The following is a 114,050-nucleotide window of genomic DNA, read 5'->3' on the forward strand; positions in this document are numbered from 1 at the left end:
ACATCTCAGCCCCTACAAATTTTGGTCTACGCGTTTACAGTGGTTATGGCACACCCCAGATCAGTCTATTTTTTGCTTCAGACTGTATTATGTGCAATCAAACATGGTAAATAATATATTAATAGCTAATATGTATGTCGAGTAAAAAAGTTTCCACACTGCTTAGGTAAAGTAGTTACCTAGCGGCATTGTGGCTAAAATTTTAGCTTTATTGTTAACCATAAATATTAACTGTTAGATCAGCTGAAGTTATAGATATGATTACTTAAGAGCTGGAGTGAGGGTTACCAATAGGTAATGCGATGTTAAGCTGAAGTTTGTAGTAAACAATTCAGTTGGAAGTAGAATTTACTTAATGAGATGCAAGCATAAATAGTTATGGATTTCCGTAAAATTAAAGCGTTACTTAAATTTAAATATAAAACATAAAATGTGACCTGTTTACACATTGCTCTAGGCTCAGAAAACTTACCTTCTGTTTTAGTTTTGCATGAGGCGTAGAGATCTGTTCTAAACTATGCGTGAGTTTAAACTGGGAAACTGGGTTTGAGTTGATTGGCTAAAGTGGTGAGAGTTTTGCTGTTAGTTTGAAAATATTGTTTTATTACAGTCGTTTAATTGCATTTTATGTGTTTAATGCATGTAATGTCGTGGCTACTCTAATGAATTGCGATTTGTAAGACTAAAACTGTTTCTCTAAGGTTTTTTGCCTAAAAAATCGGCAATTATATCTAGGTGGACTTTTCCCAAGCCCTTCGTTGAAATTGGGGTGTGAAGTGGGGGAAAACTGCTGAAACGCGCTGAGTTTGAGGTGATAACCAGCAAAAATGTATGATGAATCGATTTCGCGCAGGCAAGAAAAAGGCCGCTCTGGGGGTAAGTAGAGCGGCCTTAGATTTTAATTATGCACCTTGAGGAGCGTCAAATGCTGTTACGGTTGGCGCATCTCCTTCCAGCTTAGCAATGTCTACAAGACAGGTGTTTGCGATGGTTGCCTGAGACAGTTTTGAGGCGCCTTTGTCGATGGTCAGAACGTTAGCGTGACCATACTTACAGCGAGAGCCGATCTTGCCTGGCTCTTCAGGATCGTACCAACCACCTTCGCGCAAACGAATGACACCCTTACGCAGATCACCTGTTACGTATGCGCCCGCGAGTGTCTCACCGCGCTCGTTGAAGACACGAACCACATCACCGGTTTTAATGCCGCGTGAAGATGCATCTTCCTCTGAGATCCAAACTGGCTCGCGACCTGCGATGGTGTAGTTATCGCGGGTGGAGATGTTGTTGGTCTGAGAGTGGATGCGCTCCACTGGGTGCGGTGAAAGCATGTGCAATGGATACTGTTTGGCTTTCTCAGAACCAAGCCACTCAGCTGGTTCGATCCAGGTTGCGTGGCCTTTACAGTCGTCATAGCCCATGTCTGCAACAGTCTTGGAATAGATCTCGATGAGGCCAGATGGTGTGCCCAATGGCTCAAGGAGAGGGTCTTCGCGGAACTCGCCGTGGCGGGTGTACTGTATTGCCTCTTCGGTGGTTGGGAACTCGACATAACTTGTCGGGTTGGACCAGAACTCGTCAAAGTCAGGCATTTCAAGGTTCTTGGCTTTGCCCTGTGCAAGTGCCTTGCCATAGAGTTCGCGTAGCCAGTCTTCTTCAGATTTGCCTTCAAGGTACTTGTCGCCAAAGCCAAGTTTGTCTGCAATACCCTGATAGATGTCGAGATCGTTCTTGGATTCAAACTGAGGCTCAACAACCTGATGCATTGGGAAGAGGTACTTGCCGGAAGCACCGCCGCCCATTTCCATGTCGTTGCGTTCAAATGCAGTGGTTGCTGGCAGAACGATATCAGCGAACTTGGCGGATGCAGTCCAGAAGATGTCCTGAACGATGATGGTTTCAGGGCGCTGCCATGCTTTTAGCATGCGGTTGCGGTCTTGCTGGTGGCTGAGCGGGTTGCCGCCGGTCCAGTAGATCAGCTTGAACTCAGGATAGGTGTACTTGCGGCCATTGTGGTCGATGGTCTCGCCCGGGTTGAGGAGGGCATCGGTGATGCGTGCCACTGGCATTGCAGGAGGCATATTTTCAGGTGCTTTGCCACCAGACAGGCCTGGGACGATTGCGTTGTTTGCAGATGGTACGCCCGCACATTCGTAATGCCAGGAGTAACCGAAGCCGCCACCCGGTTTACCGATCTGGCCAAGCATTGCTGCGAGGGTGACCATCATCCAGTGTGGTTGCTCACCGTGATCAGCACGCTGCATGGACCAGCCGCCCATGATCATGGTCGTGCCGTTCGCCATCTGAGCTGCGATATCGCGGATGTCGCTTGCAGGTAGCTCGGACAGTTCAGATGCCCATTCAGGTGTTTTCTCAATGCCGTCTGTTTCGCCGAGCACGTAGGCTTTGAGTTCTTCATAACCAACGGTGAACTCTGAAAGGAAGTCCTCGTCTACTTTCTCTGTCTTGATCAGCTCATGAGCAATTGCCATCATGGTTGCTGTGTCAGAACCCGGACGTGGAGCGTACCACTTAGCATTCAGATGCTTTGCGGATTCAGTCATCAATGGATCGATGGAGATGACGTTCTTGCCAGCATCGCGAAGCTGATCCAGATAAGTGAAGCCTTTGTGGTCTGGAATGACCCAACCCATGTTGAGGGTTTCTTGCGGGTTACAGCCCCAAAGGATGATGTTGTCTGTGTGCTCCAGAACGGTCTCATAGCTGGACATCTGAGCGTACACTTCTGGGTTGCCCATGATGTGGGTCATGATGACCTGCGCTGCACCAGTAGAGTAGTCGCCCACGCCTTTTGTGTAGCCACCGTTCATGTTGAGAAGACGATAGAGGCCTGCGCGGCAGTTATGGAAACGACCAACACTCTTCCAACCAGGAGAGCCGCCGTAAATTGCGGCTGGGCCAAAGGTGTCACGTACACGGTTCAGTTCTTTTGCAACCAGCTCGAAGGCCTGATCCCATGTTACGCGTACGAACTCGCCTTTACCGCGGTCTTCCGTGTTGGTCTGAGGGCCGTTTTCAAGGAACCCACGGCGGACCATTGGGTACTTGATGCGGCTTGGGGAATATACCAGCTCAGGAGTATTGGCGATGTTTGAGGTTGGGCGAATGTCGTGTTCGAAAGGTTTTGCTTCAACAAAGCGACCATCCTTTACAACAGCACGGAACAGCCCCCAGTGCGCGCCGTTGAGAACTTCCTTGGTTCCAGCTGCTGCAGCATGAGCAACCTTCATCAGAAGTGGTGAGCCCATGAATGCAATGGCAGAGGTGCTGAGCAGCGTGGACAGAAAGCGTCTACGTGTCATCCCTCTGGTTGGGCTTGTGTTTTCGGTGATCGTGTTATTTTGAGTGGACATGATGTCCCTCCAATTTCCCAGTTTTATGTGTTTAGTGCAGGGTGCTAAGGTCGCGCTCAATCAGAGCGCGGAGTAAGTTGGCGCAAGCGAGATAGAAGCCATCGTTGTCGTAGGATGAGCAGTCCTCGCTGAAACCTTGCGAGAAAGTTTTCAGGTGCGTTTGCAGGAAGGCTTTCAGTTCAGCCTGCTGTGTTGGTTGCAATGCCAGTTCGGAGCAGAAGCTCAGCATGGCTGCGATATGATCAGCAGGTTCGGAGAAGCTTTGATGGGGAGCCAGCTGGTGCTTGCGATAGGTTGTTTCTATTTCTGCAACACAGGCATGGCTGAGAGAGGTTTTCTCAGTTGCGTAGTAAGAGGCGTATGGCGGGGCGGATTTGCGACCACCAGCACCGAGGAATAGGCTTGAGAAGATGACGCGCAGATCCATGATTGCAGAGGCATCGTGACTGCGTTGATCCAGATTGAACTTCAACAGATCAACGGCGTCCTTCAGATCAGCTTCGCATTGAAGATCATCCAGTAACTGGCGGAGCTCTCCGGAGGTTGCTGACTGCAGGAAGGCGGCATCCACTTCTGTTCCGAAAACACCTGCAAGGAAGCGATAGGTTGCGGCTCTTGAGAGATTTTCTGTGGTGATGTCCGTTAGATCATACATGGCATATTCCTTAGACAGAGACGGGAGTGACAGGGCGGCCTAGTGTTGGCCTTTGCCGCCCGTGTCTTGTGCGTTGAGCTGCAGGTATTTTTGAAGAAGGCGCTGTTCGTCTTTGCTGAGTGCGGTGTAGCGCACCATTGATTTCAGAACGCCAATCCATTGGTTTGCCAGGAAGTGGCTAGGTGATGGTGCGTTGTGACAAACGGAGCAGGAATTCTCGTAAAGCTCACCGGAGTAAGACCAAAGAGCATCTGCGTCTGAGATCATGTCCTTCTTGTCCATGAAGCCGGTGAAGCTAACTTCAGTCCAATCCTGACCTGTGCTTTCGAGAGTGATGGTTTCGCCGCGTTCAACCATTGGCACTGCTGTTTTGCCAAGAGCTGTGTTGAAGATGCGCTGGCCCTTCATTGCATAGATGATTTTCTCTGCACCCTTCTGGCTCCAACCGCTCACTTTCACTTTGACACGCTCACCACTTGCATCGACAGGTTCAACTGTGGTGGCAGGGAGGACGCGACCTGCTGCTTTGCTGTCATCTTCGTTGAGGTAGATGTTTGCTGTTGCCAGAGTGGTGAGATGATCTGCGTTGTAGCTGACAGTTCTGGACTGTTCTTTCAACATCTCGAATGCTTGCTTGGAAGCTGCTGAAAGGTCAGGCAGTTTGTGGGCGATGCCTTTGTGACAATCGATGCATGTGCTGCCTTCCTTGATGGCTTTCGGGTGCATCTTTTGTGCTTTTTCGCGCTGTCCGTCGATCTTCATCGTATCGAAAGCATGGCAGTTGCGGCACTCGCGGGAGTCCGTTTCCTTCATGGCATGCCAAACGTTCTTGGCAAGGCGCAGACGATTGGCTTCAAACTTCTCAGGTGTGTCGATCGAAGGATCGATGAACTTATGATAGAGCTCGTTCGTTGCCTGAATTTTACGAATGACTTTTGGTCCCCATTCGCGGGGAACGTGGCAGTCCGGGCATTCTGCTCTTACACCTGAGCTGTTCTGGTAGTGAACTGAGGTTTTGTATTCCTCATAGACTGGCTGCATCTCGTGGCAGGAGACACAGAACTCCAGATTGTTGGTGACTTCCATTGCTGTGTTGAAGCCGCCCCAGAAGATGATGCCTCCGATACCACCTATGATGATGAGAACCGCGAGAGGAAGTGGACTTGCCGTCCACATGCGTTGCCAGAGCTTTTTAATCATTATTGTTGTTCCTGAGTGCCCTACAGGAAAATGTGATCCTGCTGTCGGATTGGTCGCATTCCCAGCGACTGATTTATCTCTATGGTAGCGGGCGGATATGAACTGGGTTCTGGCTTGCTATGAACAGACCGAAAGAAATTGTAAGAATTTGTAAGATCCTGATGGCGGCTCTTGTTGGGGTTTTTCTAACAGGGTATGCGCATGCAGAAACTTGGTCTGCAGTGACATGGGAGAAGCTGCTGGATTTCACTTCACCGCGGAAAAGCATTTCTTATGAGCCGCTTAAGCAGGCTGAAAAGGCCTGGAGCATCTGTGCGCTCTATCCGCATCTGAAGGATTCATACTGGCTTAGCGTCAATTACGGGATGGTCAAACAAGCCAAGAAACTGAACATCAATCTGCGTGTTTATGAGGCGGGTGGCTATTATCAGCTGGAGCAGCAGCGTAAGCAGTTGCAGGCCTGTGCGGATAGCAAACCGGATGCAATTCTGCTGGGCACGGTTTCCTTTGAAGGACATCATGATCTGTTGGAGGAGATTGTAAAAGATACGCCGGTTATTGCGCTGGTGAACAACATACGCAGTGACTTCATTGCGGCTGCGACTAGTGTTGATTGGGATGAAATGGGGCGCCGAACAGCACAGGTGATTACAAAGAGGCATCCCGCTGGAACGGCTTCGGTAAATGTGAGTTGGTTTCCTGGTGCTGGGAAGCCGGGGATCTCTTCAACCAAGTTGAGCGCATTCAAATCAGAGCTGACAAAGTCCTCCGCCAATCTGCTGAACACACGCTACGGAGATACTGGCAAACTGATCCAACTTTCGCTGATTGAAGAAGAGTTGGAAGGTGGAACTGCTCCGGATTATCTGATTGGAACTGGTGTTTCGGCAGAAGCGGCAATTGGCGCACTTAAAGTTCGTGGGCTTTCGGAGGATATTGAGGTTGTTTCCGGTTATCTGACCCATGGCGTGTTTCGTGGCATCAAGCGTGGCAAAATCATTGCTTCGCCCACTGATCAGCCAGTCATGCAGGGCATGATGGCCATCGATCAGAGCATTCGTCTTTTGGAAGGCAAGCCATATCTCAAGCACTATGCGCCAGAGATTTTGATGGTGACGAAAGACAGCATTGCTGAAATCGATTTGGAATGTGCGTTGTCTCCGGCGTCTTTTAGTCCGACTTACACGGTGGAGGCGCAACGCAATGCAGAAACTAAGAGCAACTAGGTGATCCGTTGAATACTCGCAAAACTCGCATACTCGTTGTTGAAGACGAAGCGATCTCTCGCAAGAAGCTGGTTGCCTATCTGCAAACCGAAGGTTTTGATGTATTGGAGGCTGCTGATGCAGGTCAGATGCATCAAGCGCTTGAAGAGTTTACGATTGATCTGGTGCTGCTGGATATCAACCTGCCGGATGATGATGGGATCAATCTGGCCAGAGCTCTACGCGCGCAATCTGATATCGGGATTATTCTGGTTACTGGCCGGACAGATGAGATTGACCGGATTATCGGGATTGAAGTTGGGGCGGATGATTACATCACAAAGCCCTATAATCCCAGAGAGTTGCTGGCTCGGGTGAAAGCTCTATTACGTCGATCCGGGCAGGTGCAGCCTTCCAAGGATGAAGCCCATGCGCATCGGTTTGGCCGTTGGACGTTGAATCTGATGAAACGGGAGTTGATTGCTGAAGGTGAGGAAGGTGTTGCTCTTACGCGCGGAGAGTTTCAGCTGCTCAACACCTTTACATCCAAGCCGGGTACTGTTTTGAGCAGAGATTACCTGATGGATCATATCAGCCATCGGAGTTGGTCGCCGAATGACCGTTCGATTGATGTATTGGTCGGGCGGCTTCGTAAGATCCTTGAGGAGAACCCGCGCAAGCCCACCATGATCCTGACGTCTCACGGAGAGGGCTATATCTTCGCTGAGAGTGTCGAGGCTTTGTAGTCTGCGAGAGCGTTTATGGCTCTCTCTAGAGCATCGCGCAGTCCCTCAGGAGGTAGCTTTGCTGCTTCAACATTAGCAGATAACTCTCGCAGTTCCTGAAGGCCTAAGCTGGCGGCGGCGCTCTTTAATGCGTGCGCTGCTTTCTTTTGTTGTTCAGGTGTTTGAGCGGAAAGTACGTTGTTCAGTAATTGTTTGGATTCTACCTCGAAGAGCTCAACAAGCTCTGCCAGAGCAGCTTCTCCAAGCATTTCGACATCCTGATCAAGTGTTTCTAGATCAAGCACTTGAGTGTGGTTTGTCGCTGTTTGGGAAGGTTCGCATTGTTGGGCGGTGGCTTTGCAATCTTTCTGTAGGACGGAGCGCAAGATCTGGTGAAGCTCTGCTTGCTCAAATGGCTTGGCGAGGAAACCATCCATGCCTGCTTCTTTGCATTTGTCAGCGTCCACTCCGATGACATGAGCGGTGGTTGCAATAATTGGAGTGCTTGCAAGTGCCGTATCCGCAAGCTTGCGGATTTGTCGTGTCGCTTCAAGGCCATCCATCTCTGGCATGCTGACATCCATCAGCACAAGGTCTGGTCGTTCACGTTGCAACTGGTCGAGAGCTTCCAATCCGTTATGGGCTTCGAACACGGACATACCCAGTTTGATCAGCATGCTGCGAAGAATAAAGCGATTGGTTTCAATGTCTTCGGCAATCAGAATTTTTGCAGCGGGAAGGGCTTCCTGCTCTGAAGCCATTGGTTTTTCTGCTTTGTACTCGCAGGATTCCATAGGGAGTGTGAAAGTGAATGTACTGCCTTTATGAAGTTCACTCTCGACTGAAACTGTTCCTTGCATTCCCTTTATCAGCTTATCGCAAATTGCTAGGCCAAGGCCGGTGCCACCATAGCGGCGGCTGGTTGAATCTTCGGCTTGTGAGAATGCGTCGAACAGAGAGGAAATCTTGTCTTTTGGAATGCCGATGCCACTGTCGATCACTGAGAAGATCAGCTCTGATTGCGTTGAGTTTGCAGTGACTTGCAGTTGGATGCCGCCGACTTCCGTGAACTTGATTGCGTTGCTGAGGAGGTTAGAGAGCACTTGATAGAGACGTGCCGGATCGCCGAGGCTGCCATCAGGCACATTGTCTGCCACATGATAGGTGAGGCTCAGGTCTTTCTCCTGTGCCAGAGGGGTGAACAAGGTGATCAGGCGTTCGATGATAGTGTGCACGGAGAACGGGATTTGCTCGAAGGTGAGCTGGCCTGCTTCAATCTTTGAGTAATCCAGTATGTCATTGAGAATGCAGAGAAGTACGTTGCCTGACTCTGCGATAGTGCTTGTCAGGCGTTGTTGCTCGGTATTGAGCTGAGTGTCTTTCAGGAGTGAGGTGGTGCCCAGAATACCGTTCATAGGTGTTCTGATTTCATGGCTCATCGTCGCCAGGAAGGTGGACTTGGCACGGTTTGCTTCTTCGGCTTGTTTGCGTGCTTTTTCCAGTCGGACAGCTTCTTCTTCGAGCTGCTGGTTGACCTCCAGCAGCTTTTCCGTGCGGTCTTCAACGAGTTGCTCCAACTCATTCTGATAGCGTTGAAGCTCTTGATTTACCTTCACTTGTTGTTCTTCGAGCTGACCTCGCACAACGGCCGTCTGGCGGAACACCTCAAGGGTTTTAGCCATGGTGTGTAGCTCGTCGGAGCCGTAGTCGTTTATGGTAGAGGATAGGTTGCCCGACGCCAGAGTTGCCATGCCTTCGTGGAGGCGGGAGAGGCGTTTGAGAAGATTGCCCTGAACGTAGAAGTAAACAACTGCGAATGTGACAAGCAAAGAGATCGCAGCCAGTGCAACAAGTGTGATCTGGCCCGCTGTGATGGCGAGGCCGGAGCCTTTGATAGCTTGGTTGATCCAGTCCTGAGAGGAAGAGGTAATGCGCTCTACGGCTGATGTCAGCTCAGTACTGTGTTCCGCTGCTTCCTTCGTAAGTGATTCAACTTGCTTATCTAATCGCACCAGTTGCTCGCGAAGTGAAAAGACATCGGCACCAGATGAACCAATGGTTTCGACCTGTAGTTCCTGAAGAAGCTGTGTTGCCTCTGACTGTCTTCCGGGATCGCTTGCAAAACGGAGGCGACGTTCGATGATCCGCCAGGATTGTGCGAAGTCCTGCTTGAGTTGACCGATTTTCGCGATGTCCAACTCACGGGCAACTGTGTTGAGCTTGTGTGTGAGCAGAATGGAGAGCAGGCGGAGCTCTGTCATGCGCTCTAACTGGTCCAAATTGTCTTCCGAAATGCCATCCAATGCGGCCAGAAGTTGTTCTTCTTCCTGCGTTTCTTCCACCAAGTCATAGGTGCGGACGATCGCTGCCATGGAGCGGGTGTAAGCGTTCTCGACCAGCGTTCGGGAGATTTGCGTTAATCTGTCCGAAGTTGTGAGCGCTTTTGTAAAAGATGCGTTGAAATGTGCTGAAACACGCACACGCTCAGCCATCAGCACCTCTTGCTTCATAGTCACATCGAACAGTGCATTGGCCGCGATATTCACCTCATTGAGCTGCGGGCCGAGTATCTCTCGCTGGGTGAGATGGGTGATTTTATTCTGAATGCTGGATTGAGCCTGAGAGAGGCGTCGGCTTTGCTGAGCGAGCTCTTCCAGATTTTGAACGCGGGCGAGAGACGGCAGGGAGGAGACGACGGCTTTGCTGGTTTCGCTGATCTCTTGTGCGAGGAGGAGGTTGGGCAGGGCTTCCTGTGTGATGCGGTCATTGGCATCTTCAACGGCACTGAAGCCGAGCCAACCGGTGCTGGCAGAGAGCAGCATACATAAAACGATGGCGCCAAACGCCAATAAAAGCCGCCCTCTGATGCCCATCGCAATCATCGTGTCATCCACCTGTTCCTCATCATCCCTGACTATCTGCGAGGAGGGGATAAGGGCAACTCTCTACATAGCCGCAAGACAACATGTCTCAGGGGGAGAGCTTGTCCCAATACTCGGGTATGGTCTCCTTATGCCTTGCGCCCTACTTTTTTGGAAATCAATGAGTTCCTTTGAAGGGAGAGCGAGAGATGAGAGTGCGGTTGGTGTTGGGGGATCAGCTGAGTTTGTCGCTTTCCAGTTTGCGGGACGCGGAGCCGGGTGTGGATGTGATTTTGATGGCGGAGGTGCGTGAAGAGGCAACGTATGTCCGTCATCATAAGAAGAAGATTGCGTTTCTGTTTTCGGCCATGCGGCACTTTGCGGAGGAGCTAAAATTACTCGGATATCGCGTTGTTTATAGGAAGTACGACTGCGCTGAGAATACGGGCAGTTTGTTTGGGGAAGTTCTTCGACTGACGAAGGAAGAAGCTGTCGCCGGTGTCATTGTGACAAAGCCGGGAGAATACCGGCTGCTGCACGGCATGGAGAGTTGGCAGGAGCGGCTGGGTGTTCCAGTGGAGCTTCGGGACGATGATCGGTTTCTTTGCAGCTCAGATGAGTTTCAGCGCTGGGCCTCTGGTCGCAAGAGTTTGCGGCTGGAGTACTTTTATCGCGATATGCGCCGGCAGCATGCGGTTTTGATGGATGGTGACAAGCCGCTGGGTGGGCAGTGGAACTTTGATCACGACAACCGCAAGAGTGCTCCGGATGCACTGGAGGTGCCAGAACCCTTTGCTGCTGAACCTGATGAGATCACGAAAGAGGTATTGGCGCTGGTGGATGAGGCGTTTCCGGATCACTTCGGAGACCTGCTGCCCTTCTTCTTTGCCGTTACCCGTCAAGATGCGCTGAAGGTGCTGGATCAGTTTGTTGCTGAGCGACTTGGCAAGTTTGGTGATTATCAGGATGCGATGGTTCAGGGGGAGCCCTGGATGTTTCACAGCCACATCAGCTTCTATCTCAATTGCGGCTTGTTGCTGCCGATGGAGTGTGTGAGGGCAGCGGAGCGTGCTTACTTTGAAGGGCGCGCGCCGTTGAACTCCGTTGAGGGCTTCATTCGCCAGATTGTCGGATGGCGTGAGTTTATCCGGGGGATCTACTGGCTCAATATGCCCGAGTATGCCGAGCTGAACTACTTTGATGCTTCACGAAATCTGCCAGAGTTTTACTGGAGCGGTGAGACGCAGATGAACTGCCTGCGCCAGTGTATTGCGGAGACCAAATCCAATGCCTATGCGCATCATATCCAGCGTTTGATGGTGATTGGGAATTTTTCGCTACTTGCTGGATTAGCACCCAAACAAGTGAGTGAATGGTATCTTGCTGTTTATGCAGATGCTTATGAGTGGGTGGAGTTGCCCAATGTGAGTGGTATGATCCTGTTTGCTGATGGCGGGATTTTCGCTTCAAAACCTTATGCAGCCAGCGGTGCTTATATCAACCGCATGTCCAATTACTGCCAGCATTGCTCTTATTCCGTCTCTGCCAAGACCGGCGAGAAGGCTTGTCCCTTCAACTATCTTTACTGGAACTTTCTGGAGAAGAACCAGGAGAAACTGCGAGGAAATCCGCGGGTTTCGATGATCTATCGCAGCTGGGATAAGATGAGCGACGCGAAGAAGGACCAGATTAAGCAGGATAGCCAACGGTTCTTTGCTGAGCTGGATGCTTAGTAGACGTGATCTGAAAACTGTTGGGTAGCGTAAGAGCAGACAGAGAGGGCGTTATGGCAGAACATCAAAAGCTTGTCTGGATTATTGGAGCGAGTTCCGGCATCGGAGCCAGTCTTGCTCAGCTTTATGCGCAGTTTGGTTGGCGTGTTGCGGTGAGTGCGCGAAATGAGCAGAAGCTTAAAGAGCTTGCTCAGGATACAACTCAGCTCGACGTAGTCCCGCTGGATGTGACTGACAGTGGCCAGATTACTGCTGTGATCCAGCAGTTTCATGATGCAGGGAAGCTGCCGGATCTTACGGTGTACTGTTCTGGCCTCTATTATCCCGGCGGCATTGATGTGCTGACGGAAGAGCATTCTATAGCCTCTATGGATACCAACTATTTCGGCGCTGTTCGTGTGATTGAGAAGCTGTTTCCTTTGCTGAAAGAGCAAGGAAACGGGCACATTGCGATCATCAGCTCCCTGAGTGGGTATTGTGGTCTTCCAGAGGCTGCGTGTTATGGGCCGACGAAAGCAGCGCTGATCAATCTTTGTGAGAGCCTGAAACCTGATTTTGATCGGGTCGGACTTGAGCTTTCATTGGTCAACCCCGGCTTTGTGAAAACGCCAATGACGGACAAGAACACGTTCGATATGCCGTTTCTTCTTACACCTGAGCAAGCGGCTAAGGATATTTATAAGGGGCTTCAGCGGAAGTCGTTTGAAGTCTACTTCCCGTTCCGTCTGGGTGCCACCATGAAGGTGCTGCGGATGCTGCCTTACGCTCTCTACTTTCCCGTCATGAGAAGGATGAGTAAGAGATGACCGAGAGAGCTGAACTGGAGAGTACTGCCCGGCAGTATGCGCTTTTCTTTGAAAACGTAACGCCAGAGCGCATCAAAGAGGTTCATGAGCTCATCAGTAATGATGTGCACTTCATCGATCCGTTTAATGATGTGAAGGGCCGCGAGAACTTTGAGAAGGTCTTTCACAAGATGTACGAGGATGTCCAGGAGCCTCGGTTCAAGATCCTCGATCTGGCGTGGTCCGGTGACCTGTGCTTTATGCGATGGGATTTTACCTGCAAGCAAAAGCATCTGGGGAACTGGAGCGTTCGGGGACTCACTGAGGTGCATTTTGATGCGCAAGGCAAGGTGAGTGCGCACTACGATTATTGGGATGCATCGCGGCATTTCTATCGCAAACTGCCGATTGTTGGGGCGATGATTAAGTGGATCGCGTCCAGAGCTGCTATCTAAGGGATGAGTTGGGCCGGTGTGGCCCAACTTTTTTGGCTATTAAGCTGGCTTCTTAATCTGAAACAGACCTACATTGATGGTGCCTTGGGCAAAGCCTGCTTCGCAATAGGCGAGATAGTAATGCCACATGCGCTTGAAGCGACTGTCATATCCAAGCTTTGAGATTTCTGACCAGTTCTGGAAGAACGCTTTTCTCCATCGCACCAGAGTCTGCTCATAGTCGGCGCCAAAGAACTCGCGGGTGACCAGTTCCAGTTTCTGTTCTTCTATTTTCCGCGCCATTTCGCGAGCAGAAGGAAGCAACCCTCCCGGGAAAATGTAGCGCTGAATGAAGTCAACGTTTTTGCGGTAGGTATGGAATTTGTCATCGGCAATCAGGATTGCCTGAATGACGGCTGTCCCGCCGGGCTTTAGCCGGGACTTCAGCTTTTCGAAGTAGCTGTTCCAGTTTTCCTCTCCGACTGCTTCGATCATCTCAATAGAGACGATGGCGTCGTATTGGCCGTCGGTCTCTCTATAATCTCTCAGCTCAAAAGAAGCGTTGCCGTTTGTTTGTTGGGACTGAAGGCGAGACTGGGCAAACTTCAGTTGCTCCTGTGACAGTGTGATGCCGTGAACGTTTCGTCCGGATTGGCAGGCATGTTCTGCAAACCCGCCCCAGCCACAACCGATTTCGAGGATCTTTTGATCTGGCTTGGTGTTGGTCAGTTGCAGGACACGGTCATATTTTCTGCGCTGGGCCTCATGCAAGGGTTCGTGCTGTTGCAGTTTGTAGGCAGAAGAATAGGTCATGGTTTCGTCCAGCCAGTGGCTGTAGAAATCATTGCCCAGGTCGTAATGGAACGCGATGTTGCGTTTGCTGCCTGCAAGTGTGTTTGCATTTGCCAGATGGCGCAGGCGTGCGAGGGCTCGTGAGAAAACACCACGTTTTGTGATAGATTGCATGATGTGTTGGTTCGCAACCAGCAAATCAAACAGGGAGCGAAGATTACTGCACCGCCAGTCTTCTTCCAAATACCCTTCGGCAAGAGCCAGAGAGTTTCCGGAGAGAAGCCGCCACAACAGGCGGGTGCGTAGGATCTTTACGGTGACGATGGGGCCGTGATTGGCTTGGTTTCCATAGGTCAGTAACTGGCCGTTGGGCAGAACAACACCGAGATGGCCTTCTTTGAGTTTGCTGAGCATAGGATCCAGCAGGGACTTCCAAAGTCTGGAGGTCAGGTTGAGATCCGTCATACTGGCGCCTGCCAATGGACTGAGGGAGGAGTTGTCTCTGAGTGTCATGGGTGTCTCCCTGAGTTTGCTTTGATTTTTTTGAGTGCAGGGCCTTGCTTATGCATGCCTGTTACGATGGAAGCGGGTGGAGTAGGGCGCTTGTAAAACTTGGCGCCTTTGATCCAGAGCTTAAGCGCTTCATAATGGATCAATCCCAATATCTTGGCGGAGTTCTGGAAGTAGCGAAGCCCGATTGCCAAGAGGCGGGCTGTTGTTGCAGGTTGCTCCTTGCCCTGAAAACTTGCCGTTAGTACGGGTGCGCTTTCCTGAGTGAGGCGGATAATGAGTGAAACATCATCTGCTGGTGGGCGCGCTATGAAGTGATAGTGGCCGGTCAGCTCCAGAAACGGAGAGACATGGAAGTTTTTTGGGCATGAGTGCCGGAACACAGGCTGAATGCCTTGAGCTTCAGATGTATCGATCTCGACGGCGTAGTGATGCATATCTCCAAAGGTGTTTCTGACCTGATACAGGATCGCTTGCAGCTTCTCCTTGGAGTAGCAGTAGAACACACTGATCGGATTGAAGGCTCTTCCCAAAAATCTGGGGTAAGCGAGCAGTTGGATCTTGTCCGGGAACGTATCAATCTTTGCCTGTTTCAGGACTGCTTCTACATACCCTCGCAGGTCTGTATGGCCGCTCTCCATGTGATCTGACGGGTGGAAGCTGAAGAGGTTGAAACGGCCAACGGACAAAAGCGAAGACATCTGGTCCATGTCCTGCAATCGGTCGATGTCGATTGAGAAGGACAGAGCCTTGTAACTCAGCTTGTGTTTGATCTTGTCATGACGACAGTGCACTACATCGCCCAGATAAATTTTGAGCGGTGTGTTTTCTGCTTTATGCTGTCGTCTGGTCAGGATCATTCCGCCGCCTCCTGCTGGCCGCCAAACTGCCAATCCTCAGGTAAGCCAATGCGACCGTTCGGATTATCGCAGTCCCAAGGGCGTTTCACATCTCCAAGTGCTTCGGCCACAGCGAGGCCGGACTGAAGTCCATCCTCGTGGAAGCCGTAACCGAGATATGCGCCGCAGAACCAAGTGCGTCGCTCGCCCTGTATCTGCCAGAGTTGCTTTTGAGCTGTGAGCGCTGTCTGATCAAACACAGGGTGCGCGTAGTGGAAGGTGCGCAATATGGACCCGGTTGCTGGCTGATGGTTGGGGTTGAGGGTGACAAACACATCTTCAGTGGTGTTCAGCTGTTGAAGTGCGTTCATCCAATAGGTCACACAAAGGGCGTTGTTGCCCATTTGTGAGCCGATGAAGTTCCATGCTGACCACGTTGCTTTGCGCTTTGGCATGAGCGATTTATCGCGGTGCAAGATGGCGATGTTGCGCTGATAACGAATTGAGCCAAGGATCTTTCGCTCTGCGTTGGATGCATTGCCTTTCGCATTCAGGATTGCCAGCGCCTGATCTGAGTGACAGGCAAAGACCACGTGATCGTAGGTGTCGACCTGACCATTTCTGGAGAAGATGGTCACAGATCCGGGCTTACGCTGCACATCTGAGATATTGGCATTCAGGATGATCTTGCCGGAAATCTCCGCTGCCAGTTTCTCTACGTAGTTGCGAGAACCACCTGTTACCGTGCGCCATTGTGGTCGGTCTTTCAGTTGGAGAAGACCGTGGTTGTTGCAAAAGCCAATGAAGGTCTGGAATGGGAATGCAAGCAGTTGCGCTGGTGGCATGGACCAGATCGCCGCTCCCATTGGAAGGAGATGATCGTTGATGAACGTTTTTGAGTAGTTGTTTTGCGAGAGATAGCTGCCGAGCGTAGTTGTCTCGTACTCTGCTTTGGCTGCATCTTCTGGGGCGTCTTTATAAAACCGCAGAGTTTCAGCGATCATGCGCAGGAAAGACGGCCGTAGAAGATTGGTCTTTTGAGCGAACAGCCCTTTCAGTCCCGAACCAGAGTATTCTTGCAGTCCCTCGTTGAGGGAGACCGCAAACGACATTTCTGTAGAATTGGTGTCGACGTTGATGTGATTGAAGAGAGCAGTGAGGTTTGGGTAGGTGCGTTGGTTGTAGACAATGAAACCAGTGTCTACAGCAACTTCAACATCGTTGATAACTGGATGCTGGGTGTTGGCATGACCACCGAGGCGATCGTCCTTCTCATAGATGTCTACCTGATGCTTTTGGGAAAGAAGCCAGGCGGCTGAGAGGCCGGAAATTCCACTCCCAATCACTGCTATTTTCATTGCTTTCGTCCAATCTAAAGTTTCTCTTTTTAGGAGCGCTGATTGGAAATGGATCACCCTAGGCAGGAAAAAGTGATCCAAATGACAAACTGTTTGGTAAAAAGACGTGTGACACAATTCGGCGGTTTGCAGAGCGATGGTTACGATGCAACTTAAAAGTAATGATGGTGAGAGTGAAAACTGCCTGACCTCTGCGGAGTTAAGCGGGTTGCTTCAGTCGCTGGGCGAGCACCGTTCGCGGGATGTGTTCAGGCAATTGTTCGAGTTCTTTGCACCGCGCCTGAAAACGTACTTTCTTAAAGGTGGAGCAACTGCGGAGCTTTCCGAAGAGCTTATTCAGGAAACCTTTGTCATTGTCTGGCGCAAAGCGGAGATGTTTGACAGCCGGAAGGCCTCCGCGTCGACCTGGATTTACACCATCGCCCGTAATCTGCGGATTGATCGGTTTCGTAAAGAGCGGCGGTATCTTTACAAAGACGATCAGTTTTTTGCCAATGAGTTGGTCGGTGAGGGATCGCAGCTGGATGACCATCACCAATCGCAACTGAGTGAACAAGTAGAGAAAGTGCTTCCTCTCTTGCCAGCAGAGCAATCCAAAATAATCAAACTGGCCTTTTATGAAGATGCCAGCCACTCAAAAATCGCCCAGCATTTGGAACTCCCGCTGGGTACTGTGAAGTCCCGAATGAGACTTGCTTTAGCGCGACTACGGAAACTTTTGGAAGGGGTGGAACTATGATCAACCATCACCTCAGCGATGAAATTCTTTGGGCTTATGCGACCGGATCGCTGCCTGCCGGACATGCCCTGCTGGTTTCCTGTCATCTGGAGCTTTGCGACGGATGTAAAGGTCGCCTTGCCGAAGCTGAAGCGCTCGCAGGGGCTATTTTGCAGACAACGGAGCAGCAAAAGCCGTCCGACGATATGTTTGACCTGCTGATGGCGCGTGTGGAAGATGAGCCTGCTGTTCCAGCTGCTGCCTACACAGTAGAGCCGAGAGCTGAGAAGGGTGTTCCATCAGCTCTTTGGGATGTGCTCGGCCATGGCTTTAATGACATTAAGTGGAAGATGGTTGGTCCGGGTATCCGCCAATTCATTTTACCGATCAAACCAAGTGAAGGTGAAAGCGCTCGTTTGCTGAAGCTGTCTCCCGGCTTTGTCACCCCTGAGCATTCGCACCATGGCTCAGAGATGACGCTCGTCCTGCAAGGCTCCTTCAGCGATGAGACTGGCCGCTACAAGATTGGTGATGTTCAGGAAGCCGACGAACACGTGCATCACCAGCCCGTCGCCGACACAGAAGAAGACTGCATCTGCCTCGCCGTTACTGATGCCCCCCTCGAGTTCAAAGGCTTCCTCCCCAAACTGTTGCAGCCGTTGTTCCGGATTTGATTTTGAGTTGGAGGCGGCTGGTTTGCTCAGTTGCCTTCACTCCCTTTGGCCGGAAGACCTGAGAAATTTTCATAAGAAAGAATAGGCATAGCGCTTTGTTTTAGGTGGGCATATGGTGTGGGGCCTGCTGCATGGAGCGCCGATGTTTTACCTCAGGTTTGTCCTCGCCGTTGTTGCGTTCTCTCCTCTTGTTTTTCTTTTAAGCTGCTCCAGCGATAAGGTGGAAGAGATGCAAGCGCCTTTGAGTGACGTGTCAAAGTGGGGCGTGCAGCTTCAGGATATTGAGATCAAGAAAATCCATCAGTCTGACCTTGATCTGGTGGTGATTGACTACTCTAAAGATGGCACAGCGCTGGGGCGGTTTTCTCGTTATGAAGTGGCGAAAGCCAAGCAGAAGCCTGATGGATCACGTCGGCTTGTGCTTGCTTATCTGAGTATTGGTGAAGCCGAAGATTATCGCGACTACTGGAAGGATAGCTGGCAGGCAAATCCGCCGGACTGGCTTGGTGATGAGAACCCGAACTGGCCCGGAAATTACACCGTCAAGTTCTGGCAACCGGAGTGGCAAGGGCTGATCATGGCCTACCTCAAGCACATCATTTCAGCTGGTTATGACGGCGTGTATCTGGATGGCGTTGATGTGTTCCAGCGCTATAAAAACCGAACGGATGCGCAGGCGAACATGGTTGAGTTTGTTGGGAAAATTTCCCGGTTGGCGAAGGCGCAGGCTCCCGGATTTATTGTTGTTTCCCAGAACGGCGAAGAGCTTCTGAAGTATCCTGAATATCGTGGTGAGATCGATGGCATTAGCAAGGAAGACCTGCTTTATGGCGCTTATGAAGATGGTGCACGAAATGGCTCTCAACTAATCGACTGGAGTTGGGGCTTCCTGAAAGAAGGGCGTGATGATGGTCTTTCGGTGTTTGTTATTGAATACCTTGAGGAGGCCGACAAACGCCAGCGTGCACGTCAGGAGCTGGACGAACTTGGCGTGATTTCTCTCTTTACCCGCAGACCTCTCGATACACTGGTCGCCTTTTAGCGCAGTGCCTCATACCAGCTGTTAGGCCGCAAGGAGAGACGTGCCTGAAAGAAGATGTGCTGGTCTAGCCTGCCAAATGCATTTTGAAGTGTAGCTACTGCGAGGAAACTGGCTGATAGGCAGGCAACGAAATAGCCAAACCCCAAGTACTCAGTTGGCAGGTATAGCGTGGCATAGGTGCAGACTGCGTTGAGCAATAGAAATGCCAGTTGTAGTAGCATGTTCTCCATATTTCGATTGATGAAAATGAGTGTGGTTGATGCCGCGAAAAACACGAATTGAAAGAGAACACTGGCAGCAGCAATGCGAATGAGCGCGGCTTGCCGATACTCGAAGTTCAGATACTCGACGACCAGTGGTGAAAACAAGATCAGCAATGCGCACAAGCCCAGCTGGATTAAGGTGAGGCGGCCAAGGGTGTAGATTGCTTCTGTCTTCAGTTCCTGTGATTTGGCGCGAATGTCAAATAGTGTGCCGTGCCCGGTGATTGTTCGGATGTAAGACCTGAAGTTGCGGAAGAAGTTCGTTTCCGCCTCGATCAGGAAGAGAGCGAGCGGTGGGATGAGGATGAGCTGAGCGATAAAAATGGAACTGTCGTAGGCAGGAGCATGTCGCAAGCCGCTTGGAAGCAACTCCCCTTCATGACTTTGCCAGATGATGATCTTATCCACCCACAAGGCGCTGATGTTGAAAGTCGCAGCCAAAGTTATTGGCCAATAGCGTTTGAGAGCGCCAGTCAGATACTCCCGGGTCTCTTTGAAAATGTAGCTGGAGGCTGGGAATGTGAAGAGGACCTGGATGGACAGCCATATGAAACAAAGCAGGAAGCCGAGACTGAAAGCCAGCAGTAAGTGAAGCTCGCTGGGATGGTGCGCGGTGCTATAGATGACCAAAGATATTGTCAATAGCAGCCCTGTCGCGAAAGAAAGGCTTACACTTTTGTAGCTTTGAAGGCTGGAACTGAAGCCTAGTGCGATCCAAAGAAGGTTGGCGATGATGCAAGAGATGATGATTGCCAGCAGTTCTATGAGCGGAACGTTCAGAAGTGTGAACAGAACTGGTGCAGCTACAATGACAGTCAGAAGGGAGGAGGTGTTGAGAGCGCTCAGATAGAGCTGCGGGATGAGGTGGAACTTTCCGAAGTAGATGGCGTCTGAAGCCATTCTGATTGCGAGGATAAGAACTGGTGCGCTTGTCAGCAACGAGATGCCTAGAATGTAAATCAGCTTGGTTCTGAAACCGGTTAGCATGGGCAGACCGAGTTTCTGCTCTGTCAGGAGTGAGATGAACAGAATGCAGAAAATGAACATGAGCCATGGGCCAGCGATGACCATGCTTGCGTGAAAAATCGCCCGCATATGAGATGTCATATCGCCTTTGTGTGTTAGTCGCTGTAGCTCAAAGCCTATGCCTGCCATCTGAAATCTCCGAGAAAGGTTTGGTGTTGGGTTCTAAGCGAACAGTCGGCTTTCTTGTTCAACTGCCTTGTTAAAGTTGCGGGTGTACAAGTCTCTGTAGGAACTTAGGGCCTGATGCTCGTTGTAATCCCGCTCAATACGCTTGCGCAGTTGTGCGCCGTATTGCTGACGTAATTTGTGATCATTCAGCAGCTTGGTCATAGCCTTTGCGGTGGCCAAAGGGGAGACCAGTTCTGTGATGATGCCGCCGAAACCAAGCGGGGCCGGGTCATCTGAGCGACCTTCGAGAACTTCCCGACATGAGCCGACATCCGTTGCAACACAAGGAATGCCTGCTGCGCCTGCTTCCAGAAGGACAAGTGGTTGAGCTTCGCTGAGGCTGGTTAAGGCGACAAGATCGATGGAGGGCAAATACTCAGCGATGTTGACTGGGCCTGTGAAGGTGATTGTCTCTTCAAGTTGCAGCTGAGAGATGAGCGTTTTGCATTCCTCAAAGTACGCTGTTTCTTCATCGGTTGGGCCAAGAATGAGCGCTTCCACGGTGGGAAGTTCTTCCTGAAGCAAGGCAACTGCGTGGATGAAGCTCTTCACATCTTTGATTGCGACAACCCGCCCGATGAGAGCAACCGTGGGCCTGTGATTGTCCTGCTTTGCGGGTATGGTGCTGAATTTGTTGAGGTCTATCCCGTTTGGGATGACTTGCATCTTGCTCAGGCATGCGCCTTGAGAGAGCTGCATCAGCTGGTTGTCTTTGTAGAGGGTCGTGATGTCTGAACAGCAGTTGTAGCAACACCGAGCGAAGGATTCGAAGGCCGTAATCCATAAATCACGAAGGTCCAGCCTAGGGTCATCCAGCGAGAAGCCTTTGTTGATGCTGTCTTCAATCCAATCGGCGAGCAGGATCTCGATCCGGCGCTCGTTGGTGTAGATGCCATGCTCAGTGATGATGGCCGGAGCGCCAATGCTTACGGCTGCTCTTGCTGCGAACAGGCCAGCATAGCCAGTTGAGATTGTGTGGTAGGCCTTGGCTTTGGGAATGGGAGCTTTGAGTATGGCGAACAGCCCGCCAAACAGCGTGTACCAGGCCCAAAAGAAATGATGGAACGACGTCTCCGGCAAGATCTCCTCGTACATCTGGCAAATGACATTCCAAGTGAGGTCAGAGTTCGTTAGCTGATTTATTGTCCATGGACGAGAGGCTGAGTTCACCAGGCGGTCCAGATCGTAAAGCCTTGCTTTGCTGCCATTCTTCAGGAAGGCCCGGAGTTCACGTGAGATTTCGTTGATGCTGGCTGAGCCATAATCTGGAGCAGGTTGGGGATCGTGAATATCGAAGAGGGCGAGCTCCTGATACTCGATGACGTTGGAGGGGAGTTTGTACTTAGGAGTGCCGTTTTGAGAGCTGGAAAGCACGGCGACCACTGAAAAGGTCAGATCAGGCAGCCCGGAGATAAGCCAATTGATCCAAGAGGATACACCACCAGCCACATAAGGGTAGCAGCCCTCAACGATTATGCAGACATCTGCCGTGGGATTGGAACGCATGTTACTCACCATTTCAGTTGATCAGAGCGTGCTCTCGTGCGGGTAAAACTGCTCTTTTGTTGAGCTTGGCAGAAATCCTCTGATTGAGTGCTGCGGCTTCAGGGTCTTTGATCCGAACCAGTGGCTTGAGGCAGAGCTGGGCTTCTTTCAGTGCACCTTTTTGAATGAGGCGGTCGGCTCGTAAGACGGTTAAAGCTTTTTCTGCTTCTGGGCGGACATCTGTTTTCAGCAGTTTGCGCAAAGTTGCGGTGACTTGATCTCGCTGGGATTTGTCTATGAGCTGTGAAAGGCCTGCTGCCTTCAACTGGGAGATGGCTTCTCGCCGGTGCTCTGTTGTGGCGTCTTCGGGGAAGATGACTGATTTGGAGATGTCATCCTGAAAACGTTGTTTGAGTTTGGTGTAGACAGCCGCTGCCTGCACGCGGATCTCTGGTTTATCATTCTTGAGAGCAGCCTGAAGAAACTCCAGCAGCTCCGGTTTGTATTTGAGTGTGATGATGGAGAGGGCGCGTTTGATTTCCTGCGTATTGTCAGAGGAGAAGATCTTCTGGAAGGGCTTGAGGGAGCCGTTGGTCATATCCAGTGAGCGGTTGCTCATGATTTTACTAAAGATATCTTCCTGCTGAGAGGCGGGCGGTTCATCGAGTGTGAGCGTTTTATGCCAATCAGCTAAGTGAGCGTCTGGTTTGTGCTTTTCAAACTGCATGAGGATAGAGGCGATTACGCCTCCCAATGGCCCGAGTAAGGCAAACAAAAAAATGCAGAAATCCAACAGTGCGAACGCTGGGCTGCGGGCGTTTCTCAGCATCAGTTTGCAAAGCAGTGCGGAGAGGCAATGGAAGCCGATTGCGGGGAGAACTAAGCTTTGCTGCTCTCTGATCTGCCAGATGAACCACATCTCAATGAGTGTTGCAGTTACGATGACTACCGGCAGCAGGAAGATAGAGAGGCTGAAAGGCGCAGCTTTGGCTGCTTTCTCCGTGATGACAGGATCAGACATTTACAGCACCGTGTTATCGAGTCTGTTGCTCTTAGGCGGTGTGTTTATTGAGTAAAGTGAGATGAGATTGTCCGGCGCCTTTTCAGCGTTGTGGCTTGCAAGGCTTTGGGCGAGTGACTTGCCGATTGTTTCCAAGAAGAACGTGGTGTCTTCTTCCAATATGTGCTGTTCAAGCTGGTGGAAGATGATGGCGCCCTGCAAGATCTCGCGATCCGGCTTTGGATTGGTCATATCGGAAGCCTTCAGCAACAGGACCAGACTGCCTTTGGGGGTGCGCGTGATGACCTGCTGGGTGTTCCCGGTGATTTCGGTCATTTCCAGATGATTGATCAACCACGTTTGCTCTTGCTGCGCGCTGGGAGATATAGCTCCTGAGGAGGTTGTGATGTTGGAGTGTACCAGATCCAAGTGATCGCTGGTGTAGCTGAAGAGGCTGAACTTTGTGGCTCCAATCAGATTGCCGAGTGTGATGTCCAGTTGTTTAGGGCTGTTCTTTAGATGCAGCGTGCTCAATCCGTCGATGTTTTTGAAAACGCTCACCGGGCTTGTTGTCTCCATGGAGGCAATGCGGCTTTGCAGGTTTTCTGCTTCCATGGTGAGCGTGGTGCAGTAGTCTGAGATTGTGTCCCGCTGTCCAAGCGCTTGTGTCAGCTGGTTTTGAAGGCGCTGATTTTTGCGCAAGAGGGAGGTTCTGAACTCGCCGAAGATGATCGCGGTGAGGAGCCAAAGGGTTGGTTCCAGACCTGTGGTCGTGAAGTACTCAAAGAAGTTCTGCCCTCCGATGGGTTGCGGAGGCACGTACCAAAGCGTGAGGGCGAGGGCGGTTAATGCAGATAGTATGCCAGAGCGGGTTCCGAAGATGCTGCTTGCGATGATGATTGGGATCCAGAGCGGACTGGGGGAGATGCTCCAGATTAGTAACTCGGGATGCATGGAGGTCAGAACTGGAAATGGTGCGAAGAGCACTGCGATTTCCAGTAGGTGAAAGCGCTTTTCCGGTGCTGACTTTTTCTTCTTTGTTAGTCGCACATCACTTGAAAAATACTGATCCGAATACATCGTGAATAAATATTCCTATTGTAAAAATATGCAGTATAGTCGGAAGTTTAAATCTCTGTTCGTGGCCGGAAATATTTACTTGCTGTTTTATTTATATTCAACTCTATGGAAAGTGAGGGTATTAGGTTCTGGGTTGGATTTGGAATGATTTGTTTGCAATAAGTATTCAGTCTTAACTTACTTATTGGTGTCTTCCGGATGTGTGAAGTGCGTAGCAATTGTTCTTTATATCCCTTCCATATTGAAGGTATCTGGCAATTGTTTTTAGCTAGAATTACTAGGCAGCTTGGCGCCCTTATTTTGTACGGTTTCGGTGTGCTTGGCTTTGTATGTTTCATCAATAATTCGCAGGCCGCGATGGTGAAACGTGAGATCATCGGGATCTACGACAGCCTTCGAGAAGCTGAACCATCTGCAACGGCGATACATAACTTCCTAGAAATGCCTCTGAACCATCTCGGGTATTCGATCCGCTATCTGGATGTGAATGCTGGTTTGCCTGAGGTGGGAGACTTGGAGAATGCAGCGGCGGTGGTCACGTGGTTTCAGGGGGCATTGGCTGATCCTCATCGGTATTTTGTATGGGCAGAGGAACAAGCTCGTGCTGGGCAGCGGTTTCTGGTGTTCGGGGAGACCGGGATAAAGAACCTGCAGGATGATCGCGTTGTTCTGAACTCGTTTCTGGAGCATTTGGGTCTGCGGTTTGAGACTGGGTTTGTTCTGCTGACGAGTGGATCATCAGATCTCCAGCTGCACTCAAAGCTGATGGAGTTCGAACGGCCGTTCTACAAGATTCTGTCAGGGTACTCACTGGTCTCACAGATTTCTGCGCGTGGCCTTTCTGTTGCTTCTGTTCGCCCGCCAGAACGGCTTGGTGCAGAACGAACGCAGCTGGCGTTTATTGGGGCAGGGGGGGCTTATGTTCAATCTGGTTTTGCGGTTGCCAGGGATGATGTGCTGAACCGCCATAAGTGGCTGATTGATCCTATCGGGTTTCTTCAGCGTGCTCTCGGGCCAAGCCTGTTTCCAATCCCGGACACCTCCACGCTGATGGGGCGGCGGATTTACTTTTCTCATATTGATGGTGATGGATGGAATAACGTCTCTTACGCAGCCAAGTATCGGGATCAGCAGGTGCTTTCGGGCGAGGTCATGCTGCGGGAGCTGATCGAACCTTATCCTGATCTTCCGGTGACTTATGGTCTTGTGACTGCTGATGTTGACAAGAGTGAAGGTGGGGATGATCAGGGTGTTGGTCTGGTGAGAGAGTTGTTCGCCCTTCCTCAGGTGGAAGTGGCGAGCCACACGCATTCACATCCGTTTCATTGGGCTTTTTACAGGGACTACGACCGTGAGAAAGAGCTGGCTCTCATACAGGAGAAAAACGTTGCTAAGACTCCGGTGACTGAAGGACCTGTGAGTTGGTTATCCCGTCGGTTCTTTGGTGAAAGTGGCAAATCATCCTTCAAAAAGTATCTGGCCCAGAACGTGGCGATGCCGCGTTATTACATGCGCAAACCGTTTTCGCTGATTGGTGAGATTGGTGGCTCGCTGCAACAGGCAGAGCGTTATGCGCCGGTGGGCAAAGAAGCGAAGCTGTTTTTGTGGTCAGGGGATACGCAGCCCTTTGAAGAGGCGCTTGCTTATACACGTGAGCTTGGTGTCTACAACATGAATGGCGGTGATACACGGTTTGATCGGGATTGGCCGTCTCTCAGTTATGTCGCGCCATTATCGCGGCAAGTGGGGGCTGAGCGGCAGATCTATGCGGTTGCGAGTAACGAGAACACGTATACGAACGACTGGACTGGACCGTTCTATGGGTTTTCTCAGTTACATCAGACCGTTGATAATACTGAGAGCCCAATCCGGTTAAGGCCTTACAATGTCTACTATCACACCTACTCAGCGGAACATGATGCATCGTTGCGGGCTGTGAAGAAGCATCTGGATCGGGCGCGGGACGGGGCTTATCTGCCGATTTTTGCCTCGCACTATGCAGCGATTGCGAACAGCTTCTTTGATGTGAAGCTTTATCAGACAGGCAAGCAGAGCTGGCTGGTTCTGAACCGGGGCAGTTTGCAGACATTCCGATTTGATGATGCGGAGCAATGGCAGGTTGATCTGTCAAAGAGTGTTGGTGTGATTGGTTCGAAGCACTATCAGACGTCTCTGTATGTCTCGCTTGATCCTTCCGCGCGTGTTCCAGAGATTGTGCTCGCGAAGAGAGATACGGCCAATGAGGTAACCGTTGCCAGCATCTCTGAGGCGCGGTGGCAGGTTTATGATTGGCGGACTGCGCCTTGCCACACTAGGTTTCGCAGCTTTGGGTTTGGTGTTGGTGAGTTTCAGTTCCATGGGCTTTCTGCACTCGCCTATCATCTGAAAGTGAAACGTGCAGGGACTGTCCTTCTGAGTGAGGAGGTCCGGGCTTCGCAGGCTGGTGATTTGCATCTTGATCTTCCCGTTTCCGGTATGGCGCCTCTTGAGGTTTCGCTGACTTGCCAGAACTCGTTGTCGACAGCGCACATGATTGAAATGGGGGAGCGGTGATGATCCGGTTCCTCAAATATCTGTCGCTGTATTTGCTGTTTCTAGGTGTAGGGTATGCGCTTGTGCCGGGGCAAACTGAGAAGGTTGCCGTGCAAATTAAAGAGCGGAAGTACTTTGAGGCTCGTGAAGATTTGCTGAGGACTTTTGACCGAACAAACAGTAGCCCTGAGGAACTGCTTCAACTTGCGGAGATTGCCGAGCAACTGGGCTTTGTGGAAGAGATGCATCAGATGCACGAGGCTTATGTCCAGCAATCACCTGATGATCTTTGGGTGCTGAGAAAGATCGAACTCTATCACCGCTTGTCTGGTGATTTCCGAGGCTATGTTGAGAGTTTGAAGGCGATTGCGCGGTTGAGCACAGAACCAGAGGATCGTGACAAGTTGCTCTCAACACTGCGGTTTGAAGGGCTTTATGAGGAAGAACTTGCTGAGCTTTCGCAGTTTGAGGCCAAAGGGCTTTTGAAACCCGAGCAACTTGGACGGCTTGGTATGTTGCACTTTCAGGCGGAGAGGATGGAGGAGGCCGCTCGGGCTCTTGCCCAGCTTCACCAAAGTACTCCTTTAACGCCAAAGTACTGGCCTGCACGTCTGGCTTACTTTCATAGTCTGTTGGAAATCGGTGATTTTCTGCAAGCTGAGAGTGTGGCTGTCAGCTTGCGTGAGACCAACGAGCCATGGGCTGATTATGATTTTCGCAGTGAGTTTCTACGTTATGGGCGTGATGAGTACATGCGGGAAGTGGAGATTCCTGAAGGAGTTGCCAATATTTTGTCTTGTGTCCTCAAGCCCAAGGAGGGCAGTGCAGACTGCCCTTGACCTAATGAGCTAACCTATTCTGGCTGATGCTTTTGTACATGCATCAGCCGGTTTTATTGGTGTTTTGAATGCTCTCAATCAGGCACTGCCGCGGATGACGAGTTGGGGTTCTACGACGACGGACATTTCCTTTTGGGAGGGATCGGCGAGGCGGGCTTCCAGGGTGCTCATGAGGTTCTGGACGATCTCGTCGATAGGATTTGTTGCGGCTGTGAGGTCGAAGCAGGGCCAGGCGGCCATCGGCATATTGTCGGAGCCAACCACCGCCACATCTTCCGGTACACGCAAATTCAAAAGAGATTTAGCTGCGTTCAGAGCTCCAAGTGCAGCCGCGTCTGATACACAATAAAAACCATCTGGCGGGTTATCACTTTGTAGGAGTGTGAGTGCAGATTGCATTCCGCTTTCGAAGTCGAATCTGGTCTGTGAAATGCTGTGTGGTTGCAGTCCTGCAGCTTGTAGAGCCTCAAGGTATCCTTCACGGCGACCAGTGTCTGCAGTGATGCCTTCGATGCCACCGATGTAGGCGATTTTCTTGCATCCACGTTTGATCAAATGTTCCGTTCCGAGCTGGCCACCGCGTTTGTAATTGAGCCAGACGCAGTCTGCCCCTTTCACGGTAGGGCCTAGTCCGGTGTAGATCAGCGGCACGTGCATCTGCTTGCTGTTTTCGATCACCTGAAGATCAACTGTGCCAGCCCGGACGATTGCGGCTGCAACCGGATACATGAGTGCCTTGCCCAGTGTTTCTGCGATGTTTTCTTCTTCTTCCGAGCGGATTTGCAGCGCCCATTTTCCGCGCTTTTGCAGTTCAGTAGAAAGGCGATTGAAGAAGTCTTTGTCGTACATGCCATCGGTATTTCCGAACACGACAGCGACGAGATCTGACTCCTGTTTGATGAGGGAGCGTGCAAGTGCATTTGGTCGATAGCCCATCTCAGCTGCGACCTTGAGGATGTGATCACGAGTCGCTTTGTTGAGGCGATTCTCTGCTGTGAACGCACGGGAAACAGCAGAGGCAGAAACGCCAGCAGCACGTGCAACATCTTTACCTGTCAGTCTTTTCATAGCTTCTTACTATCTAGGATGATTGTCATTTTACCTTCAAAGAAGTCCCTTACAAGACCTCTATTGCAATCGATTGCCAAAACTCATAGCATAACGCTTTGGTTGCTTAAAGGGGGGCAAGTTTCCGGAATGGTTGGCGTAGGAATCGAAATCGAAAAGCTGTGTGTTGGTTACGACAAGAACCGTGTTCTTCATGACATTGATCTTGAAATCAACTCATCCGAGTTTGTTGCGTTGTTGGGTTCATCCGGCTGCGGAAAGACAACTCTTCTGAAAAGTCTCTCCGGTTTCATCAAGCCCATGTCCGGGCAGATCCGCGTCAACGGAAGCGATGTTGCGCAATTGCCGCCAGAGCAGCGAAACATGGCTATGGTGTTCCAAAGTTATGCGCTTTGGCCACACATGACGGTTCGCCAGAATGTGGGGTATGGCCTGAAGCTTCGTGGCATGTCCAAGGAGCAAATCAATCGCAAGGTTGATGAACTTCTTGTTCTGCTTGGCCTTGCTGATTTTGGTGATCGCAAAGTGCCAAACCTGTCTGGTGGTCAGCGTCAGCGTGTAGCGCTTGGGCGTGCGCTTGCTGTCGATTCCCCAATCCTGTTGTTGGATGAGCCGCTCTCCAACCTTGATGCGCGTATTCGTTTGTCGATGCGTCATGAGATCCGCTCTTTGCAACAGCGTATGGGTTTGACCGCCGTGCATGTGACCCATGACCGGGAAGAGGCCATGGTGATGGCAGACCGCATTGTCATTTTGAATGCGGGGCATATTGCGCAAGTGGGAACGCCTCTGGAAGTTTATGAGCAGCCAAAGTCCAATTTTGTGGCGACCTTTATGGGCGCTGAAAACGAAATTGCCCTCAATGTTGAGCGTGCGAATGGAACTTTGAGCATATCAGAGCAGGAGGCCGTCAAGGCTGCCAGCTTAAGCGTTTCAAACGAGATTGGTGATGGAGGTGTGAACTGGCAGGCGACAGCTGCCGGATCTGTTCGGGGGCGTTTCCGCTCCAGTGCAGCGCATCTGCTTGCCGATGGAACCGTACCTGAGGGGCATTTGGCTCTGGCCGGTAGGGTGACACAACTCAGCTATCCGGGGGGGGTATTTCGTTACGAAATAGAAAGCGCCGGGCAGCTCTACATGATCGACGATCCTTGTCGATATGCAGTTGGCGATGCAGTGACGATCTGCGTGCCAGCTGGTGGGCTTCACCTTTATTCCGAGGCGGCCTGACACCTTTAACGTGAACAGAACTTTTTTCTCAACGATCTTAACCCAGGAATTTGAGTGATGACACTTAAGTCAGTTCTAACAGGCGCAATCTCAGGTGCTGTGATTGCTGTATCTTTGCCTGCGTCAGCTGAAACTCAGTTGAACGTGATTACCGGCGGTTCCCAGAATATGGTCGAGTACGTGACCGATTATCTGGGCCCTCTTTTTGAAGAAAAATATCCAGGCGTGAAAGTTCGCGTCACAGGCACCGGCCCGGGAGATGCCGGTTCCCAGAAAATCCTTGAGAAGCTTGAAGCGCAGTCTGCTGCTGGCAAGGAGCAGTGGGACATCGACGTGATTGTTGCGGCCCAGAAGAAGACTGGTGAGATGAAGGAAATGGGCCTGTTGGCTGACTTCCGCGGTAACATCGAAACCGGCAAAATGGTGACTCGTGAGACTGCCGAGAACGCACTTGGCATTTACGTTGGCGGCTACGTGATGCCTATGTTCCATAGCCAAACTGCGATTGCGTACAATCCAGCACTGGTTCCTAACCCACCTGAGTCCTATGACGAGCTGCGTGAGTGGGTGAAGAAGTATCCAAAACAGTTCGGCTACAACGGCATCAAGAACGGTATGTCTGGCGTGGCGTTTGTGACTGGCTGGATGTACACCTATGCAGGCGACACCAAGACCCTGCAGAGCGGTCCGTATGATGCGGCTAAGAAGGAGACATGGGCGCAGGCTTATGCTGATCTGAAAGCCTTCAACGAGAACGTGACGTTCACTCCGGGTAACGCTGGTACGCTGGACATGCTCAACCGTGGCGAGATCGTGATGGGCCCGGTTTGGGTTGACATGTTCTACTCCTGGCAGGGTGATGGCCGTATTCCACCAAACCTGAAACTGAAGCTGATTGCTCCTGGCATGCCAGGTCAGCCTTACTATTACGCAACTCCTGCGAAGGCTGCGAACAAAGAGCTGGCTGAAAAGTTCATCGAACTGGCAACCAGTCCGGCTGTGCAGGCGGAAGGCATTGTGAACCGCTTTAACTGGTACCCAGGTATCGATGCAGACCATGTAAAAGCATCCTTGGATGAGAAGGTCTGGACCAAGCTGTTTACTGATGTGACCCCTCTGGAACTGGCTCAGAAAGGTCAGCCGTTCCCAATCGGTCCTTACTTTGATGACATCAAAGAAGGCTACGAGAAGCAGGTTGCTAACTAAGCACTTTTGAAAGAAACCGGGAGGGGCACTCGTCTCTCCCGGCTTGTTTGGTTTTGGGAAGAGGTGGTGTCCATGAGCGGACAAAGTATGTCAGTTGGACCTGGTCGGATGGGAGCAATCTTGCTGGTTGCGCCCGCATTGTTGATGATCGGCTTTTTGTTTGTTTATCCCTTTGGTTATTCTGTGGTTTCAGCTTTCACAGACAATGGCGAAGGCAGCTGGCATATCGCCAATTTTATCAAGGCCGTTGAGTTCTATTCCAAAGATATCCTGTTTACGATTGTGATCGTCAGTCTGTCGACGGTGATCATCGGCATTCTGGCCGTTGCGATCGCGGGATATCTGACACTGGGTGAAAACAAGACTGCTGTTGCTATCCTGAAATGGCTGTACCGCTGGCCGCTGTTCATTCCGTTTATTGTGAGTGCACAGTTAATGCGTACGTTTTTGGCGAAGAACGGGATGATGAACAACATCTTGACCAGCTCCGGCATCATCGAACCGCTGGCCGCGCAGAGTTATCTGGACTGGCGCGGGATCGTGATCACCTTCGTATGGAAGCAGACACCGTTTGTGGCCCTGCTCGTTGCCGGTGCGATGGCTTCTATCGATCGCACCACCATTGATGCAGGACGGATCTTTGGGGCGTCTCGACTGCGTATTCTGATTGAGCTGGTGGTTCCTCAGATTGCGACCACGCTGATGGTTGGCCTGATCCTGTCCTATGTAGTGATGCTGTCTGTGCTTTCTGTGCCGTTGATGATCAACGCGCAATCGCCAACCATGCTGACCGTTGATATGGCGTGGCGGATCAACTCTTACGGCGATTATGGCGTCGCCAACGCATTGGGCATCATGTCCTATCTGTTTACCGGGGTGGTTGCGTGGTTCTATCTGCGCCAGAGCCTCAAAGATAAAGGGGCATAAGATGGTTCAGGCTACTCTTTCTTCCAACTGGGTGCGGATGACCACACGTGTGCTCACCATGAGCCTGCTGGCATTTGCGATTTTTGGCCCGATCACCAACATGCTGCTATGGGCTGTGGCTGAGGTTTGGTACTTCCCCTACAAACTGCCACTGGAATACGGCTTCTCCTTCTGGGAGCGTGTTTTCCGTCCGGAGGGCAATGCAACGGAAGCCCTGTTTTCCAGCATTTGGATCGCTTTGCTGACCGTGGTTGTCAGTCTGGCGATTGCTATTCCGGCAGGCTATGCGTTGGCACGGGGCAAGATGCCGTTCCGCTATCTCATCATGCTGTTGTTCCTTCTTCCTCAGGCTTTCCCAGCTGTGGCGGTGCACATGAACGTTGCACGAATTTTCTACGGTTTGGATCTGACGGGCACTGTTATGGGCGTTGTGCTGGTTCACGCCAGTCAGGGGCTGGTGTTTGCTGTCTGGATTGCAACGGCGGCTTTTGTTGCGGTTGATGGAGAGCTGGAAGCGGCTGCGCGGAACATGGGGGCAGGGCGCTGGCGGACCTTTATTGACGTGACCTTGCCCCTCGCACTGCCGGGCATTATGGCCAGTGCGATATTCGTGTTTCTGATCTCCATGGATGAGTTTACCGGAACCTATTTTGTTGGTGCTCCGGATGTGGTGACGCTGCCTATGCTTCTGTTCACCTCCAGCATGGAAGGCAACTACCAAATCGCCTCCATCTCCTCTCTCATCCTGCTCGTGCCATCAGTCGGCTTCATGCTGTTTATCGAGCGCTTCCTGAAAGCAGATGTGCTGGCGAAGGTGGGGAGCTGAGTTAGCTTTTTCTGAGACAGGGATAGAGACATGTTTGAGAGCGGCGGCCTTATTGTTAGGTCGCCGTTTTTGCATGTGGTGGTTGCTTTGAATGATATAGTCTATTTAAATCATGTAGTTGCGTGATAACCGGCTTGTTACTGGGGCTATGGAATGTTCGGGGGATGTATCCTTCATAGGTGTATTCGGATGTTTCTGCTTTTCTCGTTGTTCAACCGCCTCTTAAGTTTGATCGGCTACGATCGAAAGCTCTTCCAGGTTTTGTGATGGAATACAGGCAGGGCTGAGTGATGCCGATGGAAATGAATGCGCTGCTTGTTCTTCTCATTGAAGACGACATGGATCTGGCTGCGACGGTTGGTGACTACCTTTCCTTTGAAAATATTGAGTGTGACTATGCCTTCAATGGGCAAGTGGGTCTCGATAGTGCGCTGAAAAATCAATACGATTTGATCTTGCTGGACCTCACCCTTCCTAAAGTGGATGGGCTGACAGTGTGTGAGCAGCTGCGGGCGCAGAATGTGACGTGCCCGATCCTGATGCTGACTGCCCGCGATGCTGTGAGTGATCGAGTGGCTGGGTTTGAAGCTGGTGCAGATGACTATCTGATTAAACCTTTTGCGTTTCCTGAGTTGGCTGTTCGTATCCGGGCGTTGGTGCGCCGGAGCAAAGGGCACTCCACGAGTGTGACCATTGGGGATCTGGAAGTGAACCTGAGTGCGCGGCAAGCGAGCAGGGCAGGGAGGAAGCTGAAGCTTTCACCGACTGGTTGGGTCCTGCTGGAACAGCTGGTGCGCAGCACACCGAATGTGTTGAGCAAGCAGGAGTTGGAGCGGGCTGTGTGGGGAGATCAGGTGCCTGCCAGTGACAGCCTTAAAGTGCACCTTTATAAGCTGCGTCGCCAGTTGCAGCGTCCTTATGAAACACAGTTGCTGCATACTGTTGCCGGGCACGGTTTTGCTCTGCGGACCTGAGGTTGATTGGTGATGTTGTTTTTCTGGCGCAAAAAGAAGAAAGCCAAGACGCTTAAACGAGAGCTGCGATACTGGCTGCTCGCTTTTGTCGGTATGCTCGTGCTGGTTTACAGCGTTGGTCTGTTTTCCTACATGATCGCGGGTCTGGAGCTGTCGAACAAGCTTGAGTTAAAAGGCTTTATACATGCCTATGAACGAGCACTGCAAAATCAGCCAGAGCGTGAGCCTCCAGATGAGAGCAGGATCTTCTCAACTTTCAATTATGATGAGCTGCCTCCAAAGGTAAAAGAGGCTTTTCCGAAAGATAAGATTGTACTTGGAGATCCTGAGGTTGAACCTATTGGAGGTGTTGGGGATCGGCCAGAGGCTGTCGTCTTTTTTCTGGCTGATCGGATCGCTGATGGGAGGACGCTTTACGTTCTCCGTATGTTGAAACTGAATAAAGAGCTGGAAAATCAAGGGCGCATAAACTTCAACCTGCTTGAGCGGACTATGTATGTCGGCGGGGCGATCATCCTGGTACTGGTGTTTTTGCTGTCGCAGTTCATCAATCGGCGGATTAACAGGCGTATCGCGGCTTTGCAGCAATGGGCGGATACCTTGAATGAGACGAGTGCGGTCGAGCAACGTCCTGACTTCCATTATGATGAGCTGAACAAAATTGGTGATCATCTGAGCAATGCTGCGCGGCGGCTTGGCCGGTTTGTTGAGCGGGAACACTCATTTTTGCGGCATGCCAGCCATGAGCTGCGGACGCCAATTACCATCATCTCCGGCAATGCCAGTGTTATGGAGAAGATTGCAACGGATGATAAGCAACGGAAGGTTACCGAACGGATTAAGCGGGCCAGCCATTCCATGCAGACGATTGTTGCAACGCTACTCTGGCTTGGGCGCGAGCAGGAACCTAATCCTGATTTAGAGAAGATTGATTTGGCCGAGCTTCTTGAAGAGGTGATTGAGGATCACAGATATTTGCTCTGCGGTAAGGACGTTGAACTTCACGTTGACCTTCCTGAGACTGTCGTTGATGCTCCACGCGTACCGCTGTGTATTGTTGCAGCGAACATGGTGCGCAATGCGTTTCAGCACACGCAGCAGGGGCCAATTGAGATTTCGATCAGTGCTAGAGATATCCTCATCCGCAATCAATCAGCAGAACTTTCAGAACAGGAAAGTGAGATTGTGTTTGAAGAGAGCTACGGTGTTGGGCTCTCGCTCATCAAACGGATTGCACGTCGGTTGAACTGGGAGTTCCAGATGGAGCAAGTGGGCGAGCGTGTTACGACGCGATTGGTTTTTTAGTTGGCGTCCGTCCGGTAATCGAAATTGTAATTATCTATATATTGTAGCTATTTACATCGTTACCTAGCGATAATCGCTAATGTGTCATTTCTCCCCTAAGAATTTATAGGGGATAGGACATGCGGTCTTTATCGCACAAACTCATTCTTGCTGCATCGGGCGTTTTGCTGGCAAGCTGCACCACCAGTCTCAGTCCTGAACGGACTACATTTACGGAAGAGATGGCAGTTGGTCAGACGCCAACAGAGTGGAGCCAGAAAGGTTCTTCTCACGGGCAGGCTCTTTCGTCTTTGCTTGCTTTGAGTAGTGATAAGAAACTGAACAAGCATGTTGATGCGGTGCTGGCGAACAACATCTCGCTTCGCCAGTCTGTGCTCGATTTGCAGAAAGCTGAGCTGGAGCGCGATAAAGCTTCTGGTACGCTCTGGCCGACACTGACATTCAACAGTCAAGCAGATCGCCAACGTGTGAAATCTACCCAAGGCTCGTCCTATCAGAACTCCGTAGGCGGAGACCTCACAGTCCAGTGGGAGGCGGATCTTTGGGGGAAGCTCTCTGACCGAGCATATGCTTCTGACCGGACCTTGAGGGCCAGTGCTCATGACCTTATGGCTGCGCGAGCTTCTCTGGCTGCACAGGCTATGCGGAACTGGGTTCAGCTCACGGCTCTGGAGAAACTAGCCAATCTGGATCGATCCCGCATTTCCAGCCTGCGCAACACAGAGCAGATCATTTCCGATCAGTTCACGCGCGGTATTGGCGAGCTGAGTGATCTGGAAGCGGCGCGTTCTGCGACGGCCAATGCGCAATCTGATCTGGCTGATCGGACTGTTCAGATCGATCAGTTGAAGCGGCAGATGCAGGTTGCGGCCAGCCAGATGCCAAACACTCATTTTAAGACTGGTAGCTTGCTCCCCAACGTCAAGCTGCCTAAGGGCGCCATGCCTGCCACCACTCTCGGGCGGCGGCCAGATCTTTTAGCTGCTTATGAGCGGGCCGCAGCTGCGGACCTGCAGCATAAAGCCAGCTACAAGGATCTGCTGCCAACCTTTTCAGTCAACTTCACTGCAAGCGATCAATCCGCAAGCCTTGCAGATCTGTTGAACGGTGGACCGGCATGGCGTCTCCTTGGCTCTTTGTCTGCGCCCATTCTGGATGGTGGCAATCGCCGATTGACGGCAAAGCAGGCTGATCTGGACGCGGCCCGTCTCTGGCTATCCTATCGACAGACTTTGCTGACTGCGGTGATGGAAGTTGAGAACGGGCTTCAGAACGAAACCATCTTGCGCAAACGTGAGCAGATCCTGACCCGTGCTCTAAACCACTCCCAAAGCAACTATGAGCAATACGAGCGGCGGTATCGTGATGGCCTGACGGACATCGTGACCTTGCTCTCTGCGGAACGGGATGCGTTTGCTGCCCGTCAGGCGGTGGTGAACATTCGCAGCAGCAGAATGCAGAACCGTGTTGATCTGGCTGTTGCTTTCGGCATCGGGCTTTAAGCAGGCGTCTTCTTTCTCCCTCAATCAAACAAGCAGTTCCCAATATGCGTACCACCCTTCGACCCAAACTGGCTCGTAGAGCAGCCTTTGCGAAAGTTACTCTGGTTGCCAGCCTCTCAGTCTTTGCTGTTCTGGCAGAATTGGCCAACCCTCACACCGTCGCTGCACAGGATGCCAGTGCTCCAACATTGCCGCGACCGCTCGTATCTGTCGTGCAACGAGAGGCGCAGCCTGAAGCTGTTCAGTTTACGGTTTTCGGAGCTGTGAGTGCTCACTACCAGCAGAAGCTGACCAGCGAAGTGACCGGGAGAGTGTTGCGACTTTCAAAGCAGCTTGAGCCGGGCTTGGCGCTCAAGAAGGGGGATGTGCTGGCTGAGATTGAGGACAGTAGTTATCGCGCAGCGCTTGCAACTGCAGAAGAGAGTGTCGCCAGTTCTGAGCTTTCTCTTTTACAGGAGGAACAGCGCGGGAAGCAGGCTGAGCTTGATTGGCAGCGAGCCAATATCAAAGGCCGTGAGGCCTCACCTCTTGTTTTGCGTCAACCATTTTTGAAGCTGGAACAGCTGAAATTGAAGGCCGCTGAAGCCAACTTGGTCGAAGCTCAGCGGAACCTGCAAAACACCCAAATTGTTGCTCCGTTTGATGCTGTTGTTATCTCCCGCAGTGTTGCGCCTTCCAGCTACATCACAGCAGGCACGGAAGTTGCTGAGATCTACTCTACGGATGCGCTTGAGGTTGAGGTGTCTCTGACGCCAGTGCAATGGCAGTTGTTGCTCACCGAAAACGGCAGCTCTTTGGATGTGGGCGATATCTCTGTGCAGGTGCTCAATGGGGCTGGTGTACAGTGGCCTGCCAAAATTACGTCTGTCGGCCCAATAGCTAATGCGCAAACGCGTCAACAGTCTTTGCGGTTGCAGGTGGAGCCACGCAATGACCAAGGCACTGTGATGCGCCCGGGCACTTTTGTTAGCGTTGTACTCACAGGGCGGAAAATTCCGGATGTTGTGATGGTTCCAGCCTCCGCCATCACCTCTCAAGGATATGTCTGGACAGTTTCCCGGGACAGCAAGCTGGAACGCCACGCAGTGTCGCCTTTGTTTACTCGCGGTGATGATGTGGCGCTGGACGTGAATGCTTTCCCTGCTCATGGAGCATGGGAGATCGTGGTGAACCCGATCAGCCGATATCTGCCGCAGCAGATTGTTACCACTCAGCCTGCGGAGTAAGTCATGCAACAGAACACTCATAAAGGCTGGATTGCCTGGTTCGCGCACAATCCGGTGGCTGCAAACCTGCTGATGGTCTGCATCATTGTTGCCGGTGTCTACACAGCAATGAACATTCGAACCGAGGGTTTTCCGGGGTTTGAGGCCAATCAGGTTACGATCTCTGTCGAGTATAAATCAGGTGCTGCGCAGGAAACTGAGCGTGGTGTGACGGAAAAGATCGAGCGTGCTTTGACGGGTACTGAGGGCATCAAGAAAGTCACCAGCACATCTACGGCAAGCAACTCCACGATCATCATTGAAAAGTCCTCGGGAACTGATCTTGATAAGCTGCTTTCTGATGTGAAGACGAAGGTGGATGCTGTATCCCTGCCGTCAGCAGCCGAGAAGCCGGTTGTCGTTCGGGCCGAAGAGATTGAAGATGCCATTCAGGTTGAGATTTTTGGTGATGCTGATCCTGATGTTTTGGATACGGTTGCGCGCCGGATTAAAGACCGGCTGTTGGAAGATCAACTGATCCCGTCTGTCACCATTAGTGGTGAGCGCACTCAGGAAATTTCCATTGAAGTGCAGGAAGATGCGTTGCAGCGCTATCAGCTCAGCTTCTCCGAGCTTGTCCGTCAGGTAGGCAACTTCTCTCTCATCTCGCAGCAGGGCAGCCTGAAGAATGAGAATGGTCGCATTCTGATCAAGGCTGATAAACAGGGCTACTTCCTGCAGGACTTTGAGAGCATTCCCGTGATCACGCTAACGGATGGTACCGTGGTCAGATTGCAGGATGTTGCCAAGATTACAGATGCCTATACAGATGACCGCTCCATCTATCTCTATCAAGGACAGCCTGCCAGAAAGCTGAGTGTTCAGTTGATCGGTAAAGCCAGTCTTATTCCGGCTGCCGTTCGTGCTCGCGAGATCATCAATGAAGTGCAGGCAGAAGGTAGTTTGCCGACCAATATTCAGTTCGATTTCTGGGAGGATGAGAGCGAGAACATCTCTGACCGTCTTTCCCTGATGCTGAAAAATGGCCTCATGGGTATGGGCCTTGTGCTTGTTACCCTTGCGCTTTTCCTCAACCTGCGTACTGCCTTCTGGGTGGCTATGGGTTTGCCGATTGCCTTTGCCGGTGCGCTTGCGCTGATGGGGGATGGTTTCTGGGGCATGACGCTCAATGAGCTGACGACCTTTGGCTTTATCATTGCGCTCGGTATCGTGGTGGATGATGCGATTGTTGTGGCGGAGAGTGCACACAGTGTCACTGAGAAGGAAGGAGATGGCATTGATAATGTCATCAAAGGGGTGAAGCTGGTTGCTACACCTGCGATCTTCGGTGTGCTGACAACAATTGCTGCATTCTATCCCATCACATTGGTGACCGGGCGTTTGGCTGAGATCTTCTCTGTGTTTGCCTGGGTGGTGGTTTTCTGCCTCGTCTTTTCGATCATCGAGTCCAAGTTCATCCTACCTGCGCACTTGGCGCACCTCAAACACAATGCAAAGCCAAACAATCCGCTTTCCCGCGGATGGAAGGTGATCCAGAATGGTGTAAGTGCTGGGTTGGAGCGGTTTAAGCAGAGTGTTTATCGTCCAATGGTCAAGCTCAGCCTGAGAATGCGGTACTTGTCTGCTTTGGGCTTTGTGGTGCTTTTTGTGGCTGTGGTCTACATGGTGCCGTCCGGCATCGTGCGCGTGGTGTTCTTCCCGGAAATCCCTCGTCAGATTGTGACTGCGACCTACAAAGGCGAGCCTGATCTTGGGTATGGCCGCTTGTTTGCTGAGGCAAACCGTATTGAAGCTGCCGCGCATAAGCTGAAGGCGCAGCTTGATGCGGAGAGTGACACCGATATCTCCCCAATCACTGGCATCGAGATGCAAGCCAGTGATGATGGCACTGTGACGGTCCTTGCGATTGCAACGCCGCCGCTGGAGCGCAACATCACTTCCAACGAGATTGCTGAACGTTGGCGTAAGCTTGTTGGGCCGGTTGAGGGAGCTCAAACCATCAAGTTTGCAGCTGATGACTTTGACTTTGCGGACTTTCGCGTTGAACTGCTGCTTGACGATGTAGATCAGCTGATTGCAGCAAGCCAATACGTGGAAGACATGCTGGCGACGCAGGCAGGTGTTTTGTCTGTAACCAATGACTTCCGGGCTGTGCGTGGTCGCCTTAACATTGAGCTGACGGACTATGGCCGTTCTGTTGGTCTTACGACCTCCGCGATTTCCGAGCAGGTGTTTCAGGCTATTGGCGGTGCGGAGATTCAGGAGTTTCAGCGTAATCAGCAAGAAGTGAAGGTGCGGGTGCGTTACCCGGAGGCTCAGCGTAGCTCAGCCGCCGCTCTGCAAACGCTCTATGTTCGCACGCCTGCTGGTGATCCGATCCTCTTGTCTTCTGTTGCCAATCTACATTCTGATCTGACCGTTGATGAGATCTATCGCAGCTCCCGCAAGCGTGTTGCGACGTTGGATGCCCAGATCAACAAAGACGAAATCTCGGCGGATACGCTGGTCACCTACTTCAACGAAGAGCTTTTGCCTCAGCTGCAGGCGAAGTTTCCCGGTGTTGCCGTCGACTTTGGCGGAGAGGTTGAGCAGCAGCGGGAAGCGATTGGTGGTTTGATCACGGCCTTCGGGATCACGATCATCGCGATCTATGTTCTGCTTGCGGTGCCGTTGAAGTCCTACACGCAGCCGATCGTGGTTATGATCGCTATTCCGTTTGGTATTACAGGTGCGATAATGGGGCACTGGATTGTTGGAATTCCGGTCTCAATCCTCAGCATCAACGGCATTCTTGCTCTCAGCGGTATTGTAGTGAATGACAGTCTGCTGCTTGTCTCTGCGTTCAATGATAACCGTGCGAAGGGAATGCCTATCCGCCAGGCTCTGGTGGCAGCAGGAACTCAGCGCATGCGTGCCGTTATCCTGACTTCAACGACAACCTTTGCCGGACTGGCTCCGATGATCTTCGAAACCGCAGAACAGGCCCAGTTCCTCATTCCAGCAGCAGTTTCGCTTGGCTTCGGCATCCTCTTTGCAACCCTGATCACGCTCTTCCTGATCCCAACCTTCATGATGATCCTCGAGGACTTCAGCCGGTTGAAAGCGGTTGTATTGAGGATTGCATCGCCCAAGGCGGTGAAGGCAGATACGCCGGAGATTACTGCAGCGGGGGAGTGAATATAGTAGAAAGCAGCTTTGTTATGTGAGGCTAGAAGCTTTTGAGCTTACTTAATCAAAGAGTTGAGATGTGTGATTGCTGATTAAAACAGAGCATATATGTAATTTGAATTTGCCATCGGGTTGTTTTTTATTAAATTTTCACCCTATGATTGTGAATCGGTTCAGAAAGAACTCAGAGTATAACGTGGTCGGTAATATTATGTTTGACTATAAAAACGCTTCCAAAAAAGAACTAAAAGAAGAGTACAATAGAATTGCTGCTGATATGGGAGATGATCAATTCTTTACAAAAAAAGAGTTGAACTACCTACCAGAAGTTTTAATGGATGGAGAGCAAGTATTAGCATTTACATCAGGATTGATGGATGGAAATACTTGGCTTATCACGCTGACAGATAAGCGTGTAATATTCTTAGATAAGGGTATGCTTTTTGGCTTGAAACAAACAACGGTTGATCTTGATAAAGTGAATGCGATTTCTGGAAAAACCGGATTGATGTTTGGTGAGATTGTAATCACTGACGGTGCAACAGATCGAGAAATCAAGAATGTCTGGAAGAAGACCGTCAAGCCATTTACGAACAAAGTTCAGGCAGCACTCGAAGCCAGAAAACAACCTGTCAGTCAAGGAAGCCAAGAGGTCGATGTATACGATAAGATTGGCAAACTTGCTTCTCTGATGGAAAAAGGACTATTGAGCGAAGAAGAGTTCAACGTTGAGAAGGCAAAGCTCTTGTCCTCATAATGGAACATCTAATTTTTGTTGGTGCTCTAATATTAGCTGTTGTTCTCTACTTTGCATTAGGGTTTTTGATTAAGCTATTGTGGGGCTGGCTTCCTCTCGCTATCGGTCTTTTAATTGGTGCTGTTGTTTCAATTATGGGTGGATTATCAGGCATTGTGATAGCTTTGGTAGTAATTGTCGTATCGGTGATAGTCACTGACAAATGGCATTCAACCGAAGTCTTTCTTAATGTTGAGGAAGCTATTGAGAGAAAGTTTCATATCAAAGACTGATTGTGAGCCATAATACGATTGGATAACTGAGGCCGTCGGGCGCATTCAAAAAACTGCTAGTGATAGTTAGTCACATTATTGGCTCTTTTCCCTCATCCGGCCTTTGGGAGTTTGAAACAAGATATAGGGAATCTTAGAAATGTGTTTTCTTGGATTCCCACCCAATTTGCAATGTCTGCATTCATCCAGAATGTCTAACGTGGTTGTAGACTCTTACATGTTAGAATTTTGATGAATAATTGGCATATTTTGCATATTTAAGTGGGGCTGCTTTTCTCTAGCTAAAACTCGCAAACATAACGATCTACCTGATATAATTTTGGTTTTTCAAAACAAAAAAGACACCTTGCGGTGCCTTGTCGTCTCAATCTTCTTTTAAAGAGAGATGGTAGCGAGGGAGGGACTTGAACCCCCGACACGCGGATTATGATTCCGCTGCTCTAACCAACTGAGCTACCCCGCCATCCGGTGCGCTATGTTGCGGTGGTGACCGCCGCGCTGTGAGGGGGTGTATAAGGCCCCAGACGGGTGTCGTCAAGCGTTCTTAGCTAAGTTTTGTGGAAATATGCCTTCTTGTGAAAAACTCCATGAAAACCTAGGGTTAATGCCAATTTCATTGAGGTTTAACTGCCGGTTGTGACTTGGAGTTGCGAAAATAATCGAAAATCTTTCCAACCCGATATTCCTCAAATGGATTTCTTAGGCTGCGTTTGCTCAGAAGACGGTGACTGAAGGCTGGCTGATGTTGTCGTGGGGGCAATAAAAATGCCCCGCAAGGTGTTTATGCCAAGCGGGGCCACTGTTTCATAATTGGCTTGCAGTTTAGCTTGCTGGGAAACCCGCTGCTTCCCAGCTCTTGCCGAGCAGGGCTTTTAGAGCGGCTTCTGCGCCTTCCTGCTTTTCGGCGCGCTGGATCCAGCCGCCACCAAGGACGCGAGCTTCCTGTCCTTCTTTATCGAAGAAGACACAAGCCTGACCTGGAGCGACGCCCATTTCACCCGCGACGAGCTCTACCTGAATGTTCTCACCATTCTTACGTAGCACTGCTTCGGTTGGTGGGCGAGTGGAGCGCACTTTGGCGTAAACTGTGATGCCTTCTTCTGGCAGGTCGTCCAGAGCTCCCGGGCCAATCCAGTTGACTTCGCGCAGCAACAGATTGTGTGTTGCTAGGGCTTCTTTGGGACCGACAATCACACGGCGGCCATCAGCATCCAGATGGACAACATAGAGCGGGTCGCCTGTTGCAACACCGATGCCGCGGCGTTGACCGATGGTGTAATGAATAATGCCGTTGTGCTTGCCCAGAACACGGCCATCCACGTGCACGATGTCACCTGGTTCTGCTGCATGCGGGCGCAGTTTGGCGATGACATCGGTGTAACGACCTTGCGGTACAAAGCAGATGTCCTGACTGTCATGCTTATCGGCGATTGCCAGATCAAACTCTCGGGCCAGTTCACGTACTTCCGGTTTTGTCATGCCGCCAAGAGGGAAGCGCAGGAAGTCTAGCTGTTCCTGTGTGGTGGCAAACAGGAAGTAGCTCTGGTCACGGTCCAGATCGACAGGGCGGAACATGGCAAGCTGGTTGCCTTCCATACCTGTGCGAACATAGTGGCCAGTGACGAGCACATCCGCACCTAGATCCTTGGCTGTTTCCAGTAGGTCTTTGAACTTGACGGTCTGGTTACAGGTGACACAAGGAATTGGAGTTTCGCCGTTGATGTAACTGTCGGCGAAGCGTTCGATCACTTGCTCTTTAAAGCGGGACTCATAATCCAGAACGTAATGTGGGATGCCAAGCTTTTCTGCAACACGGCGGGCATCGTGGATGTCCTGCCCTGCGCAGCAAGCGCCCTTGCGTTGGATTGCTTCGCCATGATCGTAAAGCTGCAGTGTGACGCCAACGACATCATAGCCTTCGCGCTTCATCAGTCCGGCAACGACTGATGAATCTACGCCGCCTGACATGGCAACAACCACCCGTGTGTCTTCCGGGCGGCCGGGCAGGCCAAGACTGTTTAGCATTCCAAGTACCTCATCCTGTAGGCGCGTTTGAAAAGAGAGCCATATCTATAATGCAACGAGCAGAATTCAAGCTTGGGAGACATTGAAATCCGAAGTGCAGATTAGTTTCTTTTGCTTGCTTAGTGCTTGTTGCGCTTTGGCGATGGCTAAGCGCAAACTCTCATTTTTAAACGCTTCGCATGCGTACGCTTTGAGCGTGTTAGTTGGCGGGAATATACCTAAAACTCGACGGAAGGCCAATCTTTTTGATTGAGGCATTTTGCAGGCTGGGCATTTGTTGCCGGGAGGCGGCAAATAAGTCGGTGCTATTTGGTTGTCTGTGTAAGATTGATTTGGCTTATCTTGTTGTAATTAATGGGTAATTTGGATTTATATAACTGGCCTGCTATTTGCATATCTGCGCGCAAGATATCTTTGTCATCGCTTTTGATGATACGTGCTGCGTAGTTTGAGGAATATATGTCGCAACCTGCCTTGCTGAGTTTGAATAGCCCAGTTCAGCCGCAAACACCTGTTGGACCTGCTTTGGGGCAGGGTGGTAATGCGCTGCTTGGCGAAGGTGTGCTTGGCCAAAATGCGGATCTTTTTTCCAACCTTCTGGCGAAGGCTTCTGAAGGCGATGGAGCTGCTGCAACGACAGTAGATCTGTTTTCAGGTGCCTTGAACGCTGGTGGAGACCTACCTGTTCTCAATCCAGAACTTGTTCAGCAAGAGGCTGGAGAAGATGACGTTGCTGGTTTGGCCGCAGATCTTTCGGTTTCTGCGACTGCACAGGTTTCGGCTGCTTCTGAAAATCTGAGCGTGATTGCTGGTGTTCAGGGGACGGGCGCCGGGCAAACTATAGCCGCTGGTGTTGTAGCGCCAGTCGCTGATGGTACGAAGGCTCCGTTTGTACCACTGCCGCAGAACGTGACTGGAAAATCTTCTGGAAGTGGTGAGCAAGGTAGTGGTGTTAAGGCGGTAGGAAATGCTTCGGCACCAGCTGTTGACGCACAGCAGGTTGCTGAGGTTGTTGCTCCAATCACGAGGGGGGAGCAAATTGCTCCGCTTGCGAATGAGAATATGCAGGATGTTGAGCTGGCAGCTGCAACGCTTAAAGAGCGTGGTGGGCAGATCTTGCCGCTTGGCTCCAACGGGGATGTTGAGGCTGCTCGTTCTATAGCTGTTAAAGCTGAGAATGCTGGAGTTACTGGGCAGCAGGATGCTGCAAGCTCTCGTGGTGCAGCTGCTACTCCTCAAGAGACTGTTGATAGTGACACCGTTAAGCCTGCTGAAGTGCGGGTCGTTCAAGCTGAAACAACCATCAATCCTGTTGTGCTGCCGAAGACAGATGCCGCAGCAAATGTTGACCCTGAGCTTGTTGCACGTGCAGCGGATGCCGTGAATGCTGGTCGTGTTGGCGGTGAGCAAGTGCAAACTACAGTCGCTACCAGTGCATCCTCGCAGTCTTCAGAGGCAGTAGATGGGAAAGTGCAACAGCAGCAGGAACTGGGCCGGGTTGAAGCGCCAAAAGTGCTTGGACCTCATCCTAGTGTAAAGGCTGAAGGTGCAGTAACATCCGAGGAGACTGTTCAACCAGCTGCAAAAGTAGCGGCTGATGCAGCGTCTGAACTGGCAAAAGCTGCGGATGTTAAGAGTATCAAGGTGCAGAATGAGCCTGCGCAAACTCAGCCAGTATTCTCAAAAGACAATTCTCAGTCTGCAGTTACCACTGATGATGCTCTAGTCGAGAGTGATGTGCAGGATCAGAAGCCAGTTCTTGTCCGACGTGCAGATCGGTCTGGACCGGGTTTTGTTGGAAGTCAGCAGCGTGCAGCGCAACCAGTATCTCAGGAGGGGGATGGTCAGATCATCTTCCCTAATGTGACAGCAAAAGCTGAAGCTGCAGTGAAAGACGGTGAGCAGTTGGCTCAGGTGCAGAAAACAGCAGGTGAAACAGTGCAGCAGGGTGCTGAAAGCAACGTCCGCGTTGCTGAACAATCCAGCCGAACGGCCTCTGTTGCCACTGCGGCGGCTCCATTGACTGCTAATAACAAAGTCAATGGCGGCTCTACCCAGAATGTCTTTGTTTCAGAAGGGGCAGCAGAAACTGCAACGGGTTTTGAGGTAGAAGAGCAAGCGAGTGTTCAAGGCAAGGCTGTTGAGCAGACTGCATCTACTAATAAAAAGACTGGAAGCGCGCCGGTTGTTGTTCAGGTGAAGGTGCAACAAGCCCCTGAGCAAGGAACGGCTCCTACAACATTTGGTTGGGGACTTGCAGCAGGACCGTTGGATGGATCTGAGGCTGAGCTGAATTGGGAAAGCTCTGAGGCGATCTCCAGCACAGCGTCCCGTTCTGAAAATGCTTACCGCTCTATGGGCTCGCTGCCAACAGCTACTCTAAGAAATGTGGCTAACTCTGTTTGGCCAGAGATTGCACGTCAGGTGAGTGGTGGTGTGAACCGGTTTGAGATCAGGCTTGATCCGAAAGAGCTGGGTTCTGTCGATGTATCTATTGAGTTTGGCAAGGACGGACGTGTTCGTGCGCACCTGATTGCTGAGCGTCCAGAAACGCTTGAACTTTTGCAGAAAGATCAACGTGGATTGGAGAAAGCGCTTCAGGAAGCTGGCATTGATGCTGATAAGAGTTCGCTCCGCTTTTCTTTAGGACATCGGGACGGCGGTTCTCAGGATGCTCATCAGCAGGATGGTCGTGATCCGCTCGTTGCTCAGCTGGACAGAGCTTCTGATGATGCGGACCTTCTGGATGACACCTATCTCGCTTCTAACAGAGTAAATAATAGTTCCCGCGCTGGTGGCGTGGATATTTCGGTTTGATGCCGTTTTGAGGAAATAGAAAATGACTACTATTAACGCGCTGACACCGAATGCAGGCTCCTCTGGCTCAAGCGCTCAGAACAGCATCAATGCCAACTTTGATCTGTTCATCTCTTTGCTCACCACACAGATCCAAAACCAGGATCCACTGGAGCCGCTCGATTCGTCCGAGTACACGAATCAGCTCGTTCAATACACGATGGTTGAGCAACAAGTTGCAACAACAGAGAAATTGGATGAGCAGCTCACTCAGCTCAAAACGCAAAGTGCGAGTCAGTTTGTAAATTATATCGGTAAGGAAGTGACCGCTCAAAGCTCAACAGCTCAGCTCAAGGATGACAAGGCATCCTGGAATCTGGATGCCGTTTCTGCTGGTAAGGCGACTGTTACTATTAAGAATAGTGAGGGCGCTGAGGTCTATCAGAAAGAGATTGATCTGGTTGAAGGCGACAATACCTTTGAATGGGATGGTGTGGCGACAAACGGCACAAAAGCTGAAGATGGCGCCTATTCCATTGATATCATTACGAAGGATGCCAACGGTGAACCTTTCGCTGTTCAGACTGAAGTGAAGGGCACTGTGGATGCCGTAGACTTCAGTACCGGCGACATTATTTTGCATATGGGCGATCTGAAAATTCCGGTGGGTGAAGTCACTGGAGTCAATGGAATTCTCTAGTAGTTAATATCCACTAAGATTCCCGGTTATGAATCTTACCAAAAGATTGATGGGGGCTTAGCCAAATTTTAAGCGCCTTGTTCTAGTCTCATGCTCAGCTTGGTCATGGTTTGTGTGAGAGTAGAATGACCGAACATATTCGTTCACGAGTAAAATACGTCATCGGTCCCGATGGGAGCCCTTTGACGATAGCGGATCTTCCACCCACTTCTACGAAGCGGTGGGTTATCAGGAGAAAAGCTGAAGTGGTTGCGGCTGTGCGTGGAGGCTTGTTGTCTCTAGATGAAGCCTGTAACCGGTATACTTTGACTGTTGAAGAGTTTCTGTCATGGCAGAACTCGATCGATCGTCATGGATTAGCCGGGTTGCGCGCTACACGCGTTCAGGACTATCGCAGCAACTAGTAAGCTTCAGGCAAATAAAAGGCGTGATGCCCAAACAGGTTTGAGGTTCTGAAAAGGCCGGCTGTTACAGCCGGCCTTTTTGTATGTTGTAGCCACATTTTGTACATTTTTAAGCATTAACCATGATGTCTTAACTGCTTCGGCAAAATCTGCCGAACAGGCCGCCCAAGATTCATTCGAGTCTTCAAAAGGCTAGTCAAAGGCCTTTCCTGCGATATTCCACAATGCTTCTTTGTGGGTAGAGTTCCCGTTTACCGATTATTAGGGCTTTGTTAACCTTTTGTTAACTTTAAGGCGGGCAATTTTTACCTACCAGCAAATCAGGGGCAAATCACACCGTATTCCAAGGTGTTGAGAGTATTGCTGGTGCTTTTTGAATGAGCGATTAAAAAGTACGGGGCGGCAACTGTGAGTGGAATCCTTGACTTCTTGAAAGGACTTGGGCCCGCGCGTTTGGCAGCGATGGGCGCGATGGCTGCTCTGTTGATCGGCCTGTTCAGCTTTATCATTGTCCGCGCGACTGCACCGCAGATGGTGCCGCTCTTTACAGACCTCACTCTTGAAGATGCAGCGGCTATTGTCAGCCAGGTTGAATCTCAGGGTGTGTCCTATGAGCTGGGTGTGAATGGTCGCAGCGTTCTTGTTCCTCAGGAAAATGTACATCGTCTTCGTATGACGCTGGCTGAAGCGGGCCTGCCATCTGGTGGTGGTGTTGGCTACGAGATCTTCGATAAGACCGATACGCTTGGCGCGACGAGTTTTGTGCAGAACCTGAACCGGACACGCGCTCTTGAAGGTGAACTCTCCAGAACAATCAGAAGCATTGGCCGAATTGCATCCGCGCGCGTTCATCTGGTGATCCCTGAAAAACAACTGTTCCAACGAGACCGTGAACCGCCAACAGCTTCTATTGCAATTAAAGTGCAGGGGTCTCTGACTAACGGTCAGATCCGCGCTATTCAGCATCTGGTTGCAACTGCGGTTGAAGGGCTGGAGCCTTCTTATGTTTCTATCGTTGATGAGCGCGGCACACTGCTTGCCAGCGGAACCGGCGATAAAGAAGGTCTTGCTGGCGGTTCTTCTCTGGACGAGCGACGTTTGACTATGGAGTCCCGCCTGCGGCAACAGGTTGAAGAGATCCTAAATAACGTTGTTGGAACAGGTCGCGCGCGGGTGCGGGTTGCTGCGGAAATCAACTATAACCGCAAAACTGAAACGCAAGAGCTGTTTGACCCTGATGGGCAGGTGCTGCGTTCTTCTCAAAGTAAAGAAGAGAATGCGTCCTCCACTAATGGGGAAGACACTGTTTCTGTTGGCAACCAACTGCCAAATGCGGATGCTGCAGGAAGCTCAGCAGGTTCCAAAGACTCCTCCAATGTTTCCGAAGAGATCCTGAACTATGAGATCTCCAAGAGTACTGTGACAGAAATCTATGAGGCCGGCGGTCTGGAGCGTTTGTCTGTAGCTGTTCTGGTTGATGGTACGTACACCACCAGTGAAGATGGCACGCAGACCTATCAGCCGCGCAGCAGAGAAGAGTTGGAACAGATTGCTACTCTCGTGCGTACTGCTGTTGGCTTCAGCAAGCATCGTGGTGACACCGTTGAAGTGGTGAACATGCGCTTTGTGGAAGCGCCGCTGTCGGACTTCGCTGATGGCGAAGGCGGATTGTTTGACTTCACTCGCGCTGACATCATGAAGTTTGCAGAGCTGGGTGTTCTGTTCGTGATTACCGTTCTGCTGCTGATTTTTGCAGTGTCTCCGCTGATGAAGCGTATCCTTGCCAAGGATGACGAGCCTGAAGCAGCCATTGAAGGCGGCGGTGTACAGATGCTGCCGGATGGTACGCTGGTTACCGAAAGCCCTGCGCAGGTTGAAGGCATTGTGGGAGAGATGGAAGCGGTTCCAACTGAAATCCCAACAGCTGAGTGGATCGAAGATGCCAAGATGCAGGCGGCTCTCCACCAGAGCTCTATTAAACAGATAAGTGAAATGATTGAAGATTCTCCAAGCGAAGCGGTCAACATCGTTCGCGGTTGGCTGAACGAGGCCGCATAAGATGAGTGAGGAGATTGGCGCACACGAGATCACAGAAACGGCTTTAGCTGTTACCTCTGAAGTGGCAGAACGAGAGCTTGGTGGAGCAGAACGGGCAGCCGTTCTGCTTTTGGCGCTTGGGCAGGAGTACGGCAAAGCGATCTGGGACGGGCTTGACGAGATTGAAGTCCGTCAGGTTTCCAGCGCTATGGCGAGCCTTGGTCCTGTGACGCCGACCATGCTGGAAGAGCTGTTTGTTGATTTTCTGAAGCGTCTTTCAACCCGTGGTGCGCTGAACGGCAACGTAGACGTGACTGAGCGGTTGCTGAACTCGTTCCTGCCTTCTGATCGCGTTGCGATAATCATGGAAGAGATCCGTGGTCCTGCTGGCCGTAACATGTGGGAGAAGCTCTCCAACGTTCCGGAAAACGTGTTGGCGAACTATCTGAAGAACGAATATCCGCAGACCATTGCGGTGGTTCTTTCCAAAATCCAGAGTGATCATGCTGCCCGCGTTCTGGCGCTGCTCAATGAAGAGCTGGCCTTGGATGTTGTGAATCGCATGCTGCGTATGGAATCTATTCAGAAGGACATTCTGGAGAAGGTTGAACAGACGCTTCGTATTGAGTTCATGTCGAACCTGTCTCAGACCAGCCGTCGTGATAGCCATGAGATGATGGCAGACATCTTCAACAACTTCGACAGACAGACGGAAGGTCGTTTCCTGGCAGCGCTTGAAGAAGATAGCCGCGAGTCTGCCGAGCGTATCCGCAATCTGATGTTCACCTTCGAGGATTTGCTCAAACTGGACTCTGGTGCCTGTCAGACTTTGCTACGCAATGTGGAGAAGGATCAGCTGGCGATGGCGCTGAAAGGGGCTTCTGAGACTGCTGTCGCGTTCTTCACGGCCAACATGTCGGCCCGTGCTGCGAAGATGCTGCAGGAAGACATGGACAATATGGGACCAGTTCGCCTTCGTGAGGTGGATGAAGCGCAGAACGGTCTTGTGTTGAAAGCGAAAGATCTGGCTGCTGCTGGCGAAATCACCATCAATAAAAAGAAAGGGGAGGACGAGCTTGTCTACTAATCTTTCCTTTTCTCTGCTGTTTCAGGAGGCTTGCTGATGGTTACGGTTATGCCTCAGGGCGCAGTTCGTCAGCGTTTTCTGTTTGATACCAAATCCATCGATGAGGTTGAGGCTGCTGCTGTTGTTGAAGATGCGCCTCCACCAGAGCCAACGATTACAATTGCTGAGCACCAACAGATTTTGAAGGCGGCGGAAGAAGCGGCTTTCGCTCGTGGTGAGATGCAGGCGCGGCAGGCGATTGCTGAGCAGCAGAAGCTGAGCGCACAGGAAGAGCTTATTGTTCTGCGAGAGCGGCTGGAAGTGGCGCTTGGTGATCTTGAGAACCAGCTTCGAGCACAAGAGCAGAACCTTGTGAGCATGTGCTTTTTGATTGCGCGCCGCCTTTGCAGTCATCTGATCGCGCGGGAGCCTTTGGCTGAAGTGGTGGCGCTGCTGTCCGAATGCCTGGCACCGCTGCGCAAGATCCCTCAGATCCTCATTGAAGTGCCGACAGAAGATACGCACGCATTGGAAGAGATGGTTGAGGGCCTTGTTCTGAACAGCAGCTTTGAAGGCAAAGTGCATGTTGTGAAGTCTGAGAGCATGTCTCGCGGTGATTGCCGGATTGAATGGCCGGATGGTGGAATTATTCGTGATCGTCGCAAGACGGTTGAGCATATTGAACAAGTCATAAAATCTCACTTTGATGCCCGTGAGCGGGCCAGTTGGGCTGAGTGATTTTAGTTTTTGCCTATGATTGGAACGGTTTAAGGCCGGTGCCGGATCAGAAAGGTTGATTATGAGCAGTGATGAACAGGGCATGGTGCTGGACCAACACCAGAGTACCCAGCGCGCTGGAACGGATGAAGATGGCGGTGGCGGTGTAAAGGCTGCCGAGGATCTGGAAGCAGTTTTTGATGTTCCGGTGCAGCTGGCGGCTGTGCTTGGGCATACAAAGATGAAAGTGTCTGACCTCCTGCATCTAGATACCGGAATTGTTATGGAGCTTGACCGGAAGGTTGGCGAGGCCATAGACGTTTACGTGAATAACAGGCTTATTGCTCGCGGCGAAGTTGTGCTGGTGGAAGATAAGCTTGGTGTCACCATGACCGAAATTATCAAGGCGGATAAGTAAGGGGCATGGGGCGTAGTGGAAAGGAACTGACATGCGGCTCTTGATCGTTGGAACGCTTGGCGGCCAGCTGACGACCGCAACCAAGATCGCTATGGAGCGTGGGGCGTCGGTCACTCATGCGCCAGGCACTCCTGAGGCTATGAAAGTTTTGCGCTCCGGTCAGGGTGCAGATCTTCTCATGGTGGATGTCAACGAAGATATTGGCCAGCTGGTGGAGCTGACAGAGCGCGAACGTATTCATGTGCCACTCGTAGCGTGCGGGTTGGGAACGGATGCGCGCGCCGCGGTATCTGCTATCCGGGCTGGTGCGAAAGAGTACATTCCACTGCCACCGGATCCTGAGCTGATTGCTGCTGTTCTGGCTGCTGTTACCGAAGAGCGCGAAGATCTGATCTATCGCGACGCAGCTATGGCGAGTGTGATCAAGCTGGCTGAACAGGTCGCGCCTTCTGATGCGTCTGTGCTGATCACTGGTGAATCCGGTAGTGGTAAGGAAGTGATTTCCCGCTTCCTGCACAGCAAGTCCAACCGCGCTGATAAGCCGTTCATCTCTATCAACTGTGCTGCCATTCCTGAGCATCTTCTGGAGTCCGAGCTGTTCGGTCATGAGAAGGGGGCGTTTACCGGGGCTGTGGCGCGCCGTGTTGGTAAGTTTGAAGAGGCCAATGGCGGCACGTTGATGCTGGATGAGATTTCTGAAATGGATGTCCGTCTGCAAGCCAAGTTGCTGCGCGCTATTCAGGAGCGGGTGATCGATCGTGTTGGCGGTAGCCGTCCTGTGCCGGTTGATATTCGTATTATCGCAACGTCCAACCGTGATCTGGCTGAGGAAGTGCGTGCTGGCACGTTCCGCGAGGATTTGCTGTATCGCCTGAATGTGGTGAACCTGAAGCTTCCTGCACTGCGGGAGCGACCTGCGGATATTCTGGAGCTGGCGAGCCATTTCGTTGAGATTTATGCGAAAGCCAATGGCACCAAGCCGCTACCAATCTCTCAGGAAGGGCGCCAGTTGCTGCTGGCAAACCAATGGAAAGGCAACGTGCGCGAGCTGGAAAACACCATGCACCGCGCTGTTCTGCTTTCCTCTGGCGCTGAGATTGATGCAGATGCGATCCGTATGCCGGATGGGTCTCCAATTGCCATGGGCGCTGGTCAACAGACGGCAGCACGCGCGGCGCATGCGGCGGAAGCAGCTTCGCGCAACATGGTTGGGCGTACAGTCGCTGATGTGGAGCGTGATCTCATTCTGGATACGCTGGATCACTGTCTGGGGAACCGGACCCATGCGGCAAAGATCCTCGGTATTTCGATCCGCACATTGCGTAACAAGCTGAACCTTTACACCAAAGAGGGTGTTGAAGTTCCAGGCCCGGGCGAAGCGCGCGCCGGCACCGCAGACGCGTAAGAACGGGTAGGGCACGAGAATGTCTGAAGAGACAAACACACAAGCAGCTCAAGGGGGAGGCAACAGCACTCCTGCGGCTGCTGGCGTGCCCGGTCTAGGTGCTGCTGGTAACACCACCTTTTTCCGAGACCTTTGGGTTGCCATAAAACAGGGCGACTTGGGTCTTGCAGCAGGTGTGATGGTTATCCTTGTGATGCTCATCGTTCCGATGCCTGCGATGCTTCTGGACATGTTCCTTGCGATCTCGATCATCTTTTCCGTGATGATCCTTATGGTGGGCTTGTTCATTCAGAAACCCCTTGAATTCTCTGCTTTTCCGACAGTTTTGCTGATTGCGACCATGTTGCGATTGGCGCTGAACATGGCGTCAACGCGTCTGATCCTGTCACATGGTCATGAGGGGGCAGATGCTGCTGGTAACGTGATTGCTGCGTTCGGCAGCTTTGTTATGGGCGGTAATTTTGTCATCGGGATTATCGTCTTTGCGATCCTCGTGATTGTGAACTTCATCGTTATTACAAAGGGTTCCGGACGTATTGCCGAGGTTTCCGCCCGCTTTACGCTGGATGCGATGCCCGGTAAGCAGATGGCGATTGATGCGGATCTGGGTGCAGGTCTGATCGATGAAGAAACAGCACGCACCCGCCGTAAGGAACTGGAAGCGGAATCCACCTTCTTTGGCTCCATGGATGGTGCTTCCAAGTTCGTTCGTGGTGATGCGATTGCCGGTCTGATGATCACGTTTATCAACGTGATTGGCGGCATCGTTATTGGTGTGATGCAGCAGAACCTGACTTTTGCGCAGGCTGCTGAGAACTACACGCTGCTGACAATTGGTGATGGTCTGGTCTCCCAGATCCCGGCGCTTATCGTTTCTACCGCTGCGGGTATTCTGGTTTCCAAAGCAGGTGTTGAAGGCGCAGCGGATAAAGCGCTTGTTACGCAGTTTACGGGCTATCCAAAAGCGCTTGGCATGTCCGCGTTTGTGATGGTGGTTCTGTCGTTCCTGCCAGGGATGCCTATGATCCCGTTTCTGGCTCTTGCTGGTGCTGCTGGTTACATGGCACGGCAGGCGAGTAAGCGGCAGGCGATTGAGAAGGCGGAGGAAGTGGCTGCTCAGGTGGAAGCTGAAGCGCCGGAAGAGCCTCAGGAAGCGCCAATCTCTGATAGCCTGAAGATGGACGTGCTGCGCATTGAGCTGGGCTATGCGCTGCTGCCAATCATCAATGGCCGTAACAAGCAGGAAACGGATCAGGTTACCGAGCAGATTAAGGCTCTTCGCCGCCAGATTGCCTCTGATATGGGCGTGATTATGCCATCCGTGCGTATTCTGGATAACATCCAGCTGGGCGCGAATGACTATATGATCAAGGTGAAGGAAGTGGATGCCGGTGGCGGTTCGCTGTTCCCGAACCAGTTTATGGTTATGGATCCCGCCGGTGGGCAGGTGCGCTTGCCGGGAACGCATACCACTGAGCCGACCTTTGGCCTGCCTGCGACCTGGGTTGAGGCGCAGTATCGTGAGGAAGCGAACCTGCTGGGTTACACGGTGGTTGATCCGGCGACAGTGATCTCCACACACCTGACAGAAACAATCAAGTCACACATTTCCGAGTTGCTCACCTATGCTGATGTTCAGGTTCTGTTGAAGAAGCTGGATGAGGAGCAGTCGAAGCTGGTTGAGGACATCGTTCCAACCCAGATTTCCATCTCCGGTATTCAGCGCGTGCTTCAGGCGCTGCTGGAAGAGCGGATTTCCATTCGTGATCTCGGCACCATTCTTGAAGGTATTGCAGAAGCTATCGGCTCTACACGTAACCCGAATGCGATTGCTGAGCATGTACGCACGCGTCTGGCTCGTCAGATCTGTGCAGCCAATCAGGCACCGGGTGGGTATCTGCCACTGATCAGCCTGAGTCCTCAGTGGGAATCTGCATTCCTTGAGAGCATCATCGGGGATGGCGATGACCGCCAACTGGCGATGGCACCGTCCAAGCTGCAGGAGTTTGTTGGTCTGGTGCGCGATGCTTATGATGCTGCGGCCAATCAGGGTGAAGTGCCCGTTCTCTTGTGTTCTGCGCAATCCCGTCCGTTCGTTCGCTCTATCGTTGAGCGCTTCAGAGCGCATACGTTTGTGATGAGCCAGAACGAGGTTCATCCGCGGGCACGCCTGAAAACAGTGGCAACCATCTAGGATCTCAAGTGTTTCGTGAGATCGGCACACTTGCGGCCTTCATATCTTCCCGTTACCCAAAGAGCGTTGTTTATTCCTAATTTGAGAGAGTGACATGGCGCATATTCAACTGGACCTTGATGGATACACAGACTTGCCGGAAGGCAAAATCGCAACTGTTGTGACGCATCTGGAAATGTTGGAGAAACCTGCGCTCAAACTGATTGATCGCCCTGATCTGTCGCTTCAACAGGCAGATAAGATCGACCCTGAGACGTATCGCAAGCTCTTCAGGCGTGTTGGTGAGCCGTGGCTATGGTTTGCTCGTCTCGTCATGAGTGATGAAGAGCTGGAAGCGACACTCAACAAGCCGACCAATGAGTTCTACTTTGCGATGAAGGATGGTGAACCTGTTGGCATGGTGGAGCTGAACGTTGCCAAGGAAGATGAAGTTACTCTGAGTTACTTCGGCCTTGTGCCGGAGGCTGTTGGCGGTGGTGCCGGGCGTTGGCTGATGAATCATGCCATTACACAAGCTTTCTCCCGTCCAACGGTGAAGCGCTTCTGGCTGCATACTTGCACAGGGGATAGCCCACAGGCGCTGCAGTTTTATATTCGCAGCGGATTTAAGCCGTTCAAACGCGCAATTGAAGTGGCAGATGATCCACGTGTACTCGGTGTTTTGAGCCCGGCTAGTGCTCCTCATGTTCCGTTTTTGTCATAGAACAGAACAGGTTGCTGCATCGCCGTTTTGAAGGTTGTCGATGCACTGGTATCAACTTGTGATGATTTGCTGGCACAACCTGAGTGTTGTGCCGCAGAGCCTGCGCAGGCTTGGTATTGGAAAACTGCCCCAAAACGGGACAGTTAGTGAGGTTTCATTAGAGTTTTATCTAGGATGTGTTAGTTTCCTTTTACCATGTACCTTTGATTAATCGTGGAAGATGTGTGAGGGCTGCACTTTACATGATTGGTTGTACGTAGGTTGGGGTGCGGTTGAAACGGGGTGAGTTCAGCCGGATATTCGGGAGCTGCCATGTCTGAGCTACATGACAACGTTGTGCCTCATGAGAAGGTACGGTCACTGAGAGATAGCATTCGCAAAGTTCGTGTTGCGGAGATGGAACGGACTGACGTTGTTGTGAGCCTGCAAGAGAGTGAGAAGGCCCGCCTTGAACTGCTCAGCGAAGAGCTGATTGATGTGTTCAAGGAAGTTCCTGAAGATGATGATCAGTTTTCCTTCCAGATTGTTCCGGGCACTCAGCCTCGTCTCTGGATCGACATGACCAGCCACGTGCTAATGGGCCGTGACCGCCATTCCTATCGCTTTGTGAAGGAAACCCGTCTGGGCCGGATGGTTCTGCTGGAAACTGCTGATATCGACGATATGGCGGACTGCATTACTGAGTACATTGCAGAGCGGATCATCGAGAAAGAGCGTGCGTTGGAAGCGGATTGGATGCTGAACCGCATTCGCCAGCAGGATGTGCCCAGTGGCAAAAAGCTGGATCAGCTGAAGCAGGATACATCAGGCAAAGCAGTTGCAGCTAAGCCAAATAAGGCGAGGGATATGTTTATCCTGTTCTGCGGATTGCTGATGGGCGCGGTTATTGGTGCTGTTGGCCTTGTCGCGCTGGCTCTTTATGCCAACCCGTTTGCCGGGTAACGCTTTTATGAGAGGCACCTAAATCAGTTTTCGTATCTTTATCCGAAGACCGTTTTCACTGTTCGGAGATACGAGGCAGATGCCTCTCTTTTGCTAATTCTCTGATTGCTTTCAGGCGGCTTGTCTCAGGCCGGGAATAGACAGGTCGTGTTGTGCGATGTGATGCACACCTTCGTTCGCTGTCGTAAAGCCGCGTTCTTCCATAATGCAAGACCAGCCACTGCCATCCTTTTCAATGGTGAAGAGGTTGTAGCGGGCAGGCGGCTTGTGACTGCTGAGGCCATTGGAAGCCGATGGAACACAGATAACTGGCACTGGGCCTTCTGGTCCATTGATCTCCATGCGGGTGGCGCGGTGGGTGTGGCCGTGCAGGATCAGCTCAGCGCCGTGCTCTGCAATGATGTTGCGGAAGCGGCTGGAGCCAACGAGACGCTTGTACCAGGAAGTTGCGTTGCGCACCGGCGGATGGTGCAGCATAACAACGCGGAAATCGCCTCGTTCCTTCGCATGGCGCAGCTGATCGGCTAGCTCACGCAGCTGATTGGCGCTGATGTGGCCGGTTGCCATGAACGGACCAGTCGCCTTGGCCGTTGAGAGGCCGATGATGGTGACGTTGCTGCGTCTGCGCACAAATGGGAAGTGTGGGTCTGTGCCCAGTGGAGGCGTGAGCCCCAGATCCGGATCACTCTGCATGTAAGGACGCCAGGCGCCATACGCTTGCTTGAGTGCGCCTGGAACATAGGCGTCGTGATTGCCGGGTGTCAGGGAGAGATTTTCCGGAGAGCCTACGGTTGCGAGCCAGTCTTTGGCTCCAGCAACCTCTTTAGGCAGTGCGATATTGACCAGATCTCCGCAAAGAGCAATGTGATCTGGCTGCTGAGCATGAATATCGCGTATCAGCGCATCCAAATAGGAGTTGGTCATTGCGTGGGCGCGGTTGCGCCGCCAATTTATATAACCAAGAATGCGCTTTGAGACGAGCTGGACGGGCTGTACGTCCGGCAACGGGCCCAGATGTGGGTCAGATATGTGTACAAGCTTAAACATAGCCTGCGCATCATCGCTGCATTGCGCCTGAGGTCAAGGAATTTTCCTTAATTCGGAGAATTACCCTCAAGCGCCTTTAACAGATCTGCAACACTGAACTCGAATTTGCCTTAAAGGCAAGAAGATGGACGCAGAACAGCATTGTCGTGGGTGTTTGCAGTGTTTACTGCTGGTGCCCAATGGAAGCGTTTTGTACGACGGAAGCGTGCGAGAACTTTAGTAAGCATGACGTATTTCTCCTGCGATTTGGGAAACGCGGATTAGGTGTCTATTATAAGTAGGTGATGGGGCCGCCCTGATTAATTTTTGGGCGTATGCTTATTCTTTGATCTCTTTCTACGCCGATCCTGAGGGTTGTGTAGTGTTAGTTTTGCAAGGGTGGTATGCACTTTTTGCATGAATGATATTTCAGATTTTTATCTTGTGATATCAGACGGTTATAATGAATGTGAGGCTGTGCGTGGCGAGCTTTAAAACGCGAATAATCAACATACTCGTGCAATGTGCTGCACTTTTGAGTCGCGGCATGACGCTAGGAGCGCGCGTTGCGGCATTTGACGATGAAAACCGAGTCCTTCTCGTGCGTCATCAGTACTTGCCGGGCTGGTATTTTCCAGGTGGCGGAGTTGATTCCGGAGAGACCATGGCGGAGGCTGCACGCCGCGAGCTGGCGGAAGAAACCGGTTATGGTTGCGGGCCAGATGTGACGCTTGTTTCCATGCATCTCAACAAGGGTGGAACTGGCCGCGATCATGTGGGGCTCTTCAAAGTGAAGCTCACGGAGCAGGATCCAAACTGGAAAAGACCTTCCATGGAAATCTCTGATCTGCAGCTGTTTGCGCTGGATGCCTTGCCGGATGATGTGAGCCCGGCGACGCAGCGTCGGCTGCAGGAAATGGCGGGTGAGGCTGAGCCTAATCCGTATTGGTAGTTGTTTTTCAAAGACCTAGCTGAAGCTGGTCTACGACTAACGAATACGCATCTGCACTTAGTTTTGTGCTTTACGACAGAAAATTTGCGTGTTACGTAAGCAGGTGAAATTATATTTCGTGTGCTCTCGCATGCGATGAACCGAGAAACTGGGGTACAGACCTTATGGCAATTTGCTGGGAACAGCGACGACGAATGAACGCGCGGGACATGCTCTCGCGTGGTGCTTCGTGCCGTCCTTTCCTCAGTGTGCTCCCAACATCGGTCTAACTGCCCGAGCCACACGGATCGACGGTCTTCCTCCTTCGATTTGTGGTGTGTAAAATGACAGTTTCAAAATGGCTGGTGCGGCAGGAAACCCCAGCAGACTTTCTCGAGATAGAGCAGATGCAAGCCGAGGCCTTTGGCCCTGCGCGGTTTGAGCGGACAGCGTTCAAAATCCGGGATGGGGTGCAGCAGGCTTCACATTTGTGCTTTGTTGGCGAGCAGAACGGTGAGATTGCCGGGTCTGTGAAACTTACCCCGATTATGGTTGGTACTCAGAAGAGTATGTTGCTTGGACCGTTGACCGTGAAGGCTACCTTCAAAGGGCAGGGGCTTGGACGGTTGCTGCTGACGACCGTCGCTGAGGAAGCCAAGGCGCAGGGCGTTCAGTCGATCTTGCTGGTGGGCGACCATCCCTACTACGGGCCGCATGGCTATGAGCAGGTGCCACATGGGCAGATCACTCTGCCGGGGCCTGTTGATCCGGATCGGTTGCTTGTTCTGATGTTGCAGGACGAGGCTATGCCAGTTGGACATGTTTCTGGTGGGCATACGAAGCCAGCGCTGGTGGCAAGCAAGCAGACAGAAGGGCAACTGCTGGATATGATGCAGGGCTCTCTTGCTATGGCGACTTAATCCGCGGCATGGCCATACTCATTTCCCAACACCATTTTCCCAAAACACTTCGTTTTAGCGTCCTTCGCGGTACCAGGTGAAGGACAGCAGCCCCAGTAGCAATGCGAGGCCGAGGAAGCCGATCAGCAGTGGGTAGCGGTCTATGCCGTTCAGGATGCTTGCATCTGTGCGTTTGATACCGATCCAGCCGCTGCCGTGATACTGGGTGGACGCCCGTTGTGCGATGACGTTAGGCAGGGATAGAGATGCTCCATCATCACCGCCAATCCGCAGTGCTGTGCCACCTGTTTGTGTGGTGACGCCGGAGAGCTTGTCAGGTGTGGAAACGACTTCCAGAAACTCTCGTGGGTTCGGTGGGCCAACATTAATGAGTGCGGTGTGTGCGCCATCGGTGGCAGAGTAGAGACCGAGCTCTTCGGCCTTCACGGAGGCTATCCAGTGACCGGAGTTGTCTTTGGTCAGCTCCAGTTGTTCCGTTTTGCCTGAAGGCGTAGTGAGAGTCACCGGATCGACCAGATTGGCAAGGGTCTGGCGTTCTGTGATGAGGGTTGAGCCGCGCAGGGACATGCGCAGGGCTTCTTCTTCCAGATCCGGTTCTTTCATGAGCCAGTGCGCCAGCCTGCGCAGGAGCGGAACATGCGGGCCTCCGCCCTCGTAGCCTCTGGCCCACAGCCAGACGTGATCGGAGAGCAGGGCAGCTACGCGGCCTTTGCCAACGCGGCTGAGGACGAGCAAGGGCTTATCGCCCAGCGCGGTCATGATGGGCTGGCCTTCCTGAACATTTGCCCCAACCAGTCGGAACCATTTGCTCCATTGTGGTGGTGTCTGCCCAGCTCCCGGTAGATCACGGGTGACTGGATGGCGCAGGCCGAGTTCTGATACATTGGCGTGGAACGGCTCTTCGAAGATTTCTCCGGTTGGAGCTGCCGGAAGCACGCGGCCCAGCGGGGTTCGGAAGATGCTGTTGACCTCAGCGTAGTCCGGCCCACCTGCGATGAGCACTGCACCGCCATCATTCACGTATCTTGCGATGTTATCGAAATAGAGCAAGGGCAGCACGCCGCGGCGCTCGTAACGGTCGAAGATGATGAGGTCGAACTCGTCAATCTTGACGGAGAACAGCTCGCGGGTTGGGAAGGCGATCAGGGACAGCTGATTGATCGGCGTGCCGTCCTGCTTTTCCGGCGGGCGCAGGATCGTGAAGTGGACGAGATCAACAGACGCATCTGATTTGAGCAGGTTGCGCCACGTGCGCTCACCTGCGTGGGGAGAGCCGGAGACCAGAAGGACACGCAGATTTTCGCGAACACCATCAATGGTGACGAGGGCGCGGTTGTTGAGTGGAGTGAGCTCCCCTTCAAGGGCTTCCACCTCAAACTCATAGATGTTCTGGCCGCCATGTTCGATTTCAACGGCGATTTCAGCAGGGTAACCGGAGGAGATGAACTGTTTGGAAAGGATATCGCCGTTGCGGCGGACGGTGATCTCTGCGCGATTGCCATAGGGCTGCAAAGAGCCTTCTTCCACTAACTCGAGCTGAACCACCTGTGTTGAGCCAACCAGTCCAAAGCGTGGGGCCTTGGCGACTTTCAGGCGGCGGTCAAACTCGCCTTCACGACCTGTGATGAGGGCGTGGACAGGAGCTGAGAAACCCAGCTTCTCCGCAGTTGCCGGAATATCGTGGATCTGTCCATCAGTGATGACGATAGCTCCGGCGATCCTTTCTGGCGGGACGTCGGCGAGCTCATTGGAGATGGCGGTGAATGCACGGGTGCCATCACCGGTTTCCATGGAGGTGTCGTTGAGCGAAACCTGCCGCAGATCTATTCCATCGAGAGCTTGCAGTTGAGAGACGATTTCTTCTCTTGCTGCTTCTGTCAGCTCGGCTCGATTTTCCAATTGCTGGCTCTGGCTGTTGTCAGAGACCACCACAACGGTGCTTGGCAGATACTCGCGATCTTCGCGCAGGACGGCGGGATTGAGCAGGGCCAGCACAAGCAGGGCGAGGGCAAGGGAACGGATGAGGGCGCCGCGCATGCCCACAAAGAGCAGGTAGGCACAGACCAGAGTTATGATCACTCCAAGCGCGATTATTGCCGGAAGGGGCAAAAGCGGATCGATGGAAAGAGACCATGTCATGTGTGTTGCTGTGCTCCGCGTTGAGTTGCTGCTTGTTATTGACCGATACGTTCCAGCAGGGCAGGGATGTGGACCTGATCTGCCTTGTAGTTGCCTGTCATGGTGTACATGAGGATGTTTATGCCGACGCGTGCTGCCATTTCGCGCTGGTTTCCGTCTGCCGGGATGGTTGGGTACAGATAGTTGCCTTGCGTATCGATGGCCCAGGCGGCGGCGAAGTCATTGCCGCTGATCATGATGGGAGAGACGCCGTCGCCCGCTCGCACCGGACGACTGCCGTCAGATGTGGTGGCGCTGGCCTGCACCCACATGGGGCTTTGATTGTAGCGGCCGGGGAAGTCATCCAGAATGTAGAAAGTCTTTGTCAGCACGTGATCCTGAGGGACTGGTTCCAGACTCGGGATATCCAACCCTCTGAGCAGTTGCTGCAGCTTGAGTTTGTTGGGTGAGTTGGAGCCGGTGCCATAGGCATCGCGGGTATCAAACAGGATGGTGCCGCCGTTGCGCATGTAAGCGCCGATACGGGACATGGCCTCGGGGCTCGGCATCTGCATGGCAGCATCAATGGGCCAGTAGATGATTGGGAAGAAGGCCAGCTCATTTTCTTGTAGGTCCAGCCCTATAGGAGCTTCTGGCTCCAGTGCAGTGCGGTCTGTGAGCAGGCGGGTGAGGCCGAACAGTCCGGCACGGCTAATCTCGTCCACCTCTGGCACGCCCGTCATCACATAGGCAAGGCGGGTGTCTAGGGAGGCATCCAGCGCGAAGAGTTCGCTTGTGTCTTGCGCCTGAACTTTGTCTGCGCCGGTCAGGCTCAGACTGGAGGCGAGGAGCAGGAGGATGGCGGCGTGGGTGAACTGGTTGCGGCGCAGCTTGCCGGACAGCCAGAGCAGGGCGAGGGTATCCAGCAGGGCTAGCAGGATGGCGATGGAGAAGAACCAGCCGCGCAGGTCCAGGGGCTTTTCTGAAGGGTAATCGAGGATCGTGGCCATGGAGAGTGGCTTCAGGTCAAGCGGAACCAGATTGTCTTCGTCTTCCATCAGGTTGAGTGCGCGGGCTGCATCCTCAGTGCCATACAGGCCCGGAGGGGTTGTGCGCCCCGGATGGGTGGTTGCGAAGTCGCGTTCCAGGATGGGTTGGTGATTGGCTGATGGCGGGGTGAGTTTGCCATAGCCATCCAGCATTTTGAGTAGCGGCAGAGCGGCAGCTGATGCTGTGCCATCGGCTTCCTCATCCGGATTATACACTGCGGTTGAGGAGATGCTTGTGATGGCGCGCAGCATGTCTACGAAACCACCAGAAAGAGGCAGATTGGACCACTTGGTGTCCGGGGTAACATGGAACAGCACGATGGTGCCGTTGCCGTGTTTCTTGGCGGTGACAAGCGGTGTGCCATCTTCCAGTGAAGCCCATGTTCTGTCAGGCAGGTCAGCAGTTGGTTCTGCAAGAACTTGGCGATTGACGGTCACGTCCTTTGGTAGTGAAATTGCGCGGAAGGGGCTGTTTTCAGAAAATGACTTGAGCGCCTGAGGTTCTTTCCAGGAGAGAGAGCCGCCCAGCTTGCGGTCACCCAGACGGAGAGCGACCGGGATCAGCGAGTCTTGCTTTTCTGGAAGCTGTGGGCCTGCGAAGCGGATCAAGGTACCACCCTTGGAAACCCAGTTTGCGATGTCTGCTTCCGTGTTCTTGGGCAGGGTGCCAACTTCAGCCAGAACGAGGACGGAGATGCCCTTGTCGAAATAGTCTGAGATGGCTGCCACGATATCCGTGCTTTTTGCGGGCGGCAGGTCTGCAAATGGAGAAAGCGCGCGCTCCAGATAGTAAAGCGGTGACAGCAAAGGTTGGGAGCGGTCTGCGAAGCCGCCTGCGAAGAGGCCGACTTTGCGGCGGCGCCATTTTTCATCCACCAGCACTGTGCTGCCTGCGCTGGATTTGCCGAGAATTGCGAGTTTGGTGATGTCGTTGCGCAGCTCAGAGGGGAGTTCCAGCGCAATTTCGGCGCTGTTCTGGCCTGCCTCCAGTTCAACCGTCTGCACTGCGATGGCGCGCTGTTTGCGGTCATAGGCGCGAACTGTCAGTGTCTCGGTCAAGGGTGCTGGGTGGCGCAGGACCGTGGTGGTCATCGCACCGGCAGTGTTCTGCAGTTGCTTGAGTGCGTAAACCGGCGTTTCTGATCGGTAGATGAGGAAGGAGTTTTCGCTTACATCCGATGCTCTGGCAATGCTGGCTAGTCCTTTGGCAAAGCTGGTGGTGGAGGGCTCTTCCAGTGGAGAGGAAAACCACAGGATTGCACCGGGTGGGTTTTGTTCTGCCTGTTTTTGCAGAGCCGGGATCAACTCAGAACGGGCCGCTTGCCACCCTTGCGGTGTCAGGGCGCGGAGCTGATCTGCCACTTCCTGTGCGCTTGAAAGGCGCATGGGCTGGGCGGGGCCATCTGCGGTAGTGACCAGCATGACGGTTCTGTTGTTTTGAGCAGCGCCATCCACCATCAGCTCGGCCATGCGGATCTGGCGTTCCCAATCTGCAGAAGCATCCCAGCCGTTGTCCACGATGAGCCAGAGCGGGCCTATTTTGGGCTGGGCGATATCCAACGGTTTCCAGACAGGGCCAGCCATAGCGATGATGAGCACTGCGGCCAGCATCAAGCGCAGAAGGATCAGCCACCACGGTGTGTGCTGCGGAGTTTCTTCCTTATTACGAAGGGAAAGCAGCAGCCGCAAAGGGGGGAATTTGACGTGTGCAGGCTGTGGCGGTGTGGTGCGCAGGAGCCACCACAGAACGGGCAGGGCCGCAAGAGCTGCCAGAACCCAGGGAGCGGCAAAGCCGATTGGGAGAAGAGATCCCATGGTTACAGACCTCCTCTCATCTTGTGTTCCGGTGCATCGGCCAAGCGGGAATGCAGTAACATGAGTGGTTCGACCGCTGGGCGGTCTGTGTGGTGCAGCGTGTAACTCCAGCCGAACTTGCGGGAGAGTGCACTGATCTGGTCTTTATGAGCTGCCAGACGGTGCAGGTACTCCTGTTGCCATGTTTGTGCGCGTCCTGCTTTGAGCTGCTCGCCGTTCTCCGGATCTTCAAACTGTGTTGGGCCGGTGAAAGGAAAGGTTTCTTCAATCGGGTCCAGCAGCTGAACAAGATGACCTTTGGCGCCGGTGCTGGCAACGGTTGCCATCCATTCTTCTAGCTTTTCAGGCGGGTCCAGCAGATCAGAGAAGAGCACGACCTCTGAGAAGCGGCGAATGCCATCCGGGTTAGGCAGGGTTGCCTCTGGGTTCTCATGAACCAGTGTTTCTGCAATAGTTTGCATGGCGTTTCGGCTGGCAAGTGGGCGGGTGAGGCCCGCGAGGCCAACGCGTTCGCCTGCTTCATTAAGGGCATAGGTGAGGGCGAGCATTAGCAGCAGGGCCCGGTCTCTTTTAGATGCGGCTGCTTGTTTGCTTTGGAAGCGCATGGAGGCGGAGAGATCTGCCCAGACCCAGATGGTTTGGGCGGCTTCCCATTCGCGCTCGCGTACATAAAGATTGTCGTCACGGGCGGAGCGACGCCAGTCGACCTGTTGGGCGGCTTCGCCGGATAGGAAAGGACGGAATTGCCAGAAGGTTTCGCCGGGGCCTGCGCGGCGGCGGCCATGCCAGCCAGCTGTGACGTTGGCTGCGATGCGTCTGGCCTCCACCAGCAGTTCTGGCAAGGTATCAGCAAGGGATTGCGCTTCGCCTGTTAAGCCGAAGATGTTTTCCTGTCTGTCTTGAGGATCTGTCCTCGAAGATAACATATGCGATCCTGTCGGCTTGTTGTTAGGCTATGCGTTCTTTGATGTTTTTCAGCAGTTGCGGGATGGTTTTGCCATCAGCGCGTGCTGCGAAGGTGAGCGCCATGCGGTGCTGCAAGACAGGCTCGGCCAGCGCCATTACATCATCAATGCTTGGGGACAGACGGCCATCGGCCAGAGCGCGGGCGCGGACTGTCAACATCAGAGCCTGACTGGCGCGGGGGCCGGGGCCCCAGGCGATGTATTGAGCGAGATCTTCAAAGCCGTCAGCTTCGCCGGGACGAGCAGCGCGGACAAGCTTCAGGATGGCGTCCATAACTGTTTCACCAACGGGAATGTGACGCACGAGCTGCTGCATTTCTCTTAGCTCATCCAGCTGCAAGACCTGTTTGGATTTTGCTTCGGAAGCACCTGTGGTTTCCAGCAGGATGCGGCGCTCTGCGTCCATATCCGGATAATGAACATCAATCTGCATGAGGAAGCGGTCGAGCTGGGCTTCTGGTAGCGGGTAGGTGCCTTCCTGTTCAAGCGGGTTCTGAGTGGCCAGTACGTGGAAGGGAGCGGGCAGGTCATGATGATGGCCTGCGATTGTGACGTGGTACTCCTGCATGGACTGCAGAAGGGCGGACTGCGTTCGTGGGCTGGCACGGTTGATCTCATCTGCCATCAACAGCTGGGCGAAGACCGGACCGGGAATGAAGCGGAAAGAGCGTTTGCCGTCCGGGGCTTCCTCCATCACCTCAGAGCCGAGAATATCGGAGGGCATCAGGTCCGGTGTGAACTGGATGCGGCTGGAATCGAGGCCCAGTACTGTGCCGAGTGTTTCCACCAGTTTGGTTTTTGCAAGGCCGGGCACACCCACCAGCAGACCGTGACCGCCAGAAAGGATTGTTACCAGCGTGCGCTCAACAACGCTTTCCTGACCAAATATGGAACGGGCGATTTCCTCTTTTGCCTTTTGGATTTTCTCGCAGGCCGCTTCTGTGCGGGCGACTATATCCTCTGGTTTTGGGGGCATGCCTGTCATATTGGTGTTCATCGCTGCTCTCTTTTCGTCGCGCGTTACAACCCTGCCTAGCTCACCTTTGCATCATACTCGGTTTTAAAAATGGCGATCCCTAGCAAATTTATAGGCCTGTACATTTCATCGGTTCAATGACAGCGCAGGCAGACGTGCTGTGTGCGGCGGGTGGGCCAGTTTCAAAGTTTTCATATGATTGGGGTCAGAGCATCCCTGGGTTTACATTCTTGTTTGAAGCTACCCTAACGGTATTTTTGTGAACAGTTGGTGAGTCTTGAGGCGGAGAATGCGGTTTTCCCTGAGATTTGAGAGTCACGTAAGACTTGAAAGTTCTGGGAGCATTGCGTGCCTGAAATGAGGTGATGGAAGGCATTCAGATTTTGTGAGGAGGAGCTTATCGCAAAGGTATAACTTGGCGTAGGCTTGTGGTGAGGGTAGCGTTAGAGCTTCTGTGACACCATATTACCCCCATAATGGTGCAGATGTACTGGTAGAATGACCGTGGTGACTGAACTTAAAGAAAAGAGCATTCCAGAAATCAAGGAGATGCCGAAAGGTCTTCAGGCTTTGATTTCGCGTGCGGGAAAATCCAAGAGCTTGCCGCCGATCCATTTGTGGAACCCGGATTTCTGCGGAGATCTGGATATGCAGATCAAGCGGGATGGCTCATGGTATTACATGGGCTCGCCTATTCAGCGCGAGGCTCTGGTGCATCTGTTTTCGACTGTGTTGAAGCAAGAGGAAGACGGAAAGTACTATCTGGTCACGCCGGTTGAGAAGATTGGTCTGACTGTCGAAGATGCGCCATTTGTGGCCGTGGAGATGGATATTCACCAGCAGGACGGAAAGCAGGTGATTACCATTCGGACCAACTGTGGTGACGTTGTTGAGGCTGGACCTGAGCATTCGCTGCGCTTTGTGCAGAGGCAGGAAGATGGAGGGCTGAAGCCTTATATTCTTGTTCGTGACCGACTGGAAGCGTTGTTTGCACGCACACTGGTGCATGAACTTGCTCCGCATTTGCAGGAGCGGGAAAGCTCGGAGGGACGGGTTGTTGGCATCGAAAGCCATGGTGAGTTCTTTGTGGTGGACACCGTGCAGAACCTTGGATTTTAGAAAGACACATTAGGACGGCGCATAATCTTGTCTGAGTTTACAGCAGAAAATTTCAGATCCCGGGTTCTGGATCGGCTGGATGGCCAATCTTATGAGCCGGCTGGTGATCACCTTCTCAATCCGGAGATTGAGGATTATGGGGAGGATCTGGACAAGGTGCGCGATGCTGCGGTGCTGATCGGGATTGTTGATCGTGGTGCCGAGGCTTCCATTTTGCTAACACAGCGCACAGCTCATCTGCGCTCTCATGCCGGGCAGATTGCGTTTCCCGGTGGCAAGATAGATGCGGAAGATGATGGCCCTATTGGTGCAGCCTTGCGAGAGGCGCATGAAGAGGTTGGGCTGGATTCTGATCTGGTGGAGATCGTCGGCGATCTTGGGCACTATTACACCGGTTCCGGTTACCGTGTTGTGCCGGTTCTGGCCACTGTCAAACCGCCTTTGATCCTCTCACCCAATCCGGCGGAAGTGGATGAAGTGTTTGAAGTGCCTTTGTCTTTCCTGATGAATCCTGAGAACCATCAGAAAAAAAGCGGAGAATTCAGAGGCAAAACGCGTTACTATTACGCCATGCCATTTGAGCAGCGTTACATATGGGGTGTCACCGCTGGCATCCTGCGCGTGCTTTATAATAGGGTTTATGCCTGATGATACGAATGCTCCTGACACATGGGTTGTTGTTCTTTGTTCCTTTCATTGCCTACGCCGTGTGGGTGATGGTTGTGCGCAAGGCAAAGAGTGACAAGCGGTTTCGCGATGGCCCGATGTTGTGGTTGAGCATCACGGGCATCGCCCTTGTTATCGCCAGTCTGGTGCTGCTTGCTGAAACAGGCCATGCGCCGCTTGGGTCACAATACCGGCCTGGGCAAATCATTGATGGCGAGTTTGTTCCGGGTGGATACGAGACACCTCAGAAATGACCAAATTACAACAAAGAGGCTGGCTGGATAGCTCTGCTGTTCAGCGTGCTTTTGACGTTCTGGAACAGGACGGCGATGTGGCGCGCGCAGTTGGTGGAACCGTGCGCAACTCCCTGCTGGGTGAAGTGGTGGATGACGTTGATATCGCCTGCACTGCCTTGCCGGATGTGGTTCTGGCCAGAGCGGACGCTGCTGGTGTGAAGGCGATCCCGACTGGCGTTGATCATGGCACTGTAACGCTGGTGATTGAGAGTCAGCCGATTGAAGTGACATGCCTGCGTGAAGACGTAGAGACCCATGGCCGCCACGCGACGGTCAAGTTCGGGCGTGATTGGGTGAAGGATGCGCAGCGGCGTGACTTTACCATGAACGCGCTTTACGTGGATCGGTATGGTGAGCTGTTTGATCCGCTGGGCGGGTTAGATGACTGCCTCAACCGTCACCTGCGGTTTATTGGAGATGCGCGGGCGCGTATTCGCGAGGATTATCTGCGTATTTTGCGGTTCTTCCGGTTCTTTGCCACGTATGGGCAGGGAGAGATCAATGCGGATGGCTATGCGGCCTGCGTTGAGCTGAAGGAGGGGCTGTCGCATCTTTCCAAAGAGCGGATTACTAAGGAAGTGCTGAGAACGCTTGGTGCGCCTCGTGTTCTAGATGCTCTGGAGTTGATGGAGCAGGGCGTTATTTTGCAGCTTATTCTGGGTGAGGACGCTGCGAGTGCGCGTCTTGCACGGTTGCTGAAGCTGGATGGATTGCCGGAAGCTGCGAATGAGCCAGTGCTGCGGCTTGGCGGTGTTGCGGGAGCAGCGGTTTCGCAGCATCTGCGGCTTTCCAATGCGCAGAAGAAGCGGATTGAGGTTGCAGCTGAGATTGCAAAGGCTTTGCGTGTTACCGGTCATCAAACGCAAGAGCTGAAGGCACTACTGGTTGCGCATGGAGCTAATGCCGTTGTTGATGGTGTTTTGACGGCGTGGATGAACGGTGACCTGCAGGATGAGGCGGTGCTGAGAGAGCTGCTGGCGTTTGCGCAGAACTGGGAAATCCCAAGCTTTCCGCTGACTGGCAAGATGATGATTGCTGGAGGTATTCCTGCCGGACCGGAGATGGGGGCTGCCATGAAGTTGGCGCAGCAGATCTGGGCTTCTGCTGATTATCAGTGCTCGGCGGAGGAGCTGATGGCGAAGGTGAAAGCGGCTGTTGAAGATAAGGCGGGCTGACCATGAGCGTGAAGCTGCGTGGTCATCATCTGCTCTGTGTGCTCACATTCATCGGGCATGGTTATTCGCCTGCGTTCTCCAAAAACTACAAGGCTGTGGTGAAGCGGCTGAATGCTGGGGAGCCGGTTGAACTGGTGGATGGGCCGGATGAAATCTGCGCGACTTTGATCCGTGAGGAGACTGAGCCGCATTGCTTCAACTGCAGTGTGGTGGAACGGGACAAGGCAGCGGTGAAGCTGGCCTCACAGATCCTGGGATCTGAGCTGCATGTGGGGGATGAACTGGTGTTGAACTCGCGTTTAGTCGGCAAAATGCGGGAGGCATATGCTGAGGGGAACTTCAGAAAAGCCTGCGAAAACTGCGAGTGGGTGCAGTTTTGCGCTGAAATTGCCTCATCTGGCTATGAAAAAGTTCTGCTGCGCAATCCAAAACATCACTGAAGCGGTTTGCTTTTGTTTTGAAGGGCTTAAACGATCTCTGAGTTTCTCAGCAGCGCGTATTGCCCTTTGAAATTTGGATTCTACTTTTCGCGAATACGCTTTGGTCTTCAAATTTTAACAGAATGCCCCCATATGGGGTGCAACATGAGTTTACGGGCAGGTTTAGGGGTTACATGCTTGCATTGAATAAGTTTCCAAGGTTTTTGACCTTGCTGGTGTTTTCGATCGGTCTGATCTTCGTGACTGCGGATTTTGCTGAGGCGAAGCGCGGGTTTAGTTTTGGTAGCCGTGGCTCTCGCAGCTACTCTGCGCCGAAAGCAACCAAGACTGCGCCGAAGACAGCTCCGGTTCAGCGGACCATGACACCAAACAATGGTACCAATACTGGCGCTCAGCAGTCGAATGCTGCTGCGGCTTCCAAGGCAGCTGCAGGCCAGCAGCGTCGTGGCTTCTTCGGTGGTGGTTTCCTCGGCTCCATGCTGGGTGGTCTGGCATTGGGTGGTTTGCTCGGCATGCTGTTCGGCACTGGCTTTGGCGGAATGGCCGGGTTCTTCGGTCTGATCGTTCAGGCGCTTTTGATTGGTGGCGGTATCATGTTGCTGATGCGTTTCCTGCGGAGCCGTCAACAGCCGCAAGCTGCTGGCGCTTATGGGCATCATCAGCAGCAGGCACAGCAGAGCCAGCCGTTCACCTTTAACGATGCAGGTGCGCAGGATGCGCCGCGTCGTTCAGGTTCCTCCGGCATTCCAAACACCGGTTTTGGTGGTGGTCAGGCACCTCAGTTTGAAGAGCAGCCTGTGTTCTCAACTGAAGCTGATGACGAGATCGGCCTGACAGCGGATGACTTTGATGCGTTTGAAGCGTTGCTGACAACCGTGTGGACTGCGTATGGCTCCGAGGACTACGGCAAGATCCGTGAGATCGCGACGCCTGAAATCATGGGCTACTTCGCAGAGGAGCTGGGCAAAGCGGCTTCCAACGGTCTGATCAACGAAGTGCGCGATATCAAGTTGCTGCAGGGTGATCTGACTGAAGCGTGGCGTGAAGGCGACAAGGACTATGCGTCTGTCGCAATGCGTTATGAGTCCATCGATGTGATGCGTGAGCGTGCGACCAATAAGGTTGTTGAAGGCAACGCTGATGTGCCGGAAGAGCGGATCGAGATCTGGACCTTTATTCGCGGTGCTGGCGAAAACTGGCAGCTCTCCGCGATCCAGCAGGCTGGCTAATCACAGCAGACATTATGCAATAGGAAAGGGGCCTCACGGGCCCCTTTCTTTTTAGTGGTTCGATGGGTCTTGTGCTTGTTAGGTTGCGACAGAAAGCTTTACATCGATGTTGTTGCGTGTTGCGTTTGAGTAAGGGCAGACCTCGTGGGCTGCTGCGACCAGTTTTTCCGCTTTGGCTTTGTCCATGCCCGGTACGGTGACTGCCAATGCAATCTCCAGACCGAAGCCGCCTTCAGAGCGTGGGCCAATGCCAACTGTTGATTCAACATTCACGTCTGCTGGCAAAGTCACGCCGGACTGCTGAGACGCTACAAACTTCATAGCTCCGATGAAACAGGCAGCATAACCTGCAGCAAACAGCTGCTCAGGGTTGTTGCCTTCTCCACCTGCGCCGCCCAGTTCTTTTGGCGTTGCAAGTGTCAGTTCCAGAGCACCGTCCTTTGTTTTTGCAGTGCCATCACGGCCACCTGTGGCAACTGCGCTTGTTTCGTAAAGAACGTCTACTGGCATTTCGTATTCCTCGTTGTTGTTATGTATCGTGCACGATTAAATCCTGTACGATATAATTAAGAAGAAATGTAGGGTGCTGTCAATCAAAACGTGAATTAATCGTGTGCGATTTAGTTTGACGGCTTTTGTCTTGATGGGTAGAACGGGGCAAGAGGATGTTACTCAGGACTGGAATACGGTGATGGCCGAGAAGAAATCAGAAGAATTTCAAGGCTTTGGATTAGATCAGCATTTGTGCTTTGCCATCTACAAAGCAAATCATGCCTTCAATCGGTTTTATAAACCGGTGATGAAGAAGCTTGGTGTCACCTATCCTCAGTACATTACTTTGCTTGCTCTTTTGGAAAAAGATCATCAGCGCGTTTCTGAGCTGGGGGAGCGTTTGTTCCTTGAGTCGAACACGTTGACTCCCTTGCTGAAACGTCTGGAAGAGATGGGATACATTGCCCGCACACGCTCCAAAGAAGATGAGCGGCAAGTGATCGTGAGCCTGACCCAAGAGGGGCGGGGCCTGAGTGATGGCGTGATTGACGTTCAGCACTGCGCGTTTTCCAACCTGGATGTGCCCGTGGAGACAATCCGGCAGCTGGTTGGCCAACTCAACGGCATTCAGGAGATGCTGACTGAGGCCAAAGACAAGGTTTCCAGCTAGGTCGGAGGTCCGTTGGGCAGCATATCCTTTTCAAAAGGATCGCGGCCATGCTGGTCAAACAGGCAGCACAGCTCCTGCACTTCTTCTTTTAGCAAGACAAACTGGGAAAAGCCGACGAGCTCTCCATCAATGTGGATTGGAGAGACGGTGACCAGAATGGTGGTGGTTCCGTATGGATTGGCCACGTAGCGCACCGGGTCTTTGCGGCCATCTCTGAACAGCTGCAACATGGCATCAAACCGCGGGTTGGTGATGGACCGGCGGTGATTTTCCTTCACATTGTGCCCGATGTGGCGCGGTTGGCGATCCAGATTTTCCGAAGCCCATTTGTTGTAGTAGAGCAGCTTGCCGTTTTTATCGATGATGGTGACACCGATGCCTGCTTCTTCCAGCAGGCGATCCGCCCAGCCTGACAGCTTCCATGCTTCCAAGATGCGTTGATCGGTGACTTCGGGCAGTTCGTTATTATTGTCAGTCATGCCTGCTTACTCGCTGTTCGCTGGAACTCTAGCGAAGGCGAGTAAGCAATTGCTTTCAGAAATAGTCGGGTTTTCGCGGACTTAAGAGAATGCGGCTGCTGCTTTGAACTTGCGTTGGCGTGCCCAGAGTATGCCCAGGGAACCCGCTGTCATGATAACCCCAGCCAGAATGGTGATTGGATTGGGCACAGCCTGAGGCAGGTAGTCGGCTTTGTCTGCGATCAGCTCAAACAGCAGAGATGTGAATGGCAGAGCGGCGATGGTGGCCACGTAGTTCTGGCTACCGACCAGATTGATGGCCTGCATGGACAGGAACATGGAGACACCGCGCAGGGTGATGCCGACGGCGATGGCTGCCAGCCACATGGTCGGGCTCCAGACCTGAGTGAGGTCAATGAGGGGCAGGTTGCTTGTCCAGTCTGTCGCGCTCTGAGTGGCCGGTCCATCTGTGAAGAGAGAGAGGCCAGCAAGGCTGATGAGCATGATAAGGGCGCTGGCGACCAGCATAACGCCGCTGAGGGACGCGCGCTCCTGCAGATCATCGCCCTGATTTTGCGGGTGAAACTCTGCGATAACCACTGAGGCGACTACGGCAAACTCTGAGAAGACCATCAGGTAGACGGCTGGGTTGGAGTAGGTGCCTTCCAGCGTGGAGACGAGCAGGACGACGCCTAGAATGATGATGATGTGGCCGGGAATTTCCAGAAAGGACGGCAAGCGGAAGAACAGGACTGCGAAGACCAGTGCTGAGAACGGCACGGAGACGAGGCCGAAGAAGCCTGCGTTTGCGGCGCTGATGTAAAGCAGTGAGGCTGTAAAGCAGGCTGCGGAGAGCACGCGGGCAATGCCGTACGCCCATGTATAGGGGCTTTTGAGCGCTTCCATGGTGGCGCCCAGTTTGCGGCTGATGGCGATGAGGAACAGGCCGCCAAACATCAGCTGGATGATGGTGAAGATCCACGGGTCGAGGTTGTAAGCGAGCAGCAGGCCTTTGCTTATGACAATAAGAAACGCCCAGCTTACCATGGTGGCAAGGCAGACAATCAAACCTTTGGGGGTCAAACTCAGTACTCCTCTCCGACGAACTCGCCGGTGATTTTCAGGCCATCAATTCCGGTCTGGCCGTTTTCTTTATAAATGCGCCTTGGGTATGCCCCTGCATGATTGGCAATATGATCAGCAAGTTGTTCAGAATGGGTTACGAGCCAGATCTGGCTGCGCTCTGAGGCTTTGGCAATAACTTTGGCGAGCGGTTCCAGCAGGTCGGGGTGGAGGCTGGCTTCCGGTTCGTTGAGGGCAATGAAGGATGGCAGGCGGTAGGACAGCATAGCGCCGAGCAGGGCGAGATACTGCAGTGTGCCGTCTGACAGTTCCTGAGATGGGAAGGGGCGGCGGATTTCCGGGGTTTGCAATGCGAAGCGGCAATCCTGCCCGTTGGCTTCAATGATCAGTTTGCTGTCCGGGAAAGCGTCGTCGACTGCTTGTTGCAGAAAGAAGGTGTCCTTTTGGATTTCCTTCAGAGTGGCAAATACTGCTGCCAGATCACTGCCGTCTGAGGAAAGTGTCGGCGTGGTGACATTGGGGCTTGGGCGGCGGAGCAGGCTGTCCCGATCACTGCGGAATGTATGGTAGAACCGCCAATCTGTTATGGCGCGGCGTACCAGATCCAGCTCAGGAAACTGGCTGCCATCGCGGATGCTGGCGAGAGCGGTTTCGGAAGGGAGCAGCTCGTTGTCGTAGGTGACTTTGCCGCCTTTGCTGGATCTTAAGAACGCACTCGGGCCTTTGCGCTGCATCAGCACAACCGGCTTTTTGCCAGTCAGGAGCGTGAGTTCTTCGTCTCTGACCATGGTTTCAAAAGGTAGCGCAGGATCGGAGATCGGGTTGGGCAGACCCAGCTCGATCCGGTAGGACAGATCCCCCAGATCAGCGCGCAGGATGATGCGCTTCTTTTCGTGGGTCTTCAGGTCGCCCGCCCACATGACGCTGTCCACCCCACCTTCCTCTGAGACGGCGCGGGTGATGCGGCCCAGCGCTGCCTGCTGGAGCAGCTCCAGAGACTTGTAAAGGTTCGTTTTGCCAACGCCGTTGTTGCCGACAAACACGTTGACGGCGCCAACTCGCATGAAGAGCTTATGTACGGACCGGTAGTTCTCTATGCCGATCGCGGAAAGAGGGGGCATGGCCATGAGGTGAAACTTTTTTGATATATCTTCGGTAAGTATGGTTGAGAATAAGCAGGTTGGATTGGGATTGTAAATTGAACCCGAAAGTTCATGCACCGGAAATTCACGTTTTGTTCGCCTGTGGTTGAGGTAGCTCTTTACTTCAAGGGTGGGTTGTTCAAACTGCTTGGTGTCTTCGTTTGTTGCGTTCTTCTTTCAGGAAACCGCAAAGGTTTTCGGAACTGCGCTTTGGAGGAGAGTTTCGATGTCTGCTCAAGATTCTGACAGCATGCGGCAGGAATCCGATAGTTTTGGTGTGTTGGATGTTCCGGTTGGCAAGTACTGGGGCGCGCAAACCGCACGTTCCCTGATCAACTTTCCTATTGGCCGAGAGCATTTGCCACCTGCGCTGATCCATGCGCTGGGTGCGGTGAAGCTGGCGGCTGCCAAAGTGAACATGGAAGAGGGGCGCTTGCCGGAGGATCTGGGCAAAGCCATTTGTCAGGCGGCGACTGAGGTGATCTCCGGCAAGCTGGATGCGCATTTTCCGCTGGTGATCTGGCAGACGGGCTCGGGCACACAATCGAACATGAACACCAACGAGGTGATTGCGAACCGGGCGATTGAGCTGCTCGGCGGACAGATTGGCAGCAAGTCTCCTGTTCACCCCAATGATCATGTGAACATGGGGCAGTCCTCCAACGATACGTTCCCAACAGCGATGCATATTGCAGCTGCCTGTGAGATCAACAAGGTGCTGCTGCCTGCGCTGGTTCATCTGCATGACACGCTGGAAGCCAAGGTCGCAGCGTTTTCTGACATCGTGAAAATTGGACGCACGCACACGCAGGATGCGACGCCTCTGACATTGGGGCAGGAGTTCTCTGGTTATGTGGCGCAACTGGAGTATTCCAAGGAGCGTATTGAGCAGAGCCTCGTAGGGCTTTATCGCCTTGCACAGGGCGGCACAGCTGTTGGGACTGGGCTCAACTCAACCCCAGAGTTTGCCAGTGCCTTTGCCACCCATGTGAGTGAGGTGACGGGCCTGCCGTTTGTGACGGCAACGAACAAGTTCGAGGCGCTGGCAACCCATGATGCGGCGGTGTTTGCCCATGGTGCGCTGAACACGCTGGCGTGCTCGCTGATGAAGATTGCCAACGACATTCGCTTCCTGGCTTCGGGGCCTCGTTCTGGTCTTGGTGAGATCAGCCTACCTGCCAATGAGCCGGGCTCTTCCATTATGCCGGGCAAGGTGAACCCGACCCAGTGTGAGGCGGTGACCATGGTCTGTGCGCAGGTGATGGGCAATCAGACAGCTGTGAGTGTGGCTGGTGCAACGGGGCATTTTGAGCTGAACGTGTTTAAGCCCGTGATTGCCAACAGTCTGCTGCAGTCCATCGAGTTGCTGGCAGATTGCATGGTGAGCTTTGCAGACCGCTGTGTGGTTGGCATTGAGCCAAACCTTGATCGTATTGAGGAGTTGATGGAGCGGTCGTTGATGCTGGTGACAGCACTGGCGCCGACAATCGGTTATGACAAGGCAACCGAGATTGCCAAGTCCGCGCATAAGAACGGTACGACCCTGAAAGAAGAAGCGCTTCGGCTAGGTTATGTGACCGCCGAAGAGTTTGACCGGGTGGTGCGGCCTGAGAAGATGGTCAGGCCGGGATAGGGCGCGATGAGCCCATCATGATATCCAGCGTTTGTGCCAGGCAGGCCTTTGTGTCTGCCTGATCCAGCTGTTCTGCACCAATCAGCGTGGCGTAGAGGATCTGGGCGTTGATTTTGGCGTGTTTACGGGTTTGAGGCACCTGAGAGAACAGGCTCTCAACATACTCCAGACGGCGGCGGTCGATCTTGGTGGTGTAGGCACGGGCGAGCTCATCAAACTGGGCCCAGTTTCGCAGCGCGTTTGAGACACCGTTGGCGCCGTATTCTTCAGAGACCTCACTTGCTGCAATCTCAATCAGATCATAGAGGCGCTGTTTCGGGTCGGGGCTGCCAGCATCCACCTGCGCGATGATTTGCTGGGTGGCGAGCTCTTCCCAATGGTCCAGCATGGCGGTTTTGAGGGCGGCTACATCCTTGAAGTGCCAATAGAACGAGCCTTTGCTGACTTTCAGCTTTCGTGCCAGCACTTCAGCTTTGAGGCCTTGCGGGCCATCAGAGGCCAGTGAACGAAAGCCGCCTTTGATCCAATCAAGCGCTGTGAGTTTGGTTTTCTCCGTCATGTTTCCACCATACGCTACCGTATTGACAAGATCCAGTTATAATGTACCGTACGCTAGCGTATGGAATCAGAAATGAGAGAACTCCAATGAATAAGTGGCTGTTGGCTTCCGGAATACTGTCTTTACTGCTGGTGTTAGTGCATGTGTTTCTGGGTGGGCCAGAGATCCATGATCCTGTATTGGGCAGTGATCTTCATCCTGTGGTGATCGCGGTGCTGTCGGTGGTCTGGCACGGGATCACGGTGGTGATGCTGGTCAACGGTGTGTTGCTGCTGGCTGCGGCCTTCAAAAGCGAGTTGGCAGCGGGTGTTGCCTGGTTGGTGATTGGGCAATATGGCGGGTTCACCCTGCTGTTCATCGCTTACGGCCTCTCTCAGCTGGGTAACCTGATGGACATGCCGCAATGGATCTCCTTTATCATTATCGCTGGCTGTGTGGCGATGGGTTTGCGCAAGGTGGGCCGCGCACCTGCTTTGCAAAGGGCTGCTGCCTGAGTGGTTGAGACCGGCGACGCCTAAAGCTTCTGCGTGTTGACATTTTGCGGAAATCGCCTTTATTGTCAGCGCAGGTCGGCAGTTCCCAAGGCGTCGCTGCCCCGAAAGGGGAGCTAAACCTGCCATTCACTTCGAGAGTAATCGACATTCTTGTCCGATGCCGCTTCGCAAGTCAGCGACCACGAAAAGTAAAATGCGGCTCGAGAGGATTTTTCAATGTCGAGAGTCCCGGTCCCTCTTCGTTCGCCTGATATCTCCACGTTTGCGCGCAGTGTTGCCCGTCAGATGAAGTCACGCGGTGATGCTCCTTCTCATGTGGAGCTGATGAACATGCTCGCCAAAGCGGCGGGCTTTCAAAACTTCCAACATTTAAGAGCATCGCATTCCGCTGGACGCCGCCTTGATACGGAGCCGGTTGTTGAGACGGTGGATCATCGTTTGGTTGAGCGTGGGCTGAACCAGTTTGATAAGGCGGGGCGGCTGGTTAGCTGGCCGTCACGTCGGCAGGTTCAGGTGCTTTGTCTTTGGCAGTTGTGGTCTCTTATTCCGGCTGGTGCATCGCTTCGGGAGAAGGAGATCAACACTGTGCTCAATGACGCTCATTGTTTTGCAGACCCCGCGTTGCTGAGACGCGAGCTGTTTAGCCTTGGGCTGCTGCATCGTAATCGGGATGGTTCCGATTACAGGCGGCAAGAGCAGCAACCACCACTGGAGGCGCGTGATCTGATTAAGCGTTTGAAGGGGAGACGTTTGGAAAGTGAAAGCGGCAGCTCTGCCATGTCGTTCATCGTGCGACCGAGCACTTAGCTTGGCTTTCACTGCCATTTAGACAGGAGGCTTCCCGACTTTTGGGCCGGGGAGCCTCTTTCGTTTTCTGGCTTATGGCCACTTTACCACTGGTGGCATGGAGGACAGGATGGAGGAGACGTTTCCGCCTGTCTTGAGGCCGAAGATGGTGCCGCGGTCGTAGAGGAGGTTGAACTCCACGTAGCGGCCACGACGGACCAGCTGTTCTTCGCGCTGTTCCAGTGTCCATGGGGTCAGGAAGTTTTTACGCACCAGCTTTGGATAGATGTCGAGGAAGGCGTTGCCGACGGATTTGGTGAAGGCAAGGTCTGCATTCCAGTCGCCAGTGTTGTGGCGGTCGTAGAAGATGCCACCGATGCCGCGCGCTTCCTTGCGGTGAGGCAGATAGAAGTACTCGTCACACCACTTCTTGAAGTGATCGTAGTCTGCGCCCGGATGATCAACACATGCTGCCTTCATGGCCTCGTGGAACTCAACGGTGTCCGGGTCTTCCTGTGTGCGGCGTGCGCTGAGCACTGGGGTGAGGTCTGCTCCACCACCGAACCACTGCTTGGTGGTGACCACCATACGGGTGTTCATATGCACTGCCGGTACATTTGGATTGTGCATGTGGGCGATCAGGGAGATGCCGGAGGCCCAGAAGCGCGGATCTTCGCTGGCACCTGGGATCTGGTCGCGGAATTCCGGAGAGAACTCGCCGTGTACGGTGGACACGTGGACGCCAACCTTCTCGAACACACGACCGTGCATCAAAGACATGACGCCGCCGCCGCCGTGGCCGCCACTGTGGTCTGTGCGCTCCCATGGGGTGCGTTCAAAACGTCCGGCTGGCTGGTCTGCGAGTGGGCCGTCCTGTTCGCCAACTTCTTCTTCCAGCTGCTCAAATGCGGTGCAGATGTTATCGCGCAGCTGAGTGAACCACGCAGAGGCTTCTTTCTTCTTGTCTTCCAGATCTGCCGGAAGCGTGTTCTGTGAGTCGCTCATCGTCCCTCCTAGAGCGCTAAATCTTCTTTGTTGCTCTGTTTAATGGAGTGCAGCTGCGAAGTACAGGAGAGGTGGGTGCTGTTATTGCGGCTGAGTGAGGATGACGGGATACTTTTCCGGCTGCACATAGTTGCCGTCGCATTCCGGTTTGGCGCGGAACTCAAGAAGGTGTGGGTAGCCTTCTGGTGTGAAGCGGTGGACCTCATAGGTTCCGCAATCGCCCAAACCACGGCCTTTCATGAAGCTGGTCAGATCGCCGGTCTTGATGTCCCAGACGCCATTGAAGACCACATGCGGATCATCGTTGTCTTCGTTCTGAGGGCGCCTGAAGCTCAGCAGCTCGGCGTCCTGTGGTTTGTGGGAGTCCACACGCACATAAACATGGGCTTCATTGTACGGACTTATGGAGCAGGCGAACTCCAGCACTTCGATGTTCTTGCTGAACTGAAGGCGGTAGTTGCCCATTGTGTCGTAAGCCTGCTTCCAATCGCAGGGATAGGCCTGATCCAACAGCCCCAGATAGCGGTTCAGGATTTTTTGGTCGTTTTCTCTCACAGGTTCAATGGGCCCCGCCAAAGTGGGGCTTGCCAGCAAACTGATGGAGAGGAGGACAGCAGCCAGTGCTGGAGACAGGGTTTTAGACATGGCGGCCTTCCTCTTTGACGGCGTGGTTTTGCCTGAGGATGCCGGTTTCGGATTACACTTGCCTAAAAACTCTTGGTTTACTGCAGGCTACCAGTTCCAGGCATGCTTTAACGAACTGAGTGGGCGGCGTTACAAGGCCGGGTAGATCAACGGGTAATCGGTGGGTTCGCGGAACTTGCCGTCGCAGTTTCGCTTGGCGCGGTACTCTATAAGTTCCAGATAGCCATCTGATGTGAAGCGGTGGACTTCGAAAGAGCCGCAATCAGAGAGGCCGCGGTCTACGGTGAAGCTGGTGAGTGCGCCGCGGTTGAGATCCCAGAAGCTGTTAAAGAGGATGTACTTGCTGGTGACCGGTTGCCCCTTGGGGCGGCGCAGCGCAATGAGCTGTGCAGGTTGCTTGCTGCCCTTGATCCGCCGGATGTAGAGGTTTGCTAGATTATGCAGGCCCACGGTGCAGGAGAACTCCAGCACCTGAATGCCATTGCCAAGATCGTAGAGGTTATACCCGCTTCGTGTGTGTGCATCATGCCAGTCGCAGGGGTATATCTGGTTGAGCAGGTGCAGATGCCGGTCCAATTCTGCCTTGTCGTGCAGGTTGGGATAAAGTACTGGCTCTATCGGAGCGCCTGCCAAAGCGGGCAGGGGGATAACGAGAAAAAGTGCAACAGAGAATAGATGAGCAATTTTTCTCGAGACACTCTGAAACATTGCAAAATAAACCTAAACAGCGCAAAGCAACGCAATAAATAACGCACGTAGTCTAGGTTGTATTTTATTCAAAAACAATCTGTTTGACGAAGGGCTTCGCCCAGTACCATTCCAGTGGAAACCGCCATGTTGAGGGAGCGCATGCCGTTCTTCATGGGAATCAGTAGTCTGGAATCGGCGAGCTGATGGATTTCTTCTGGCACACCAGAGCTTTCGCGGCCCATCAGGATCAGGTCGTCCTTTTTGAAGGCGAACTGGGTGTAAGGACGGGTTCCCTTGGTCGTCATGAGGATAAGTCGGCGCTTTTCCGCCAATTGCCATTCACGAAAACTCTCCCAATCCATATGGCGTTGGAGTTTCGCGCGCTCGATGTAATCCATGCCAGCCCGTTTAAGTGCATGATCTGACAGCGGGAAGCCTGCTGGTTCGATCAGGTGCACCGTTACATCCATGCAGGCGGCCAAGCGCAACAGGGTGCCGGTGTTCTGCGGAATGTCTGGCTGATAAAGGGCAATATCTGGCATGGCGCAGTGTGCTCGCTGTAAGATTTTCGTGAGGGGCTTATGGAAGCATCTCTTGGGCATCTAGAGGAACCCGGTGAAAATCTCCAGAAAAATCATAGAGTTTGTTGATAGGTGGCGCGTTTCGCTGGGTGAAACCTAATCAAATTCAAGAGGTTCCATAGGAATTCGTGATATATGTTGCGAAAAAGATACAGTACACCCTAAAGTGTTTTTCCGGAATTTTTGGGGCTAGGCATGTCTCCGCCTTTGTGAGTATAAGCATCTCGCACCGGCCGAGAGCCCTCTTCTTACTTGACGAGACTCTCCGAGTTGCTGATCGCCCGATCAGCTATTTTTAACGTTGGAACCAGGGAGACATACATGAATACTGAATTTGTGCTCGTGAACGCTAATGTTCTCCCGGCAGTAGGCGCATGCGCTATGCATCCCACTAACTGCATTGCATTTGCCGTTTCCGCTTAAGCGGCGGCTTTCCAACACTTTACTAGCTCGTATTTTCTTAATGTAGCCCTCTTTACGGACGAATTGCGTCTGCGGCTGCATGCATATGTTGTCGGAGTATCTCCAATGATTACGTCATTTATCTGGGCGCAGGTCGCGTCCCGTGACGGTTCTGCATCTCAAATTCCGGTCGACGGTGGCCGGTATGTGCGTTCGGCTCGGTCTGAAAAAGTAACTTTTTCTCAAAGCCTTATGCACGCATTCTGGTTCTTGATGATTAGTGCCGGAATTGCATTTTTCACAATTGTTCCAACGCTTTACGCTGAGTTGGCTGCGGTTGAAATTGTGAAAGCAAACGGAACCTATGAAGCTGGCTCCCTGTTTAAGGGGCGCTTTGTTGACACTTTGGTTGGCGCTTTTGCTGTAGGTATCGGGATTGCCAGCGTTATCTGGAGCTTTTCCGGTTCTCCACGCGATAACCGTGATCCATACGAACGAGATGAGCGGCTGCAGTAAGCAGCCGTCATCCTCTTACCATGTTGACGTGGTAGCGCAGCTCGCAAACCAAATATCTTAATTGGGATTTGTCATGTTCTCGTATTTTGAGAAGCTTATTGATCCATTTAAAATGGAAGAGATAGAGACTCCTCCAAGTAAGTTTTGGGGCTTTATCTGGTATTATACTAAGCCAGTTTCTTTATTGCTTATGATTATTGCTTTCTTTGCAGCAGGTATTGCTGTTTTGGAAGTGGTTATATTTACGTTCATGGGTGATCTTGTTAACTGGTTGGGAACTGAAGATCCAGAGACGTTCTTTGCTGATAACTGGGGCCATCTCATCTGGATGGGTGCGGTTCTACTTATAATTTCACCCCTTACTTCAGCAGTGTGGGAGATGTTCTTCCATCAGGGGCTTGTCGGCAACTATCCGATGCTGATCCGTTGGAAAGGGCATCGCCAGTTACTTCGTCAGAGCTTAAGTTTCTTCCATAATGACTTTGCGGGTCGTATCGCTAACAAGCTGATGCAGACTTCTCTGGCTGTCAGAGAAGTTATTACGCGTATTGTCGATATCTTTGTCTATGTGATTGTTTACTTCCTGGCTGCTCTTGCTGTGCTCGCAAGCGCGGACTGGCGCCTTGCGCTGCCGATGCTGGGTTGGTTGGCTTCCTACTTCCTGGTCATGTACATCTTCGTGCCGAAGCTGAAGCGGATCTCCAAGAAGCAGGCAGACGCGCGCTCTGTGATGACTGGCCATGTTGTTGATGCATATACGAATATCTCGACCGTAAAGCTGTTCTCGCATGCTTCTCGTGAAGAAGATTATGCCAAGGGCTCCATGAGTACGTTCATGAACACGGTGCATCGCCAGATGCGGAACGTGACCTTGCTGAACATCTGTCTGACCGTGATCAACAATCTGCTGCTGCTGACGCTTGGTGGTGTTTCCATCTGGCTCTGGAAGGGCGCATTGGTGACGACCGGCGATATCGCAATTGCTATTGGTCTGGCATTGCGCCTGCAAGGTATGTCTCAGTGGATCCTCTGGGAAGTTGCTGGTCTGTTTGAGAATATCGGTACGGTTCAGGATGGCCTGGGCATGCTGTCCAGACATACGGAAGTCACGGACAAGGACGATGCGAAGGAGCTTGTGGTCTCTGATGCGGAAATCCGCTTTGAAGATGTGAAGTTCCATTATGGCAAGGGCAGTGGTGTTCTTGAGAACCTGTCGCTGAACATCAAGCCGGGTGAGAAGATCGGCATTGTTGGTCGTTCCGGTGCTGGTAAGTCTACGCTGATGAACCTGTTGCTGCGCTTCCATGATCTGGAAGGTGGCCGGATTACCGTTGATGGTCAGGATATCTGTGCGGTGACACAGGAAAGTCTGCGCCAGCATATTGGGGTGGTGTCTCAGGATACATCCTTGCTGCACCGGACTATTCTGGAAAACATCACCTATGGCAAAGACGGTGCAACGTTTGAAGAGGCGCAGGAAGCGGCTCGCCGGGCGCATGCGCTGGAGTTTATCGAGGGACTGAAAGATCCAGAAGGCCGGACTGGCTTTGATACTCTGGTGGGTGAACGCGGTGTGAAGCTGTCCGGCGGTCAGCGTCAGCGTGTGGCGATTGCACGTGTGCTGCTGAAGGATGCTCCAATCCTTGTTCTGGACGAAGCGACCTCTGCTTTGGACTCAGAAGTGGAAGCTGCAATCCAGGAAAGCCTGTTTGAATTGATGGAAGGTAAGACGGTTATTGCAATTGCCCACCGACTTTCCACAATTGCGGCAATGGATCGCCTGATTGTCATGGATCAAGGCAAGATTGTCGAAATGGGTACCCATGAGGAACTTTTGAAATCCGAAGGTATCTACGAGAACCTCTGGAACCACCAATCCGGCGGTTTCCTTGCACAAGTTGCCGCTGAATAGGGATTCTTGACAGGGAATCAAGCGGTTTAAACCAAAAGTGGTTCGGGGCGAAATTGCGTCTTCTGGTCCCCGAACCACTCGACTTTTGACTCATATTCTCGTGTCAAAAACTCAATTGTCCCTGTTTTTTGTCTCTTATGCCCAAATTGTCTGCGACAATAAGTCCCCAATTTTTTAACGAGTCTAGACAAGTGCGACCATTGGTGGCAGATAGCATCCGTCAATATAAGTGCGTATTTTGCGCATTTTCACCTACAGCTCTTTGTAGTGAGTAGATAGTGGTTGGTTTTACTAGCCGTGGGTACTGTCCTCTCAAGAGAGTTTTTAGGTGATCTCTTTCAATTTTGTTTCGAGAGGACGCGACCTTGGAACACACGGAAACGGCTGAACCGACACGCCGCGATTTTCTCTACATCGCGACCGGTGCCGTGGGCGCGGTCGGTGCGGGAGCTCTGGCTTGGCCCTTTATCCATCAGATGAACCCGGATGCATCTGCACTCGCTTTGGCTTCTATTGAAGTTGATGTTTCTGCGGTTGAAGTCGGGCAATCCATCACCGTAACTTGGCGTGGCAAGCCGGTCTTTATCCGTCAACGTACGGAGCAGGAGATCGCTGAAGCTGCAGCCGTTCCGCTTTCTGATCTGCCAGACCAGTTCGCACGTAACTCTAACCTAGAAGACGGTGCGGATGCGTCAGATGCAAACCGCGCAGCCGATGGCAAAGAAGCCTGGCTCGTCATGGTTGGTGTATGTACGCACCTTGGCTGTGTGCCACTTGGCCAGAAAAACGGCGACAACAAAGGTGAGTTCGGTGGTTGGTTCTGCCCATGCCATGGCTCTCACTACGACACCGCTGGTCGTATCCGTAAAGGCCCGGCTCCAGAGAATATGCTCGTGCCGCCTTACAAATTCACCACGGACGACACTGTCGTAATCGGCTGACGTGACCCCTTCAGGAGGCAGCTATGGCTGGTCATTCTACTTATGAACCGCAAAACGCTGGCGCCAAATGGCTTGAGCGTCGTTTGCCGGTTCTCTCCCTTGTTCATGGGAGCTTTGTCGCTTTTCCTACCCCGAAGAACCTGAACTACTGGTGGACTTTCGGCGGTATCGCATTCTTCATGCTGGTTGTGCAGCTGATCACCGGTATCGTTCTGGTGATGCACTACACCCCGCATGAAACTCTTGCATTCCTCTCTGTTGAACACATCATGCGCGATGTGAACTACGGATGGCTTATCCGCTATCTGCACATGAACGGCGCATCCATGTTCTTCATTGCAGTTTACATCCACATCTTTCGTGGTCTGTACTACGGTTCCTACAAGGAACCACGTGAGATCGCCTGGATCCTTGGTGTTCTGCTGTTCCTGCTGATGATGGCAACTGCGTTCATGGGCTACGTGCTTCCATGGGGTCAGATGTCACTGTGGGGCGCGACGGTTATTACTAACCTGTTCTCCGCGATCCCGATTGTTGGCGACAGCATCACTACATGGCTCTGGGGTGGCTTCTCCGTTGGTAACCCAACTCTGAACCGCTTCTTCTCACTGCACTATCTGCTGCCATTCGTGATTGTTGGTATTGTGATCCTGCACATCTGGGCGTTCCACGTTGCTGGTAACAACAACCCAGTTGGTGTTGATCCAAAATCCGAGAAGGACACGATCCCATTCCATCCGTACTACACGATGAAGGATCTGTTCGCGATTGTTGTCTTCATGATCTTCTTCTCCTGGTTCGCATTCTACCTGCCGAACTACATGGGTCACCCGGACAACTACATCGAAGCAAACCCAATGGTAACGCCAGCACACATCGTGCCTGAATGGTACTTCCTGCCGTTCTACGCGATCCTGCGTGCGATCACTTTCGATATCGGCCCAATTCCTTCGAAGCTGGGTGGTGTTATCGCAATGTTTGGCGCAATCGCAGTGCTCTTCGTACTGCCATGGCTCGACACTTCCAAAGTTCGCTCTGCGCGTTTCCGTCCAGTTTACAAGTTCTTCTTCTGGCTGTTCGGTTTCACCTGTGTGATGCTTGGTTGGCTCGGTGCAATGCCTGCAGAACAGCCATACGTGGCTCTGGCTCAGGTCTTCACTGCACTGTACTTCGCTCACTTCCTGATCGTTCTGCCAGTTCTCGGACTGATCGAAACGCCTCGGAAAGTTCCTGACTCAATCAACGATGCAGTGCTGGGTAAAACCGGCGAAGCGGCTTAAGGGCAGGGGATTTTAAAGATGAAAAATCTAATGTTCAAAAGCGCTCGCGCACTTGCTGTTGTTGCAGGTCTTGCAGTGGCAGGCCCAGCTCTGGCAGCTGGTGATGCTCCGCACGTTGAGAAGCAGCCTTGGTCTTTTGCTGGTCCTTTCGGTCAGTTTGACAAAGCGCAGCTACAGCGTGGTTTCCAGGTGTACCAGGAAGTTTGTTCTTCCTGTCACGGTCTGAGCCTCGTTGCATTCCGTAACCTCGCTGAGGAAGGCGGACCTGGCTTCTCCGTTGATGAAGTTAAGGCTCTTGCAGCTGAATACTCCATCGTAGATGGTCCGGATGATGAAGGTGAAATGTTCGAGCGCGAAGGCAAGCCGTTCGACAAGTTCCCTTCTCCGTTCCCGAACGAGCAGGCAGCACGTGCTTCCAACAACGGTGCTTACCCACCAGACCTGTCTCTGATGGCTAAAGCCCGCGCAGTGACCCGTGGTTTCCCATGGTTCGTTCTGGATATTGCTACGCAGTATCAGGAAAACGGCCCGGATTACCTCTACGGCCTGCTGACTGGTTACCACGAAGCTCCTGAGGGCGTTGAGGTTCCAGAAGGTCAGTACTACAACACGGGCTTCATCGCTGGTAAGACGCTAGCAATGGCGCCACCACTCTCTGACGAGCTGGTTGAGTACTCCGATGGTTCTCCAATGACCACTGATCAGTACGCTCGTGACGTTTCTGCATTCCTGATGTGGGCAGCTGAGCCTCATCTGGAAGCACGTAAGCGTATCGGCTTCGGCGTCATGGCATTCCTGATCCTGTTTGCATCTTTGCTGTACTTCACAAAGCGCAAGATCTGGAGCAATGTAGACCACTAAGGTCACATCGATACTTTCAAAAAGGGCTATCCTATTCGGGTAGCCCTTTTTTTTGGGGTTGGCGTCTGGATTTGATGTAGTGCCAACTTCACGAGACTGAATCAGGTAAAGTGCACTGAAACTGGCTATAAGCGGAGAGAGCGATATGCAGGCGGTTCTGGGTATTATCGGAGGTTCTGGCCTCTACAATATTCCTGGTTTTGAAAATGCCCGATGGGAGCGGATTGAAAGCCCATGGGGCGAGCCAAGCGACGATGTCTGTATTGGCGAGATTGATGGACTGAAGGTTGTCTTCCTGCCGCGTCACGGTCGTGGCCATGTGCATTCTCCGAGCCAGATCAACTATCGCGCCAACATCGACGTGCTCAAGCGTGCTGGTGTGACGGATCTGATTTCCGTCAGTGCTTGCGGTTCTTTGAAAGAAGAATATGCGCCGGGAACGTTCGTGCTGGTTGATCAGTTTATTGACCGGACGTTTGCCCGTGAGAAGAGTTTCTTTGGCACTGGCTGTGTGGCGCACGTTTCTGTGGCGGACCCGGTTTCACCGTTGCTAGTGGATGTGGTGGAAGGTGCCTGTCAAGAAGAGGGCCTTACGTATAGCCGCGGTGGGACTTATCTGGCTATGGAAGGGCCGCAGTTTTCTTCTAAAGCTGAGAGCGATCTGTATCGTTCCTGGGGCTGTGACGTGATTGGCATGACAAACATGCCGGAAGCAAAGCTGGCCCGTGAAGCAGAAATCAGCTACTCAACAGTGGCTATGGTGACGGATTACGACAGCTGGCATGCCGATCATGGCAATGTCGATATCAATGCGATCATCAAGGTTCTGCATGAGAACGTGGAAAGCGCTCAGAAGCTTGTGCTGGCGGTGGCCCGCAAACTGCCGAGAGAACATCAGCAATGCCCGATTGGCTCCAACACTGCGCTCGACTTTGCGATTATGACTGCTGAGGACAGGCGAGATCCTGAGCTGCTTGCAAAGCTTGATGCTGTCGCTGGACGTGTGCTGAAAAAATAACTGATTACCTGAGTGATCCTGAAGGCCCTGAGCGGAGGGCCTTTGACTGAAACAATGCAATTCAAAACGTGGAAATGACCATGACTGACACACTGAACACAATCTCAGAGGAGCTGATCGCGTCCATTCGCACGATCCCGGACTATCCGAAGGAAGGTATCCTGTTCCGCGATATCACGACGCTTCTGAGCGATCCTCGTGCGTTCCGCCGTGCGGTTGATGCACTGGTGCAGCCATGGGCTGGCTCCAAGATTGAACAGGTTGCTGGTATTGAAGCGCGTGGCTTCATTCTGGGTGGTGCTGTTGCTCACCAGCTGTCTGCTGGTTTCCTGCCTGTGCGCAAGAAAGGTAAGCTGCCGTTCAAGACCATTGAGCAAGAGTATGAGCTTGAGTATGGCACAGACACCATTGAAATCCACTGTGATGCTGTGAAGCCGGGTGAGAAGGTTATTCTGGTAGATGACCTGATTGCGACCGGTGGTACGGCAGAAGCGGCTGTGAAGCTGCTGAGAAGTGCTGGTGCTGACATTGTGGCGGCTTGCTTCATTGTCGATTTGCCAGAACTGCAAGGACGTGCAAAACTGGAAGCTCTGGACGTTCCTGTCAGGACATTGGTGGAGTTTCCCGGTCATTGAATGACGCCTTTGTAGAGCAAGGCCCGCAGTTTTCTGAGGCCTTTAACCAAGATTTTGAATTGCTTTTGAAATGGCGCAGGGATGTGCGCCATTTCAAGCAAGACATGATTGATCGCGAAACCGTTGAAGAGCTTTTGCGATTAACTGATCTTTCCCCAAGCGTCGGCAACAGTCAGCCGTGGCGTTTTATCGAGGTAAGCCAGCCCTCAAACCGAGAGGCGGTGTATCTCAACTTCCAACAGGCAAATGCAGAGGCCCTGACGGGCTACAAGGGAGAGCGTGCGGAGAGCTATGCCAAGCTCAAGCTGCAGGGTTTGACCGACGCTCCGCTGCAATTTGCCGTTTTTTGTGATCTTGAACCAACACAGGGAGCTGGGCTGGGACGGCAGACCATGCCGGAGACGCTGGCCTATTCTTGTGTTAGCGCAATTAACTGCCTTTGGCTTGCTGCTAGAGCGAAAGGCATTGGCGTTGGTTGGGTGTCTATTCTCAATCCGGATGGTGTCGGAAAGCTGTTTGGCGTTCCTGACAGCTGGAAGTTCGTAGCCTATCTGTGCATTGGTTACCCGGTTGAGAATAACCTGACGCCCGAACTTCAACGCACCGGCTGGCAGGCACGTACTGCCACTGAATTGCGAATGTTAAAAGATATTGATCTAGTTAGGCCAGAAGCCAAACAGGAGTCTTCTTCGTGTCAATCCAAGTAAGAGCAATTGAGCCAGAAGATCGAGAGCAGGTTGTTGAGCTGCTCGTGAACCGGTGGACCAGTCCTGAGCAGTTGCTTGATGGCGAGATGGTGGATGCATCCAAGCTGCCGGGATACCTTGCTCTGGATGAAGGTCGTCTGGTTGGCATGATTACACTGATCAAACGCGAGCAGGAATGGGAGATCCTTACTCTCGATTCGTTGCAGCGCTGGGGTGGTATCGGAACGCTTCTGCTGGATGCTTCTGTTGATGCCGCTCGTAAAGAGGGTATTGGCCGCATCATGGTGCGCACTTCCAACGACAATCTAGATGCATTTCGGTTTTATCAGAGACGCAGCTTCCGTTTAGAGAAAGTCGTTCAGGGCGTCATCGATGAAGAACGTAAGTTAAAACCCGAAATACCAGTCACAGGTCTGCACGGAATACCGCTGCGTGATGAAGTGATTTTTGGTCGGGACATAACCGGGAATCGATCTTAGCTTTACTTTCAAACGGTCTTTGACTAACTTTGTGAAAGTTTAAATAAAATTGTAACTGAGGGTTGTGTTGTGATCGTCCGCATAATCGAATTGGTGCGACGCTATAGAACGATACGGCTCTCCTTACTGGCCACTGTCCTGGATTGCTCTGTCGATGAGATCCTGTATGCGGTAGATGGGCTGGAAAACAATGCCATCATGCGCGTGCGGGGCAACTCGCTGGTTTCCAATGAAGCCATCGCGGAGAGCGACATCAGTGTGCGCATGCATTCCCGCTTTGCTGAGAAGAACGCCGTTGGCAAGTTGGCTGCCAGCTTGATCAAGGATGGCGATCGTCTTCTGATTGAGGCAGGGAGCACACTTTCCCTTTTTGCCAATCACCTGAAAGAGAAGAAAGACCTGTCCGTTGCGACCACCAGTCCGTTGATTGCTGAGAGCCTTGTGCGTCACAGCCGGGCATGCAGCGTGGAATTGATTGGGGGCAAGCTGGCTGCTCATACGACCGCGCTTCATGGTGAAGAGACCATGGCACGCATTCGTGATCTGGAGGTTGATTGGACCATTCTGAGCCCCACCAGCATGTGCATTCACAAAGGGGCCTGTTACTTCCATAAGGTTGATGCTGAAACGAGCTTATTGATGCAGCGTAGTGCGAAGAAAACTATGATGCTCAGTGATAGTTCTAAGTTAGGTGTCCCCAGCCGCTACACTGCGCAAACAATGCAAGGTGTAGATGTCTTTATTACTGATAATAATGGAGAATTAGGTTTTGCTGAAATAGAGCATCATCTTAATAAAGCTCGCGTTTTTCATGCGATTTCAGAAGATGCTGACAGCGAAGATTTCATTCTCTTGAATAGTTGATAAATTTTAATCTTTTTCGATAAAAATGAACGATGTTTACTACCGGAATAGTATCTTGGATCTAGGCCTACTTAGATGATTAATGACTTAATGGTGGACGTTCTGGCCAATCTGGTGAAACGCCACAGACGTATTTCTTTGACTGCTGCTGCAGATATTTTGGGAATGGACTTTGAAGAGCTTACAAGTCTGGCAAAGGTTTTGTCAGAGCGTGAAGAGTTTGAGCTCTTTGATAATTCAATATGTTTTTTAATGCCGCGAGATCAGGATGCTTATCGAGTAAGGCTGCGCAGCCATTACATTGAGAAGTATGCCATTGGACGTCTTGCTGCCTCTTTCATTCAGGAAGGCGACCACGTGGTCGTTGAATCCGGAAGTACCATGACCATTCTTGCGCAGCACCTTGCGCAAGTTGAGCAGATCAGGGTTTCGACCAACTCCTATGCAGTTGCCTCCATGATTATTGGAGCGGAGACAGCTGCGGATATTCATGTGATTGGTGGACACCTTTACACGGACGGGCAGGGGGCGTTGGGTCCGATTGCTCTGGATACGGTTGCTGGACTGAACGCAGACTGGGGGATCATTTGTCCCGTTGGTTTGTCTGCGGAAGGTGATCTCATGTACTACGTGGAGGAAGAAGCCAAGTTTGCACGGGCTGTGATGGCCTCCTGCAAGCGGACGATGGTTTTGTGTAACTCCAGCAAGATCGGCGTGCCAAGCCGCTTTGTGGCCAATTCCTGCGCTCAGGCGGATATGCTGATTGTCGACAGTGGTGTTGAGCCAAGCATTCTGGATAGCCTTGTTGCTCAGGGTGTGAAGGACGTGCATGTGGCTGATGTGGAAGCGGAAGCTTCCAGTGAAATTGTATTGCTCGATATTTGATTTTATTTCTTAGTCTCCAAACTAAAAAAGGCGCTCGATTGAGCGCCTTTTGTGTTTGGTGCGATGCTGGGGCGCTGATCAGGTGTTGAACTTGAACAGCAGTACGTCGCCGTCCTGAACAATGTATTCCTTACCTTCGTCGCGCGCCTTACCAGCTTCTTTGGCTGGGGTTTCACCACCAAGCTCAACGTAGTCGTTGTAAGCGATGGTTTGCGCGCGGATGAAGCCGCGTTCAAAGTCAGTGTGGATCACGCCAGCTGCCTGAGGTGCTTTTGTACCAGCAACAATGGTCCATGCGCGGGTTTCTTTTGGACCTGCTGTGAAGTAGGTGATCAGCTCCAGAAGGCCGTAACCAGCGCGGATCAGACGGTCGAGGCCAGGCTCTTCCAGACCCATGTCTGCCATGTACTCACGCTGCTCTTCATCTTCCAGCTGAGCGATTTCAGCTTCGATGGCTGCGGAGATGACAACAGAGGCTGCGCCTTGCTCTTCTGCCATGGCCTGAACCTTTGCAGAGAGGCTGTTGCCTTTGTCTGCGGCTTCTTCTTCCACGTTACACACGTAGAGGACTGGCTTGGAGGTGAGCAGGTTGAGCATTTTCAGCTGCTTGATTTCTTCTGGATCAGTCAGGCCGAGTGCGCGTACTGGCTTGCCGTCCTGAAGGATCGCGAGAGCCTGCTCCATGATTGGCAGGGCTGCTTTTGCGTCTTTGTCGCCTGACTTCGCTTTTTTCTCGAGCGGCGCGATGCGCTTTTCGAGGCTTTCCATGTCAGAAACCATCAGTTCGGTTTCGACAGTTTCAGCGTCAGCGATTGGGTCGATCTTGCCATCCACGTGCGTGATGTCATCGTTTTCGAAGCAGCGCAGAACGTGTGCGATCGCGTCTACTTCGCGGATGTTTGCGAGGAACTGGTTGCCCAGACCTTCACCCTTAGATGCACCGCGTACCAGACCTGCAATGTCCACGAAGGTCAGGCGGGTCGGGATGATTTCCTTGGACTGCGCAATTGCAGCGATCTTGGACTGACGTGGATCCGGAACAGCAACGTCACCGGTGTTCGGCTCAATGGTGCAGAATGGATAGTTCGCTGCCTGAGCTGCTGCTGTCTTGGTCAGAGCGTTGAAGAGGGTAGACTTACCGACGTTAGGCAAGCCGACGATGCCGCACTGAAAACCCATTTACTCTTGTCCTTTCGATCCAAATAGCTGCTCAAGCGCTGAGGCGAGCGGCCCTTTTTTGTTAGCTTCTTTGTCCTGATAGCCGGTTGCTTTAGGCGCTGGCTTTTTTTCTGGCTCAGGCTTGACGGTATCCTGCTTTTTCTTCGCAGCCGCGTCGCGTGAGCTTTCCTTTTTATAAGGTTTGCCAGAGCCTTCCGGGCGGGTTGCCAGTGTCACCTTGTTGGCGAACTGGTTGTCCTGATGCTGAGCAAGGAGCGGGGCGTTGTCTGCGATGGCCTCTAAAAGAGGTTCCAGCCACTCCTGATCCGCTTTTGCAAAATCACCCAAGACCCACTGATGCACACGGTCCTTATGGCCCGGGTGGCCGATGCCGAGGCGAACACGGCGATAGGCATCTGTGATGTGTGCTGTGATGGAGCGCAGACCATTGTGGCCGCCATGACCACCGCCGTTTTTTAGGCGGAACTTGGCAGGAGGCAGGTCCAGCTCGTCATAGAGCACGACAACATCTTGAGGGGTGAGTTTGTAGAAACGGAGTGCTTCGCCTACGGAACGACCACTTTCGTTCATGTAGGTTGTTGGCTTCATGAGCAGGACTTTTTCGCCTGCCAATGTGCCTTCAGAAACATGTGCCTGAAAGCGAGCCCGCCATGGGCTGAATGAGCTATGGCGGCGATGAATTTCATCTGCCGCCATGAACCCGATATTGTGACGATTATTCTCGTATTTAGGGCCTGGATTACCGAGGCCGACAAACAGCTTCATAGGTATGGTTCCAAGCCCTGAATTCAGAGAATTACTCTTCGCCTTCACCTTCTTCAGAAGCTTCGTCAGCTTCTTTCAGACCTGCAGGAGCTGCAATGGTGGAGATGGTGAAGTCACGGTCAGTGATGGTTGGCGCGCAACCAGCTGGCAGCTTAACAGCAGAGATGTGCTGGGAAGAGCCGAGGTCTGCTTCAGCCAGATCAACTTCGATAGCTTCTGGGATAGCAGTTGCTGGAACAGTCATTTCAACAGTGTGACGAACAACGTTCAGAACACCACCGCGCTTCAGACCTGGGGAAGTTTCTTCGTTCAGGAACTTCACTGGGATTTCAACTGTCAGAGTAGCGTCTGCAGAAACGCGCAGGAAGTCAACGTGCATCAGGGTGTCTTTAACCGGATGCAGCTGGAAGTCTTTTGCGATTACAGAAGTTTTTTCGCCGTTCAGGTCGATTGTACCGACGTGAGACAGGAAACCGCCCTTATGAAGGGTCATGGTTGCTTCTTTAAGAGGCAGGTTGATGGACACTGCTTCTTTTTTGTCGCCGTAGATTACTGCTGGTACAAGACCTTCACGACGAGCTGCACGAGCGGCCCCCTTGCCGGCCCGTTCACGCACCTGTGCTTTCAGCTCATAGCTGTTTGCCATGGTGGAATCTCCTAGTTTGATAATAAAAGTAAGGCCGCGGGAGCGACAGAATTCTGCGCTCAACTACGGCCAACTTTGTACGCCTCCTCCAAGGGTGTCGACGTACGCGGCTCGTATAGCTGAACTTCCTTTAAAGAGCAAGAGCAACCGTAGAGCCTACAATAAGAAAAACCGGGGCGTACCCCGGTTTCTCAAAGCTTGTGATTAAAGCGAATTATGAATCGAACAAGCTGGAAACGGAACGTTCCTGCGATGTGCGGTTGATCGCTTCGCCCATCAGAGGGGCGATAGAAATGGTGCGGATGTTCGGAGCAGCCTGAACAGCAGCGGTTGGCTCGATGGAATCGGTGATCACCAGTTCCTTAAGCTTGGATGCGGAAACGCGTGCAACTGCGCCACCGGACAGCACGCCGTGCGTGATGTAAGCGGTTACAGATTTTGCACCAGCGTTAAGCAGAGCATCCGCTGCGTTGCAGAGTGTTCCACCAGAGTCCACGATGTCGTCCACGAGGATACAGTCGTAGCCATTTACATCACCGATGATGTTCATGACTTCGGATTCTCCAGGCTTGTCACGACGCTTATCAACGATGGACAGAGGAGCTTCGATGCGCTTTGCAAGTGCACGTGCGCGAACCACGCCGCCAACATCCGGAGAAACAACCATGACATTGGTTGTGTCGTAGCGCTCTTTGATGTCACGGGTCATCACAGGCGCGCCGTAGAGGTTGTCGGTTGGAATATCGAAGAAGCCCTGAATCTGGCCTGCATGCAGGTCGAGTGTGAGCACTCGGTCAGCACCGGCGTTGGTGATCAGATTGGCAACAAGTTTCGCAGAGACTGGCGTACGAGGCGCCGGCTTACGGTCCTGACGGGCGTAGCCAAAGTATGGAACCACTGCGGTAATACGACGTGCTGAGGAACGACGAAGCGCATCAATAATGATGAGCAGTTCCATCAGGTGGTCATTAGCCGGATAGCTTGTTGGCTGAATGACGAAGACGTCTTCACCGCGTACGTTCTCCTGGATTTCAACGTAGATTTCTTGGTCTGCAAAGCGGCGAACCTGGCACTTCGCCAATGGTACATCAAGATACTTTGAAATTTGCTCAGCCAGCGCGCGATTGGAGTTACCCGCGACGATTTTCATAACCCGCAAGTCCTTCTTGGGCTTTGATCTCACAACCCGACTTTCGCCGGTAGTGAGGTGGAAATTTGCGTCCCTTGGTGGAACCCGATTTCTTCTGGTAAGGCACCCTGACGGGTCGCCTTGGGGCGCCTTTTAGCAACCTCGTCTTAAGCCGACAATAGCCAGAACGCACAGCAGCTCAGCTTTTTTGCTAAAGCTGAGCTGCATAATTGTGTATCTATTTGATTTTATTAGGTCACTTGCTGTGTAACCATGCTTCTAAAGAAGCAATAGTTCTTGAGGCAATTCTCCGCAGCGCATCGCTGGAAACATCGTTCCATGGGTCGCCAGAGTTGCCGCCTGTCTGCTCCTGGCCGTCAATTCTGTGAACGCGGTTGCCGTTTGCATCAATAATATCAAATACATAGAAGACGGTGGTGGTGTACTGGTCACCCGCTGCGGTCAAGAATCCTTTGACTCGGTAGGTTGCTGGCGCGCCAACGCGTCTGACGAGGTTGAGATTCGCTGCTGCTGCGCGATTCCCCAGTTCCTCTGAGAGATCATCGGCAATGTTGCCAGGCAGGCCGGTCAGCTGTTCGAAGGCGAACGTTGCTTTGGCCGGAGATACAGCAGGAGGAGCAGACTTGGTTTCAATCATGTCCCCGATGCTGGACGGGGGAATAGGGTTTGCCGCACAGCCTGCAAGAATTGCCATAGCGGCAATGATTAATACCCGAGGTGAAAGTACGAGCTTCAGCATGTCAGTCCTTAAAGTCCACTCAAAGAATCAGCGAGGGGTGCCCCAGTAGATTCGTAAAGAATAATTATGGCAGTCTTTACCCTGCCTTCACAGGGAGGTCGAGAGAAAGCTGTGATAAGCTTTCTGGCCCATCTTCGTGTGTGATGTAAGTTTGGCCCAAAGTCATGGCGGTTTCGCTGTCGGAATCCATGATGATCATGTGCATAAACAACACCATGTTTTCCTGAATTTCATGTGCATTTTCTTTGAAGGCCATATACGGCGGCTCCATCCAGCTTGGTGTGAAGCGGGCACCAAGAGAATATCCGCAGGCATTGAGGCGGTGTGGCATCAGGCCGCGATCATCCAGAATATGAGCGTGCGCGGCAAACAGATCGCCAAAGGTGTTGCCAACCTGCATGGCCTGTTCAACGGCAATCATCGCATCTTTTGCAGCTTGATGCAGCTCCAAATGGCGTGGGGTTGGTTCCCCCAGAATAACGGTGCGGATGGCGGCTGCGTGGTAGTGGCGGTAAACGCCTGCCCACTCCAGCGTGAGCTGATCATTTTCTGAGAGCGTTCTGCGACCTGACTTGTAGCGGCAGAGCAGGGCGTCCGGGCCGGAGCCGATGACGAATTCGTTGGCTGGGTAGTCGCCGCCACCTTCGAAGATGGTGCTTTGCATCTTTGCAAGGATGCGGCCTTCATCAGCTCCCGGCTTGATCTCTTCCATGGCAGCGAGAAAGGCCTGATCGGCGAGCTTGCCTGCGGTTCGGACGTACTCCAACTCGGTTGGTGATTTGACCAGACGGAGTTCCTTGATGATGTCGGAGGCGTCATCCACGTCTGCGAAGGAATGGAGAGACTCGTCGAGCAGGCGGCCATTGGCGGCAGTGAGGCCGTGGGTGTCGTATTCCACGCCGATGCGGGTGCCGAGCAGGTCGAGATCGAACAACAGTTCTTTCACCTGGCCAACCGGAGATTTGCCAGCCACATCCATCCAGAGGCGGATGTCTTTGAGGTTGGAGGTGTTGCGGGCCTGTCTGAGGTCTGCTGAGCGGGTGAGGAGGATTGGCTCTTCGCCCGGGCGATAGATCAGGCATTGGAAGAAGCAGTAGCCGAAGGTGTCGAAACCCGTCAGCCAATACATGCTTTCCTGCGCGAAGATCAGCAGGCAGTCCAGATTGCGCTCTTTGAGTTTTGCGTCCAGAGCAGCACGGCGCTCAGCAAATTCTTCCGGTGAAAAGTGCAGGGCCATGGTTTTCTCCCAATCCATAGTTTGCAACGCAATCTGAAACAGAACTTACTCTTGCTCGCTCGCCAGCACAATCAGGCGGTTAACATGATAGTTGATATTTGGCGCCCGTAATCCGGCTCTTTGTTATGGGTGGTTCTTCGGTAGGAGAAGAACCTATCCGCATCTGCATAGGTGCAGAGTTTCAGATCGATGACTTCTTTCAGGCCCAGTTGGTCGAGCTGTGCTTTGATGAAAGCTGGCAGGTCGAACATACTGTGCAGTGGCTTTTCGGAAGGCACAAAGAAGCGTTGGTTGTCCTGAGATTGCTCAAGGAAGCGCAGGGCAAACTCCGGGCCGACTTCATAGGCCTGCTGGGAGATCATCGGGCCCATCACTGCGGTGATGTTGGCTGGATCTGCGCCAAGCTGTTTCATAGCTTCAACGGTATTAGGTAGGATGCCGTCTACTGCGCCTTTCCATCCGGAATGGGCTGCGCCGATGACACCGTTGTCCGGATCAACAAACAGGATCGGGCCACAGTCCGCTGTCAGGATGCCGATGGCGACACCGGGTGTGTTGGTGACAAGGGCGTCGGCGCGTTTGTCGTCTTCTTCAGCGAACGGGCCAGTCACACTCAGCACCTTGGTGGAGTGGATCTGGTAGGGCGTGACCAGATGCTCTGGCGTGGTGCCAAGCTTTTCGGCAACGCGACGGCGATTTTCCAGCACATCTTCGCGGTTGTCGCTGGAGCCGAGGCCGACGTTGAGGCCCTTGTAGATGCCGGAGGAGACACCGCCTTCGCGGGTGAAGAAGCCATGTGAGATGCGTTGCATTGCTTCAAGCTCTGGCACTTTAATCATTGGCTTCTCCCGCGTTTGACTGTTTTAATTCTGGAAAGGAATTGGTTGTTCTGAAGTGTTGGAGATGCAGAGGACTTTGAACAGGGTGCCCATCTGATCATCGGCGGCAAGGCGCTCTACATCCTTGCGGATCTGGTCCTGATCCAGCGTGGATTTGCCTGCACCAAGCTGGCCTGCGCGTTCCAGCAGACCGAGGCCGAGCAGGAACTGGCCTTGACCGATTGGGCCGTGCGCAGTGGCGCCTTCTGCTGCAGCTGCGTTTGCCAGTGCCTGAAAGTTGACGTGTGCGGTCAGATCTGCTTCGCCGCAGTGTTCCAAAGTGGAGACGTACTCGTGCTTCTTGAGGGCCTGGAAGGTGTCACCGGTGGCAGTTTTGGCGTAACCGTAGTCGATCAGCAGTGCTGCGCCGCCATTTGCTTTGAGGCGGTGGCCGATCTGGGAAGCAATGGCGTTGGAGGCTGGGGACAGTTCCAATGTGTCGCCGATCTTTGCCTGCAGGTTTGCTTTGGCGACGTCTGCTGGTGACAGAGTGCCTGAGCCAATGCCGAACGTGAGGTTGCCATCTTCATCCAGACCAACGCAACGCTCGCGCCAGCCGGTGTCTGTTAGCTGGTACTGGTGGATTGGTAATGCGTCGAACAGCTCGTTGGCGACGAGCAGTGTCGGGCCTTCGGGGATGGTTTCCAGCGTGTCGTGCCATTTAATGGAATAGGCCTTTAGCAGCTTGCGTTGTGCTTTACGCAAGGATGGGCTGGTTTCGACCAGATGGATCTGAATGTTGGCGAGCATCTGAGGGCGCAATGAGATCACGCGCAAGATGTCTTTCATCAGAGTGCCACGGCCCGGACCCATTTCCACCAGATGAACTGGTCCTTTGAGGTCCTGTGATAACCACTGGTGCAGAAACCATGCGCCGATGAGTTCGCCGAACAGCTGAGAAATCTCGGGTGCTGTGGTGAAGTCACCTTTTGCACCGAAGGGCTGCTGGCGCATGTAGTAACCGTGCTCAGGATCGGACAGGCACAGCGCCATATACTCGGCAACGGTCATTGGACCATGATCCGCAATGCGCTTTTTGATTTTTTCCTGAAGAGGCGTGGATGCGGAACCGGTCATTTTGCTTCTTTGTTTTCCGTATTTCTTTTAAGTGCCCAAACCACGATGATGATACCGATCAGAACCATTGGCAGGCTCAGCAGCATACCCATGGTGAAGAAGCCAGATAGATAGCCAATGTGTGCATCCGGAACGCGGTAGAACTCTACAAAGGTGCGCGCCAGACCGTAGCCAATTGCGAAGCTGCCCGCGAGCACGCCGGGCTTTTGCAGCAGTTTGAAGCGGTGAGACAGCAGGCGCAGCACGAGGAACAACAGGGCTCCTTCCAGTGCTGCTTCGTAAAGCTGGCTTGGGTGTCTTGGTTCTGGTCCGCCATTGGGGAACACGACAGCCCACGGCACATCCGTGACACGGCCCCAAAGCTCGGAGTTGATGAAGTTGGCGATGCGTCCGAAGAAGAGACCGATCGGCGCGGCAATGGCAGCAAGATCAAACATGGTCCAGCCGGATAGGCCGCGGGCTCTGGAGTAGATGAACAGCACGACAATCATGCCCAGCAGACCGCCATGGAAGGCCATACCGCCTTGCCAGACTGCAAGGATCTCGGCCGGGTTCGCCAGATAGTAGGGCAGATTGTAGAACAGCACGTAGCCCAAACGACCACCCAGCACGATGCCGAGTGTTGCCCACATGACGAAGTCGTCGATGTCGGTTCCTGTTGGATGAGCTGTCTTGCCCCACAGATTGGTGTTGCGTACGGTCACGACCATATAACGCCATGCGAGCAGAATTCCGGCGATATATGCCAGCGCATACCAACGGATGGCCAGTGGTCCGAACTCAATCAGAACCGGATCAATCATCGGGAACGGTATGGCTAGGAGCGGCATATAAGATCCTTTTGTTTTTGGAGCGTACCTGTCGTCAGAACTCTTAGGGCTGTTCGCATTTGTGTTGAAACGCCTGACCTGCTTTCGCTCATATTCTGCGTATCTTTATCCGAAAAACGGTCCCCACTTTTTGGAGATACGCTGTAGATTTGAGCGGTATGTGGTCATTTGATTGCAACGGATCAAGCAACAGACGCCCCGAATGAGCGAGCATTCCGACAACTAGAGGATTTGGTCAAGAGGTTTGTGGGAGGTGTTCAACACAAGCTTTCGGCATTTTACTGACAGGTTCTTTAGGGTTCTGGGCGCAAAACGGCTCTCAACGCTTGAAAGTAGCGGGCCAGACCAATACTTGTTTGAGAGAGATAAATTTTAAGAGGACGCCATGAGCCAGTCTCCTAATCGCATGTTCGACGAGTTTGCTAAGCTGATGACCGATGCAGCTGGTGTTGCACAGGGTGCCAAGCGGGAAGTCGAAACCGCATTCCGAGCGCAGATCGAGCGTTTCATGTCGGATATGGATCTGGTGTCCCGCGATGAGTTTGACACAGTCAAAGACATGGCGATCAAGGCACTGGATGACGTAGAAAAGCTGGAAGAGCGCCTTGCAGCTCTGGAAAAGCGCCTTGGGGAGCAGGACGAAAAAGCTGCCCCTGAAGACAAGGCATAATGCCCGCTGAAAATTACATGTGAATATGCTGTGGGCGGCTTTGAGTCGTCCACAATTTTCGCAATGAACTGTCTGTTCCCCCTATAGGGGAATGTCCAAGTCTATCGGTATATTGGCAAAAAAGAGGATTCGATGTGTTGCATCAATAGTTCCCGTGAAACCTTCTTGGTGGAACTTCCTTTGTAGCGCATGCTTCTATCTAAAGAGCACGTAAGTGTCTGGTCCATGATCACTCAACCCGCGTCCGTCCGGAGTGGGTAGATAAACCATTCCTCAAACGGAAAGAGGACCGGAAATGAGCCTTATTGAGTTCGGCACGGAACGCCCCCTGAATCCGGTTGATACGATCGAAAACCTTGCAACCGGTAACGACTGGTCCTTTGAACGACTTGGTGATGATGAAATTTCCATTTCGGTTACAGGGACTTGGTGCGACTATCACGTAACCTTCTCGTGGATGGAAGAGTTGGAAGCGCTGCATATGGCAAGCGCATTCGATCTGAAAGTCCCAGCCCCCCGCAAAGATGAGATTGTCCGCCTGCTTGCGCTGATCAATGAGCAGCAATGGATGGGTCACTTTGATATCTGGGGCCGCGAAGGTGTTGTTATTTTCCGTCAGTCTTTGCTTTTGGCTGGTGGTGCAGAAGCCAATTCTTCTCAGATTGAAGTCCTTTTTTCCAATTCTCTGGATTCATGCGAACGGTACTATCAGGCATTCCAGTTTGTCGTCTGGGCAGGCAAGACCGCTCAGGAAGCGATGGAAACAGTGATGTTTGAAACTGCCGGTGATGCATGAAATTAACGAATGAACGTCCGCTTGTTCTGATTGGAGCAGGCAAAATGGGTGGTGCCATGCTGTCCGGCTGGATGAAGCAGGGTATGGCACCAGAACATGTGGTTGTTGTTGACCCAAACCCACCTGCTGAAACGATTGAGACCATCCAGGCACATGATCTGATCTGGTACAAAAGCGTGCCTGACAGTGTTGTTGCCGGTGTGCTTCTGCTTGCTATCAAGCCACAAATGATGGAAGCGGTGCTGCCGACGCTTAAAAGTCTGGCCGATGCGCAGAGCGTGGTGCTTTCGGTGGCTGCCGGTACGACCATCAAACGGTTTAAGGATAACTTTGGTGCCGGACAGCCGGTGGTTCGCGTTATTCCAAACACACCTTCGCAGGTGGGCCGTGGTGTGACTGCTGGGTATGCCTCTGATGAAGTTCAGGACACGCAGAAGGCATTGATGAGTTCTCTGCTGGAGTCCATCGGCGTGTTTTACTGGGTGGAAGCTGAAGAGCAGATTGATCTGGCAACGGCAGTGAGTGGTTCTGGCCCTGCTTATGTGTTCCACTTGGTCGAAGCGATGAGCGCAGCTGGGCAACGTTTAGGCTTGAATGCAGAGTTGGCGGAAGCGCTTGCAAGAGGAACTGTGGCTGGCTCTGGTGAGCTGCTTCACCAATCCTCTGAGGATGCAGATGTTTTGCGTAAGAACGTGACCTCGCCGGGCGGCACAACAGCTGCAGCGCTTTCTGTGCTGATGGGGGATGATGCCCTGACCAACCTGATGAGCGATGCGGTTGCGAAGGCAGCGCACCGTGCAACAGAACTTGCTGATTAAGGCAGCTTTGCCGGTGCTGGAAGATTGCTTCCACCAAGTTTCAAAATTACTCGATATTGACGTAAAGCCTCGGTTACTAGACTGAGGCTTTTTCTTTGTACGTGGGGTGTTCCTGTGTGTATGATTAAGTGTTGATGCGTAGTTGGAGCACGTTGCGTTCATTTACATTCACGCCCCGCACTCTAACTTCTTTAATGAAGCGGGTTCTTTGCGGTTGGTCCTAGCCAATCTAAAGGAATGCGCTTCAGAGTGTTGGCCATACAGGAGCGTGCCATGCCTACTGAGAAGACCCATCAGAAAGTCGTCGCGAGTTTCATTGAGCTGCTGGAGACGCACCGGATTGAAGAAATCACCTATGCGGCGATCGCGGACAATGCGGGTGTCAAGATTGAAGTGGTGCGTGCGTGCTGTAATGGCAAACTGGACCTGCTTGCTGCCTTTATGCGGGAGATCGATCAGAAGGTTTTGAAAGAGCGGGACCCTGATCTCATGGATGAGACCCCTCGGGACCGCCTGTTTGATGTGCTGATGTGTCGTCTGGACCTCATGGAGCCACACAGAGAAGCCATCCGAAATCTACGCAGAACAGTTGTTAAAGATCCCGCTCTGGCCATGCACATGCATAAGCTGGTGACACGCTCCATGAAGTGGATGCTGGTGGCTGCCGGTATTGAAGAGTTTGGCTTGCGCAATGTGGGCATGTCGAATGCGTTGGCACTGGGCTTTGAGCGGCTGGTGCGGGTGTGGCTGGAAGATGATGCACCCGGACATCCTAAAGTTATGGTCGCCGTTGATGATATGTTGGCAAATGGCGAAAAGTGGATGGGCCGTGCTTGCCGGGTCGAGAAAGTAGCGGCACCCTTTATTGAAGGGCTGGGCCGTTTGTGCCAGAGGCCGCTGCGCCCAAAAGGCCAGAGCACACCTCCATCAGCTGCTGCAAATGGTGGGGCTGAAGCCAGCCCCTGATGCGGTTGGCATTTAATTTGAGTTACTGAGAAGATTATGGACCAAAAAGAAACTACTAAAACCATCGGCATTGATGATTTTTTGAATGTGGATGTGCGTGTTGGCACCGTTATTGAGGCAGTTGATTTTCCGGAGGCGCGTAAGCCTGCTTACAAGCTGAAGATTGATTTTGGTGATGACATTGGCGTCAAAAAGACGTCTGCGCAGATCACCGCGCATTACACACCTGAGACACTGATTGGTCGTCAGGTGGTTGCTGTTGTGAATTTCCCGCCACGCCAGATCGGGCCTTTCATGTCTGAGGTTCTGACCCTTGGGCTGGCTGATGAAAACGGCGATATCGTTCTGCTGCATCCTGACAGCAAGGTGCCAAATGGCGGGCGGATGCACTGACCCTTTTGTGGTTGTTCGGGCAGGGAGATGAAAACTTATCCCCCTGCTGGATTTCTCCCATAATCTAAATCCATGCCTACGTAACGGGCTGCTGGCGGAGCGACCGTCAGTGTGTCGTAGGCTGGGCGGGGCTATCGGGAGAGGTAACGCAGCTTTCGGTGGTCCGGTGAACCGAACTTCAAACGTGGCCGCATGGTTTGAGGGGAAGGGCCCAGGAATATAGGGTATCACGCGGTGACAGGCGTTGATGCACCGGCAGGGATAACTTGCTTTTGCTGATGTGTCTGTCAGAGACGGAGGAACTGTTTGGCAGGGAAACCTGACTGGATAAGCCACTGTCTTTCCGGGAAACCGGCTATCGTGCCTTATAGGCAAAAGAGGCGACGTTGTTCATCCCAAGAAAGCCCGGGCAAGGCGTGTAGCCAATGCCGAAGACTCATTATTAACAAACAGCGCAGGTATTGCCTGCCGCCTTGCTCACCCCGATTACCGGGAAATCTAACTCCACTACTGCATGGCAGGCCATGCGGTGCTATTGGTATGTCTGCTTGCTTTTCGTTGGTTAGATCGGGATACGAATGCGCACGCGCAGGCCGCCCAGAGGGGACTGGCGAAGGAAGATTTCGCCGCCGTGACTTCTGACGATATCCCGCGCAATGGCAAGGCCCAGACCTGAGCCACCGCTGTCCTGATTGCGGGCCGTATCCAGCCTATGGAACGGACGGAAGACGTTTTCACGCTCTTCCCGCGGGATGCCAGGTCCATCATCATCGACCGTAATGATCAGCCAATCCGGGGTTCGGTTGCCCTTGATGCGTAGCGTCTTGCCGTATCGGGCTGCGTTGGAGATGACGTTCAGCAGACAGCGCCGGAACGCGCGGCCTTTAACGATGACGAGCGGATCGCCGTCGAAGGAGGAGGATACATCCGCCCCAACAACTTCAGCCTCAACCTCCAGATCCTCCAGCATGAGCGAGATATCGACCGGAGCAGGGGGCTCATCACCGTAGCCTTTGGAGAAGGACAGATAGTCCTCCAGCATCCGGTTCATCTCATCCACGTCCTTACGCAGTGCATCAGCCTCAGGCGATTGAGGCAGCAGTGCCAGCTGCAAACGGAAGCGAGTGAGAATGGTGCGCAGATCATGGCTGACACCAGCGAGCATGGTGGTGCGCTGATCCACATGCCGCTCGATCCTACGGCGCATATCGATGAACGCAAGCGCCGCCCGACGTACTTCCCGAGCCCCGTGAGGCCGGAAATTGGAGACCTGCCGGCCTTTACCAAACTCCTCCGCCGCATCGGCCAGTTGCTCGATAGGGCGGATCTGGTTTCGGAGGAACAAAACCGCGATGATGATCAGCACAAGGGACGTGGCCACCATCCAAACGATGAAGATGTGCGAGTTGGAGGCATACGTCTGGCTGCGCCGCGCGATGATGCGGAGGGTTTTGTCTTCCAGCTGAATGCGGATCTCAACGTATTTGGCTGCACCGACAGTATCAATCCAGAAAGGCTTGCCGATGCGTGCTGCAATTTCCCGGGTCATGTAGCGGTCCACCAAATCAAAGAGAGGCTTTGGCTTTGGTGGTGGGAGTGGCTCTTTGGGGAGCACTGTCACAGACAGACCCAGTGCTGAGGCGCTGATTTGCTTCAGTGTCGCGTAATTATCGTCGTGATTGTAGGTCTCCGCCATATCGACGACAGCTGCAATCTGTCGGACCACTGCTTCAGACAAGCGCTTGGTCACGAGGTCGTAGTGGCGCTCCATGAAAACGAAAGCAAGGACTGATTGCAGGATCAGGAAAGGGATGACGATGATCAGAAGGGCGCGGACATACAGACCTTTTGGAAGGCGGTAGTGCAGCCAGCTTGTCACCGCGAAGTAGGGCGTTAAAAGCGTTCTGACCCATTGTGGGAGTTTGAACCGGTCTGATAAGCCCATAGTCCTCTCACTGTTTGCATGTCTGCTGGCTGTTACTATGACAGCTAGTTGGTAATAAGCCGATAACCTATCCCACGCACAGTTTGCAGGTACAAGGGATTGCCGGGATCTTCCTCAATCTTTCTTCTCAAGCGGTTTACCTGAACATCGATTGTGCGCTCACCGAGAGAAGCATCTGCACCCACCAGATCAGTTCGTGCTACAGTTTGTCCTGGCTTTTCTGCAAAGGTGTTGAGGATCTGTTTCTCACGGTCAGTCAGGCGGACGTGTTCATCATTACGTTTTAGTTCACCGCGTTCGGCGTTGTACTGGAACGGGCCGAAAGACAGGACTTCCAGTTTCATCTTTGGTTTTGGGCCACCCCTGCGGAGGATGGCGGAAATTCTTAGGAGGAGTTCGCGTGGTTCGAAGGGCTTGGAGACGTAATCATCGACGCCAGCTTCCAGACCTTCGATGCGGTCTTCGATTTCGGAGCGGGCAGTGAGCATGAGGATTGGGACAGCTTTGGAGCGGCGCAGGTCTTTGGCGAGCTCAATACCACTCTCGCCCGGCATCATGACGTCGAGTATGAGGAGGTCGAATTCCAGACCAGATAATCTGCGGCGGGCTTCTTCTGCGTCTTTGGCGACGGTGACGCGGAAGCCGTTTTCCCCGAGGAACCTGTTGAGGAGGTCACGGATACGACTGTCGTCATCAATCAGGAGAATGTGAGGTGCATCATCTTCCAGAAGAGCAGAGCGGGCCACGGTAATTCCTCAATCTGTTTGTTTGCCAATGAGACGGGCAACTTCGCTGCGATCGTTCTCATCGATCATAAGATATAAAAACTGGCGGACAATCTCATCACTGCCATCAGGCATCAAGGAGATCGCCTTATTAATACGCTGCGACTGAAGTTTGGACAGCTGGGCACAAAATTCCGTACCCTTTTCAGTGGTATAAAGCAGGCGCTGGCGGCGGTCCAACGCTCCGGGTTCCTGACAAATGAAGTCTTCATCCACCAACTGTTTCAAAACGCGTCCCAGACTTTGCTTTGTAATCTTCAAAATATCGAGCAAGTCGGAGACTCTGATTCCCGGGTTTCTGTGCACAAAATGGAGAACACGGTGATGGGCACGGCCAAAACCCAGTTCATCAAGAAGCACATCCGGATCACCCGTAAAGTCGCGATAAGCGAAGAAAAACAGTTCAATAAGGTCAAACCGTGGTGAATCGCTGTCTTTTTTGTTCATTTCCTGTCCCGGATAACTGCCTATTTTTTAATCTTATAAAAAATACGTCAGCTATGTTGACTTATTTCAGAATGATAGTTACAAGTTACTCATCGCTGAAGAAAGGAAAGAACTCAACATGCGCTATGTGCGCAATAGTTGAAAAATTAATTTCTTCATCGGTTTTACATCGTGGGTAGATATTGAACATCTGCAGTTGTAATGCGGCTGGTCGTTATACCTATCCTTTATGAACTCATTGATTTAGCTAGAACACACCTTGACTGGCAAGGCCTTGCTTTGCCTGCACCGTGAATTGTTCGCCATATGGAGAAGAGAAATGGCGGGTATACCCTTTGATCAGCTGGAAGGCTCAATCTGGTTGGATGGAAAAATCATTCCTTGGTCAGAGGCCCAAGTGCATGTGCTTACACATGGCTTGCACTACGGAAGCAGTGTGTTCGAAGGTCAGCGTGCGTATGGCGGCGAGATCTTCAAGCTGGAAGAGCACACCAAACGTCTGCATGCATCTGCTGAAGTTCTGGGTTTCACCATTCCGTGGACTGAAGAGCAAATCAACGATGCCTGTAAGCAGATGCTGGTTGAGAACAACCTGACCGATGCTTACCTGCGCCCAGTTGCATGGCGCGGTAGCGAGATGATGGGTATTTCAGCGCAGGCAAACACTATCCATCTGGCGATTGCTGCCTGGGAATGGCCAAGCTACTTCTCTCCTGAAGAGCGCCTGAAAGGTATCCGTCTGGACATGGCGGAGTATCGTCGCCCTGATCCTAAGACTGCACCGTTCAAGTCCAAGGCTGCTGGCCTTTACATGATCTGCACCATTTCCAAGCATGCCGCTGAAGCGAAGGGTTACTCCGATGCTTTGATGCTGGACTGGCAGGGCCGTGTTGCTGAAGCGACTGGTGCAAATGTCTTCTTCATCAAAGACGGTGCGATCCACACGCCGATTGCGGATTGCTTCCTGGATGGCATCACACGCCGCACAGTGATTGATCTGGCACGTGCTCGTGGTATCGAAGTGATCGAACGTCGTATTATGCCTGAGGAAATGGAAGGCTTTGAACAGTGCTTCCTGACTGGTTCCGCTGCTGAGGTTACACCGGTTTCTGAGATCGGCCCGTACAGCTTCGTTCCGGGCGATATCACCAAGCTGATGATCGAGGATTACATGGCTGCTGTTCAGCCAGCTAAAGAAGAACTGCTTGTCGCAAGCTAAGCTCTGAAGCTCAGAAATTTTAAAGCCCGCGGCTCGATTGGAGCGGCGGGCTTTTTCGTTTTACTTGGTTGCGAGCTGAGGTTGCTCGTGTTGCGGTCTGAAGAGTTTGCCGTTCTCCGTTATTAGAACGCAGATCAGTCCAAGGATTGAGAAGAGAGCGACGCCATAGACGAGTGGTAGCTCAGTCCCATCGTAGAGCTTGCCGATACCAGCGCCGAGCAACGCGCCGATCAGGGTGGTGATGAAGCCGATCATGGCAGAGCCAGCGCCTGCAACGCGTCCCAATGGTTCCATAGCCATGGTGTTGAAGTTTGGGCCAATGAAGCCGAAGAAGAACATAGCCAGCGACTGAATGGCGATGAACGATACGATGGTCAGCGTACCACTGTAAGCAATTGCTGCGGTCAACAGAGAGGTGGCTGTGAAGCCCAGCAGAGCCATGTGAGACATTTTCCGCAAGCCATACTTCTCCACCATCTGAGAGTTGAGATAGGAGGAGAGGGCCATTGCGATGGAGATTGCAGCGAAGACAATCGGGAACAAATCAGCGAGAGCGAAGCGTTCCATGAAGACTTGCTGCGCTGAGTTGATGAACGCAAACAGGCAGGCAAAGACGAAGGTCATCGCCATCATGTAGCCAACGGTGACACGAGTGGTCAGGGCCAGGCGATAAGCGCTCAGAATTGACCGAGCTTCCAGCGGGCGTTGATTCATAGGATCAAGGCTCTCTGGCAGGCGCATAAGGCACCACACCAGAAGGAGAACACCGAACATGGTCAGAGCTGCAAATACACCCTGCCATGGTGCAAACCACAGCACGACCTGACCCAGGAATGGGGCTATGACAGGCGCAATCTGGAAGGCGACCATAACGAGGGACATCACCTTGCCCATCTGACGGCCACTGTACCAGTCTCTGATCATGGAGATAGAGGCAACCCTTGGGGCCGCCGCGCCAACACCCTGCAGCGCACGGGCCGCGAGCATGTGCTCATAGCTCATGGCAAACGTCGAGTACACTCCGCCTATGATGTAAAGGCTAAGGCCAATCAAAAGCGTGGTTCTTCGACCAATCGTATCCGAGAGCGGACCGAAAAAGAGGGAAGCACAAGCAAGACCAATCATGTAGGCCGTGATCACCAACTGGCGATCATTGTCAGCGACAGACAATGCTTCGCTCATGGCTGGGAGAGCCGGAAGCATCATAGACGTCGCAACCGCGTTCAGCGCCATAAGCGCTGCAACAAGGCTGACAATTTCCCATAAGGAAAGCCCAGGATGAGGTACTCGCTCATGCTGCAGATCAGAAACTGCAGACATCAGAGACCTGTTTGTTGGGTGCAAAAAGGTAAGAGGCCGCGATTGCGACCTAATAAACTTAAATTAGCTTCTATTTGAACTGGCAAACATGGCTATGTCAAGGCAAGTGCCAGTCCATTGTTGCGTGATGCATGTTTATGAGATGCTGAAGTTATTTGGCTTTTTCTTCATTCCAGCGGGCTGCATCTGCATCATCTGCTGCTTTGGCTTCAACCCAGGTGCCTTCCGAAGCATCTTTAAGATGTTCCTTCTTCCAGAAGGGCGCCTGCGTTTTCAGGAAGTCCATCAGGAAGTCGGCGGCTTCAAATGCTGCACGGCGGTGTGGGCTGGTTGCAATGACCAACACGATGTTCTCACCCGGTGGGATTTTGCCAAAACGGTGAATGATGGTGAGGCCGGTGATCGGCCAGCGTTCCACGGCTTGCTGCGCAAATTTGGAGATCTGAGCCTCAGCCATCCCCGGATAGTGCTCTAACTCAAGGGCTTCGAGTGTGCCGCCTTCGTCACGGCAAAGGCCTGTAAATGTTACGATTGCGCCAACATCTTTGCGGCCCTTGGTGAGGATTTCGGTCTCTGCAAGAACATCGAAATCCTCAGCCTGAACGCGGACTGTATACTCTGTGGTGCTGTTTGCCATGGTATTCGCAGACTTTCGGAATTGCTGGAAGAAGGAGAAGTGTTCCTCAACCGCCTGTCATTGGCGGGAAGAATGCAACCTCTTCCGTTCCAGTCAGAACGTGGTCTTCCTCTACGTGTTCCTGGTCAACAGCAATGCGGATGGTTTCTGGCTGCTCAAACGCGAAGGCATAGCCTTCATCGCGAGCTGCAAGCCAACTCATTAACTCACCAGTCGTTTTGACGTTTTCCGGAAGCTCAATGGTTTCCTCGGAGGTTCCAGTACGTTCACGCAGCCAAGCGAAATAACGAATTTTCATGAGATTGAGCCCCGGTCTTATATGGCTTCCTTTAAGTGGAAGCCTCGTCTTTTACAGGAATTAGTCTTCAATCAGATGGCCAATTCCAGCGCGGAAGTAGTCATAGCCCGTATATAGGGTCAAAATCGCTGCGACCCAAAGTAGCACGATGCCGGTTGAAGTGGTGTACGGGAAGATGACGTCCCCTGCCTGACCAGCCAATAGAAAGCCAAGTGCAATGAGCTGGACAGTGGTTTTCCATTTAGCCAGTTTGGTAACGGGCACTGAAACACGAAGCTCAGCAAGGAACTCACGCAAGCCAGAAACAAGGATTTCTCGGCAGAGAATAATGATTGCTGCGAAGATGGACCAGTTTCCGATTGTCTGATCCCATGCCAACATAAGGAGGCAAACTGAAACAAGAAGTTTGTCAGCAATCGGATCGAGCATGCGACCCAGTGCGGACTGTTGCTGCCAAATTCTGGCGAGGTATCCGTCAAAGAAATCCGTGATGGCAGCTACGAAGAAGATACCTAATGCAATCCAGCGTGCAGTGTGGGTCGGGAAATAGAAACACACAGCCAGAGCTGGCACAGCAGCAATGCGGCCGTAAGTAAGAATATTTGGAAGCGAAAATATAAGCTTACGGGACATATGGACCTTCAAGTTTACGCGGCTAACAAGCGCTCATACTCAGGGTGTGCACATCCAAGCGGGTCCTGTCAATTGTGGCCCGCGTATTTGTGCAGGACTTTGGGGGAGTATGTGGGATTATGTAAACATCCCATCACCCATTTCCTTAATGATCTGCTTTGCCTTGCGCGAAGAGAACTCTTTTGCTTCATCTTCAGAAGCATGCGTGTCTGCGCGGATGAAGACATGTTCTTTGGTCTCTTCACCAAACTGCTTGGTGATGCGGCCTGCGGTTTGCCACTGGCCACCACGGCGGGATGGCTCAGAATAGATCAGATAACCCTCGAACTCTTCTGCCTTTGCAGCTGGAGTTGAGTTTTCGTCTTTGTTGCCGCCAAACAGACGTGAGAAAAAGCCCATGGTAGTTCTCCCAGACTAAACGTGGTTTCAGTGGTCTACAGGTTCGCACAGGATGTCTGCGAGCGCATCCTTGTTTTCAGTTGGCTCGCCAAGTTTGCGCATGGACCAATGTTTTCTGCAGAGCGAGATGTAGGATTCCTCACCGCCGATGACAACCTGATCGCCTTCTTCAACAATGTTGCCGCTCTCATCCATACGCGCCACCATGGTTGCTTTAGAGCCGCACCAGCATATGGTTCTGACTTCGCGAAGGATGTCTGCGATTGCAAGAAGCGCGGCACTGCCTGGGAACATCTTGCCTTGGAAATCGGTTCTAAGGCCATATGCCATCACAGGAATGCGGAGGTGATCAGCAACACGGGCGAGCTGCCAGACTTGATCTTCTGTTAGGAACTGCGCTTCGTCGATAAAGACGGCGTTGATTTGCTGCTCTTTGAGCTGCTCTTCGATGCAGGCGAACAGATCAAGCTCGGTGTCATAGATCAGAGCGTCTGATTTGAGGCCAATACGCGACGAGATTTCTCCGACCTTGGTGCGGTTGTCGAGCGCTGCTGTGAACAGCAGGCTGCGCATGCCACGTTCCTGATAGTTGTAGGAGGCCTGCAGCAGCAGAGTGGACTTACCAGCATTCATTGCGGAGAAATTGAAATATAGTTTTGCCATTGGCCCTTCGCGGCGCAGAGCGCCTCATCGCGTTCAATCTGATTAGGTCTTCATACATGGATTCGCGAGTGAGGCCAGAACCATGGGAGGTTACTCACAAGGTTCAGTGGCAAACTTTCAGCGGGAGGCGTATCCAGCTACCAAACTAGGTAATTCTCTCATGCAGGCGATGGAATGATCTGGCAGGACAGGAGAGCTGTTGTCGTGATGAAGGGGATTAAACCAGACGGATGTGGCGCCGATATTATTTGCACCTGCGATGTCGTGTTCCAGAGAATCTCCGACATGAATGAGTTTGTCCGGGCTCATCCCGGCCATTGAGAGCATGGCATCGAAGAGGCGAGGGTCTGGTTTTCTGTAGGGGTATTCTTCTGCCATCACCACGAAGTCGAAGAGGTGGGCGATCCCTGCGCTTTTGGGACAAGAGTTGCCGTTGGTGATTAGCGCTGTTTTGTAGTTTCGCTTTAGCGTCGCGAGTGTTTCTTTGACATGGGGATAGAAGTAGGGGTCACCAAATCGGACTCTTTTGAAGATCTCCAGTGCCTGCTCGGATAACTCCTTAGCATTGCTCAGTGGATTAAGGGCTTGCTCAAATGAGGCTCTTCGTATTTCTAGCAATCGGATATTGTTGGGATCTGCGTCTTCCGCGAGCGACTGCCGTATCCTTTTCAGTCGCCTGGGGGTGATGGGTTTCTCTGAGTAATGACTGAGAAAACTTGCAGTGGTGATCAGGGCTTCATCGAGAATGCGTTGAAAGTCAAAGAGGGTTTGGTCTGCGTCGAACGATATGAGCAATTCTCGTGGCATTCCAAGTTTCCCTCCGGATTAGTTCCTAGAAAGTTATTATAGCCTTACTTTAAGGTAATATGTGAAGTGTTGCGAAGATTGGAAAATGGTCTGAGCCGACGTCTTCGCCAATCATAAGATCTTT

The 114,050-nt window shown here is 52.5% G+C and carries 108 protein-coding genes and 1 tRNA gene (1 of these 109 running past the window's edge); 61 read left to right on the forward strand and 48 right to left on the reverse strand.

Annotated elements, in window-relative coordinates; translation table 11 throughout:
- Positions 1-902: 902 nt before the first annotated feature.
- From torA to PJE062_RS04420, 3 genes are read right to left on the reverse strand one after another with little or no spacing between them, the layout of a single operon-like run.
- Positions 903-3,374, reverse strand: a complete 2,472-nt coding sequence (gene torA / locus PJE062_RS04410; RefSeq protein WP_008548063.1) for a trimethylamine-N-oxide reductase TorA — start codon at positions 3,372-3,374, stop codon at positions 903-905.
- A 31-nt stretch (positions 3,375-3,405) separates the two neighbouring features.
- Positions 3,406-4,029 (reverse strand): molecular chaperone, encoded by a 624-nt coding sequence (locus PJE062_RS04415; protein ID WP_008548039.1) that lies wholly within the window; start codon positions 4,027-4,029, stop codon positions 3,406-3,408.
- 39 nt (positions 4,030-4,068) lie between these two features.
- Positions 4,069-5,229, reverse strand: a complete 1,161-nt coding sequence (locus PJE062_RS04420) for a NapC/NirT family cytochrome c (RefSeq protein WP_008547879.1) — start codon at positions 5,227-5,229, stop codon at positions 4,069-4,071.
- A gap of 119 nt (positions 5,230-5,348) precedes the next feature.
- On the opposite strand from PJE062_RS04420, the gene torT reads away from it, so the two are divergent.
- Both torT and PJE062_RS04430 read left to right on the forward strand, forming a co-directional pair.
- On the forward strand, positions 5,349-6,455 hold the full coding sequence (gene torT / locus PJE062_RS04425) for a TMAO reductase system periplasmic protein TorT (RefSeq protein ID WP_008547552.1): 1,107 nt from the start codon (positions 5,349-5,351) through the stop codon (positions 6,453-6,455).
- Between the two features lie 8 nt (positions 6,456-6,463).
- The gene (locus PJE062_RS04430; protein WP_008547479.1) at positions 6,464-7,180 is read left to right on the forward strand and encodes a response regulator; all 717 of its coding nucleotides are present in this window, start codon (positions 6,464-6,466) and stop codon (positions 7,178-7,180) included.
- On the opposite strand, the gene torS is transcribed toward PJE062_RS04430, so the two are convergent.
- Positions 7,147-10,053, reverse strand: coding sequence for a TMAO reductase system sensor histidine kinase/response regulator TorS (gene torS / locus PJE062_RS04435; protein ID WP_208982162.1), 2,907 nt, complete (start codon positions 10,051-10,053; stop codon positions 7,147-7,149). The two genes, PJE062_RS04430 and torS, sit on opposite strands and share 34 nt — an antisense overlap.
- Positions 10,054-10,229: 176 nt before the next feature.
- Between torS and PJE062_RS04440 the strand changes: the two genes are divergently transcribed.
- Genes PJE062_RS04440 through PJE062_RS04450 form a run of 3 tightly spaced genes read left to right on the forward strand, consistent with a single transcriptional unit; the run spans position 10,230 to position 12,993 of the window.
- A complete protein-coding gene (locus PJE062_RS04440) occupies positions 10,230-11,753 on the forward strand; it encodes a cryptochrome/photolyase family protein (RefSeq protein WP_008547782.1) in 1,524 nt (507 codons plus the stop codon).
- 53 nt (positions 11,754-11,806) lie between these two features.
- Complete coding sequence (locus PJE062_RS04445; protein ID WP_008548171.1) at positions 11,807-12,559, forward strand: SDR family oxidoreductase; 753 nt, start codon at positions 11,807-11,809, stop codon at positions 12,557-12,559.
- A complete protein-coding gene (locus PJE062_RS04450) occupies positions 12,556-12,993 on the forward strand; it encodes a nuclear transport factor 2 family protein (RefSeq protein WP_008547444.1) in 438 nt (145 codons plus the stop codon). The genes PJE062_RS04445 and PJE062_RS04450 overlap by 4 nt, the downstream gene beginning before the upstream one ends.
- Positions 12,994-13,032: 39 nt before the next feature.
- Here the strand turns inward: PJE062_RS04450 and PJE062_RS04455 are convergent, their stop codons facing one another.
- Genes PJE062_RS04455 through PJE062_RS04465 form a run of 3 tightly spaced genes read right to left on the reverse strand, consistent with a single transcriptional unit; the run spans position 13,033 to position 16,471 of the window.
- Positions 13,033-14,277 carry a cyclopropane-fatty-acyl-phospholipid synthase family protein gene (locus tag PJE062_RS04455; protein WP_008548147.1) on the reverse strand — a complete coding sequence of 415 codons (1,245 nt, stop codon included), beginning with the start codon at positions 14,275-14,277 and terminating at the stop codon, positions 13,033-13,035.
- The gene (locus PJE062_RS04460) at positions 14,274-15,134 is read right to left on the reverse strand and encodes a DUF1365 domain-containing protein (protein ID WP_008547528.1); all 861 of its coding nucleotides are present in this window, start codon (positions 15,132-15,134) and stop codon (positions 14,274-14,276) included. The genes PJE062_RS04455 and PJE062_RS04460 overlap by 4 nt, the downstream gene beginning before the upstream one ends.
- On the reverse strand, positions 15,131-16,471 hold the full coding sequence (locus PJE062_RS04465) for an NAD(P)/FAD-dependent oxidoreductase (RefSeq protein WP_008547394.1): 1,341 nt from the start codon (positions 16,469-16,471) through the stop codon (positions 15,131-15,133). Before PJE062_RS04465 ends, PJE062_RS04460 begins: the two co-directional genes overlap by 4 nt.
- 145 nt (positions 16,472-16,616) lie before the next feature.
- Between PJE062_RS04465 and PJE062_RS04470 the strand changes: the two genes are divergently transcribed.
- The 3 genes from PJE062_RS04470 (at position 16,617) to PJE062_RS04480 (ending at position 18,905) form a co-directional block, all read left to right on the forward strand.
- Positions 16,617-17,210, forward strand: coding sequence for a sigma-70 family RNA polymerase sigma factor (locus PJE062_RS04470; RefSeq protein WP_008547957.1), 594 nt, complete (start codon positions 16,617-16,619; stop codon positions 17,208-17,210).
- Positions 17,207-17,863 carry a ChrR family anti-sigma-E factor gene (locus PJE062_RS04475; RefSeq protein ID WP_008547597.1) on the forward strand — a complete coding sequence of 219 codons (657 nt, stop codon included), beginning with the start codon at positions 17,207-17,209 and terminating at the stop codon, positions 17,861-17,863. Before PJE062_RS04470 ends, PJE062_RS04475 begins: the two co-directional genes overlap by 4 nt.
- Positions 17,864-18,005: 142 nt before the next feature.
- Entirely contained in the window at positions 18,006-18,905 is a 900-nt protein-coding gene (locus PJE062_RS04480) for an MJ1477/TM1410 family putative glycoside hydrolase (RefSeq protein ID WP_208982163.1), read from the forward strand.
- Here the strand turns inward: PJE062_RS04480 and pelG are convergent.
- Genes pelG through PJE062_RS04500 form a run of 4 tightly spaced genes read right to left on the reverse strand, consistent with a single transcriptional unit; the run spans position 18,902 to position 23,927 of the window.
- Positions 18,902-20,323 carry an exopolysaccharide Pel transporter PelG gene (pelG, locus tag PJE062_RS04485; protein ID WP_008547521.1) on the reverse strand — a complete coding sequence of 474 codons (1,422 nt, stop codon included), beginning with the start codon at positions 20,321-20,323 and terminating at the stop codon, positions 18,902-18,904. The genes PJE062_RS04480 and pelG overlap by 4 nt on opposite strands.
- Positions 20,324-20,356: 33 nt before the next feature.
- Entirely contained in the window at positions 20,357-21,868 is a 1,512-nt protein-coding gene (pelF, locus tag PJE062_RS04490; protein ID WP_208982164.1) for a GT4 family glycosyltransferase PelF, read from the reverse strand.
- A 13-nt stretch (positions 21,869-21,881) separates the two neighbouring features.
- Positions 21,882-22,868 (reverse strand): hypothetical protein, encoded by a 987-nt coding sequence (locus PJE062_RS04495; protein WP_037036085.1) that lies wholly within the window; start codon positions 22,866-22,868, stop codon positions 21,882-21,884.
- On the reverse strand, positions 22,869-23,927 hold the full coding sequence (locus tag PJE062_RS04500; RefSeq protein WP_008547792.1) for a hypothetical protein: 1,059 nt from the start codon (positions 23,925-23,927) through the stop codon (positions 22,869-22,871). It abuts the gene before it with no gap.
- Between the two features lie 357 nt (positions 23,928-24,284).
- Between PJE062_RS04500 and PJE062_RS04505 the strand changes: the two genes are divergently transcribed.
- On the forward strand, positions 24,285-26,480 hold the full coding sequence (locus tag PJE062_RS04505) for a hypothetical protein (RefSeq protein WP_008547398.1): 2,196 nt from the start codon (positions 24,285-24,287) through the stop codon (positions 26,478-26,480).
- Complete coding sequence (locus tag PJE062_RS04510; RefSeq protein WP_008548126.1) at positions 26,480-27,298, forward strand: M48 family metallopeptidase; 819 nt, start codon at positions 26,480-26,482, stop codon at positions 27,296-27,298. Before PJE062_RS04505 ends, PJE062_RS04510 begins: the two co-directional genes overlap by 1 nt.
- Before the next feature lie 78 nt (positions 27,299-27,376).
- Here PJE062_RS04510 and PJE062_RS04515 read toward each other — a convergent pair whose 3' ends face one another.
- On the reverse strand, positions 27,377-28,366 hold the full coding sequence (locus PJE062_RS04515; protein ID WP_008547919.1) for a LacI family DNA-binding transcriptional regulator: 990 nt from the start codon (positions 28,364-28,366) through the stop codon (positions 27,377-27,379).
- A 129-nt stretch (positions 28,367-28,495) separates the two neighbouring features.
- Here PJE062_RS04515 and PJE062_RS04520 point away from each other — a divergent pair, with 129 nt between their 5' ends.
- The 11 genes from PJE062_RS04520 (at position 28,496) to PJE062_RS04570 (ending at position 41,759) form a co-directional block, all read left to right on the forward strand.
- Positions 28,496-29,596 (forward strand): ABC transporter ATP-binding protein, encoded by a 1,101-nt coding sequence (locus PJE062_RS04520; RefSeq protein WP_008547861.1) that lies wholly within the window; start codon positions 28,496-28,498, stop codon positions 29,594-29,596.
- 57 nt (positions 29,597-29,653) lie between these two features.
- Positions 29,654-30,802 (forward strand): extracellular solute-binding protein, encoded by a 1,149-nt coding sequence (locus PJE062_RS04525; RefSeq protein ID WP_008547990.1) that lies wholly within the window; start codon positions 29,654-29,656, stop codon positions 30,800-30,802.
- A 108-nt stretch (positions 30,803-30,910) separates the two neighbouring features.
- Entirely contained in the window at positions 30,911-31,729 is an 819-nt protein-coding gene (locus tag PJE062_RS04530) for an ABC transporter permease (protein ID WP_008547589.1), read from the forward strand.
- 1 nt (position 31,730) lies between these two features.
- The gene (locus PJE062_RS04535; RefSeq protein ID WP_008547671.1) at positions 31,731-32,555 is read left to right on the forward strand and encodes an ABC transporter permease; all 825 of its coding nucleotides are present in this window, start codon (positions 31,731-31,733) and stop codon (positions 32,553-32,555) included.
- A 290-nt stretch (positions 32,556-32,845) separates the two neighbouring features.
- Complete coding sequence (locus PJE062_RS04540) at positions 32,846-33,529, forward strand: response regulator transcription factor (RefSeq protein WP_008548044.1); 684 nt, start codon at positions 32,846-32,848, stop codon at positions 33,527-33,529.
- 12 nt (positions 33,530-33,541) lie between these two features.
- Positions 33,542-34,834 carry a HAMP domain-containing sensor histidine kinase gene (locus PJE062_RS04545; protein ID WP_008547859.1) on the forward strand — a complete coding sequence of 431 codons (1,293 nt, stop codon included), beginning with the start codon at positions 33,542-33,544 and terminating at the stop codon, positions 34,832-34,834.
- A gap of 119 nt (positions 34,835-34,953) precedes the next feature.
- Entirely contained in the window at positions 34,954-36,336 is a 1,383-nt protein-coding gene (locus PJE062_RS04550) for a TolC family protein (protein WP_008547493.1), read from the forward strand.
- 44 nt (positions 36,337-36,380) lie between these two features.
- Positions 36,381-37,562, forward strand: coding sequence for an efflux RND transporter periplasmic adaptor subunit (locus PJE062_RS04555; protein ID WP_008547747.1), 1,182 nt, complete (start codon positions 36,381-36,383; stop codon positions 37,560-37,562).
- A gap of 3 nt (positions 37,563-37,565) precedes the next feature.
- The gene (locus PJE062_RS04560; protein WP_008548103.1) at positions 37,566-40,739 is read left to right on the forward strand and encodes an efflux RND transporter permease subunit; all 3,174 of its coding nucleotides are present in this window, start codon (positions 37,566-37,568) and stop codon (positions 40,737-40,739) included.
- 187 nt (positions 40,740-40,926) lie between these two features.
- A complete protein-coding gene (locus tag PJE062_RS04565; RefSeq protein ID WP_198136822.1) occupies positions 40,927-41,487 on the forward strand; it encodes a PH domain-containing protein in 561 nt (186 codons plus the stop codon).
- Complete coding sequence (locus PJE062_RS04570) at positions 41,487-41,759, forward strand: hypothetical protein (RefSeq protein WP_037036092.1); 273 nt, start codon at positions 41,487-41,489, stop codon at positions 41,757-41,759. Before PJE062_RS04565 ends, PJE062_RS04570 begins: the two co-directional genes overlap by 1 nt.
- A gap of 386 nt (positions 41,760-42,145) precedes the next feature.
- Here the strand turns inward: PJE062_RS04570 and PJE062_RS04575 are convergent.
- Both PJE062_RS04575 and mnmA read right to left on the reverse strand, forming a co-directional pair.
- Positions 42,146-42,222: transfer RNA gene (locus PJE062_RS04575), tRNA-Met, on the reverse strand.
- 359 nt (positions 42,223-42,581) lie between these two features.
- Positions 42,582-43,784 (reverse strand): tRNA 2-thiouridine(34) synthase MnmA, encoded by a 1,203-nt coding sequence (gene mnmA / locus PJE062_RS04580; RefSeq protein WP_008548118.1) that lies wholly within the window; start codon positions 43,782-43,784, stop codon positions 42,582-42,584.
- 459 nt (positions 43,785-44,243) lie between these two features.
- Between mnmA and PJE062_RS04585 the strand changes: the two genes are divergently transcribed.
- From PJE062_RS04585 to PJE062_RS04630, 11 genes are all read left to right on the forward strand, one after another.
- Positions 44,244-46,601 (forward strand): flagellar hook-length control protein FliK, encoded by a 2,358-nt coding sequence (locus PJE062_RS04585; RefSeq protein WP_008548167.1) that lies wholly within the window; start codon positions 44,244-44,246, stop codon positions 46,599-46,601.
- Between the two features lie 22 nt (positions 46,602-46,623).
- Entirely contained in the window at positions 46,624-47,280 is a 657-nt protein-coding gene (locus PJE062_RS04590) for a flagellar hook assembly protein FlgD (RefSeq protein ID WP_008547458.1), read from the forward strand.
- A 125-nt stretch (positions 47,281-47,405) separates the two neighbouring features.
- Positions 47,406-47,684, forward strand: coding sequence for a DUF1153 domain-containing protein (locus tag PJE062_RS25950; protein ID WP_054784903.1), 279 nt, complete (start codon positions 47,406-47,408; stop codon positions 47,682-47,684).
- A gap of 408 nt (positions 47,685-48,092) precedes the next feature.
- The gene (gene fliF / locus PJE062_RS04595) at positions 48,093-49,742 is read left to right on the forward strand and encodes a flagellar basal-body MS-ring/collar protein FliF (protein ID WP_083793211.1); all 1,650 of its coding nucleotides are present in this window, start codon (positions 48,093-48,095) and stop codon (positions 49,740-49,742) included.
- A 1-nt stretch (position 49,743) separates the two neighbouring features.
- Positions 49,744-50,808 carry a flagellar motor switch protein FliG gene (locus PJE062_RS04600; RefSeq protein ID WP_008547484.1) on the forward strand — a complete coding sequence of 355 codons (1,065 nt, stop codon included), beginning with the start codon at positions 49,744-49,746 and terminating at the stop codon, positions 50,806-50,808.
- A gap of 36 nt (positions 50,809-50,844) precedes the next feature.
- The gene (locus PJE062_RS04605) at positions 50,845-51,525 is read left to right on the forward strand and encodes a FliH/SctL family protein (protein WP_008547785.1); all 681 of its coding nucleotides are present in this window, start codon (positions 50,845-50,847) and stop codon (positions 51,523-51,525) included.
- Between the two features lie 61 nt (positions 51,526-51,586).
- Entirely contained in the window at positions 51,587-51,922 is a 336-nt protein-coding gene (fliN, locus tag PJE062_RS04610) for a flagellar motor switch protein FliN (RefSeq protein WP_008547601.1), read from the forward strand.
- A gap of 31 nt (positions 51,923-51,953) precedes the next feature.
- Positions 51,954-53,327: a sigma-54 dependent transcriptional regulator gene (locus PJE062_RS04615; RefSeq protein WP_008547472.1), complete on the forward strand. Its 1,374-nt coding sequence runs from the start codon at positions 51,954-51,956 to the stop codon at positions 53,325-53,327.
- Between the two features lie 19 nt (positions 53,328-53,346).
- Positions 53,347-55,521: a flagellar biosynthesis protein FlhA gene (gene flhA / locus PJE062_RS04620; protein WP_008547817.1), complete on the forward strand. Its 2,175-nt coding sequence runs from the start codon at positions 53,347-53,349 to the stop codon at positions 55,519-55,521.
- 94 nt (positions 55,522-55,615) lie between these two features.
- A complete protein-coding gene (locus tag PJE062_RS04625; protein WP_008547408.1) occupies positions 55,616-56,224 on the forward strand; it encodes a GNAT family N-acetyltransferase in 609 nt (202 codons plus the stop codon).
- Positions 56,225-56,536: 312 nt separating this feature from the next.
- The gene (locus PJE062_RS04630; protein ID WP_008547669.1) at positions 56,537-57,166 is read left to right on the forward strand and encodes a hypothetical protein; all 630 of its coding nucleotides are present in this window, start codon (positions 56,537-56,539) and stop codon (positions 57,164-57,166) included.
- 111 nt (positions 57,167-57,277) lie between these two features.
- Here the strand turns inward: PJE062_RS04630 and PJE062_RS04635 are convergent, their stop codons facing one another.
- A complete protein-coding gene (locus tag PJE062_RS04635) occupies positions 57,278-58,213 on the reverse strand; it encodes a metallophosphoesterase (protein ID WP_083793212.1) in 936 nt (311 codons plus the stop codon).
- Between the two features lie 526 nt (positions 58,214-58,739).
- Between PJE062_RS04635 and PJE062_RS04640 the strand changes: the two genes are divergently transcribed.
- Positions 58,740-59,144: an NUDIX domain-containing protein gene (locus PJE062_RS04640; protein WP_008547525.1), complete on the forward strand. Its 405-nt coding sequence runs from the start codon at positions 58,740-58,742 to the stop codon at positions 59,142-59,144.
- A 323-nt stretch (positions 59,145-59,467) separates the two neighbouring features.
- Positions 59,468-60,043, forward strand: coding sequence for a GNAT family N-acetyltransferase (locus PJE062_RS04645; RefSeq protein WP_008548137.1), 576 nt, complete (start codon positions 59,468-59,470; stop codon positions 60,041-60,043).
- 54 nt (positions 60,044-60,097) lie between these two features.
- On the opposite strand, the gene PJE062_RS04650 is transcribed toward PJE062_RS04645, so the two are convergent.
- Genes PJE062_RS04650 through PJE062_RS04665 form a run of 4 tightly spaced genes read right to left on the reverse strand, consistent with a single transcriptional unit; the run spans position 60,098 to position 66,987 of the window.
- A complete protein-coding gene (locus PJE062_RS04650) occupies positions 60,098-62,182 on the reverse strand; it encodes a membrane protein (protein ID WP_008547361.1) in 2,085 nt (694 codons plus the stop codon).
- Positions 62,183-62,217: 35 nt separating this feature from the next.
- On the reverse strand, positions 62,218-65,025 hold the full coding sequence (locus PJE062_RS04655) for a DUF4159 domain-containing protein (protein WP_008548168.1): 2,808 nt from the start codon (positions 65,023-65,025) through the stop codon (positions 62,218-62,220).
- Between the two features lie 2 nt (positions 65,026-65,027).
- On the reverse strand, positions 65,028-65,951 hold the full coding sequence (locus tag PJE062_RS04660; RefSeq protein ID WP_008547946.1) for a DUF58 domain-containing protein: 924 nt from the start codon (positions 65,949-65,951) through the stop codon (positions 65,028-65,030).
- Between the two features lie 22 nt (positions 65,952-65,973).
- On the reverse strand, positions 65,974-66,987 hold the full coding sequence (locus PJE062_RS04665) for a MoxR family ATPase (RefSeq protein ID WP_008548042.1): 1,014 nt from the start codon (positions 66,985-66,987) through the stop codon (positions 65,974-65,976).
- A gap of 477 nt (positions 66,988-67,464) precedes the next feature.
- Here PJE062_RS04665 and PJE062_RS04670 point away from each other — a divergent pair, with 477 nt between their 5' ends.
- The 6 genes from PJE062_RS04670 (at position 67,465) to PJE062_RS04695 (ending at position 71,891) form a co-directional block, all read left to right on the forward strand.
- Positions 67,465-68,085 carry a DUF1285 domain-containing protein gene (locus PJE062_RS04670; protein ID WP_008547386.1) on the forward strand — a complete coding sequence of 207 codons (621 nt, stop codon included), beginning with the start codon at positions 67,465-67,467 and terminating at the stop codon, positions 68,083-68,085.
- A 27-nt stretch (positions 68,086-68,112) separates the two neighbouring features.
- Positions 68,113-68,733, forward strand: a complete 621-nt coding sequence (locus tag PJE062_RS04675; protein ID WP_008548117.1) for a CoA pyrophosphatase — start codon at positions 68,113-68,115, stop codon at positions 68,731-68,733.
- Positions 68,733-69,005 carry a DUF6111 family protein gene (locus PJE062_RS04680; protein WP_208608786.1) on the forward strand — a complete coding sequence of 91 codons (273 nt, stop codon included), beginning with the start codon at positions 68,733-68,735 and terminating at the stop codon, positions 69,003-69,005. The genes PJE062_RS04675 and PJE062_RS04680 overlap by 1 nt, the downstream gene beginning before the upstream one ends.
- The gene (locus tag PJE062_RS04685) at positions 69,002-70,222 is read left to right on the forward strand and encodes a CCA tRNA nucleotidyltransferase (protein WP_008547685.1); all 1,221 of its coding nucleotides are present in this window, start codon (positions 69,002-69,004) and stop codon (positions 70,220-70,222) included. Before PJE062_RS04680 ends, PJE062_RS04685 begins: the two co-directional genes overlap by 4 nt.
- A 2-nt stretch (positions 70,223-70,224) precedes the next feature.
- Positions 70,225-70,662, forward strand: coding sequence for a DUF1284 domain-containing protein (locus tag PJE062_RS04690; protein WP_008547930.1), 438 nt, complete (start codon positions 70,225-70,227; stop codon positions 70,660-70,662).
- Between the two features lie 173 nt (positions 70,663-70,835).
- Positions 70,836-71,891, forward strand: coding sequence for a Tim44 domain-containing protein (locus tag PJE062_RS04695; protein WP_008547616.1), 1,056 nt, complete (start codon positions 70,836-70,838; stop codon positions 71,889-71,891).
- 78 nt (positions 71,892-71,969) lie between these two features.
- Here PJE062_RS04695 and PJE062_RS04700 read toward each other — a convergent pair whose 3' ends face one another.
- Complete coding sequence (locus PJE062_RS04700) at positions 71,970-72,401, reverse strand: organic hydroperoxide resistance protein (RefSeq protein ID WP_008547382.1); 432 nt, start codon at positions 72,399-72,401, stop codon at positions 71,970-71,972.
- Positions 72,402-72,582: 181 nt separating this feature from the next.
- Between PJE062_RS04700 and PJE062_RS04705 the strand changes: the two genes are divergently transcribed.
- Positions 72,583-73,053, forward strand: a complete 471-nt coding sequence (locus PJE062_RS04705; RefSeq protein ID WP_208982166.1) for a MarR family winged helix-turn-helix transcriptional regulator — start codon at positions 72,583-72,585, stop codon at positions 73,051-73,053.
- Here PJE062_RS04705 and PJE062_RS04710 read toward each other — a convergent pair.
- The 3 genes from PJE062_RS04710 to PJE062_RS04720 all read right to left on the reverse strand — a co-directional run bounded on the left by PJE062_RS04710 (position 73,050) and on the right by PJE062_RS04720 (position 75,721).
- Positions 73,050-73,532 carry a PAS domain-containing protein gene (locus PJE062_RS04710; RefSeq protein ID WP_008548128.1) on the reverse strand — a complete coding sequence of 161 codons (483 nt, stop codon included), beginning with the start codon at positions 73,530-73,532 and terminating at the stop codon, positions 73,050-73,052. The genes PJE062_RS04705 and PJE062_RS04710 overlap by 4 nt on opposite strands.
- A gap of 81 nt (positions 73,533-73,613) precedes the next feature.
- The gene (locus PJE062_RS04715) at positions 73,614-74,594 is read right to left on the reverse strand and encodes an EamA family transporter (RefSeq protein WP_008548070.1); all 981 of its coding nucleotides are present in this window, start codon (positions 74,592-74,594) and stop codon (positions 73,614-73,616) included.
- 2 nt (positions 74,595-74,596) lie between these two features.
- Entirely contained in the window at positions 74,597-75,721 is a 1,125-nt protein-coding gene (locus tag PJE062_RS04720; protein ID WP_008548010.1) for an AAA family ATPase, read from the reverse strand.
- 241 nt (positions 75,722-75,962) lie between these two features.
- Between PJE062_RS04720 and fumC the strand changes: the two genes are divergently transcribed.
- Complete coding sequence (fumC, locus tag PJE062_RS04725) at positions 75,963-77,369, forward strand: class II fumarate hydratase (RefSeq protein WP_008547491.1); 1,407 nt, start codon at positions 75,963-75,965, stop codon at positions 77,367-77,369.
- Here the strand turns inward: fumC and PJE062_RS04730 are convergent.
- Positions 77,356-77,928 (reverse strand): TetR/AcrR family transcriptional regulator, encoded by a 573-nt coding sequence (locus PJE062_RS04730; protein ID WP_008547805.1) that lies wholly within the window; start codon positions 77,926-77,928, stop codon positions 77,356-77,358. The two genes, fumC and PJE062_RS04730, sit on opposite strands and share 14 nt — an antisense overlap.
- A gap of 86 nt (positions 77,929-78,014) precedes the next feature.
- Between PJE062_RS04730 and PJE062_RS04735 the strand changes: the two genes are divergently transcribed.
- Both PJE062_RS04735 and PJE062_RS04740 read left to right on the forward strand, forming a co-directional pair.
- On the forward strand, positions 78,015-78,422 hold the full coding sequence (locus tag PJE062_RS04735) for a hypothetical protein (RefSeq protein WP_008547426.1): 408 nt from the start codon (positions 78,015-78,017) through the stop codon (positions 78,420-78,422).
- 216 nt (positions 78,423-78,638) lie between these two features.
- Positions 78,639-79,229 (forward strand): DUF2087 domain-containing protein, encoded by a 591-nt coding sequence (locus PJE062_RS04740; RefSeq protein WP_208982167.1) that lies wholly within the window; start codon positions 78,639-78,641, stop codon positions 79,227-79,229.
- Positions 79,230-79,301: 72 nt separating this feature from the next.
- Here PJE062_RS04740 and hemF read toward each other — a convergent pair whose 3' ends face one another.
- The 4 genes from hemF to PJE062_RS04760 form a co-directional block, all read right to left on the reverse strand.
- Positions 79,302-80,213, reverse strand: a complete 912-nt coding sequence (hemF, locus tag PJE062_RS04745) for an oxygen-dependent coproporphyrinogen oxidase (RefSeq protein WP_008547765.1) — start codon at positions 80,211-80,213, stop codon at positions 79,302-79,304.
- Positions 80,214-80,294: 81 nt separating this feature from the next.
- A complete protein-coding gene (locus tag PJE062_RS04750; protein WP_008548143.1) occupies positions 80,295-80,858 on the reverse strand; it encodes a DUF1176 domain-containing protein in 564 nt (187 codons plus the stop codon).
- Between the two features lie 129 nt (positions 80,859-80,987).
- Positions 80,988-81,566, reverse strand: a complete 579-nt coding sequence (locus PJE062_RS04755) for a DUF1176 domain-containing protein (RefSeq protein WP_008547576.1) — start codon at positions 81,564-81,566, stop codon at positions 80,988-80,990.
- A gap of 68 nt (positions 81,567-81,634) precedes the next feature.
- On the reverse strand, positions 81,635-82,090 hold the full coding sequence (locus PJE062_RS04760; protein ID WP_008547433.1) for a tRNA (cytidine(34)-2'-O)-methyltransferase: 456 nt from the start codon (positions 82,088-82,090) through the stop codon (positions 81,635-81,637).
- 567 nt (positions 82,091-82,657) lie between these two features.
- Here PJE062_RS04760 and PJE062_RS04765 point away from each other — a divergent pair.
- The 11 genes from PJE062_RS04765 to PJE062_RS04815 all read left to right on the forward strand — a co-directional run bounded on the left by PJE062_RS04765 (position 82,658) and on the right by PJE062_RS04815 (position 92,629).
- Positions 82,658-83,047, forward strand: coding sequence for a hypothetical protein (locus PJE062_RS04765; protein WP_008547746.1), 390 nt, complete (start codon positions 82,658-82,660; stop codon positions 83,045-83,047).
- A gap of 73 nt (positions 83,048-83,120) precedes the next feature.
- Complete coding sequence (locus tag PJE062_RS04770; RefSeq protein WP_008547933.1) at positions 83,121-84,959, forward strand: ABC transporter ATP-binding protein; 1,839 nt, start codon at positions 83,121-83,123, stop codon at positions 84,957-84,959.
- A 365-nt stretch (positions 84,960-85,324) separates the two neighbouring features.
- The gene (gene petA / locus PJE062_RS04775; protein ID WP_008547658.1) at positions 85,325-85,900 is read left to right on the forward strand and encodes a ubiquinol-cytochrome c reductase iron-sulfur subunit; all 576 of its coding nucleotides are present in this window, start codon (positions 85,325-85,327) and stop codon (positions 85,898-85,900) included.
- A gap of 23 nt (positions 85,901-85,923) precedes the next feature.
- Positions 85,924-87,180, forward strand: a complete 1,257-nt coding sequence (locus PJE062_RS04780) for a cytochrome b/b6 (RefSeq protein WP_008547360.1) — start codon at positions 85,924-85,926, stop codon at positions 87,178-87,180.
- An 18-nt stretch (positions 87,181-87,198) separates the two neighbouring features.
- A complete protein-coding gene (locus PJE062_RS04785; RefSeq protein WP_008547549.1) occupies positions 87,199-88,041 on the forward strand; it encodes a cytochrome c1 in 843 nt (280 codons plus the stop codon).
- Between the two features lie 145 nt (positions 88,042-88,186).
- The gene (locus PJE062_RS04790) at positions 88,187-89,059 is read left to right on the forward strand and encodes an S-methyl-5'-thioadenosine phosphorylase (protein ID WP_008547970.1); all 873 of its coding nucleotides are present in this window, start codon (positions 88,187-88,189) and stop codon (positions 89,057-89,059) included.
- An 80-nt stretch (positions 89,060-89,139) separates the two neighbouring features.
- Entirely contained in the window at positions 89,140-89,694 is a 555-nt protein-coding gene (locus PJE062_RS04795) for an adenine phosphoribosyltransferase (RefSeq protein ID WP_037036260.1), read from the forward strand.
- A complete protein-coding gene (gene bluB / locus PJE062_RS04800; RefSeq protein ID WP_008547373.1) occupies positions 89,691-90,401 on the forward strand; it encodes a 5,6-dimethylbenzimidazole synthase in 711 nt (236 codons plus the stop codon). Before PJE062_RS04795 ends, bluB begins: the two co-directional genes overlap by 4 nt.
- A complete protein-coding gene (locus PJE062_RS04805) occupies positions 90,386-90,880 on the forward strand; it encodes a GNAT family N-acetyltransferase (RefSeq protein WP_008548018.1) in 495 nt (164 codons plus the stop codon). Before bluB ends, PJE062_RS04805 begins: the two co-directional genes overlap by 16 nt.
- A gap of 69 nt (positions 90,881-90,949) precedes the next feature.
- Positions 90,950-91,744, forward strand: coding sequence for a DeoR/GlpR family DNA-binding transcription regulator (locus PJE062_RS04810; RefSeq protein WP_008547494.1), 795 nt, complete (start codon positions 90,950-90,952; stop codon positions 91,742-91,744).
- Between the two features lie 75 nt (positions 91,745-91,819).
- Positions 91,820-92,629, forward strand: coding sequence for a DeoR/GlpR family DNA-binding transcription regulator (locus PJE062_RS04815; RefSeq protein ID WP_208982168.1), 810 nt, complete (start codon positions 91,820-91,822; stop codon positions 92,627-92,629).
- A gap of 78 nt (positions 92,630-92,707) precedes the next feature.
- Here PJE062_RS04815 and ychF read toward each other — a convergent pair whose 3' ends face one another.
- The 9 genes from ychF to lgt form a co-directional block, all read right to left on the reverse strand.
- Positions 92,708-93,808 (reverse strand): redox-regulated ATPase YchF, encoded by a 1,101-nt coding sequence (ychF, locus tag PJE062_RS04820; protein ID WP_008548101.1) that lies wholly within the window; start codon positions 93,806-93,808, stop codon positions 92,708-92,710.
- On the reverse strand, positions 93,809-94,573 hold the full coding sequence (gene pth / locus PJE062_RS04825; RefSeq protein WP_037036099.1) for an aminoacyl-tRNA hydrolase: 765 nt from the start codon (positions 94,571-94,573) through the stop codon (positions 93,809-93,811).
- 31 nt (positions 94,574-94,604) lie between these two features.
- Positions 94,605-95,219, reverse strand: coding sequence for a 50S ribosomal protein L25/general stress protein Ctc (locus tag PJE062_RS04830; RefSeq protein ID WP_008548139.1), 615 nt, complete (start codon positions 95,217-95,219; stop codon positions 94,605-94,607).
- A gap of 214 nt (positions 95,220-95,433) precedes the next feature.
- The gene (locus PJE062_RS04835) at positions 95,434-96,369 is read right to left on the reverse strand and encodes a ribose-phosphate pyrophosphokinase (protein ID WP_008547515.1); all 936 of its coding nucleotides are present in this window, start codon (positions 96,367-96,369) and stop codon (positions 95,434-95,436) included.
- A 235-nt stretch (positions 96,370-96,604) separates the two neighbouring features.
- Positions 96,605-97,108, reverse strand: coding sequence for a hypothetical protein (locus PJE062_RS04840; RefSeq protein WP_008548162.1), 504 nt, complete (start codon positions 97,106-97,108; stop codon positions 96,605-96,607).
- Positions 97,109-97,184: 76 nt separating this feature from the next.
- On the reverse strand, positions 97,185-98,363 hold the full coding sequence (locus PJE062_RS04845; protein WP_008547693.1) for a Xaa-Pro peptidase family protein: 1,179 nt from the start codon (positions 98,361-98,363) through the stop codon (positions 97,185-97,187).
- A gap of 53 nt (positions 98,364-98,416) precedes the next feature.
- A complete protein-coding gene (gene pgeF, locus PJE062_RS04850; RefSeq protein WP_008547380.1) occupies positions 98,417-99,184 on the reverse strand; it encodes a peptidoglycan editing factor PgeF in 768 nt (255 codons plus the stop codon).
- Between the two features lie 24 nt (positions 99,185-99,208).
- The gene (locus PJE062_RS04855; RefSeq protein WP_008548008.1) at positions 99,209-100,300 is read right to left on the reverse strand and encodes a class I SAM-dependent methyltransferase; all 1,092 of its coding nucleotides are present in this window, start codon (positions 100,298-100,300) and stop codon (positions 99,209-99,211) included.
- A complete protein-coding gene (lgt, locus tag PJE062_RS04860; protein WP_008547544.1) occupies positions 100,297-101,130 on the reverse strand; it encodes a prolipoprotein diacylglyceryl transferase in 834 nt (277 codons plus the stop codon). The genes PJE062_RS04855 and lgt overlap by 4 nt, the downstream gene beginning before the upstream one ends.
- A 385-nt stretch (positions 101,131-101,515) precedes the next feature.
- Between lgt and PJE062_RS04865 the strand changes: the two genes are divergently transcribed.
- The 5 genes from PJE062_RS04865 (at position 101,516) to PJE062_RS04885 (ending at position 104,773) form a co-directional block, all read left to right on the forward strand.
- A complete protein-coding gene (locus tag PJE062_RS04865; RefSeq protein ID WP_008547626.1) occupies positions 101,516-101,800 on the forward strand; it encodes an accessory factor UbiK family protein in 285 nt (94 codons plus the stop codon).
- Positions 101,801-102,095: 295 nt separating this feature from the next.
- Positions 102,096-102,596: a YbjN domain-containing protein gene (locus tag PJE062_RS04870; protein ID WP_008547464.1), complete on the forward strand. Its 501-nt coding sequence runs from the start codon at positions 102,096-102,098 to the stop codon at positions 102,594-102,596.
- Positions 102,593-103,414, forward strand: a complete 822-nt coding sequence (gene proC / locus PJE062_RS04875) for a pyrroline-5-carboxylate reductase (protein WP_037036102.1) — start codon at positions 102,593-102,595, stop codon at positions 103,412-103,414. Before PJE062_RS04870 ends, proC begins: the two co-directional genes overlap by 4 nt.
- A gap of 273 nt (positions 103,415-103,687) precedes the next feature.
- Positions 103,688-104,380: a hypothetical protein gene (locus PJE062_RS04880; protein WP_008547577.1), complete on the forward strand. Its 693-nt coding sequence runs from the start codon at positions 103,688-103,690 to the stop codon at positions 104,378-104,380.
- Positions 104,381-104,416: 36 nt separating this feature from the next.
- Positions 104,417-104,773 carry a tRNA-binding protein gene (locus PJE062_RS04885; protein ID WP_008547588.1) on the forward strand — a complete coding sequence of 119 codons (357 nt, stop codon included), beginning with the start codon at positions 104,417-104,419 and terminating at the stop codon, positions 104,771-104,773.
- A 562-nt stretch (positions 104,774-105,335) separates the two neighbouring features.
- On the opposite strand, the gene PJE062_RS04890 is transcribed toward PJE062_RS04885, so the two are convergent.
- The 3 genes from PJE062_RS04890 to PJE062_RS04900 are packed head-to-tail and all read right to left on the reverse strand — an operon-like array spanning position 105,336 to position 107,950.
- Positions 105,336-106,718, reverse strand: coding sequence for an ATP-binding protein (locus tag PJE062_RS04890; protein WP_008547656.1), 1,383 nt, complete (start codon positions 106,716-106,718; stop codon positions 105,336-105,338).
- Positions 106,719-106,762: 44 nt separating this feature from the next.
- The gene (locus PJE062_RS04895; protein WP_008547432.1) at positions 106,763-107,464 is read right to left on the reverse strand and encodes a response regulator; all 702 of its coding nucleotides are present in this window, start codon (positions 107,462-107,464) and stop codon (positions 106,763-106,765) included.
- 9 nt (positions 107,465-107,473) lie between these two features.
- On the reverse strand, positions 107,474-107,950 hold the full coding sequence (locus PJE062_RS04900) for a MarR family winged helix-turn-helix transcriptional regulator (protein ID WP_008548140.1): 477 nt from the start codon (positions 107,948-107,950) through the stop codon (positions 107,474-107,476).
- A 319-nt stretch (positions 107,951-108,269) separates the two neighbouring features.
- On the opposite strand from PJE062_RS04900, the gene PJE062_RS04905 reads away from it, so the two are divergent.
- Positions 108,270-109,169 carry a branched-chain amino acid aminotransferase gene (locus PJE062_RS04905; RefSeq protein WP_008548062.1) on the forward strand — a complete coding sequence of 300 codons (900 nt, stop codon included), beginning with the start codon at positions 108,270-108,272 and terminating at the stop codon, positions 109,167-109,169.
- Between the two features lie 60 nt (positions 109,170-109,229).
- Here PJE062_RS04905 and PJE062_RS04910 read toward each other — a convergent pair whose 3' ends face one another.
- The 8 genes from PJE062_RS04910 to PJE062_RS04945 all read right to left on the reverse strand — a co-directional run.
- The gene (locus PJE062_RS04910; RefSeq protein WP_008547396.1) at positions 109,230-110,489 is read right to left on the reverse strand and encodes a multidrug effflux MFS transporter; all 1,260 of its coding nucleotides are present in this window, start codon (positions 110,487-110,489) and stop codon (positions 109,230-109,232) included.
- A 151-nt stretch (positions 110,490-110,640) separates the two neighbouring features.
- Positions 110,641-111,126 (reverse strand): molybdenum cofactor biosynthesis protein MoaE, encoded by a 486-nt coding sequence (locus PJE062_RS04915; RefSeq protein WP_008547460.1) that lies wholly within the window; start codon positions 111,124-111,126, stop codon positions 110,641-110,643.
- 46 nt (positions 111,127-111,172) lie between these two features.
- Positions 111,173-111,424: a molybdopterin converting factor subunit 1 gene (gene moaD, locus PJE062_RS04920; RefSeq protein ID WP_008547358.1), complete on the reverse strand. Its 252-nt coding sequence runs from the start codon at positions 111,422-111,424 to the stop codon at positions 111,173-111,175.
- A 60-nt stretch (positions 111,425-111,484) separates the two neighbouring features.
- Positions 111,485-112,057, reverse strand: a complete 573-nt coding sequence (gene pgsA, locus PJE062_RS04925) for a CDP-diacylglycerol--glycerol-3-phosphate 3-phosphatidyltransferase (RefSeq protein WP_008547678.1) — start codon at positions 112,055-112,057, stop codon at positions 111,485-111,487.
- Positions 112,058-112,174: 117 nt separating this feature from the next.
- Positions 112,175-112,456 carry an HlyU family transcriptional regulator gene (locus PJE062_RS04930; RefSeq protein ID WP_008547613.1) on the reverse strand — a complete coding sequence of 94 codons (282 nt, stop codon included), beginning with the start codon at positions 112,454-112,456 and terminating at the stop codon, positions 112,175-112,177.
- A gap of 27 nt (positions 112,457-112,483) precedes the next feature.
- Positions 112,484-113,119 (reverse strand): thymidine kinase, encoded by a 636-nt coding sequence (locus PJE062_RS04935; RefSeq protein ID WP_008547956.1) that lies wholly within the window; start codon positions 113,117-113,119, stop codon positions 112,484-112,486.
- Positions 113,120-113,236: 117 nt separating this feature from the next.
- Positions 113,237-113,926 (reverse strand): HAD family hydrolase, encoded by a 690-nt coding sequence (locus tag PJE062_RS04940; RefSeq protein ID WP_008548154.1) that lies wholly within the window; start codon positions 113,924-113,926, stop codon positions 113,237-113,239.
- Positions 113,927-113,975: 49 nt separating this feature from the next.
- Positions 113,976-114,050, reverse strand: the 3' portion of a protein-coding gene (locus PJE062_RS04945; RefSeq protein ID WP_157039065.1) for an endonuclease/exonuclease/phosphatase family protein. The gene runs 957 nt beyond the window's last position; only the last 75 of its 1,032 coding nucleotides appear in the window; its start codon lies beyond the right edge, outside the window; the stop codon is at positions 113,976-113,978.

The sequence above is a fragment of the Pseudovibrio sp. JE062 genome (genome assembly GCF_000156235.1).
GTDB lineage: Bacteria > Pseudomonadota > Alphaproteobacteria > Rhizobiales > Stappiaceae > Pseudovibrio.

Coding starts and splice junctions, on each gene's coding strand:
- PJE062_RS04545 (WP_008547859.1), top strand. CDS start 33,542: ATGTTGTTTTTCTGGCGCAAAAAGAAGAAAGCCAAGACGCTTAAACGA.
- PJE062_RS04510 (WP_008548126.1), top strand. CDS start 26,480: ATGATCCGGTTCCTCAAATATCTGTCGCTGTATTTGCTGTTTCTAGGT.
- PJE062_RS04520 (WP_008547861.1), top strand. CDS start 28,496: ATGGTTGGCGTAGGAATCGAAATCGAAAAGCTGTGTGTTGGTTACGAC.
- mnmA (WP_008548118.1), bottom strand. CDS start 43,784: ATGCTAAACAGTCTTGGCCTGCCCGGCCGCCCGGAAGACACACGGGTG.
- PJE062_RS04555 (WP_008547747.1), top strand. CDS start 36,381: ATGCGTACCACCCTTCGACCCAAACTGGCTCGTAGAGCAGCCTTTGCG.
- PJE062_RS04705 (WP_208982166.1), top strand. CDS start 72,583: ATGGCCGAGAAGAAATCAGAAGAATTTCAAGGCTTTGGATTAGATCAG.
- flhA (WP_008547817.1), top strand. CDS start 53,347: ATGTCTGAAGAGACAAACACACAAGCAGCTCAAGGGGGAGGCAACAGC.
- PJE062_RS04415 (WP_008548039.1), bottom strand. CDS start 4,029: ATGTATGATCTAACGGACATCACCACAGAAAATCTCTCAAGAGCCGCA.
- PJE062_RS04710 (WP_008548128.1), bottom strand. CDS start 73,532: ATGACTGACAATAATAACGAACTGCCCGAAGTCACCGATCAACGCATC.
- PJE062_RS04590 (WP_008547458.1), top strand. CDS start 46,624: ATGACTACTATTAACGCGCTGACACCGAATGCAGGCTCCTCTGGCTCA.
- PJE062_RS04790 (WP_008547970.1), top strand. CDS start 88,187: ATGCAGGCGGTTCTGGGTATTATCGGAGGTTCTGGCCTCTACAATATT.
- PJE062_RS04665 (WP_008548042.1), bottom strand. CDS start 66,987: ATGAACACCAATATGACAGGCATGCCCCCAAAACCAGAGGATATAGTC.
- PJE062_RS04930 (WP_008547613.1), bottom strand. CDS start 112,456: ATGGGCTTTTTCTCACGTCTGTTTGGCGGCAACAAAGACGAAAACTCA.
- PJE062_RS04870 (WP_008547464.1), top strand. CDS start 102,096: ATGAGCCTTATTGAGTTCGGCACGGAACGCCCCCTGAATCCGGTTGAT.
- PJE062_RS04495 (WP_037036085.1), bottom strand. CDS start 22,868: ATGTCTGATCCTGTCATCACGGAGAAAGCAGCCAAAGCTGCGCCTTTC.
- PJE062_RS04765 (WP_008547746.1), top strand. CDS start 82,658: ATGATTACGTCATTTATCTGGGCGCAGGTCGCGTCCCGTGACGGTTCT.
- PJE062_RS04525 (WP_008547990.1), top strand. CDS start 29,654: ATGACACTTAAGTCAGTTCTAACAGGCGCAATCTCAGGTGCTGTGATT.
- PJE062_RS04940 (WP_008548154.1), bottom strand. CDS start 113,926: ATGCCACGAGAATTGCTCATATCGTTCGACGCAGACCAAACCCTCTTT.
- PJE062_RS04625 (WP_008547408.1), top strand. CDS start 55,616: ATGGCGCATATTCAACTGGACCTTGATGGATACACAGACTTGCCGGAA.
- PJE062_RS04915 (WP_008547460.1), bottom strand. CDS start 111,126: ATGGCAAACAGCACCACAGAGTATACAGTCCGCGTTCAGGCTGAGGAT.
- PJE062_RS04900 (WP_008548140.1), bottom strand. CDS start 107,950: ATGAACAAAAAAGACAGCGATTCACCACGGTTTGACCTTATTGAACTG.
- PJE062_RS04515 (WP_008547919.1), bottom strand. CDS start 28,366: ATGAAAAGACTGACAGGTAAAGATGTTGCACGTGCTGCTGGCGTTTCT.
- PJE062_RS04735 (WP_008547426.1), top strand. CDS start 78,015: ATGAATAAGTGGCTGTTGGCTTCCGGAATACTGTCTTTACTGCTGGTG.
- PJE062_RS04905 (WP_008548062.1), top strand. CDS start 108,270: ATGGCGGGTATACCCTTTGATCAGCTGGAAGGCTCAATCTGGTTGGAT.
- torA (WP_008548063.1), bottom strand. CDS start 3,374: ATGTCCACTCAAAATAACACGATCACCGAAAACACAAGCCCAACCAGA.
- PJE062_RS04500 (WP_008547792.1), bottom strand. CDS start 23,927: ATGTATTCGGATCAGTATTTTTCAAGTGATGTGCGACTAACAAAGAAG.
- ychF (WP_008548101.1), bottom strand. CDS start 93,808: ATGGGTTTTCAGTGCGGCATCGTCGGCTTGCCTAACGTCGGTAAGTCT.
- PJE062_RS04720 (WP_008548010.1), bottom strand. CDS start 75,721: ATGGCCATGCCCCCTCTTTCCGCGATCGGCATAGAGAACTACCGGTCC.
- PJE062_RS04785 (WP_008547549.1), top strand. CDS start 87,199: ATGAAAAATCTAATGTTCAAAAGCGCTCGCGCACTTGCTGTTGTTGCA.
- PJE062_RS04540 (WP_008548044.1), top strand. CDS start 32,846: ATGCCGATGGAAATGAATGCGCTGCTTGTTCTTCTCATTGAAGACGAC.
- hemF (WP_008547765.1), bottom strand. CDS start 80,213: ATGAGCGACTCACAGAACACGCTTCCGGCAGATCTGGAAGACAAGAAG.
- PJE062_RS04655 (WP_008548168.1), bottom strand. CDS start 65,025: ATGGGATCTCTTCTCCCAATCGGCTTTGCCGCTCCCTGGGTTCTGGCA.
- PJE062_RS04685 (WP_008547685.1), top strand. CDS start 69,002: ATGACCAAATTACAACAAAGAGGCTGGCTGGATAGCTCTGCTGTTCAG.
- PJE062_RS04560 (WP_008548103.1), top strand. CDS start 37,566: ATGCAACAGAACACTCATAAAGGCTGGATTGCCTGGTTCGCGCACAAT.
- PJE062_RS04890 (WP_008547656.1), bottom strand. CDS start 106,718: ATGGGCTTATCAGACCGGTTCAAACTCCCACAATGGGTCAGAACGCTT.
- PJE062_RS04600 (WP_008547484.1), top strand. CDS start 49,744: ATGAGTGAGGAGATTGGCGCACACGAGATCACAGAAACGGCTTTAGCT.
- pgeF (WP_008547380.1), bottom strand. CDS start 99,184: ATGATTAAAGTGCCAGAGCTTGAAGCAATGCAACGCATCTCACATGGC.
- moaD (WP_008547358.1), bottom strand. CDS start 111,424: ATGAAAATTCGTTATTTCGCTTGGCTGCGTGAACGTACTGGAACCTCC.
- PJE062_RS04570 (WP_037036092.1), top strand. CDS start 41,487: ATGGAACATCTAATTTTTGTTGGTGCTCTAATATTAGCTGTTGTTCTC.
- PJE062_RS04640 (WP_008547525.1), top strand. CDS start 58,740: ATGACGCTAGGAGCGCGCGTTGCGGCATTTGACGATGAAAACCGAGTC.
- PJE062_RS04535 (WP_008547671.1), top strand. CDS start 31,731: ATGGTTCAGGCTACTCTTTCTTCCAACTGGGTGCGGATGACCACACGT.
- PJE062_RS04630 (WP_008547669.1), top strand. CDS start 56,537: ATGTCTGAGCTACATGACAACGTTGTGCCTCATGAGAAGGTACGGTCA.
- PJE062_RS04740 (WP_208982167.1), top strand. CDS start 78,639: ATGTCGAGAGTCCCGGTCCCTCTTCGTTCGCCTGATATCTCCACGTTT.
- PJE062_RS04585 (WP_008548167.1), top strand. CDS start 44,244: ATGTCGCAACCTGCCTTGCTGAGTTTGAATAGCCCAGTTCAGCCGCAA.
- PJE062_RS04445 (WP_008548171.1), top strand. CDS start 11,807: ATGGCAGAACATCAAAAGCTTGTCTGGATTATTGGAGCGAGTTCCGGC.
- PJE062_RS04650 (WP_008547361.1), bottom strand. CDS start 62,182: ATGACATGGTCTCTTTCCATCGATCCGCTTTTGCCCCTTCCGGCAATA.
- torT (WP_008547552.1), top strand. CDS start 5,349: ATGAACAGACCGAAAGAAATTGTAAGAATTTGTAAGATCCTGATGGCG.
- PJE062_RS04935 (WP_008547956.1), bottom strand. CDS start 113,119: ATGGCAAAACTATATTTCAATTTCTCCGCAATGAATGCTGGTAAGTCC.
- pgsA (WP_008547678.1), bottom strand. CDS start 112,057: ATGTCCCGTAAGCTTATATTTTCGCTTCCAAATATTCTTACTTACGGC.
- PJE062_RS04755 (WP_008547576.1), bottom strand. CDS start 81,566: ATGTTTCAGAGTGTCTCGAGAAAAATTGCTCATCTATTCTCTGTTGCA.
- PJE062_RS04780 (WP_008547360.1), top strand. CDS start 85,924: ATGGCTGGTCATTCTACTTATGAACCGCAAAACGCTGGCGCCAAATGG.
- proC (WP_037036102.1), top strand. CDS start 102,593: ATGAAATTAACGAATGAACGTCCGCTTGTTCTGATTGGAGCAGGCAAA.
- PJE062_RS04830 (WP_008548139.1), bottom strand. CDS start 95,219: ATGGCAAACAGCTATGAGCTGAAAGCACAGGTGCGTGAACGGGCCGGC.
- PJE062_RS04530 (WP_008547589.1), top strand. CDS start 30,911: ATGGGAGCAATCTTGCTGGTTGCGCCCGCATTGTTGATGATCGGCTTT.
- pelG (WP_008547521.1), bottom strand. CDS start 20,323: ATGGCAGGCATAGGCTTTGAGCTACAGCGACTAACACACAAAGGCGAT.
- PJE062_RS04505 (WP_008547398.1), top strand. CDS start 24,285: ATGGTGAAACGTGAGATCATCGGGATCTACGACAGCCTTCGAGAAGCT.
- PJE062_RS04815 (WP_208982168.1), top strand. CDS start 91,820: ATGATTAATGACTTAATGGTGGACGTTCTGGCCAATCTGGTGAAACGC.
- PJE062_RS04910 (WP_008547396.1), bottom strand. CDS start 110,489: ATGTCTGCAGTTTCTGATCTGCAGCATGAGCGAGTACCTCATCCTGGG.
- pelF (WP_208982164.1), bottom strand. CDS start 21,868: ATGCGTTCCAATCCCACGGCAGATGTCTGCATAATCGTTGAGGGCTGC.
- PJE062_RS04760 (WP_008547433.1), bottom strand. CDS start 82,090: ATGCCAGATATTGCCCTTTATCAGCCAGACATTCCGCAGAACACCGGC.
- PJE062_RS04465 (WP_008547394.1), bottom strand. CDS start 16,471: ATGAAAATAGCAGTGATTGGGAGTGGAATTTCCGGCCTCTCAGCCGCC.
- PJE062_RS04680 (WP_208608786.1), top strand. CDS start 68,733: ATGATACGAATGCTCCTGACACATGGGTTGTTGTTCTTTGTTCCTTTC.
- PJE062_RS04670 (WP_008547386.1), top strand. CDS start 67,465: ATGACCGTGGTGACTGAACTTAAAGAAAAGAGCATTCCAGAAATCAAG.
- PJE062_RS04865 (WP_008547626.1), top strand. CDS start 101,516: ATGAGCCAGTCTCCTAATCGCATGTTCGACGAGTTTGCTAAGCTGATG.
- PJE062_RS04690 (WP_008547930.1), top strand. CDS start 70,225: ATGAGCGTGAAGCTGCGTGGTCATCATCTGCTCTGTGTGCTCACATTC.
- PJE062_RS04550 (WP_008547493.1), top strand. CDS start 34,954: ATGCGGTCTTTATCGCACAAACTCATTCTTGCTGCATCGGGCGTTTTG.
- PJE062_RS04855 (WP_008548008.1), bottom strand. CDS start 100,300: ATGACCGGTTCCGCATCCACGCCTCTTCAGGAAAAAATCAAAAAGCGC.
- PJE062_RS04840 (WP_008548162.1), bottom strand. CDS start 97,108: ATGCTGAAGCTCGTACTTTCACCTCGGGTATTAATCATTGCCGCTATG.
- PJE062_RS04460 (WP_008547528.1), bottom strand. CDS start 15,134: ATGATCCTGACCAGACGACAGCATAAAGCAGAAAACACACCGCTCAAA.
- PJE062_RS04880 (WP_008547577.1), top strand. CDS start 103,688: ATGCCTACTGAGAAGACCCATCAGAAAGTCGTCGCGAGTTTCATTGAG.
- PJE062_RS04660 (WP_008547946.1), bottom strand. CDS start 65,951: ATGTTATCTTCGAGGACAGATCCTCAAGACAGACAGGAAAACATCTTC.
- PJE062_RS04615 (WP_008547472.1), top strand. CDS start 51,954: ATGCGGCTCTTGATCGTTGGAACGCTTGGCGGCCAGCTGACGACCGCA.
- PJE062_RS04470 (WP_008547957.1), top strand. CDS start 16,617: ATGCAACTTAAAAGTAATGATGGTGAGAGTGAAAACTGCCTGACCTCT.
- PJE062_RS04450 (WP_008547444.1), top strand. CDS start 12,556: ATGACCGAGAGAGCTGAACTGGAGAGTACTGCCCGGCAGTATGCGCTT.
- PJE062_RS04795 (WP_037036260.1), top strand. CDS start 89,140: ATGACTGACACACTGAACACAATCTCAGAGGAGCTGATCGCGTCCATT.
- PJE062_RS04700 (WP_008547382.1), bottom strand. CDS start 72,401: ATGCCAGTAGACGTTCTTTACGAAACAAGCGCAGTTGCCACAGGTGGC.
- pth (WP_037036099.1), bottom strand. CDS start 94,573: ATGAAGCTGTTTGTCGGCCTCGGTAATCCAGGCCCTAAATACGAGAAT.
- PJE062_RS04750 (WP_008548143.1), bottom strand. CDS start 80,858: ATGTCTAAAACCCTGTCTCCAGCACTGGCTGCTGTCCTCCTCTCCATC.
- PJE062_RS04770 (WP_008547933.1), top strand. CDS start 83,121: ATGTTCTCGTATTTTGAGAAGCTTATTGATCCATTTAAAATGGAAGAG.
- PJE062_RS25950 (WP_054784903.1), top strand. CDS start 47,406: ATGACCGAACATATTCGTTCACGAGTAAAATACGTCATCGGTCCCGAT.
- PJE062_RS04440 (WP_008547782.1), top strand. CDS start 10,230: ATGAGAGTGCGGTTGGTGTTGGGGGATCAGCTGAGTTTGTCGCTTTCC.
- PJE062_RS04475 (WP_008547597.1), top strand. CDS start 17,207: ATGATCAACCATCACCTCAGCGATGAAATTCTTTGGGCTTATGCGACC.
- fumC (WP_008547491.1), top strand. CDS start 75,963: ATGTCTGCTCAAGATTCTGACAGCATGCGGCAGGAATCCGATAGTTTT.
- PJE062_RS04480 (WP_208982163.1), top strand. CDS start 18,006: ATGTTTTACCTCAGGTTTGTCCTCGCCGTTGTTGCGTTCTCTCCTCTT.
- PJE062_RS04635 (WP_083793212.1), bottom strand. CDS start 58,213: ATGTTTAAGCTTGTACACATATCTGACCCACATCTGGGCCCGTTGCCG.
- PJE062_RS04730 (WP_008547805.1), bottom strand. CDS start 77,928: ATGACGGAGAAAACCAAACTCACAGCGCTTGATTGGATCAAAGGCGGC.
- PJE062_RS04605 (WP_008547785.1), top strand. CDS start 50,845: ATGGTTACGGTTATGCCTCAGGGCGCAGTTCGTCAGCGTTTTCTGTTT.
- PJE062_RS04835 (WP_008547515.1), bottom strand. CDS start 96,369: ATGAAAATCGTCGCGGGTAACTCCAATCGCGCGCTGGCTGAGCAAATT.
- PJE062_RS04695 (WP_008547616.1), top strand. CDS start 70,836: ATGCTTGCATTGAATAAGTTTCCAAGGTTTTTGACCTTGCTGGTGTTT.
- PJE062_RS04845 (WP_008547693.1), bottom strand. CDS start 98,363: ATGGATTGGGAGAAAACCATGGCCCTGCACTTTTCACCGGAAGAATTT.
- lgt (WP_008547544.1), bottom strand. CDS start 101,130: ATGCCGCTCCTAGCCATACCGTTCCCGATGATTGATCCGGTTCTGATT.
- PJE062_RS04645 (WP_008548137.1), top strand. CDS start 59,468: ATGACAGTTTCAAAATGGCTGGTGCGGCAGGAAACCCCAGCAGACTTT.
- fliN (WP_008547601.1), top strand. CDS start 51,587: ATGAGCAGTGATGAACAGGGCATGGTGCTGGACCAACACCAGAGTACC.
- PJE062_RS04420 (WP_008547879.1), bottom strand. CDS start 5,229: ATGATTAAAAAGCTCTGGCAACGCATGTGGACGGCAAGTCCACTTCCT.
- PJE062_RS04885 (WP_008547588.1), top strand. CDS start 104,417: ATGGACCAAAAAGAAACTACTAAAACCATCGGCATTGATGATTTTTTG.
- PJE062_RS04455 (WP_008548147.1), bottom strand. CDS start 14,277: ATGACACTCAGAGACAACTCCTCCCTCAGTCCATTGGCAGGCGCCAGT.